We start from the raw sequence: 113284 nt of genomic DNA on the forward strand, positions 1-113284 counted from the left end.
GTCGGCTGTCCGGCGGCCAGGCGCAGCGGGTCGCGCTCGCCCGCGCGCTCGCCACGCGGCCCCGGCTGCTGCTCCTCGACGAGCCGCTCGCCGCGCTCGACGCCCGCACCCGCCTGGACGTGCGCGCCCAACTCCGCCGCCACCTGGCCGAGTTCGAGGCGGTGGCGGTGCTTGTCACCCACGATCCGCTGGACGCGATGGTGCTGGCCGACCGGCTCGTCGTCATCGAGCACGGCCACGTCGTCCAGGAGGGCGCCCCGTCGGACGTCGCGCGCCGCCCGCGCACGGACTACATCGCCCAGCTCGTCGGCCTCAATCTGTACCGGGGCCGCGCCGAGGGCCACACCGTCCACGTCGACGACGACGGCCCCGCGATCACGACGACGGAGGAGCTGAACGGCCCGGTCTTCGTCGCGTTTCCGCCCAGCGCGGTGACGCTGCACCGGGAGCGGCCCACGGGGTCGAGCGCGCGCAATCTGTGGCGGTGCGAGGTGAGCGGGATGGAGACGCACGGCGACCAGATCCGCGCCGCCCTCTCCGGCGACCTCCCCCTCGCCGCGGACCTGACGACAGTGGCGGCGGCCGAACTCGACCTGCACCCCGGCGCGAAGGTGTGGGCCACGGTCAAGGCGACACAGACGCACGCGTATCCGGCGTGACGGGTCCTTCGGGTTGCCCGGGCTCTAGGGTGAAGCACACGCAAAAGCCCCATAAACCCGACTTTGCGAGGCGCATCGCCATGGCCCTCTCCATCCGCAATCAGCTTCCCGGCACCGTCACGGCCGTCACCACGGGCGAGGTGATGGCGACGGTCAAGGTCCGTCTCGACGGCGGCCAGGACCTCACGGCCGCCATCACCCTCGAGTCCGTCAAGGACCTGGGCCTCGCCTCGGGTTCCGCGGTCCGAGCCCTGGTCAAGTCCACCGAGGTGGCGCTCGCGACAGCGCCCGTCGAGGGCCTGTCCATCCGCAACCAGCTGCCCGGCACGGTCAGGGACGTCGCCACCGGGGGCGCCATGGCCTCGGTCAGGGTCGACATCAGCGGGGCGGAGCTGACCGCCGCCATCACGAAGGACGCCGCCGCCGACCTGCACCTGGCGGCCGGCTCCACGGTGGTCGCCCTGCTGAAGTCGACAGAGGTGTCGCTGGCCACTGCCTGAGGGACCCGCTCGCGTCTCATGTCGCGCCCGCGATGTGAGACGCGCTCCCACGGAATCCGGCGGAAACCCTAAAGTGGCGCACATGTTCGGACCCGCTCGTCACCTGGCTCTCGCGCTCTTCGCGGCCACGACGTGGAGTGTCGACGACGCGCTCTGTCGTCGTTGACGTCCTGCCGCGCCGCTTCGGCGCGGCGAGCTCCTCCTGTCCGAACCTTCCCACTCCAGCTGCCGGAGACCTGCCGTGACCACCGCTCCCCCCGCCGGGGCGCCGCCGCGCGCCGCCCTGATCGCCCCGTCCCCCACCTCCTCGCCCGCCCCGGTCGCCGAGTCCGCGCCGCCCACCCGGTGGGGGCCGCTCGTCGGCGCCGGGGTCATCGGCGCCGCGCTCGACGCCTACGTGTTCGTGGCGCACGGCGCCAAGCCGGGCGTCCTGCTGCTGCTCGGGCTCGGGCTCGGGTTCGCCCTGTTCCACTCGCGGTTCGGGTTCACCTCCGCCTGGCGGCAGCTCGTGGCCGTCGGCAACGGCACCGGGCTGCGCGCGCACGCCCTGCTGCTCGGCACGACGGCGACGCTCTTCGCGCTGATCATCGGCACCGGCAGCGGGCTGTTCGGTTCGGTGCCCGCGCCCAGTGCGGGACCGATCGGTATCGGCCTCATCGTGGGCTCGTTCCTGTTCGCGATCGGCATGCAGCTCGGTGGCGCCTGCGCGTCCGGAACCCTGTTCGCGGTCGGCTCGGGGCAGAGCTCGATCGTGCTCACGCTCTTCGGGTTCATCGTCGGTTCCACCCTCGCCGCCTGGCAGTTCGGGCTCTGGAGCGATCTGCCGGCGCTCGACCCGTACCTGCTGTCCGACCACGTCGGCTGGTTCGGCTCCTGGGCGATCACCATCGTCGCGCTCGCCGCGATCTGGTTCATCGCGCGCGCCGTGCAGGCCCGCCGCAATCCCCCGCCGGTCGGCACTCCGCCGTCGGCGAAGGGCACGCTGCTCCGTACGGTCCGTGGCTCCTGGCCGCTGGCGGCGGGCGCCATCGTGCTCGCGGTGCTCGGCGCGGGTGTGCTGCTGGTGTCCGGCGGCGCGTGGGGCGTGACGAGCGCGTTCGCGCTGTGGGGCTCGAAGGTGGTGGGCGCGCTCGGCGGGTCCCCCGAGACGTGGGCGTTCTGGCAGCAGCCCGGCAACTCCGCCCAGCTGGCGGGACCGGTGCTCGCCGACAAGACGAGCCTCACCGACATCGGCATCATGGTCGGCGCGGCGGTCGCCGCCGCGGCGGGCGGCGTGTGGAAGCTGCACCGCGGGATCCCCGCCCGTACGGCGGTCGCCGCGGTCGTCGGCGGCATCCTGATGGGGATCGGCGCGCGCCTCGCGGGCGGCTGCAACATCGGCGCGTACCTCGCGGGCATCGTCTCCGGTTCGCTGCACGGCTGGATCTGGGGCGCCGTCGCCATCCTCGGCACGTGGGCGGGCCTGCGGCTGCGCCCGGTCTTCGGCCTCGGCAACCCGAAGCCGTCGGACAGCGTCTGCTGACCTCGTAGGGCATCGAAGACATGCGGGTCCGGGGAGCGCACAGCGTGCTCCCCGGACCCGCTCTCGTGTGACCGTCAACGCGTCTCGTGTGACCGTCAGCGCGTCTCGTGTGACCGTCAGCGCGCCATCAGCGCGAAGACTCCCCAGCCGAGATACTCGCGCTGATACCGCGCGTAGCGGGCGGGACCGGTGGTGAGCTCGGCCCGTACCTCGGCAGCCAGCTCGTCCTCGGGGTTCCCGTCGAGCCAGCGGCGGAGGTTGAGCCACTGGGCCGCCTGGTACCGGTCCCAGCTGTCCTGGTCGGCCAGCACCATTTCCACGACGTCGTACCCGAGCCCGCCGAAGCGCTCGATCAGCTCCGGCAGCGGCAGGAAGTCGTCCTTGCCGCTGGCGTGGCAGGCCCTGGCGGTGTCCTCGTCGGGCACCTCACGGCGCCAGTACGGCTCGCCGATGAGCATCAGGCCGCCGGGGCGCAGGCTCTTGGCGAGGAGGTCGACCGTGCCGGCCACGCCGTTCCCGATCCAGGTCGCCCCGACGCACGCGGCGACATCGACCGGCTCGTCCGCGACGTGCCCGGAGGCGTCGCCGTGGACGAAGGCGACCCGTTCGGCGACACCGAGTTCGGCGGCGCGGGCGCGCGCCTTCTCGGTGAACACCGTACTGATGTCCACTCCGGTCCCGGTGACGTGATGGTCGCGGGCCCAGGTGCACAGCATCTCGCCGGAACCGCTGGCGAGGTCGAGCATCCGGGTCCCGGGCGCCAGGTGCAGCGCCCGGCCCAGGACGGCGAGCTTGCCCGGGGTGAACGGGTTGTGGATGCGGTGGCTACTTTCGCGGACGGTGAAGATGCGCGGCAGATCCACGAGGGGTGTTCCTTACGTTCGAGACGTGCGATGAGGTCAGGGCTTCCGGGAGGGACAGACGACCGGAGTCGACCGCCGTTGCTCGGACCGTCATCAAGCACACCTCGTTCTGCACGCGGGGGTGGACCCGGTCAACCTAGGCCGTCCGGACCGCCCGCTCCACCGAATTACGCCCCCGCCGCCTCGCCGAGCAGCCCCTCCAGCGCGGCCACCGCATGCTCGCGATGCCCGTCGAGCAGCCGCACCGCGTCCTCCGTGCGCCCCTCGCGCAACGCGTCGAGCACCGCCCGGTGTTCGTCGATGACATGCGTACGGCTGGTCGAGTCCGCGTAGTAGAGGGAGCGGTAGGCGTCGGTGGCGTCCCACAGGGTCGCGATGAGCTGTACGAGGCGGTGCATGCCGGACGCCTCGAAGAGGACGAAGTGGAATCTGCGGTTGGCGGCCGCCATCGCCGCGACATCCGCCGCGGCGGCCTGCGCCTCCACCTCCGCCTGGGCCTCCGCCAGGGCGTCGAGGACGGTGCCGCCGCCGCGCATCGCCTCGCGTACGGCCTCGGCCTCCAGGATCTCCCGGATGCGGTACACCTCGCGCAGCTCGGCCAGGGACAGCTCGGCCACGAAGTAGCCACGGTGCGCGTGGTGCACGACGAGGGACTGGCCCTCCAGCGTCTTGAGCGCCTCGCGCAGCGGCACCCGGCTCACGCCGAGCTGCTCGGCGAGGGCGTCCTGCCGGATCGGCATGCCCGGCCTGATCTCCCCGCTGGTGATGGCGCGGCGCAGCTCCTCGAGCACGAACTGCTGCGCCGTGGGGGGCCGCCGCCTCGGTGCGGGCGTGGTCATGGCGGCTCCTCTTCCTCTCTGCCGGGCGTCGGCAGCACGTGGTGAACGGCGCCCATCCTACGGAGCCGCACTGACATCGCCCGCGTCGTCCGCTGCGGAAAGCCCCAGCTCGGCGAGGATCTGCTCGGTGTGCTCGCCGAGCCGTGGCGGCGCCGTGACGTACGCGGCGGGGGCGGCGCTCAGCCGGATGGGGTTGGCGACCTGCGCGGCGGGTGCCTCGCGGTTCGGGTCGTCGATGTGTACGCGGGGGTCGAGGCCGAGCCGTTCCGCGAAGGCGAAGGCCTCCCCGAGGTCGTTGATCGGGCCGCAGGGCACGCCGACGGCGGTCAGTGTCTCGAACCACTCGTCGGCTCCGCGCTCGCGCAGCCGCTCGGTGAGTTCGGCGAGGAGTTCCTCCCGGTGGGCGACGCGCGCTGTGTTGCTCGCGAAGCGCGGGTCATCGGCGAGGCCCGGCATCCCCAACTCGGTGCACAGCGCGCCGAATTGACGGTCGTTGCCGACGGCGAGCGCCAGCGGCCGGTCCTTGGCGTCGAGGACCTCGTACGGGGCGATGCTCGGGTGCTTGTTGCCCATCGCGCGCGGCACCACTCCCCCGGCGACGTGCGCGGAGGCCTGGTTGGTGAGCGCCGAGAGCAGCGAGGTGAGCAGGGATACCTCGACCTTCTGCCCCTCTCCGGTGGCGTCGCGGTGCCGCAGCGCCGCCATGACACCGAGCCCCGCGTGCATCCCCGTGATGACATCGACGAGCGCGACTCCGGCCTTGGTGCCCTGGCCGCCCGGCTCCCCGGTGACGCTCATGAGTCCGCCCATGGCCTGCACCAGGAGGTCGTAGCCGGGCAGCGCGGCGCCCTCGGCGGTGCCGAATCCGGTGACCGAGCAGTACACGAGGCCGGGGTTGAGCGCGCTCAACTCCTCGTAGCCGAGGCCGAGTCGGTCCATGGTGCCGGGCCGGAAGTTCTCGACGAGGACGTCGGCGCGGGCGGCGATGGCGCGGGCGGCCTCGCGCCCGGACTCCTCGGTCAGGTCGAGGGCGACGGAGCGCTTGTTGCGGTTGACCCCGAGGAAGTAGGTGGCCTCGCCGTCGGCGAAGGGCGGCCCCCAGGAACGGGTCTCGTCACCGGCTCCGGGGCGCTCGACCTTGATGACCTCTGCGCCGAGGTCGGCGAGGAGCATCGTCAGGTACGGGGCCGCGAGGACCCGGCCGAAGTCGGCGACGACGAGCCCCGAAAGGGCTCCCTGGGCGACGGGCCTTGTGGCCGGCATACGGCTCTCCTTGTGGAACCTTGGCAAGCGGTGGGCGTGCGGCTACGATCCGAGACGTAAAGAAAGTTGGATCCAAAATCCGATATCCGTCACCCTAGCGCCGACCGGCCACGCAGCCAAGGAGTCCGCGATGCCCTCAGCCCCCCTCCACCCCTTCGAACTCGTCGACATCGACGGCATGTTGAGCGACGAGGAGCGCGCCATCCGCGACACCGTGCGCACCATGGGCGAGCGCGAGCTGCGCCCGAAGGTGGCCGAGTGGTTCGAGAACGGCGCCATCCCGGCCCGCGAGCTCGCCCGCGAACTGGGCGGTCTCGGCGTCCTCGGCATGCACCTGGAGGGCTACGGCTGCGCGGGCACCAGCGCCGTCTCGTACGGACTCGCGTGCATGGAGCTGGAGGCGGTGGACTCGGGGCTGCGCAGCCTGGTCTCGGTGCAGGGCTCGCTCGCGATGTACGCGATCTGGAAGTACGGCTCCGAGGAGCAGAAGCAGCAGTGGCTTCCGGGCATGGCGGCGGGCGAGAAGATCGGCTGCTTCGGCCTCACCGAGCCGGACGCGGGCTCCGACCCCGGCTCAATGCGCACGAACGCCAAGCGCGACGGCAAGGACTGGGTCCTCAACGGCGCCAAGATGTGGATCACCAACGGTTCGGTGGCGGACATCGCCGTCGTCTGGGCCCGCACCGAAGAGGGCGTGCGCGGCTTCCTCGTCCCGGCGGGTACGCCCGGCTTCTCGGCGCCGGAGATCAAGCGCAAGCTGTCCCTGCGCGCCAGCGTCACCAGCGAGCTGGTCCTGGAGGACGTACGGCTGCCCGCCGACGCGATGCTGCCGAACGCGCGCGGCCTCTCCGGGCCGCTCGGCTGCCTCAACGAGGCCCGCTTCGGCATCGTGTTCGGCGCGCTCGGCGCCGCCCGTGACTGCCTGGAGGCGGCGATCTCCTACGCCGGTGACCGGACGGTCTTCGAGCGCCCCCTGGCCTCGTACCAGCTGACGCAGCAGAAGCTCGCCGACATGGCCCTCGAACTCGACAAGGGCATGCTGCTCGCGCTGCGCCTCGGCCGGCTCAAGGACGAGGGCCGCGGCACGCCGGAGCAGATCAGCGTCGGCAAGCTCAACAACGTGCGCGAGGCCATCCAGATCGCCCGCGAGTGCCGCACCATCCTCGGCGCCAACGGAATCACCCTCGAATACCCGGTGATGCGGCACGCCAACAACCTGGAGTCCGTGCTCACTTACGAGGGCACGAGCGAGGTCCACTCGCTGGTGATCGGCAAGACCCTGACGGGCCTGCCGGCCTTCCGCTGAGCCGCCTGGTTCACCTGCTGAGCCGCCACGTCACTTCGCCGTCGTTCCACTCGTCCGTGGGCGCGAGCCCGCAGGCGGTGGCGACGGCGGCGGATGCGCGGTGCTCGGGGTGGATGTGGGCGACGAGCGTCCCGACGCCCTGCTCCCCGAGCCACGCGACGAGCCCTCGCGCGGCCTCGGTGGCGAAGCCGCGCCCCTGCCACCGCGTGCCCACGACCCAGGCGATCTCCGCGACGCCGCCTCCGACGGTCGCCTGGACCGTGCCCACCAGGCGCTCCTCGTCCCGGAGTTGGACCACCCAGTTGAGCCAGGTGACGGCCGGGTCGGGCGAGCCCGCCAGCATCCGCCGGTAGCGCGCCCGCAGTTCCTCGACCGTGTCCGGTGTGCCGCCGATGAAGGTGTGCAGGGCCGGGTCTGCGAGCACGTCGGCCATCTCCTCGGCGTGCTCGACACGCAGCGGCAGCATGGCCAGCCGTCCGGTGGTGAAGGTGGACATCTTCTCGCTCATCCGCTCGCTCATCTACTCGCCGCCGGACTGTCCACGCGGATCAGGGTCTGCTGCCCGTTCGCCACCAGCTTGCGCCGGTCGCCCTGCACCCCGAACACCTCCAGTTGGCACACCGTCAGGGTGCGTCCCGGCTTCAGTACGGTGCCGACCGCCTCGAGGTGGTCGCCGATCGCCGGGGCGAGCAGGTTGATCTTGTACTCGACGGTGAGGACCTCGGTGCCCTCGGGGAACAGCGTGTACGCCGCGTAGCCGCCGGCGCTGTCGGCGATCGAGCTGGTGGCGCCCGCATGGAAGTAGCCGTGCTGCTGGGTGAGTTCGGGCCTGCTCGGCAGCGCGATGTGCACCCGCCCCTCGGCGACCTCGGTGAGTTGGGCGCCCAGATGTGCCATCAGGCCCTGTCGGTCGAAGCTCTTGCGGATGCGGGCCCGTATCGCCTGCATCCGGTCCATCTCGTCGTTCACGCGCGCTCCTCGGACTCCGCCTACGACAGTTGCTCCGCTCACGGCAACCGCTCCGACTACGACAACTGCTCCGTCTACGCCAACTGCTCCGCCAACAGGAAACCACCGATCGCGATCATCATGACCCCGGAGACCCGTGTCACGGCCCGCGCCGCCGAAGGTCGTGTCTTCAAGACGGTGCGCGCCAGCACACCGACACCGAGGTAGACGACGGCGCAGGCGGTCATGTGGAGGGTGCCGAGGACTCCGGTCTGCACGGCCACCGGCCAGCCCGTCGCCGGGTGGATGAACTGCGGGAAGAGGGAGAGGTACAGCAGCAGCGCCTTCGGGTTGAGGCCGCTGATGCCGATGCCCTTGATCATGACCTGGCGGCGGGAGGCGCCGACGGGCTCTTCGCCGGCGGTCAGCACGGCGGGCTGCCGCAGCACGTTGCAGCCGAGCCACACCAGGTATCCGGCCCCGGCGACGGTCAGCGCCGTGAGCAGGGTCGCCGAACTCGCCACGAGCACCGCCAGGCCCGCGACGGCGAGCAGTGTGTATCCCACGTAGCCCGTTATCAGCCCGGCCACCGCCGGGACGACCGAGCGGTCCCGCAGTCCGGCCGCGATCGCGTAGGCCCAGTCCGCGCCCGGTGTGAACACCAGCAGGAGGTCCACGGCCAGAAATGCCGCCAGTGTGGTCGTGTCCATGTGTGTCGATCCCTCTCACGTGCAGTTGTACGCGAGGAAGGCTAGGCCGGATCCGCCCGAAGGTGTTCCCTTCTTTACTCCGTCACCGGCGAATCTGAGGGAGAATCTTCTTCATGGATGCCATGGACCGGAAAATTCTTACCGAGCTGCAGATGGACGGCCGTCTCACCATCACCGAGCTGGCCGCACGCGTGAAGCTGAGCGTCTCGCCCTGCCACCGCCGGCTGCGCGATCTCGAACGCTCGGGGGCGATCCGCGGCTACCGCGCCGTCGTCGACCCGTCCGCCCTCGGCCTGGACTTCGAGGCGCTGGTCTTCGTCACCCTGGGTTGGGAGGACCGGGACACCGTCGCCTCGTTCGAGGAGGCGGTGGCGGCGGTGCCCCATGTGCTGCAGGCGCAGCGCCTGTTCGGCGACCCGGACTATCTGCTGCGGGTGGCCGCCGCCGACCTGACCGCCTTCCAGCAGCTGTACGACCAGCAGCTCGCGCGCCTGCCGGGAGTGCAGCGCCTGAACTCCACGCTCGTGATGAAGAACGTCGTCGCGAATCGGCCGCTGCCCGACTGACTCGCCACCCCCTCCAGCCCTCTCTCGCTCTCCCAACCGTTCTCCCACACTCTGATGTTGTGCACTTTATTGACCGCAGTCATCAGCGCGCATACATTCACGGGCACCCTTCCCCTGCCCAAGGGAGCCCGCGATGTCCCAACACACCAAACAACTGCGGCGAGTTGCCCTCTCCGGGCTGCTCGGGACCGCCGTCGAGTTCTACGACTTCCTCGTCTACGGCACCGTCGCCGCGGTCGCCTTCGGTGAGCTGTTCTTCCCCGGCGCCGACCCGGCCGTCGGCACCATCGCCGCGTTCGGCACCCTCGCCGCCGGCTACGTCGCCCGCCCCCTCGGCGGGATCGTCTTCGGGCACTTCGGCGATCGGCTGGGACGCAAGTCGATGCTGCTGCTCACGATGGGCCTGATGGGCGGCGCCAGCTTCCTCATCGGGCTGCTGCCGACGTACGACACCGTAGGTGTCTGGGCGCCGCTGCTGCTGATCACGCTGCGCGTCGTGCAGGGCATCGCCATCGGTGGTGAGTGGGGCGGCGCCACGCTGATGGTCGTCGAGCACGCGGGGGCGCGACGGCGTGGACTGTGGTCCAGTTTCACGCAGTTGGGGGCGCCACTGGGCTCGCTGCTCTCCGCGGCCGTCGTCGCCCTCGTCGTCTCGCTTCCTAAAGAAGAGTTCATGTCCTGGGGTTGGCGGGTGCCGTTCCTGGTGAGTGTGGTGCTGCTCGGCGTCGGCCTCTTCGTACGGCTGAAGGTCGTCGAGAGCCCGCTGTTCGCCGAGGTGAAGCAGGAGCGCGGCACGGCGCGCCTGCCGATCGTCGACGTGCTGCGCCGCCCGCGCCCCGTCGTCCTGGCCTGCTGCGTCGGCATCGGCGCCTTCACCGCGCAGTCCCTGCTGACCAGTTACCTCATCTCGTACGCCACCGACATCGGATACGCGCGCTCGCAGGCGCTGACCGCGCTCACGGTCTCCTCTTCGGTCGCGCTCGTCGTGCTGCCCTGCGCCTCGGTGCTCTCCGACCGGATCGGCCGCCGGCCGGTCGTCCTCGCCGGCGCCCTCGTCTCCGCGGCGCTCGCCTTCCCCGTCCTCGCGCTCGTCGACTCCAAGTCGCCCGGCCTGCTGATCCTCGCCGTGGTCCTGGGGCACGGGGTCGCCCAGTCCATGATGTACGGCCCGCTGGGCGCCCTGTTCAGCGAGATGTTCGGCACGCGCGTGCGCTACACGGGCGCCTCGCTCGGCTACCAGGGCGCCACCCTGGTCGGCGCCGGCTTCTCCCCCATGATCGCCGGCGCCCTGGTGGCGGGGAGCGGCGACAGCACGCCGATCGCCCTGCTGCTGTGCGGCGGTTCGCTGATCACCGCGGTCTCGCTCTGGTTCGTCCGCGAGACCGGCAAGGACGCCCTCGTGCACGCCACCGAACACCCCACCGCCCTCACCAAGGAGGCCTCCGCGTGAAGAAGCCCGGTCCCCGGACACGTATCGCCTGCGCCGTCGCCGTCGTACTGGCCGCCACCGCGCTGCCCGCCCCGGCCGTCGCGGCGGCGCCGGACAGCAGACACGTGGAGGGCAGCCTGCCCTCGGGCGCGACGTACGTCATGGACGTCCCCACGGCGTGGAACGGAACGGTCCTGCTCTTCAGCCACGGCTACAACGACGTCGGTGCGCCCAACCCCGCCGAGGACGCCCCGGACGACGCCACCAAGTCCCTTCTCCTGAAGCAGGGTTACGCCCTGGCCGGCTCCTCCTACGCCTCCGCCGGCTGGGCGCTGCCGGGCGCGGTCGACGACCAACTGGCCACCCTGTCCGCGTTCATCGACCGGTTCGGCTCCGCCGGGCGCACCGTCGCCTGGGGGCGCTCGTACGGCGGGATGGTCACCACCGCGATCGCCGAGCGGCACCCGGAGCGCATCGACGGATCGCTGTCCCTGTGCGGCCTCGTGCACGGCGGCGTCGCCAACTGGAACAACACGCTGGACCCCGTGTTCGCCCTCAAGACGCTCCTCACGCCGGGCTCCGACGTGCCGCTGGTCGACCTGCCGGACCAGGAGACGGCCACGCGCGCGGCGGACACCATGGTCGCCGCGGTCGACAAGGCGCAGACGTCCCCCGAAGGACGCGCCCGCATCGCGCTCGCCGCCGCCCTGCACAACATCCCCGGCTGGAACCAGGAGGCGCAGCCCCGGCCCGGCGCCACCGACTGGGACGCCCAACAGGCCAACCAGTACGACGCCGTCAAGGGCCTGCTCAAGATCGCCGCCTTCAACCGGCGCCAGGAGTCCGAGACCCGGTCCGGCGGCAACACGTCCTGGAACACCGGCGTCGACTACGCGAAGCTGCTCGCGCAGTCCTCCGTAAGTAAGGAAGTCACCGAGCTGTACCGCAAGTCGGGGCTCTCCCTGCGCGACGATCTCGCCACGCTGGGCCGCGCCCCTCGCATCGGCGCCGACCCGGACGCGGTGTCCTGGATGCGCCGCACCAGCACGTTCTCCGGCAAGCTCACGAAGCCCCAGTTCGACGTGCACACCACCGGCGACCCGCTCGTGCCCGTGCAGACCGAGAGCGCGCTGCGCCGCGCCGTCACGGCCGCCGGAGCCTCCTCCCAGCTGCGGCAGGCCTACACCGACAACGCCGGGCACTGCACGTTCAGCGCCGCGGAGCAGGTCGCGGCGCTGCACACCCTGGAGGACCGGATCGACACGGGGAAGTGGCACGGAACCGACGCGGACTCCCTCAACGCGGCTGCCGCGGAAGCGAATGCGACCGACCCCTCGCGGTACATCACGTACCGGCCCACCCCCTATCTGCGACCGTACGACCGCGCACACCCCGCTGATGGCCAGTGACCGGGTCCGGCCGCCCGCCGCGCTGTCGGTGGGCGGCCGTACGCTTTCCACCGTGGCGTACGACAATGACGACCTGACCGGCTCCGCGGCGGACGGCGCCCAGCCGCGCCCGCAGTCGCTCCTGCTCGCCTTCTTCGGCAACCATGTGCTGGCGGAAGGGGACTTGTATGTGTACTCGGGCAGCATCATCGAGGTCCTCGGCCGCGTGGGGGTCGGCGAGCCGGCGGTCCGGTCGACGCTGAGCCGGATGGTCAACCGGGGCCTGTTGCAGCGCCGGCGCGAGGGCCGCCGCATGCACTTCGGGCTTACGGAGCAGGCGAAGCGGGTGCTGGACGACGGCGGCGCCCGCATCTGGAAGCAGGGCGCGGTCAACGACGAGTGGGACGGCACCTGGACGCTGCTCGCCTTCTCGCTCCCCGACGCCTGGAAGCGTCAGCGCCACGAGCTGCGTTCGCGCCTCGCCTGGTCCGGGTTCGGCGCCCTGTACAGCGGGTTGTGGATCGCGCCGGGGCAGGTCGACGTGTCGGCGGTGGTCGCGGAGCTGGGGCTCGCCAAGCACGTCAAGGTCTTCCACGGGGAGGCGGGGGTGGCCACGGACATCGAGGAGATGATCCGTGACACGTGGGACCTGGAGAGCGTCGCGGCCCGGTACCGGGCCTTCGACAGCAGATGGGGCGACGCGCCCGCGGCGGGAGCCGACGACCCGCTCGGTACCCGGTTGCTGCTGGTCAGCGAGTGGCTCGACACCATCCGCGCCGATCCCCGGCTGCCGGCCGGGCACCTCCCGCGCGACTGGCCGGCCCGCTCCGCCCAGGAGACGTTCCACCGCATCGCCGAACAAACCGAGGCGCCCGCGCGGGAAATGGCCCGCGAACTGCTCCAGACGACGACGGTGCGATGACAGGATCACCCTGAGGCCATCCTGAGGAGGTGCCGGTGTTCGCACGGGGCAGGCGGTTCTTCGCGGTGGCCGTGGCCGCGGTCTGCATGGTGCTCATCGGCCCGAGCACACCAAGCGGCGCGCTCGTCTCCGAGCCGCTCCCGCTGCCCGTCGGCGCCGCGAAGGACATCGTGCCGGGCCGCGTCATGACGTGGAACATCTGCAACCCCTGCGGCAGCGCCCAGAACCTCGGCAGGGCGGCCGACATCGCGACGTACGCGCCGCAGGTCGTCGGCCTGCAGGAGGCGTGTGTGCGGGACGTCGAGGAGATCCGCGCCTACCTGAAGACCTTCTACGGTCTGACGTACCGGGTCGAGTACGGCTCGGTGCTGCGCAACTGGGGCCGCTGCGGGGGACTTCCGTGGCGGGCGGGCGGCTACGGCCAGGCGATCCTCTCCGCGGCACCGATGACCGACCCCGTCACCGTCGAGTATCCGGACGGCGGTTCCGAGGACCGCGGCTACCTGGCCGTCACCACCTCGGTGGGCGGCCGCCCCGTCCGCGTCTTCAACACCCATCTCGCGCAGCGGGAGCAGGAGTCGTTCCGCGAGAAGCAGGTCTCCGTCTTCGCCAAGGCGGTCGCCCGCCACGAACGCACCATCGTGCTGGGCGACTTCAACGCCGTGCCGGACGCTCCCGAACTCGCCCCGATGTGGTCACTGGCCACGGACGCGGACCCCCGCTGCCGCCCCGCGGCCGGCACCGACTGCGGGACGACCACGGACTGGTACAGCAAGTTCGACTACATCTTCCTGCGCGGCTTCGACGCGCGAACGCATGCGGTGCACCCCAGCGAGTACTCGGACCACCACTCGTTCCGGGCGGACCTGGAAAACGTGGAGCCATAGGGGTCGCGGCCGTCACCCCTTCTTGCGCAGCACCTCCCCCACGTTCTCCTCCCGCCACCGGCGGAGCAGTTCGTGGAAGGCGACCGCGCCGTGCGGGTAGGAGTTGGGGCCGTTGGGGCGGCCGCGGCCCTCGCGGTTGTAGTAGCCGGGGGTGCACTCGGCGTGGAACCACTCGTGGTCGGGGGAGCCCTGGGCGCAGGTCGCGCGCCAGGCGTCGACGGCCTCGGGGGTCGGCTCCAGGACGGCGTCGGCCTTCTCGGCGGCGGCGACGAGGGCCGCGGCGTGCGCGGCCTGTTCGTCCAGGATGTGGCTGAAGTTGACGCTGGAGGCGTTCTGCATCGGGCCCAGCTGGATCAGGTTGGGAAAGCCGGCGCTGGTGAAGCCGTGCAAGGTGCGTGGGCCGAACCGGCTGAGCGCGTCGAGGAGTTGGAGGCCGTCGCGGCCCGTCACCGGCAGCTTTCCCGAGGTGACTCCGGAGACACCGACGGAGAACCCGGTCGCGAAGACCAGGCAGTCGATCTCGTACTCCACCCCGCCGACGACGACACCGCGCTCCGTCATGCGCTCGATGCCGTGGGTCTCCGCGGTGTCCACGAGCGTGACGTTGTCGCGGTTGAAGGCGGGCAGGTACAGGTCGGAGAACGTGGGCCGCTTGCAGGCGTAGCGGTACCAGGGCTTGAGGGCCTCGGCGGTGGCCGGGTCCGTGACCTCGGCGGCGACCCGGTCGCGGATCTCGTTCATCGTGGCGTGGTCGGCGGCCTCGTACGCGGCCTCGAAGTCCGGTTCGCCGTCGCGACGGAAGCTGGGCAGGAGCTTTTCGAGGAGTGCCGCCGACTCGGTCCAGCGGTCGGCGACCAGGTCCCGCTCGGCGTCCTCGCCGGAGACGATCCGCAGGAAGTTCTCGCGGCGCTCGTGCGCCCAGCCTGGCCGGTCCGCGCCGATGTCCTGCGGCGTCATGCGCCGGTTTCCCCGCACGTCCACGGCGGAGGGCGTGCGCTGGAAGACGTACAACTGCCGGGCGTCCTCGGCCAGTTCGGGGATGGCCTGGACGCCGGTGGCTCCCGTGCCCACGACGCCGACCCGCTTGTCGGCGAGGCCCGTCATGCCGCCATCGGGTCCGCCGCCGGTGTAGCCGTAGTCCCAGCGCGAGGTGTGGAAGGTGTGTCCCTTGAAGTCCTCGATGCCGGGGATGCCGGGGAGCTTGGGCTCGGAGAGGGTGCCGGTGGCGGTGACGACGTACGTGGCCCGGAACTCGTCGCCCCTGTCCGTCGTGACCACCCATTGGTGGGCGCCGCCGTCCCAGGCCAGGGCGGTCACCGCGGTCGAGAAGAGGGCGTCCTCGTACAGGTTGAAGCGCTCGGCGATGCGTACCGCGTGGCGCCGGATCTCGTCGCCGGGCGCGTACTTCCACTCGGGTACGTAGCCGGTCTCGTCCAGCATCGGCAGGTAGACGTGCGACTCGATGTCGCAGTGGATGCCGGGGTAGCGGTTCCAGTACCAGGTGCCGCCGAAGTCGCCGCCCTGCTCGATCACCCGCACCTTCTCCAGGCCCTGCTGCCGCATCCGCGCGCCCGCCAGGATCCCACCGAACCCGCCGCCGACAACCGCGACGTCCACCACGTCGCGCAGCGGCTCGCGCTCGGCGACCTCGCCCGCGTACGGGTCGGCGGCGAAGTAGCCGAACTCCGCGGTGGTGGAACGGTATTGGGCCGCGCCGTCGGGGCGGACGCGGCGCTCGCGCTCGATGCGGTAGCGCTCGCGCAGCTCCGCCGTCTCCTGTGGGGTGGGGGGCGTGGCGCACTGCGGCAGGGTCATGCGGCGGCTTCCTCTCGTGGGGGGACATGCGAAGTCGCCCCACGCTGGGGCTTCCGCACGGTCACAGGTACGGTAACCCAACAACCGGACAACACTGTCCGGTAGGGTCCGGTGCACCCCACCCGGCCCCACGACGTGACGCGACACGACTCAACGCGACCCGACTCGACGCGAAAGGCCCGCGATGTCGAACCTCACCCCCACCTCCCCACTGCGCGACTGGCTCGCGAACCCCGCCGCGGGGCAGATCCTGCGCGGCATGCTGGCCTCCCAGGGGCAGAGCGAGGAAGCCCTGGCCCCCGCCCTCGGCCTGCCGCTGGAGCAGCTCGTCAAGATGTCCGGCGGCAAGTTCCCCGCGGAGCTGGTCGGTGTGCTGGTCACCGCCGCCGAGACCGGTGAGATACCCGAGGGCCTGCCCACCGCTCCCCCGGCCGCGCACGCCACCGCCGCGGACCCGGGCATCGAGATCGGCGCCCCCGAGCAGTGGACCGAGCAGGTCACCTCCGGCCGCTTCTCCGGCCAGACCGTCGTCGTCACCGGCGCCGCCTCCGGCATCGGCAGGGCCGTCGCCTCGCGTGTCGTACGCGAGGGCGGCCGGGTCGTCGCCGTCGACGTGTCGGGCGACAAACTGGCCGATCTGGCCACCGAGTTGGGCGAGGCCCTCGTGCCGGTCGCCGCTGACATCACCGAGCCCACGTCCGCCGACACCGTGCTCGCCGCGGCGGGCGGCCGCGTGGACGCGCTCGCGAACGTCGCGGGCGTGATGGACAACGACGCCGCCGTGCACGAGGTCGACGACAAGATCTGGGAGCGCGTCATGCGCATCAACGTCGACGGGCCGATGCTGCTGATGCGCGCCGTGGTGCCCGGAATGCTCGCGGCGGGCGGCGGCCGGATCGTGAACATCGTGTCCGAGGCGGCGCTGCGCGGCTCGGCGGCCGGCGCCGCGTACACGACCTCGAAGCACGCCCTCGTGGGCCTGACGAAGTCCTCGGCGTACCAGTACGCGGGCACGGGCGTGCAGGTCAACGCGGTGGCGCCGGGCGCCGTCGCCACGGGGATCCAGGTCCCGGAGGGCGCGCCGTACGGCTCCGCCCGCACCGCGAAGATGCGCGTGGCGATCCCCGGTCTCGCGATGGCGGAGGAGCTGGCCGCCTCCGTCACGTTCCTGCTCAGCAAGGACGCGGTGAACCTCAACGGGGTCATTCTGCCGTCGGACGGCGGCTGGTCGGTGGCCTGAACCCGACAGCCGACCGACGTACGACGAAGACTTACGACGAAGAAGGCAGGACACCCATGACCACGCACCTCGCGCCCCGCACCCTCGTGGGTCTCGCAGCCGTCGGCCTCCTCGCTCTGACCGCCTGCGGCACGCAGACCGCCACCGCCGAGAAGTCGGGACCGGCCTCCTCCACCGAGGGCCGCACCATCCGCGCCACCCAGGTCTCCCACGTCACCGACGTCCACGAGGCGACCGGGATGACGCTCCTCGAGGGCCCCATCCTCGTCAAGGACGACGAGCTGTACGTCGTGGACGTCACCGCGCCGCCCGGCGACCCCAAGCTCCTCTCCGTGGACCTCAAGACCGGCAAGCACAAGGGCGTCTACACCGACAAGACCGGCGCGTACACCTCCGCGCAGATCAGCCCGCACGACGGCCGCGTGTATCTGACGGAGTACCAGAGCGGTGACATCGTCAGCCTCGCTCGGGACGGCTCGGACCCGCGCACGTTCTTCTCCGGCAAGGTCGACGGATCCACCATGAACCCCGACGACATCGCCTTCGACGACGACGGAAATCTGTACGTCAGCGATCTGCACGGCATGAAGACGGGCGAGGCCGAGGGCCGCATCGTACGGATCGACCGCGACGGCAAGAAGTCCACCGTCCTCGCCGACAAGCTGGCCCACCCCAACGGGGTCATGTTCGACCCCGAGCAGAAGGGCCTGTGGATCAGCGAGCTGGCCAAGGACACCATCTCGTACCTGCTGCTCGACGCCGACAAGACGGCGGTGACCAACCGGCACGAGGCCATCCACGTCGACGGCGGCCTTGCGCAGACCGACTCCATCGCCCGTGGACGCCAAGGGCAATCTGTACCAGGCGCTGCACGGCCGGCCCGCCATGGCCGTCTTCAGCAAGTACGGGGAGCGCCTCGGCACGGTGGAGGTGCCCGCGAAGGAGGCCGAGGGGCTGCAATCGGCGACCAATATCGCCATCACGCGGGGCGGCACGGACGCCTACATGACGGTCAGCGGCCCGAAGGGCGGGTACGTCTACAAGTTCTCGGCGCTGGCCAAGGGCATCCGCCTGTCCAACGGCGGCTGACGGTCAGCTGTCGCCGAGGTCGACTCGGCGGCTGACAGTCAGTCGTCGCCGAGCTCGACGGAGCGCAGCGGCCCCACCTCGACGCCGAGCAGCCCCCAGGCCGCGAGCGCCAGGCGTTCGCGCTCGGCGAGGGTGGGTCCCGCGACGGCGCCGGAGACCATCGCGATGGCGAGCATCAGCTCGTCGGCGGACAGACCGCGCCCGGCGGACGGACAGCGGCCGAGGACGCCGCGCACCCGCGCGGACAGTTCCCGGCCCTGCTCGTCGTCCCCGCGCACCCGCAGCAGATCGACGAAGGCGGTGGAGCGTGTGATGTGCCAAGTGACCACGCCGAGAACGGACTTGAGGTTCGCGTCCGGCTCGGCGGCGGCCGCCTCGATCTGCCGTACGTTCTCGTCGAGCACGGCCGAGGCCAGCGCGACCCGGTCGGCGAAGTGCCGGTACAGACTGCCCTGCCCGACCCCGGCCAGGCGCGCGACGGAGGACAGCGGCGCGTTCAGCCCCTGCTCGGCGAAGACCTCGCGGGCGGCGGCGATGAGGGCGGCCCGGTTGCGGGCCGCGACGCGGCGTCCCTGGTTCGCCGGGCGGGCCTGATCGGGGTCGGAGGGGTTCGTCACCTTGGCAGCGTAATGCAGCGCAATACCGGCCCCACTCGCATAACTGGCTTCATCCATATCAACGAGGAGAAAACTCATGCCCAAGCCCGTGGTCGTCGTCATCGGTGTCGGCGGGATGGGGCGGGAGATCGCCCGCCGGCAGGGCTCCGGGGCCCGCCTCGTACTGGCCGACTTCGACGCCGAGTCGCTGGCGTCGGTGGCCGAGGGGCTGACGGCCGACGGCTACGACGTCACGCCGCTGCGGGTCGACGTCGCCGAGCGCACCTCCGTCGCGGAGCTGGCCGCGACCGCCGCGCGGCTCGGCCCGGTCACGCAGGTCGCGCACACCGCGGGCCTGTCCCCGGTGCAGGCCCCGACCGCGGCCGTGCTGGCCGTGGACCTGCTGGGGGTCGCCCTGGTCCTGGAGGAGTTCGGCGCGGTGATCGCCGAGGGCGGCGCGGGTGTGGTGATCGCGTCGATGGCCGGGCACCTGGCCCCGCTGCCGCCCGAGGTCGAGGCCGCGCTGCGCTCCACGCCCACCGACGCGCTGCTCGACCTGCCGTTCCTGCGGCCGGACGCGCTGGCCGACCCCGGCGCCGCCTACGCCTTCGCGAAGCGCGCCAACCATCTGCGGGTACAGGCCGCCTCCCGCGCGTGGGGCGCGCGCGGGGCCCGCGTCAACACGATCAGCCCCGGCGTGATCTCCACCGCGATGGGCCGCGCGGAGCTGGCCGGCGAGTCCGGCGACCAAATACGGGCCATGATCGAGAGCTCGGGCACGGGCCGCGCCGGCACCCCGAACGACATCACGGAGGCGGCGGCGTTCCTGCTCTCCCCCGCGGCGTCCTTCGTCACGGGAACCGACCTGCTGGTCGACGGCGGAGCGGTGGCCGCGGCGCGCTCGACGGCGGGGCGGGGCGACTCGGCGTCCTGAAGCGGCGGGGACGGGCCCCACCCCCGCGTGGCCGACCAGGCGCTCTGGACGGGATGACGGCGGAGCGGGACGCTCTTGGGCGGAACAACGCCCGTCCGCCGAAGGGGCCCCACCGTGCCCGACCAGCAGATACTCGTCCTCGACCCCAACAGCCCCGACCACCACGCCGAGCACCGGGCGTTACGGGAGCGCGGGCCGGCCACGCTCGTCGACATCCTCGGGGTGACCGCCTGGTCGGTCTCCGATCCCGCGCTCCTCAAGCAGCTGCTCACCAGCCCGCACGTGTCCAAGAACGCCCGCGCCCACTGGCCGGCCTTCGCCGAGACGGTCGCCACCTGGCCGCTGGCGCTGTGGGTGGCCGTCGACAACATGTTCACCGCCTACGGCAGCGACCACCGCCGGCTGCGCCGCATGATCGCCCCCACCTTCTCGGCCCGCCGCATCACCGCGATGCAGGCCGACATCGAGGCACTCGTCACCGGCATCCTCGACGGCCTCGACGAACTCCCCGACGGTGAAGTGGTCGACCTGCGCGAGCAGTTGGCGTACCCGCTGCCGATCGCCGTCGTCAGCCGGCTGATGGGCGTGCCGGGCAGCCAGCGGGCCCAGTTCCGCACCATGGTGGACGGGATCTTCGCCACCACCCTCACCGCCGAGGAGGCCGCCAAGAACACGGCCGCCGTCTACCAGCTCCTCGACGAGCTGATCGATTCCAAGCGCGCCGACCCGGCCGACGACATGACCTCGCTCCTCATCGCCACCCGCGACGACGAGGGCGACGGCAGCACCATGAGCGACGCGGAACTGCGCGACACCCTGCTGTTGATGATCAGCGCGGGCTACGAGACGACCGTCAATCTCATCGACCAGGCGGTCACCTCGCTGCTCGCCGACCCGGCCCAACTCGCCCATATCCGCACAGGACGCTGCACCTGGCAGGACGTCGTCGAGGAGACACTGCGGCACGAGCCGGCCGTGAAGCACCTCCCCCTGCGCTACGCGCTCCAGGACATCCCGCTGCCCGACGGGCAGACCATCCGCGCCGGTGAGGCCATCCTCGCGTCCTACGCCGCCGCCAACCGCCACCCGGACCTGCACGGCGACACCGCCGACGAGTTCGACGCCACCCGTCCCACCAAGGAGCATCTCGCCTTCGGGCACGGCGTCCACTTCTGCCTCGGCGCCCCGCTCGCCCGCCTGGAGGTGACCACCGCGCTGCGGCTGCTCTTCGAGCGCTTCCCGCACCTGCAACTCGCGGTACCGGTCGAGGAACTGGCCCCGTACCCCACCCTGATCAGCAACGGGCACGTGTCGCTGCCCGTGCGCCTGCGGCCGGACGACGACGCGCGGCACTGACGGACCGGGTGGGGCCCGCCCGGCGCGCCCCACCCACAGCACCCCTTTTCACCCGATATGTATCGTGTATGACCGCACTGGTCCTTGCACACTTCGTCGTCGCGCTCTGCGCTGCCCCGCTGATCCGCCGGGTGGGGCCGCGCGGGTTCGTGGCGCTCGCGCTGCCGCCCGCCGCCGCCCTCGGTTGGGCGCTGTCCCGCTGGGGCGAGGTGAGCGGCGGCGGGGCGAGCGAAGAGGCCTGGTGGTGGATCAGGGACTACGACGTCGAGATCGCGTTCCGGCTCGACGCGCTGTCCCTCGTCATGGTGCTGCTCGCCGCCGGCATCGGGGCGCTCGTGCTGCTGTACTGCGTGCGCTACTTCGACGGCGGCGCCCGGCAGTTGGGCTCGTTCGGCGGCAACCTCCTCGCGTTCGCGGGGGCGATGCTCGGGCTCGTCCTGGCCGACGACCTCATGACCCTCTACCTGTTCTGGGAACTCACCACCGTCCTGTCCTTCCTGCTCATCGGCTACGACAGCGAGAAGCGCGCCAGCCGCCGCTGCGCGCTCCAGGCGTTGACGGTGACCTCGGTCGGCGGGCTCGCGATGTTCGTCGGCTTCCTGATGCTCGGTCACCTGGCGGGCACGTACCGGATCTCGCGCATCCTGGAGTCGCCGCCCGCCGCGAGCGGCACCCTCTCGGCCGCGCTCGTCCTGATCCTGTGCGGGGCGCTCGCCAAGTCGGCGATCTGGCCGCTGAGCATGTGGCTGCCGAACGCGATGGCGGCGCCCACCCCGGTCAGCGCCTATCTGCACGCCGCCGCGATGGTGAAGGCGGGCGTGTACCTGGTGGCGCGGTTCGCTCCCGCCTTCGCCCATGTCACGCCGTGGCGTCCGATGCTGCTGACCCTGGGCGCGGTGACGATGCTGCTCGGCGGGTGGCGTGCGCTGCGGCTCAACGACCTCAAGCTGGTGCTCGCCTACGGGACCGTCAGCCAGCTGGGCTTTCTGGTCGTGCTCGCGGGCGCCGGTTCGTACAACGCGGCCCTCGCGGCCATCGCGATGCTCCTGGGGCACGCGCTGTTCAAGGCGCCGCTGTTCCTGGTGACGGGGATCGTCGACCACGCGAGCGGCACCCGCGATCTGCGGAGCCTGTCGGGGGTGGGACGAAGACTTCCCTGGGTGTGCACGGTCGCCGTCCTCGCGGGCGCGTCGATGGCGGCGCTGCCGCCGTTGCTCGGGTTCGCGGCGAAGGAGGCGGCGTTCGAGGCGCTGCTGCACGGCAGCGCGGGCGAGCGCTGGGTACTCGCGTGCGTCGTCGTCGGATCCGCGCTCACCACCGCGTACACCCTGCGCTTCCTGTGGGGCGCGTTCGCGCGCAAGCCGGGGGTCGCCGACACGCCCGTGCACCGCGTCGGCGCCGCGTTCCTCGCGCCGCCCGCACTTCTTGCCCTCGCCGGACTGCTGCTCGGCCCGGGGATCGACTGGACGGCGCACCTCTTCGAGCAGTACGCGAAGCAGTACCCGACCCCCGCGCACCCCTACCACCTGGCGCTGTGGCACGGGTTCGGTCCTGCGCTCGGCCTGTCCGTGCTGGCGTGGGCGGGCGGCGCGGCGCTGTTCCTCGCGCGGGAGCCGGTGGTGCGGCTCGGGCGGCGGTTCGCCTGGCCGAAGGCGGACGAGGTGTTCGGCCGGACCGTGCTCGGCCTCGAACGGTCCTCGCTCCAGATCACGGGCGCGGTCCAGAAGGGCTCGCTGCCCTCGTACGTGGCGACGGTCCTGGGCGTCATGTTCCTCGGGCTGCTCGCGGTCCTCGCCACCGACCGGCCCTGGGGCGCCACCCCCGCGCCCCGAGTGTGGGACCACCCGATGCAGGCGGGCGTCGGCGCGCTGACGTGCGCCTGCGCGCTGATGTGCCTGGTGGTGCAGCGGCGCATGAAGGCGGCGGTGCTCGCGGGCCTGACCGGGTACGGCACGGCGCTCCTGTACGTCGTGCAGGGCGCGCCCGACCTGGCGCTCACCCAGTTCGGCGTGGAGACGGTGTCGACCGTGGTGCTCGTCCTCGTCCTGCGGCGCCTCCCAGTGTTCTTCGGCGATACGCAGCGGACCTGGCGGTGGGGTGTGAGCATGCTGCTCGCGCTCGGCAGCAGCGTGGCGGTTGCCTGCGCGGTGTGGCTGGCGGCGGGCGCACGTACGGCGGAGCCCGCGGGCGCGGCGCAGATCGAGGAGACCGCACACCACGGCCTCAAGGATGTCGTCGCGACGATCCTCGTGGACTTCCGGGCCTGGGACACCATGGGCGAGTCGGCCGTCCTCGCCGTCGCCGTCCTGGGTGTGACGAGCCTGCTGTACGTGCACCGCCGCCAGGGCCGTGCGACCGCGCCGGCGCCGCGGCTCCCGGGCGGGGTGACCGCGTGGTCGCTGGCGAACTCCCGGCTCAAGGTGCCCGCCAAGTACCAGCAGGGCGCGCCCGAACGCAGCTGGCTGGTGGCCGGTGACACCCTCGCGCCCGAGCACCGCTCGGTCGTCTTCGAGGTGGTCGCCCGGCTCGTCTTCCATCCGATCCTGATGCTGTCGGTGTACCTGCTGCTGTGCGCGGAGAACCTGCCGGGCGGCGGCTTCGTCGGCGGCCTCGTCGCCGGTGTCGCCCTGACGATCCGTTATCTGGCGGGCGGACGGCACGAGTTGGCGGTGGCGGCGCCGGTCCACCCGGGCTTCTTCACCGGGCTCGGCCTGACCCTGTCGACATCGGTCGCGCTCGTCGGGCTCGCCGACGGCACGGTGCTGCACGGCTGGACCTGGCACGGGCACCTGCCGCTGATCGGCGACTGGCACGCGAGCACCGCCGTCATCTTCGACCTCGGGGTGTACCTGCTGGTCCTCGGGGTGGTCCTGGACGTCGTACGGGCGCTCGGCTCGAAGATCGACCAGCAGACCGAGTACAGGGCGAGTCTCGCGCTCGCCGGGGAGGCTCAGAACCCGTGACCGTCAGTCTCACCCTGCTGGTCTGCGCGGTCGTGCTGACCAGCGCAGGCGGGATCCTCATCCACACGCGCAGCCTCACCCGGGTGCTCGTCGGCATCATCGTGTGCGGCAACGGCGTCAATCTCTTCGTCCTCGCCTCGACGGGGGCGGCAGGCTTCCCGCCGCTGCTCTATCCGGGCGTCGAGGCGGCCAAGGTGACCGATCCGCTGCCGCAGGCCATCATCCTCACCGCCGTCGTGATCACGCTCGCCACCACGGCGTTCGTGCTCGCGATGGCGTACCGCAGCAGCCAGTTGACCGGTTCGGACTTCGTGCCGGACGACGTCGCGGACCGGCGGGTGGTGCTGCGCGCGGAGATCTCCGCCGAGCGGGCCGAACTGCGCGAGCTGCACCGCGAGGACGGCCCGAGCGCCTGGCGCGAGGAGCGGCGCGACCAGCGCCGACGGCTGCGTGCGGAGCGCGCCTACCAGGCCCGCGCCCGGGACGCGGACGGTGACCTGTGGGACGACGTCCTCGGTGCGGACCCGCCCAAGTCGTCCGCCGCCGACCCGGCCGAGCCCCCCGAGACCCGCCCGGAGGAGACCCGGTGAACTCCCTCGTCCCACTGCCCGTCGTGCTGCCCCTCGTGGTGTGCGGGCTGACCCTGTTCATCGGGCCGCGGCTGCGCTGGCTGCACCGGCTGATCACCGTCGGGGTGCTCGCGGCGGTCGTCGCGGTCGATGTCATCCTGCTCGTCGAGGCCGACCGCACGGGCCCGCTCGTGGTCCACCTCGGCGACTTCGGGCCGCCGCTCGGCGTGACACTGGTCGCCGACCGGCTCGCCGCGCTGATGCTCCTGGTGTCCGGCGCCGTCACCTTCATCGTCCTCATCTACGCGATGAGCCAGGGCATGGCCGACCGGGAGGAGCGGGCGCCGATCGCGGTCTTCCACCCGGCGTATCTGGTCCTGGTCGCCGGGGTGTCGCTCACCTTCCTCGCGGGCGACCTCGTGAACCTCTACGTCGGCTTCGAGATCATGCTGATGGCCAGCTTCGTGCTGCTCACGGTGGGCGCCACGGAGCCTCGGGTGCGGGCCGGATCGACGTATGTCGTCGTCTCCCTCGTCTCGTCCCTGGTGTTCCTGTGCGGGATCGCCGTGACCTACGCCGCGGCGGGCACCGTGAACTTCGCGCAGCTGGCCCAGCGCATGCCCGAACTCCCGCTGGGAGTGCGCACGTTGGCGGAGGTGCTGCTGCTCACCGTGTTCGGGGTGAAGGCGGCGGCGTTCCCCGTCGCGGCCTGGCTGCCCGACTCGTACCCGACTGCGCCCGCACCGGTGACGGCCGTGTTCGCAGGGCTGCTCACCAAGGTCGGTGTGTACTCGATGATCCGCGCCGACACCCTCTTCTTCCCGGGCAACCGGCTCTCCGGCGTGCTGATGGCGGTGGCGTTCGCCTCGATGATCATCGGCATCCTCGGCGCGGTGGCGCAGACCGACCTCAAGCGCCTGTTGTCCTTCACGCTCGTCAGCCACATCGGCTTCATGCTGTACGGGCTCGCGCTCGGCAGCCGGGGCGGCATCGGCGGCGCCATCGTCTACACGGCGCACCACATCACCGTGCAGACGACGCTGTTCCTGGCCGCGGGGCTGCTCGAAAAGCGGTACGGGACAACGGAGTTGACGCGGCTGGGCGGCACGCTGCGCTCGGCCCCGCTGCTCGCCGCGCTCTGGTTCGTGCCCGCCATGAACCTTGCCGGGATCCCACCGCTGTCCGGGTTCCTCGGCAAGCTCGGCCTGATGCGGGCAGGTGCGGCGGCCGGCGGCGTCTGGTCGTACACGCTACTCGCCGCCGCGGCCGTGACCAGCCTGCTGACCCTGTACGTGATGGCGAAGGTGTGGAACCTGGTGTTCTGGCGGGCCGCCCCCGCCCAACCACCGTCCGAGGACGACGTGTTGGAGGAGAGCGACGATTCCGACTCGGCGCCGGAGGAGAGCGGGGGCGGCGGCCTCTCGGTGGCGACCGCGGTGTGCGTACGCACCACGATGCGCGTGCCCCGCGTCATGACCGCGGCGACGGCCGCCGCGGTCGTCCTCGGCCTCTCCTACACGCTGCTTGCCACCCCGCTGACCGGCCTCGCCGACCGCTCGGCCGCCGAGCTCCTCTCCCGCACGCCCTACGTGGAGGCGGTGCTCAACCAGTGAACTCCTCAAGCCCCAGAGGCCGTTGGCGCCGCATCGACCTGCCGCTGATCGCCTGGCTCACGGTGATCTGGACGCTGCTGTGGACCGGCCTGAGCTGGGGCAACGTCATCAGCGGCGTGGTGGTCGCGGTCCTACTGTGCCTGGTCTTCCCGCTGCCCGCCGTCGAACTCGACCTGCGCCTGCGCCCGATCGGCATCGTCCGGCTCGCCGGCTACCTCCTGTACGACATGACGTCGTCCACGGTCACCGTGACCTGGCAGACACTGCGCGGCAAACCCGGGCCCGCGGCCGTGATCGCGGTGCCGCTGCGCTGCCGCACCGACCTGATGATCGCGGCGACCGCAGTCGCCGTGTCCAGCGTCCCCGGCGGCGCGCTCGTCGAGGTCAACGGCTCCACCGCCACCCTGTTCCTGCACGTCGTGCACGCCGACGACCCGCGGGCGGTGGACCGGGCCCGCGCCGACGTGCGACGCCTGGAGACCCTCGTCGTACGGGCCTTCGGCACGCGCGAGGAGATCGGCCGGCTCAAGGAGTCGACGCCACCGGACGCACCCGACGCTCCTGACGCACCCCGCACTCCTGACGCACCCGACGCTCCCGAAGGAAGGACGCCCGACGCATGAAGCTGGCCAACGACATCCTGCTCAACGGCGCGCTGGTGCTGATCGTCCTGGCCGGCGCGCTGCTCCTGGTGCGGATCTGGCGGGGCCCCTCGATGCTGGACCGGGCCGTGGCCGTCGACATCGCGGCGGTGCTCATCATCGCCGGGATCGGGGTCAACGCCGCTATCACGCGCACCAGTTATTACCTGTCGATCATGCTGGTGACCGCCTTCCTCGGCTTCACCAGCTCGGTGGCCATCGCCCGCTTCATCGCGGCGCGCGACCGGCCGGGGGTAAGGACGCGGCCCGGCGCCGTCTCCCTCAAGAAGGTCCAAGGCCCCAAGGAGCGCCCGTGAACTGGTACGACGTCACCGATCTCGCCGGCTCCGTTCTGCTGTTCGCCGGGGCGGCGGTGTGTCTGACGGGTGTCATCGGCATGCTCCGGCTGCCGGACGTGCTGACCCGCAGCCACGCCGCGACCAACCCGCAGACGCTCGGCATGTTGCTACTCGTGGCGGGCGTCGCGCTGCGCCTGCGCTCGGGCGTCGACCTGGGCACGCTCGCCCTTGTCGCCTTCTTCCAGCTCCTGACCAGCGCGGTCGCGGCCCATCTGGTGGCGCGGGCCGCGTACCGCACGGGTCAGGTCGGTGAAGTCGCGCTGCTTCGGGACGAGTTGGCCTCGGCGCGGGACCGGTCCTGATCCTGACCCCGGGACCGGTCCTGGCCCTGACCCGGGTGACTGCCCGGTGTGTGCCCGAACGCGCGCCGGAACACGTCGATGAACGCGCTCGTCGACGACCAGCCGCACAGGTTCGCGACGGTCGTCACCGGCGTGTGGTCGGCGAGCAGGACCAGCGCGTGGTGCAGGCGCAGTTGGGTGCGCCACTGCGGGAACGTCATGCCGAGGTCGCCGCGGAAGAGCCGGGACAGCGTGCGGTCGCTCGCCCCGACCTCCCGGCCCAGTTCGGCCAGGGTGCGGCGGTCGGCCGGATCCGTGTGCAGGATGTCGCACACGGCGCGCAGCAGGGGCGCGGTCGGCGTCGGCAGGTGCAGCGGCTGCTGCGGTGACAGCTTCAGCTGGTCGAGCAACACCGCCCGCAGGCGCGCCCGTTCGGGGCTGCCGACGTCCGTGGTGTCCGGGGACCCGGTGCGCGCGTACTCGATGATCAGCTCGCGCAGCAGCGGGCCGACGGCGAGCACGGCCGGGGTGTCGAGGCCGAGCGGGTTCTCGGTCGCGGGCAGCCCCACGAAGTGCAGTTCGACGTCGCCGTGGGCCTGGTGGGCGTGCACCGTGTCGGCGGGCACCCACAGCGCGCGGGTGCCCGGCGCGACCCAGGATCCGGCGTCGGTGGTGACGGCGACGACGCCCCGGCCCGCGTAGGCGATCTGGTGGTCGTCGTGCCGGTGGGCGTCGATCTCGGCTCCGTGCGCCAGGTACCTGGTGTGCGTGGGGGCCACCGGGGTGTGCCGCACGGAGTGCCGGGCGGTGTGACGAACAGCGTGGCGGTTCTTCGGCATTGTCTGGCAGGTTATCGGAAGCGGGACAGCGGGCCCGCTCGCGACGATGACCGGGTGCGAAAGAACACCTCCATCCCCCTGCTCTCCGTCGGGCACGCGTGCGTGGACGTCTACCAGGGCGCCGTCGCCTCACTCGTCCCGTACTTCGTCGCCGAACGCGCCTACAGCTACGCCGCCGTGTCCGGCATCGTGCTCGCGGCCTCGCTCCTTTCATCGGTGGCGCAGCCGGTCTTCGGCCTGCTCACCGACCGCCGGGCGATGCCCTGGCTGCTGCCGCTCAGCACGCTGCTCGCGGGCGTGGGCATCGCGCTGAGCGGGGTGAGCGATTCGTACGCGGTGACCCTCGCCGTCGTCGCGGTGTCCGGGATCGGGGTGGCCGCCTACCATCCGGAGTCGGCGCGGGTGGCCCGGCTCGCGAGCGGTGGCAGCCACAGCGCGATGGCCTGGTTCTCGCTCGGCGGCAACGTCGGTTTCGCGCTGGCCCCGCTCCTGGTCGCCGCCGCGGTGGCCACGGGCGGGCTGCGGTTCACTCCCCTGCTTGCGCTGCCCGCGGCGGCCGGCGCCGCGATCTGCCTGCCGGTGCTGCGCGCGCTGGGACGGCGCGAGAACGCGTCGTCCGCCACCGCGTCGACGCCCGCCAGGGACGACGTTCCGGCGTTCGTCCGGCTGTCGTTCGCGGTGGTGTGCCGCTCCATCGTGTTCACCGGCCTGAGCACCTTCGTCTCCCTGTACGCGACCCAGCGCATGGGCGGCAGCAAGGTGGCGGGCACCGTGGCCCTGTTCGTGCTCTACGTGGGCGGGGCGGTCGGCAGCATCCTGGGCGGGGCGCTGGCGGGCCGCTGGGACCGGGTCACCGTCTCGCGCTGGTCGTACCTGCTGACGGCGGCGTCGGTGGCGGGCGTGGTGTGGGTGCCGGGCCCTGCGCTCTACGGCTTCCTCGCGCTCACCTCCGCCGGTCTGTACGTGCCGTTCTCGCTGCAAGTCACGCTCGGGCAGGACTACTTGCCCTCGCGTGTCGGCACAGCGAGCGGCATCACCCTCGGTCTCACGGTGAGCATCGGCGGCCTGGCGAGCCCCCTCATCGGCACCGTCGCCGACCAGTCCTCGCTGCGCACCGCCCTGACTCCGCTCATCCTCATGCCGCTGCTGAGCTGGCTGCTGTTCCGGACGCTGCCCGAGCCGACGGGGACGAGCGCGAGTACGGGTAGGGATGCTGCGGGTACCGGTACGGTAGCCAGTGATCGATCATTGCTCAAATAGTCGCCACAGCAGGAGGGTCACCTTGCCCACGTCGCCCACTCCCGGCCCCCTCGCGCGCGTCCCCCTGCACGAGCAGGTCCGCCACTTCATCCTCGAAGGCCTGGTGGAGGGCCGCTGGGAGCCGGGCGACCGGATCGTCGAGCGGCGCATCGCGCTGGAGTTGGGCGTCAGCCAGGCGCCGGTACGGGAGGCGCTGCGCGAGCTGGAGGCCATGGAGCTGGTGACGTACGCCCCCAACAAGGGCGCGAGCGTACGGGAACTCACGCTGGATCAGCTCCGGGACGTGTACCAGGTACGGGCCTCCCTGGAGCGGCGCGCCATCACGCTCGCGGCCCCGCGCATGGCCGGTGACGTCGCCGAACTCGAGGGGCATCTGGCGGCCATGCGGCGCGCCGCAACCGAGGGCAAGACACACGAACAGGCCCTGCACGGAGTCGCGTTCCACCGTGCCATCGTCCACGCGTGCGGCAATCCGGTACTGATCCGACACTGGGACCTGCTGGGCGTGGAGGCCTGGACGCGGCTTTCGCTCGGCCGGCTGCGCACGGAGCTGCACGACAACGCGGAGGACCACGAGGAGATCGTCGAGGGCCTGCGTCGCGGCGATCCGCACTTGGGGCGGCTGATGGAGCTGCACGTCATGGATTACGCCCGAAAATGATCGATCATTGAAAATTACTCACCAGTAGTCGTTGACCCGGCACTTCGTCGCGACCTAGCTTCTGCTCTGAGAAATTGATCTTTCGCAGTGCGGAACTTGCGGAACGTATGGCCGCCCGTCACCACGGGCGCCCCGACGGAAGGGCAACCCCTATGTCCCCGATGTCCCAGAACCACCAGCTGGACCAACTCCCCGAGCCCGACCCGCAGGAGGTCACCGAGTGGCTGGCCTCCGTGGACGGCGCGGTCGGCGCCGTCGGCCCCCGGCGCGTGGGCCGGCTGCTGCGGCGCGTGGTGGATCACGCACGGCAGGCGGGCGTATCGCTGCCGCCGCCGTCGACCACGCCGTACGTCAACTCGATCCCGACGGACGCCGAACCGGCCTACCCCGGCGACGAGTCGATGGAGTCGCGGATCACCGCGTGGAACCGGTGGAACGCCGCGGTCATGGTCACCCGCGGCAACGAACGCGGCGGTCTCGGCGGCCACATGGCCACCTACGCCTCGGCCGCCTGGCTCTACGAGGTCGGCTTCCAGCACTTCTTCAAGGGCAAGGACGCCGACGGAAGCGGCGACCAGCTCTACGTCCAGGGGCACGCCTCCCCCGGTGTCTACGCCCGCGCGTTCCTCGAAGGGCGGCTCACTGAGGCCGAGTTGGACCGGTTCCGGATGGAGGCGGGCGGCGGCGGACTGCCCTCGTACCCGCATCCGCGGCGGCTGCCGTGGCTGTGGGAGTTCCCGACCGTGTCGATGGGACTCGGCCCGCTGTCGGCCATCTATCAGGCCCGCTTCAACCGCTATCTGCACCACCGCGGCATCAAGGACACCAGCCACAGCCACGTGTGGGCGTTCCTCGGCGACGGCGAGATGGACGAGCCGGAGTCGACGGCCGCACTGAACCTCGCCGCCCGCGAGGAGCTCGACAACCTCACGTTCGTCGTCAACTGCAATCTGCAGCGCCTGGACGGTCCGGTGCGCGGCAACTTCAAGATCGTGCAGGAGCTGGAGGCGCAGTTCCGCGCGGCCGGCTGGAACGTGGTCAAGGTGCCCTGGGGCGTGGAGTGGGACGGCCTGCTCGCCACGGACACCGACGGGCTGCTCCTCGACGCCCTCGACACGCTGCCCGACGGCCAGTTGCAGACGTTCGCCGCGCGCGACGGCGCGTACATCCGCGAACGCCTTTTCGCAGGCCCGCTCGCCGGCCTCGCCCGCCCGTACTCCGACGAGGACCTCGCCCGGATCGTGGGCACCTCGCGCGGCGGCCACGAGCCCCGCAAGATCCACGCCGCGTACCGCGCGGCCGTCGACCACAAGGGCGCACCGACCGTCGTCCTCGTCCAGACGGTGAAGGGCTGGACGCTCGGCCCCGGCTTCGAGTCGCGCAACGCCAACCACCAGATGAAGAAGCTCTCCGGCAAGGAATTCCGTGCCATGCGCGACCTGTTGGAGCTGCCCATCCCCGACTCCCGGCTCGGCGAGGACCTGGTCCCGTACGTCCACCCGGGCCCCGACTCCGAGGAGGTCGCCTACCTCCACGAACGCCGCCGCGCCCTCGGCGGCCCGGCTCCCGCGCGCCGCGTCGCGGCCCGACCGCTCCCTGCCCCGGCCGCCAAGCCGTTCGAGATGCTGGCGAAGGGCTCGGGCGGCCAGGAGATCGCCACGACGATGGCGTTCGTCCGGCTGGTCAAGGATCTGATGCGGGACAAGGAGACCGGCCCGCGCTGGGTGCCCGTCGTCCCCGACGAGGCCCGCACCTTCGGCATGGAGTCCCTGTTCCCCTCGGCCGGGATCTACTCCCCCAAGGGCCAGACGTACGAGCCCGTGGACCGCGACCAGCTCCTCTACTACAAGGAGTCGACCAGCGGCCAGATCCTCAACGAGGGCATCACGGAAGCCGGTTCACTGGCCTCCTTCACCGCCGCCGCCACCTCGTACGCGACGCACGGCGAGCCGCTCATCCCCTTCTACATCTTCTACTCGATGTTCGGCTGGCAGCGGACGGCCGATCAGTTCTGGGCGCTGGCAGACCAGTTGGGCCGCGGCTTCGTCATCGGCGCCACCGCCGGACGCACCACCATGACCGGCGAGGGCCTTCAGCACGCCGACGGCCACTCGCACCTCATCGCCTCCACCAACCCGGCCTGCCTGCCCTACGATCCGGCGTTCGCGTACGAGGTCGGTGTCATCGTCCGGGACGGTCTGCGGCGCATGTACGGGGAGGATGCCGAGGACGTCTTCTACTACCTCACCGTCTACAACGAGACGAAGCTCCAGCCGCCGATGCCCGAAGGCGACGGTGTAGAGGAGGGCATCCTGCGCGGCCTGTACCGCTACCGCGCCGCCACCAACGCCGACAGCGACGCCCCGCCCGTCCAACTCCTCGCCTCCGGCACGGCGATCCACTGGATCCTCGAGGCGCAGGAACTGCTCGCCGAGGACTGGGGCGTCGCGGCCGACGTATGGTCGGCGCCGTCCTGGACGCTGCTGCGCCGCGAGGCGATGGAGGCCGAGGACCAGGACCGGATCCCGTATGTCACCGGGGCGCTCGCCGAGGCGCCGGGCCCGGTCGTCGCGGTGTCGGACTGGATGCGCGCGGTGCCCGACCAGATCGCCCCGTGGGTGCCCCAGCAGTGGTCCTCGATCGGCACCGACGGCTTCGGCCTCTCCGACAACCGGGTCAATGCCCGCCGCCACTTCGGCGTGGACGCCGAGTCCGTCGTGGTGCATGTGCTGCGCACCCTGGCGGCGCGCGGCGAGGCCAAGCCGGACACCGCGGAGCGCGCCGCCCGGCGTTATGGCCTGCGCTGACGCCCAGTTGGTGGGCGTCGCCGCTATCCGACCCCGCTCATCCGGACCTCCGTCGCCTGCGCGCTGACCACCGCGTCGCGCCCCGGCTGCGAGGACGGGGTCACCTCGCGGACCGTCACCGCCAGGTTGTTGGCCGCGGTGAAGTAGGGGCCGATCCGCACCTGTTGACCCCCGGCGCCCTCATGGAAGGCCGGGGGCACCGGGTCGGTCCCCTTGCGCTCGACCACGTCCCCGCCGATCCGGCCGACGGGGATCCGGGCGCCGCGATCGACCAGGTGCAGGTCCCACAACTCGCGGCCCTCGCCGGCGGCCCGGCACCGCTCGGCGAAGTCGGCGTACGGCACGGAGAACCACACATGGTCGCCGGAGACCACGACCTCCGCCGACTCGAATGCGGTGTCCCCGCCGCGCCGCGCTGCCACCACCACGGTGTCGTCGCCCAGCGGCCGTCCGACGATCCGGCCCTCCACGATGAGGGCTGACCCGCCGGTGTCCACGGTGCCGATCTCGAGGTGTGCGGGGCGGGCCCAGGTCCGTACGGAGAGGTGTCCCGTGCCCGTGGTGCGGGGGATGCGGGAGGTGACCTGGTCCCCGATCAACTCCGGTGTGCGGCCCACCAGTTCCGCGGTCTCCACCGTCAGGGAGTGGGCCCGGCGACGTACGCCGTCGTCTGTGCGCTCCACGTAGACGGTCCACTCCCCCTCGCCCAGCACATGGTCCCGGCCGATGCGGGCGCGCAGGGATTCCGGCTCCGGGCGGAGCGGGAGGCGCAGCGTGTCATCGCCCCGCCGCAGGAGCAGTGCGGCCTGTGGTGTGTGTACGCCGGTGATGTCCACGACGATGTCACCGTCGGTCGTGGCCCTCGTGCGGGCCGCGGGGTGGAAGCCGGGGACGCGGGTGAGGCGCTTGGCGCGGCCGGGCATCAGGGTGCGGACGGCGGGTGCGAGGACGGGGCTGCGCAGGGACGCGCGCAGCACGGGGCGTACGACGGTGCCGACGCGCTCGCGCACCACGCTGCGTACGGGTCTGCGGACGCGTCCCGGCGTCGACGCCGGTTCGGGAGTTCCGGGGCCGCCCAGCTCCGCCACCAGGGCGAGGAACCGTTCGGCCGCTGTCCGAGGAGTGAAGGTCAGCGCCTTCGCCTTCGCCGCCTCGGCCATCGCGTGGCGCCGCTCGTCGTCCTCGATCAGGTCGAGCAGCGCGGCGGCGAACGCCTTCGGGTCGCCGGGCTGCACCAGGTATCCGTCGCGTCCGTCGTCGATGATCTCGCCGGGCCCGTACGGGCAGTCGGTGGCGACCACGGGCAGCCCCGCGTGCATGGCCTCGACGAGGGTCATGCCGAAGGACTCGGCGTTCGACGAGACCGCCGCGATGGACCCCTTCGACCACTCCGGCTCGATGGGTGCGACGGCGCCCATGAGCCGCACGTGATGGTGCAGCCCCGCCGCCATGACCTGCTCGCGCAGCTGTCCCGCGAGGCGGCCCCGGCCGTAGAGGCGCAGCGACCAGTCGGGGCGTTCGGCCACGACGTGCCCGAAGGCCTCGATGAGCAGGGCGTAGTTCTTCACGGAAATGAGGCGGCCCGCCGCCACGACCACTTTGTTGCGTCCGGTCGACGCGGCGACGTCCGGGACGGGGACGCCGTTGGGGATGCAGCGGATCTCGGTGTCGACTCCGGGCAGGGCGTCGCGATAGCACTCGGCGTCGGCGTAGGAAACGGTGGTGAAGGCGTCGAGAGCGGCGATCGCCTTGTCCTGGGCCGACTGTATGGCCGGCTTGTGCATGCTGTGCGTCAGGTGTTCCTGCCCGATGCGCAGCGCGCGGCGGGGGCCGTACTCGGCGAGCAGCACGTTGATGCCCGGGCGTGTCCCCACGACGACGTCGGCGTCGGTTCTGTTCAGCCACTCGACGATGCGTCTGTCGGTGAGGGTGCTGGAGTGGGCGTAGGGGCCGTCGGCGCGGAGATAGAGCTGTGAGGGAGAGGCGGCCGGATCGTGTTCCGGGTCGAAGGCCGCGGCGCCGCGCCGCGCCTCGACGAGCGCAAGGATTCTCACTCCGGGTGCCGGGTTCAGTGCGGGGTGTTCCCTGGTTCGCACGACCGACGCGATCTCTACTTCGTGGCCCGCCTCGGCGAGCGCGCCCGCGAGGTTCATCGTGGAGCGGATGGTGCCGCCGATGCCGTAGGCATTGAAGAGCAGGAAGCTGATTTTCATCCGTGGGACGCCCGTTCTGTGGTGCTGGGACTGACGCGTGGGTTGACGTCTCCCGTCAAATTAAATGCCCAGATGCGGACATATGCGACTTCGGATGTTGTGTCGCGCGCCAAGTTTTGGCCGGTAGCGGGCAGTTGGGCGTCCGCCATATGGACACCTGGACCTGACGGGGCGTCGGAAGGACGCGCGCCCGCCCTTCCGGTTGATAGGCAAGCGAACACTTGCCTATGCTGGCATCGTGGCCGATGACCTTTTCAGAGCCTTGGCCGACCCCACCCGCCGCGCGATCCTCGACGAGCTGACGGAGAAGTCGGGGCAGACACTGTTCGAGATCTGCTCACGGCTGGCCATGAAGCACCGGCTGAGCCTGTCGAGGCAGGGCGTCTCCCAGCACCTCGCCGTGCTGGAGGCGGCCGGGCTCGTCGAGACACGGCGGGAGGGCCGCTACAAGTTCCACGACCTGAACACCGCACCGCTGCGCCAGATATCGGAGCGGTGGCTCAAGCCAGCAGCCCCTGCACAGGACCCGGAAGAGAGCACCCCATGAAGATCCACATGACCAGCGTCTTCGTCGACGACCAGGCCAAGGCCGCGCACTTCTACACCGAGATCCTCGGCTTCCGGAAGAAGCACGACGTGCCCGTGGGCGAGACCGACCGCTGGCTGACCGTCGTGTCGAGCGAGGAGCCCGGCGGCACCGAGCTCCTCCTGGAGCCGGCGGGCCACCCGGCCGTGAAGCCCTACCGTGACGCGCTCATCGCGGACGGCATCCCGCTCGCCCAGTTCGCCGTCGACGACGTGCAGGCGGAGTACGAGCGGCTGACCGCGCTCGGCGTGCGCTTCACCCAGGAGCCGCTGGAGATGGGCCCGGTCACGACCGCCGTGCTCGACGACACCTGCGGCAACCTCATCCAGATCGCGACGGAGCCCAAGTAGACCGGGTTCGCATTACGCGCGCCGCCGCCGTCCGAAGACCGCGATGCCCGTGGCGACGGCGGCGGCGATCAGCCCGATCCCGCCGAAGATGAGCGGCAGCAGCCACAGCGAGAGAAACCCGTTGATCTGCGCGTCCTCGGGGTCGTCGGCCCGGTACAGCACCTCGACGCGCTCCCCCTCCTCGTACGCGGGCGGGTTGGAGCCCGTCGAGCTGCGGAAGGTGTACGGGGTGCCGTCCGCGGTGGTGAACTCGACGACCGGATACGCCGAGGGCTTGTCCCGCTCCCGGGTCTTGCGCGTCACGCCGATGTGGCTGTCGCGCCACTTCAGGGCCACGACCCTGCCCGTCGTACGGTCCGCCTCCCGCAGCAGCGAGACCGAGGACCACGCCAGGATCAGCCCGACGACCAGGAAGATCGCGCCGAACGCCGACACCCCCAGCACGACCCATCGACGTACCGCCCGCCCCTGCACCTGAACCTGCACGCTGCGCCCCTCACTCGTCCGAACTCGTCCGAAGAGGAGGGACGCTATCGCAGAAGGAAGGTGTCAGTTACTGCCGGTGAGTTCGCCGCTCAGCTTGCCGTGCAGGGCCGCGCTGTCCGGGTTGAAGCCGACGATCTCGACACTCTTGCCGCGCTCCGCGTACTTGGTCTCGATCGCGTCGAGCGCGGCGACCGACGAGGCGTCCCAGACATGCGTCGCGGAGAGGTCGATGACGACCTTGTCGGGGTCGCCTGCGTAGTCGAACTGGGTCACCAGGTCGTTGGAGGACGCGAAGAAGAGCTCACCGGTGACCGAGTAGACGACCTGGCTGCCGTCGGGGTCGGTGACCGAGGTGACGTTCGCGACGTGGGCGACGCGTCGGGCGAAGATGACCATCGCGGTGATCGAGCCGACGACGACACCGATCGCGAGGTTGCTGGTGGCGACCACGACCACGACGGTCAGCACCATCACGACGAGCTCGCCGGCCGGCATCCGCTTCAGCGTCTTCGGGGCGATGGAGTGCCAGTCGAACGTCGCGAAGCACACCATCACCATGACGGCGACCAGGGCGCCCATCGGGATCTCGGAGACGACGGGCCCGAAGACCACGCACAGCACCATCAGGAACACGCCCGCGAGGAACGTGGACAGGCGGGTCCTGGCGCCGGACACCTTTACGTTGATCATCGTCTGGCCGATCATGGCGCAGCCGCCCATGCCGCCGAAGAAGCCGGTGACAATGTTGGCGATGCCCTGCCCGATCGACTCGCGGGTCTTGGACGAGCGGCTGTCGGTGATCTCGTCGACCAGCTTGGCCGTCATCAGGGACTCCATGAGCCCGACGAGCGCCATGGCCAGCGCGTACGGCGCGATGATCTTCAGCGTCTCCAGGGTGAACGGCACGTCCGGCAGCCCCGGCACCGGCAGCGAGGACGGCAGCGCGCCCTTGTCCCCCACGGTCGGCACCGCGATCCCGGCGGCGACGGTGATGACGGTCAGGATGACGATGGAGACGAGCGGGGCCGGGACCGCCTTGGTGACCTTCGGGAAGAACACCATCAGCGCGAGCCCTGCGACGATCAGCGGGTAGACGGCCCACGGCACGTCCGTCATCTCGGGCACCTGGGCCATGAAGATCATGATGGCGAGCGCGTTGACGAAGCCGACCATCACGCTGCGCGGCACGAACCGCATCAGCTTCGCCACGCCGAGCGCGCCGAGGACGATCTGGAACACACCGGCCAGGATCACCGCCGCGACCAGATAACCGAATCCGTGCTCCCGGTTGAGCGGCGCGATCACCAGCGCGACAGCGCCGGTGGCGGCCGAGATCATGGCGCGCCGCCCACCGACGATCGAGATGGTCACCGCCATCGTGAACGCGGCGAAGAGACCGATCTGCGGATCGACGCCCGCGATGACCGAGAACGAGATCGCCTCGGGGATCAGCGCGAGCCCCACCACGAGCCCGCCCAGGATCTCGGTGCGCCACACCTTCGGGTCGGACCACCAGTCGGGGCGCAGGCCGCGCAGCCGGGCGGCCGGTGACGGAGCGGAAGGGGCGGAGGAGGGGGACAAGAGAAAGTAACCTGTCGTGGTCGGGCACACTGGCGTCACGCGGCCTGTGCGAGCGGGAGAACGGGCGGCGTGCGGCCGACCCTGACATCCGACAACTCTACCCTAACGTTAGGGTAGAGATCGGCGTCGCCGACTGTGACCCCGGTGACACCACGCAGACACGGAGAAAGGCGCCGCGTGAGCAGCGAGCACATGCAGATCGGCGAGGTCGCCGCCCGGACCGAGCTGTCGTTGCGCACCATCCGGCACTACGAGGAGACAGGCCTCGTCATCCCGTCCGCCCGCTCTCAGGGCGGCTTCCGCCTCTACACCGAGAACGACGTGGCCCGCCTCATGGTGATCCGCCGCATGAAGCCGCTCGGCTTCACCCTCGACCAGATGCGGGACCTCCTGGACGCCACGGACCGCCTCGACGCGACCCCGCCGCCCGAGGGCGACGAGCGCGAGCAACTCCTGGACCGTGTCCGCCACTTCGAGCAGGCGGCGGCCGACCGCGTCGCGGATCTGCGCAAACAGCTCGGCCGCGCGGAGGAGTTCGCGGGCACGCTGCGGGAGCGTCTGGACGGGGCCGGGGCGGCGTGATCCGGCACCGGCGGCGATAACCGCTGTCGCGCCCTGTCGGCGCGTGCCAGGATCACGCCATGACACGCACCGATATGCCGCCGTCCTGGGACGAGCGGACGATGCTCACCCACTTCCTCGACTACGCGCGCGCCACGGCCGTCGCCAAGTGCGCCGACCTCGCACCCGAGCACGGGGGCGCGGCGCCGCTGCCCGGCTCGCCGCTCATGACGCTGGGCGGCCTGATCAACCACCTCCGGTGGGTCGAGTACCACTGGATCCAGGTGATCTTCCTCGGCGAGGAGGACGCGGGCCCGTGGACGGACGAGGACCCGGACCGCGAGATGCGGCTCGGAGCCGAGACCCCGATCCCCCAACTCGTCGCCGAGTACGAGGAGCAGAGCGCCCGCTACCGTCAACTGGTCGCAGAAACAGACCTGTTGGCGACGGCGAAGCGCCCGGTCAGGGACGGCACCCATGTCACCCTCGGCTGGATCCTGATGCACATGATCGAGGAGACCTCGCGCCACAACGGGCACATCGACATCCTGCGGGAGATGGCGGACGGCGCGGTGGGCGACTAGAGCCTGTCACCTCTGGTCAGGAGACGCTTGCTTGGAGTGCACACGAAGGTCATAGCGTCGCGGGCATGCCGGTGTCACCAGGTTCTCGGAATGAGCGGGAGTCGGACGGCCGGTACCCCAGCATCTCCAAACGAGAAAGACGGCAAGTGGTGGACAGCCAATTCACAACGCATGCGGAACTCTTCGATCTTCGTGGAAAGCGCGCGCTCGTCACCGGTGGCACCAGAGGCATCGGGATGATGATCGCGCGTGGCCTTCTCCAGGCGGGCGTCCGGGTGGTCATCAGCTCACGCGACGCGGAAGCGTGCGCCGAGGCACAGGAACACCTGTCCCCATTCGGTGAGGTGCGGGCCGTCCCCGCCGACCTGTCCCGCCACGACGAGTGTCGGCGACTGTCCGACCTCGTCACCGCCGACTCGGAGCCTCTCGACATCCTCGTCAACAACGCGGGCGCCATGTGGGACGAGCCGCTGGAGACGTTCCCGGACGAGGCCTGGGACACGGTCGTCGACCTCAACCTGAAGTCGCCGTTCTGGCTGGTCCAGGCGTTGCTGCCCGCACTTCGCAAGGCGGGCACGGTCGACGATCCCGCGCGGATCATCAACATCGGCAGCATCGCCGCCATCCACATCCCGCAGCGGCCCAACTACTCGTACTCCAGCAGCAAGGCCGCGCTGCATCAACTCACCAGGGTGCTGGCCAAGGAACTGGGACCGCAGCACGTCACCGTGAACGCCGTGGCACCGGGACCGTTCCCGTCGGCGATGATGGCTGCGACCCTCGATGAGCTCGGCGAGGCGATCGCGGCGTCGGCCCCACTGCGCCGGATCGGCCGCGACGACGACATGGCGGGTGTCGCCGTGTTCCTCGCCAGCCGGGCGGGCGCATACCTGACGGGCGCCGTGATCCCCGTCGACGGCGGCATCGCCACCACTGCGTAGAACGGTTTGGCGGCACTACGCCTCCCGGCAGCGGTCCCTGACCTCCGGTAGTGGCTCGAAGCCGGCCGCCTTGTAGGTGGCCACGGCCGCCCTGTTGGCGCTCGGCGTGCCCACGAGGGCGCTCGACGCGCCGAGTTCACGGAGTGCGGCTGCCGCGGCGACAGAGATCGCCGCCCCGTGACCACGGCCACGGTGGTCCCGGTGCACGCCCATGGGTTCGAGCAGCCCGGGTCGGCCCGGCCCCGCCGACCACACGGTCACCGCCGCCACCGCCGCGCCCTCGTCGTCGTACGCGAGCAGACACCGCGCCTCCGCGTACGGAGCCCCGGCCGCCATCGCGTGCCACCGAGCCCCGCTGAACGTCGAGCCGTCAAACGCCGCCCGGTGCACGGCGGCGTACGCGTCCGCCCGGTCCGCCCCCGCGACCTCGATCCGCACGGCCGGGGGCCGGACCGGTTCGGTGAGATCGCGGCGCAGCGGCGTCCACGCCTCACCAGGGCGCCAGCCGGCCCCGGCCAGGAGGTCATGGAGCAGGACGCCCCGGGGAGCCTCGATGTCGACCGGCCCCTCCGGCAGGACCCCGCGCTTCGGCTCGCCCACATCGGCGAGCAACTGCCGTGCCAGCGCCGGGTCTTGGTGGGCGTCGGGCGCGAGGGTCAGCCGCAGCAGGGTGGGCCCGTCCAGCAGGCCGACGGCGAGGACCCGCCCGCCGCGGCGCCACGTCCGCACGTCCGCCGCGGTGCGCTCCGCGCCGGTCCGCCAGTACCAGCCCAGGTCGCCGGGGTGCAGCTGCATCGGCGCCGTGTCGTGCTGCCATGTGCGCAGTACGTCGACGACGTCACCCAGCTCGTCGACTTCCGGTGTCACCAACTCGATGGCCATGCTGGTGATGACACACCACCGGGCCGGTGGCCGCACCTGAATTCCCTCAGTCCTTGAAGCTCAGTCCTTGAACCGGTCGTCGTCCATCCCCGCCATGAGCGCCTGGTGGCTGCGCCGCACGTGTTCGCGCATCACGCGTTCCGCGCCGTCGCCGTCCCTGGCGCGGATGAGGTCGAGGACGCGGTGGTGCTCGTGGTCGGACTCGGTGAGGCGGCCGGGCTGCGACAGGGAGGTGCGGACGAGGCGGGCGTAGGCGAGCTGGTTCATCAGGGTGCGGTAGTGGGCCTCCAGCTTGGAGTTGTCGGCCCCGACCATGATCAGCTCGTGGAAGTCGTGCACCAGCTTCTCGTACTGCTCCGAGTCGCCGGCGCGCACCGCGTCGTCGGCGGCGCTCATGTTGTCGGCGAGGCGTTCCACCTCGGGGACGTTGCCGCGGAAGGCGAGGAGGCGGGCCGCCGCGCCTTCGAGGAGCTCCTTCATCTGGAAGAGCTCCGTGATCTCGCGGCGCGAGGGCACGGCGACGAACGTGCCGACCCGCGGGCGCACCTCCACCAGGCCCTCGATCTGGAGCTGCTTGAGGGCTTCGCGGATCGGGGTGCGGCTGACGCCGAAGGTCTGCGACAGCGTCATCTCGGAGAGGCTGGAGCGCGGCGGCAGCTCCCCACTGATGATCATCCGGCGCAGCTCTTCGGCGACCTTCGCCTGCATGCTGGTCTGCTGCAGCGGCCTGCGTGCGAGGTGCTTGGGCTCTTGCATGGCACGAGAACCTAGTCTTCGGGGACGCATGGCGTCAATTGACGGGGAATCCCGGAATTGCCATGCAAGAAGGCGGGCAATGCCGTGGGGGCGGGTGGCCTACTGGAAGGCCGGGACGACCTCCTTGATGAACAGCTTCAGCGACTCGCGCTTCTCCTCGTGCGAGAGCGTGTTGTCGATCCAGAAGCTGTACTCGTCGACGCCCAGCTCCTCGTAGCCGCGCAGCCGCTCGACGACCTCGGCGGGCGTGCCGATCATGGCGGTCCTGCGCAGGGCCTCGGGCGCGAACTCGGGGCGCTCGGCGAACTTCTCCTCGGGGCTGGGCTCCAGGAAGCCGTTGACCGGGGCCTTCTTGTTGCCGAACCAGGCGTCGAAGGTGCGGTAGAACTTGTTGATTCCTTCGGCGGCCGGGCGCCAGCCCTCCGGGTCCTCCGGGGCGTGCACATGGGTGTGGCGCAGCACCATGATGTCGGGGCGCTCCACCTCGGGGTGGTTGGCGACGGCGGTGTCGAACTTCTCCTTGAGGGCGGCGACCTCCTCGTCGCCCTTCATCAGCGGGGTGACCATGACGTTGCAGCCCTGGGAGACGGCGAAGTCGTGCGAGGCGGGGTCGCGGGCGGCGACCCACATCGGCGGGGTGGGCTGCTGCACCGGCTTGGGCACGCTGGTCGACGTCGGGAACTGCCAGATCTCGCCGTCGTGCGCGTAGTCGCCCTGCCACAACGCCCGTACGGCGGGGACGAGTTCGCGCAGGTGCTTGCCTCCGTCGGAGGCCTTGAGCCCGTCGGCGAGGCGGTCGAACTCGATCTGGTACGCGCCGCGGGCGAGGCCGACCTCGGCCCGGCCGTTGCTGATCACGTCGAGGAGCGCGGTCTCCCCCGCGGCCCGGACCGGGTGCCAGAACGGGGCGATGATGGTGCCCGCGCCGAGCCGGATGGTGTCGGTCTTCGCCGCCAGGTGCGCCAGGATCGGCATCGGGCTGGGCGAGATCGTGTACTCCATGGCGTGGTGCTCACCGACCCACACCGTGCTGAACCCGCCGGCCTCGGCCATCTGCGTCAGCTCGGTGAGGTTCTCGAAGAGTTCGCGGTGGGTGGTGCTCTCGTCCCAGCGCTCCATGTGCACGAACAGCGAAAACCTCATGACAGCTCCTTTGCTGAGGTAGGGGTGGCTTCTTCCATGGCAATGGCGGTGGCTCGCATCTCCGCGAGCGTGGTGTCTCCCGTGGACCAGTGCGTCGCGGGGACCTCGTGGACGACGACCCGGATGTACTCGGGCCGGGTGTCGATCGAGCGCAGCACGGCCTCATGGACCTCGTGCTGCAGGGTCCTGATCTGCTCGGGGGTGCGGCCCTCGGCGAGCGTGACGGTGATCTGTGGCATGGCGGGCGTCAGCTCCGCATCGTGAACGGGTCGGCCACGGGCTCCTCGCTCGTGTTGATCCATACGCTCTTGAGCCGGGTGTACTCCTTGATGGTCTCGGTGCCGTGCTCGACGCCGACGCCGCTGGCCTTGAAGCCCTGGCGTGGGGACATCGGGGACATGGCCCGGTAGGTGTTGACCCAGACCGTGCCCGCGTCGAGGCGGCCCGCCACCCGGTGGGCGCGCGACAGATTGGTGGTCCAGATCCCGGCCGCGAGGCCGTACTCGGTGTCATTGGCGAGGCCCACGACCTCGTCCTCGGTGTCGAACGGCATGATCGCGACGACCGGGCCGAAGATCTCCTCGCGGACCACGCGCATGCTGTTGTCGACGTCGACCAGGACGGTCGGCTCGTAGAAGCAGCCGCCCGTGCCGCCGTCGGTGGGCGCGCCGCCGGTCAGCACGCGGGCACCCTCCTCGCGCCCGAGGTCGACGTACGCGGCGACCTTGTCGCGCTGCGCCTCGAAGGCGAGCGGGCCGAGTTCGGTGGCCCCGTCGAGGGGGTCGCCGATACGGATGGATTTCGCGCGCTCGCAGACCCGCTCCAGAAGCTCGTCGTAGACGGAGCGGTGGGCGAAGACGCGGCTGCCGGCGATGCAGGTCTGCCCGGCCGCGGCGAAGACACCCGCGATGACACCCATGGCGGCGTTCGCCACGTCGGCGTCCTCGAAGACGATCTGCGGCGACTTGCCGCCGAGCTCGAGGGTGGAGCCGATGAAACGGCCCGCGGCCGACGCGGCGATCTTCGATCCGGTCGCCGTGGAGCCGGTGAAGGAGATCTTGGCGAGGTCCTCGTGGTCGACGAGGGGCCCACCGGCCTCGGCGCCGTATCCGGTGACGACGTTGACGACGCCGGGCGGGAAGCCGGCCTCCAGGGCGAGCTCCGCCAGGCGCAGCCCGCTCGCCGACGTGTACTCGGAGGGCTTGACGACCACCGTGTTGCCCGCGCACAGGGCGGGGGCCAGCTTGCTGGTGGTCAGGGTCAGCGGCGAGTTCCACGGGGTGATCGCGCCCACGACGCCGAGGGGCTCGCGCGCCGTGTAGTTGAGGACAGCGCGGTCGGAGGTGGGGATGGTCTCGCCGTGGATCTTGTCGGCGAGGCCCGCGTAGTAGTGGAAGTACTCGGGCAGCGAGGCGAGTTGGCCGCGCATCTCGCGCAGCAGCTTGCCGTTGTCCCGCGACTCCATGAGGGCGAGTTCCTCCGCGTTCTCGGCGATCAGCTCACCGAGGCGGCGCAGGAGGTGGCCCCGCTTGGTCTGGTTGAGGTCGCGCCAGTCCGGGTCCTCGAAGGCGGTGCGCGCGGCGGCGACGGCCTTGTCGATGTCGGCGGCGGTGCCGCGGGCGGCGCGGTAGAGGGTGCGGCCGGTGGCCGGGTCGGTGCTGTCGAAGTACTCGCCGGCGGCGGGCTCGACCCACCTGCCGCCGATGAAGTGCTTCCAGGTCGTGAGCGTCGTGGGCTCAGACATGTGCGGTGTCTCCAGGTGCGCTCTCGTCGGTGAGCTGTGCGCTCTGTGTGAGGAACGTGGTGAGGGCCTCGGCGAACGCCTCCGGGCGCTCGACGGGCAGCATGTGTCGCGCCCCGGGCACGATCACGGCCCGGCAGGCGGGCAGCGCCGCGGCGAGGCGGTGTGTCATCTCCGGCGTGGACCCGGGATCGTTCTCCCCGGTCACGGCCAGGGACGGCACGGTGATGTCACCGAGCCGCGGGCCGAGCTCGGCGTCGGCTTGCGCGAACACCCGGTAGCAGCCGAGGAAAGAGTCGACGTCGTTGGCGCTCAGCGTGGCCCGCGTCCGGTCGACGACCTCGTCCGGCACGGTGGTGCCCGCGTACCAGCGCTCGATGGACGCAGCGGTGCTCGCCGCGAAGTCGCTCTCGGCATTGCGCAGCCGGGTCCGGACGGCCGCCCGCTCGTCGGGGGTGCGGCGACAGACCGAGCTCACCGAGGTGAGCGTGCGCGTCAACTCCGGCCGGTACAGGGCCAGTTGCTGGGCGACCAGCGCGCCGAGCGAGAACCCGACGAGGTGCGAGCCTGCCGGGATGTGCCCGGCGACCCCGTCGGCGAGCTCCGCCAGGGTCACGTCGCCGCGCACGGGCGGGCGGGCGCCGTGCCCGGGCAGGTCGATCGCGATGACGGTGAAGCGGTCGGCCAGCAGGGCGGTGACGGGCTCCCACATGGTGCGGTCGAGGCCGACACCGTGCAGGAGTACGAGGGGCGGCTTGTCCATGGCGGTGCCTACTGCTCGGTGGCGAGCGGGGCGAGGCGGGCCTGCGGACGGCCCTGGGCCGCGGCGGCGAGGCCGATGACGATCTCGTCGGCGCGCGGGCCGTCCGGGACCCGTACCTCGATGCTCTGGTGGTGGGAGCGGATGGTGGCGTCGGTGATGTGCTTCAGCGGGATGTCGAAGACACCTCCGGCGACCGCGCGCTTCTCCACGGCCGGGAGCAGCGTGGTGGCGTTCGCCGCCTTGCGGAAGTGGTCGCCGAACTTCAGCGTGTGGATGAGGGCGCTGCCGTGCTCGACCTCGCCGTCCAGGCCGACGATGGCGGCCTTCCCGTACGCCTCGACGGGCGCGCCGAGCGCCTCCACGACGCGCGGCGCGAGCAACTCGCCCAGCTGCGGAGCCACTTCGTCGATGCCGGGCAGCAGGTCGTCGACGAAGCCCTGGCCCGCCCACGGGTTCTCGATCACGGCGAGCACCACCGCGGTGCGTGCCACCGAGTCGACGGGGCGGCCGCCCTCGGCGTGGATGTCTTCGACGTACGTCACGATCTTGCGGAGGTTCATCGGGCGGTCTCCAAGTCGGCGAGGCGGACCACGGGGTCCTGGCGGCGGTCTCCGATACGGGCGTTGGGGCGCGGCCCCGAGGCTGCGGCGGCCACGACGACGATCTCGTCGGGGCGCGGTGCGTCCGGCACCCGGATCTGGACGGTCTGGTAGTGGGAGCGGGTGGCGGCGGCGGTCTTGTGCCACACCGGGACGGTCAGCGGTTCGCCCGCCGCGAGCCGGTCGTCGCTGAACACGATGATCGAGGTGCCCTCGGTCAGCTCCCGCAGCACATTGCCGAAGTACGGGGTGTGGATCAGTGCCCCGCCGTGCTCGATCTCGCCGTCGAGCCCGACGACGGCCGCCTTGCCGAACGCCTCGACGTGCTCCACGCCGCCCAGCGTCTCGATCAGCCGGTCGGTGAGGAGGCGGCCGATGCCGGGCGCGATGTCCTCCACCTCGGGTCCCAGGTCGGCGACGAATCCGCGCCCGGCCCAGGGGTTCTCGATCACGGCGGCCGCGGCGACGCGGCGTACGGGGGTCGCGACCGGCCGGCCGAGCTCCAGGAGGACCTCGTCCACCACGGTGACGACCTTGCGCAGTCTGCCTCGTGTGGGCGTGGCCCACAGTTGTTGGCCTGCTGATGGTTGCTGTGCCATGGCAGCGAGGCTAAGAGTGACCCGGGGAGCCGTCAAGGGTCGGCGGCAAATAGGCGGCTCTGACCTAGGGGTTCCCTGTAATACAGCCCAGGAAGCTGCGAATTCCGTCCGAACCATTGACATGACGGATACCCGATTCCTACGGTCCTCTGCCATACAACAGATCTGCCATGCAAGAGCAGGCCGATCCGATCGATGGAGCCGCCATGTCAGTCACTCTGGAACATGCCACCGACCGCCCCGCCCGCCTCCGCGCCGCCTGGGACGCGGCCTGGAACCGGGGTGAAGTCGACGCTCTGGACGCCGTGTTGAGCACCGGCTACGTGCGCCGCCGTGGGCCGGCCGGCACCGCTCAGGACCGCGCCGGGTTCAAGGAGAGCATCAGCGCGGTGCGCGCGGCGTTCCCCGATCTGCGGACCGAGATCGAGGACCTGGTCGTGGACGGGGACCGGCTGGCGGTCCGCTGGCGCAGCACGGGCCGGCACACCGACACGTTCATGGGTGTGCCGCCCACCGGCCGGCCCGTCGAGGTGTCGGGCGCCACATTCGCCCGCTTCGACGGTGACACCGTCACCGAGGAGTCTGTGACCTTCGACTCCCGGCAGCTCCTCGAGGCGCTCGGCATCATCACGACGGCGCACGAGGCCGCCGTCGACGCCGACCTGGTCAAGGGGGTGCACCGCAAGTTCATCACCGGTGTCACCGTGGTGACCACCGACGACGACGGGACCCCCAGGGGCCTCGCGGTGAACGCGTTCTCCAGCATCTCCCTCGACCCGCCGATGGTCCTGGTGTGTGTCCAACGCAGCTCGTCGACACACCCCGCACTGCACCGTGCCACCCACATCGGCATCAACATCCTCGCGGCCGACCAGCTCGACGTGGCGAAGGTGTTCGCGAGCAAGGGCACCGACAAGTTCGCCGCCCTCGACTGGGCGCCCGGCGAGCACGGCGCCCCGCTGCTCGACGGTTCAGCCGCCCGCCTTGAGGTGGAGATCGGCGAGCGCCTGGAGGCCGGGAGTCACACCGTCTTCACCGGACGTGTAGTGTCGGCGTCTCATTCTGAGCTCGCCCCGCTCGTCTACAGCGGTGGCGGCTTCTTCGACATCTCGCAGACGGCGCCCCTTCCGTGGTGACTCGCGTCCGCCCCCGCACCCACGTTCTTCGGAGCACGCCATGACTCATGATTCACAGGGCCCACCTGTCTACGGCAGCGCCGTGACCAAGGTCGAGCCGTTCGGTGTCGACCACATCCCCGACAGCGAGCGACACGGTAAACCGAGTTCACAGTTCTTCGTGTGGTTCGCCGCGGGGCTCAATTTCCCGGTCATCCTGCTCGGCTTCAGCGCCGCGTGGTTCGGGCTCAGCTTCACCACCGCCGTCGCCGCGATCGTCGTCGGCGCCGGTGTCGGCGCCGTCCTGATGGCCGTCATGTCGCGCATGGGCGTCCGCCTCGGTGTGCCGCAGCAGATCCAGGCGAGGGGGCCGCTGGGCTTCTTCGGCAACTTCCTGCCCGTCGCCTATATCAACGTGTTCTCCGGTGTGGGCTGGGCGGCCGTCACGGTCATCCTCGGCGGCAAGGCCTTCGCGGAGCTGAGCCACCTGCCGTACTGGCTGTGTGCCCTCCTGCTCACCGTGGTCGAGCTCGTCGTGGCCATCTTCGGCTACAACATGATCAATTTCCTTCAGCGGGCGCTGACCTACGTCCTCACCCCGCTGTTCGTGCTGATCACGGTCGTGGCGGTGGCCCGCGGCGGCAGCCTCTTCGAGGCCAACCCGCACGCGGACGGCTATGTCGGCACGGCTGGTGGCTCGATCACCCTCGGCGGCTGGTTCCTGGCATTCCTCGTGGCGTGGATGCCCTTCGCCTCCGACTACTCGCGCTACCTGCCCGACACCGCGAAGGTCGTCCGGCAGACCACCTGGTACACCGCCTTCGGCAACTTCCTCACCATCGCCTGGCTCGGCATCCTGGGCGTCGTGGTCGGCGCCTCCGCCTCCAGCTCGGACACGATCACCGCCCTGCACCAGCTGATGGGTCCGTTCGCCGTCCCCGCCCTCGTCGCCGTGGGCCTGTCCGCCCTGGCGCAGAACTTCCTCAACGTCTACGGCGGCGCGATCTCCGTCCAGACCCTCAAGATCCCCGTGACCCGCACGCAGGCGGTGGCCGGGATCTGCGTCCTCGCCTACGGGATCAGCCTGTGGGGCGCCTCCGGCACCGAGGACAAGTTCAAGGTCTTCCTCAACCTGACCGCGTACTTCATCGCCCCGTTCGCCGCCGTGCTCCTGATCGACTTCTACCTGGGCGGGCGCGGCGACCCCCGCAGGATCGCCGAGCTCTACGACCGTTCCAGGGTCGTCGACTGGGGCCTGGTGGCCTGGGCGGCCGGCGTGGTGGCGTCCGTGCCCTTCTGGGTGTCCGACATCTACACCGGTGCCTTCGCCTCGGCCCACCCGGGCGCCGGCGACCTCAGCATGCTCGTCGCCGCCGGTGTCGCGGTCATCGTGTACCTGTTCACGTACCGGCTGAAGCCGCTGTGGCGGCGGGCGGGTGGCGAGAACTCCGACATCGACACGGCCACCGACACCGCTGCCGAGCAACTGCCGGAGCGCGCGCCGGACTTGATCGGTCGCGGCTGACGGATTGCCACCGCGGCGGGTGTGTCCGCCGCGGTGGCGGGTACGACACTTCCCGTGCAGGATGTCGCAGAAGCGGCGGAAGAGCGAGGAGTGCCGGAAGTGATTCGAAAACTGCAGGCGGTCGCGCTGGACTGTGCCGACCCCGTACAGCTCGCCGAGTTCTACGCGGAGCTGCTCGGCGGCCGGGTGGTCCTGGACCCCGACGATCCCGACTGGGTCGACGTGGTGGGGTTCGAGGGGACGCCCCTGGCCTGCCAGCGGGTGGACGGGTACCAGGCGCCGCAGTGGCCGGGCCAGGAGCGGCCGCAACAGGTCCACCTCGACTTCGACGTGGACGACCTCGAAGCCGACGAGAAGCGGGTGCTCGCGCTCGGCGCGACGCTCCTCGAGCGGACGGACCAGATCCGGCCGGACACCAACTGGCGGGTCTACGCGGACCCGGCCGGCCACCCATTCTGCCTCTGCCTGCACTGAGAACCCGTGCACTGAAGGCCCGTGCACTGAGGCCCCGTGCACCGAGGGCCCCTGCCCGGCGGGCCCGCCGCCCCGGCTCACCCGGTCGGCGCGGCCCGCTCCAGGTCGTCGATGCTCCCCGACATGATGTCCCGCACGTGCGCGGTGATGTGCTCCAACGGCCAGTCCCACCAAGCGACTTGAAGCAGCCGCTCGACGTCGGCGTCGCTGTACCTGCGGCGGATGACACGGCCCGGATTGCCGCCGACGATGCCGTAGTCGGGGACGTCGTCGACGACCACGGCCCCCGAGGCGATCACCGCCCCGTGCCCGATGCGGACGCCGGGCATCACCATCGCGCGGTAGCCGAACCACACATCGTTGCCGACCACGGTGTCGCCCCGCCCCGGCAGCCCGGTGATGAGGTCGAAGTGCTCCGCCCAGGAGCCGCCCATGATCGGGAACGGGAACGTGGAGGCGCTGTCCATGCGGTGATTGGCGCCGTTCATGATGAACCGCACGCCCTCCCCCAGCGCGCAGAACTTCCCGATGACCAGCTTCTCCGGCCCGTAGTGGTACAGCACGTTGCGGGTCTCGAAGGCGGTCGCGTCGTCCGGGTCGTCGTAGTACGAGAAGTCGCCGACCTCGATGAGCGGCGACTTGACCAGGGGCTTGAGGAGGACGACCCGCGGCTGCTCGGGCATCGGGTGCAGCACGGTCGGGTCGGCGGGAACGTTCGGTGTCACCAGTCGGCCTTTCTCAAGCACATGGGGAGCACATGGGGCCGCCGCGAGCAGCTGACCACCCATTGACAGGACATTTGAACAAGGACGATCGTACTCGGGCCAGAGCGCGCCAGAAGCCCGGAGCGAAGGGACGCCAGCCGAGATGTCGTTCGATGTGTTGACCATGGGCCGCGTGGGAGTGGACGTGTATCCGCTCCAGACGGGCGTAGGGCTTGCGGAGGTGTCGACGTTCGGGAAGTACCTCGGCGGCAGCCCGACGAACGTCGCGGTCGCCGCGGCCCGCTACGGGCGGCGGGCGTCGGTGATCACGAAGACGGGCGCGGACCCCTTCGGCGATTTCGTGCGAACTTCCTTGGCGGGCTATGGAGTCGACGCCTCGTTCGTCGGCACGTCGGACGTCGCGCCGACGCCGGTGACGTTCTGCGAGATCTTCCCGCCGGACGATTTCCCGCTGTACTTCTACCGGTTGCCGAAGGCCCCGGACCTGGACATCCGCCCCGACGACCTCGACCTGGACGCGGTGGCGGCGGCCCGGATCTTCTGGATGACGGGGACGGGGCTGAGCGAGGAACCCTCCCGGTCGGCGACGCTGGCGGCGCTCCAGCACCGGGCGAAGCAGGGGACGACGGTCTTCGACCTGGACTGGCGGCCCATGTTCTGGCAGGACACCTCCCAGGCGCGGGTGTACTACCGCGAGGCGCTCGCCCACACCACGGTGGCCGTCGGCAATCTCGACGAGTGCGAGATCGCGACCGGCGAACGGGAGCCGCACGCGGCGGCAACGGCGCTGCTGGCGGCCGGAGTTGAGCTGGCCGTCGTGAAGCAGGGCCCCAAGGGTGTGCTCGCGATGGACCGCGATGGCGCGGTGGCCGAGCTGCCGCCGGTGCCGGTGGACGTGGTCAACGGGCTCGGCGCGGGCGACGCGTTCGGCGGCGCGCTGTGCCACGGGCTGCTTTCGGGCTGGGACGTGGCACGGACGGTGTCGTTCGCCAATGCGGCGGGCGCGCTGGTGGCGGGCCGTCTCGCCTGCTCGGACGCCATGCCCACGGCGGCAGAGGTCGAGGAGAAGCTCCGCGAGGTGAACGGTGACGTCTGAGGAGAAGACTGTGCGCATAGGCGTCATCGGAGCCGGCTGGATCGGCCGTGAGCACATCCGCCGGCTCACCGACGTGGTCGTCGGGGCGCGGGTCACCGCGGTGACCGACATCGACGCGGAGCGCGCGGCCGAGGCGGCGCGCCACCCCGGCGCGAAGGTGTACGCCGACGGTGCCTCACTGATCGCCTCCGAGGATGTCGACGCGGTGCTCGTCACGTCGTGGGGGCCGACCCACGCCGAGCATGTCCTGAACGCCGTCGCGGCGGGCAAGCCCGTGTTCTGCGAGAAGCCGCTCGCCACCACCCCCGAGGACTGCCTGAAGATCGTCGAGGCGGAGCAGGCGCACGGCAGCCGGCTCGTCCAAGTGGGCTTCATGCGCCGCTTCGACCAGGGCTACCGGCAGATGAAGGAGGTCATCGACGCGGGCCGGATCGGCACCCCGCTGATGGTGCACTGCGCACACCGCAACGCGTCGTCCGTGGAGTCGTACACCTCCGACATGGCCGCCCTCGACACGGCGGTGCACGAGATCGACGTGCTGCGCTGGCTCCTGGACGACGAGATCATCTCTACGCAGGTGATCACCCCGCGTTCGACGACGCAGAAGCACGCACACCTCACCGACCCCCAGTTCATGCTCTTCGAGACCGCGCAGGGCGTCCGTATCGACCTGGAGGTCTTCGTCAACTGCCGTTACGGCTACGACATCCAATGCGAGGCGGTCGGCGAGGAGGGCCTGGTCCGGCTGCCCGACCCGGCGGCGGTCGGGGTGCGCACGGCGGGCGCGCACAGCACGGCGATCCTGCCGGACTGGACGGGCCGCTTCGCCGACGCCTTCGACACCGAGTTCCGCGAGTGGGTCGCGCACCTGGCGGCGGGCCGCGAGCCCACAGGACCCTCCGCCTGGGACGGCTACGCCGCGACCGTCATCACCGGCGCCACCGTCGAGTCCCGCACCTCGGGCCGGGTCGTCACCACGGACATCCCGAAGCGCCCCGACTTCTACGCCCCGCACGACAAGCGGTGAGCCCCGGCCCCGCCACCTCGCCCTACAGCCCGACGGCCAACGTCGCGACGACCGGGGCGAGATACAGCACCGGGAACGCGACCGTCTTGTAGGAGCGCGCCCGCAGCACGGTGACGACCGCACCGACGAAGTACAGGACCAGGGCGATCGCGGCCGCGATGCCGACGGCCGGCACGGCGAGGCCGGCCAACAGGCCTGCGGCGCCCAGGAGTTTGGCCACGGCGAGCCGGGGCCACCAGGTCTCGGGGACCCCGTACGAGACGAGGGGATCCACGACGAACTCGGCGCGGCGCAGCAGCGAGACACCGGAGAAGCCGACCCAGAGGGCCGTCAGGACGGTGACGATGACAACGGTGGTGGACATACGGGCGTGCTCCTTCAGGGCATGAGGAACGACACGAGAAACGAGGAAGCGCTGACGTGACAGCGGGGTGACAGGAACACGTGACAGGAGCGGGCAACAGGGGCGGCCGTCCCGAGCCAAGGGTCCTCGCTGCCGTACGCGGTATCAACGGCCGTCCCGATAACGAGCGATAATCCCCGCGTTAACGATGGGGAGGGGGCTCAGGGGTGGAGCTGCGTGACATCGAGATCATCCTGACGCTCGCGGACGAGCTGCACTTCGGCCGGACCGCCGAGCGGCTGCACATCTCGGCGGCCAGGGTCAGCCAGGTGGTCAAGACGCAGGAGCGGCGCATCGGCGCGGCCCTGTTCGAGCGGACCAGCCGGTCGGTGCGGCTCACGCCGATCGGCCGGCGCCTGACCGAGGGCCTGCGGCAGGGGCAGGATGCCATCAACGCCGCCGTCGCGGAGGCCCGCGCCGCCGCGCGCGGTGTGTCCGGCACGCTCACGCTCGGTGTGATGGGTGCGCTCGGCCATGAACTGCGGGCCCACATCGGGCACTTCGGCAAGCTGTATCCCGAGTGCGAGGTGCGGCTGCAGGAGATCCACTTCAGCGATCCGTACGGCCCGCTGCGCCGCGGCGAGGTGGACGTGCTGGTGCTGTGGCTGCCGGTCGACGAGCCCGATGTGACCGTGGGCCCGGTGGTGCTGACGGAGGGGCGGGTGCTCGCGGTGTGGGCGGGGCACGAACTGTCCGGGCACACCGATGTCTCCCTGGAGGACCTGGCGGGCCGCACCGTCATCGACGTCGGCCCCGAAGTGCCGCGGGAGTGGGGTGCGGCCATGGTGCCCACCCGTACGCCCAGCGGGCGCGCGATCCCCCGCGGCCCCCGCGTACGCACCTTCCACGAGGTCCTCACCCAGGTCGCCGCCCGCGCCGTGATCACGCCGCTCAACGCGCACGTCCTGCGCTACTACCGCCACCCCGGCGTGGAGTTCCTGCCGATCCGGGACGCGCCGCCGACCGAGTGGACGCTGGTGTGGCGCACCACGAGCGAGACCGCGCAGATTCGCGCCTTCGCGGAGGCGGCCCGCGCGTTCGGGGTGCGCAGTGCCGGATGACGGCACATGGGCGAGCGGAATACGACGTGTTTGCCCCGCCGAACCCGGGGCAGGTGCCATCGCCGACGAGCATTGCTTGATTCTGCAACTTTTCGCAGGTCGAAGAGATCGAGGTTCATGTGTCAGTCAGGCTTGAGGCCGAGCACCTGTACAAGGTGTTCGGCAGGCGACAGGAAGAGGCGGTCGAGCGGCTCCGCACCGGGACCGACCGTGAGGAGCTGCGGTCCGAAGGGACCACCGCGGGCGTGATCGACGCCTCCTTCTCGGTGGAGTCCGGCAAGATCTTCGTCGTCATGGGCCTGTCGGGATCGGGCAAGTCGACGCTGCTGCGCATGCTCAACGGCCTGTCGGAACCGACCGCCGGACACGTGAAGTTCGACGGTCAGGACCTGACCGCCCTGCCCGCCAAGGAGCTGCGGGCGGTCCGCTCCCACAAGATCAGCATGGTCTTCCAGCACTTCGCGCTGTTCCCGCACCGCAGCGTGCTCGAGAACGCGGCCTACGGCCTCGCGGTGCAGGGTGTGCCGCGCGCCGAGCGCGAGCAGCGGGCCGCGGAGGCCCTGGAGCTGACCGGGCTCAAGGGCTGGGAGACGTCCTTCCCCGACGAGCTCTCCGGCGGCATGCAGCAGCGCGTGGGCCTCGCCCGCGCGCTCGCCACGGACGCCGAACTGCTGCTGATGGACGAGTCGTTCAGCGCCCTCGACCCGCTGATCCGGCGGGACATGCAGGACCAGCTGCTCGTGCTGCAAAAGAAGCTCAAGAAAACCATCGTCTTCATCACGCACGATCTCAACGAGGCCATGCGCCTCGGTGACCGAATAGCCGTCATGCGCGACGGCCGCATCGTGCAGAACGGCACGCCGGAGGACATCCTGGTCCGCCCGGCGGACGAGTACGTCGCCAACTTCATCCAGGACGTGGACCGTTCACGGGTGCTGACCGCCGGAGCCATCATGGAGTCCGCCGACGCCCTGCGCGCCGGCTCGGGCCGGACGGACCTCACCGACACCGAGCTGCTCGCGAAAGCACCCGCCCGCGTAGGACCCGACACTCCGCTCGCCGAGCTGTTCGCGCCGTGCGCGCAGCGGGCCGCCGCGCCCGTCGCCGTCGTCGAGGACGAGGTACTGACCGGCGTGGTCAGCCAGGAGCGGCTGCTGGCCGTGCTCGGGGAAGCCGCCGCGACCGGCGGACAGGACGACGCCCAGGGCGGGACGGCCGGGGACAAGGTGAGCGCGCGTGCCTAGAATTCCCTTCGGCGACTGGGTCAACACCGCGGTCAACTGGCTCCTGAACAACGCCGCCTGGCTGTTCGACTTCTTCAAGGCCGTCTTCGAGGGCTGCTACGACGGCATCCTCGCCGTGCTCGACGCCCCGCAACCTCTGCTCCTCGCGGGCATCTTCGCCGTGTGCGCCTGGTGGCTGCGCGGACTGCTCGCCGGCGTCCTCTCCTTCGTCGGCTTCGCCTTCATCGACTCCCTCCAACTGTGGGAACACGCGATGATGACGCTGTCGCTGGTACTCGTCGCCACGATCCTCGCGCTGGTCATCGCGGTGCCGATCGGCGTCTGGGCCGCGTACTCCGAGCGGGTCGGCGCGACGGTGCGGCCGGTCCTCGACCTCATGCAGACGATGCCGGCGATGATCTATCTGATCCCGGCGATCCTGTTCTTCGGCAGTGGCGCCCCCGCGGGCATCGTCGCCACCCTGGTCTTCGCCCTGGCGCCCGGCGTCCGGCTCACCGAGCTGGGCATCCGCCAGGTCGACCGCGAACTGGTCGAGGCCGCCGAGGCGTTCGGCACCCAGCCCCGCAAGATCCTGCTGCGCGTGCAGTTCCCGCTCGCGCTGCCCACCGTCATGACCGGCGTCAACCAGGTCATCATGCTGTCCCTCTCCATGGCCGCGATCGCCGGCATGGTCGGCGCCGAAGGGCTCGGCGGCGACGTCAACGAGGCCATCGGCCAGCTCAACGTGGGGCTCGGCGCGGAGGCCGGCATCGCCATCGTGCTGCTCGCGATCTACCTCGACCGGATGACCGGCGCGCTCGGCACCCAGGTCTCGCCGCTGGGCCGGCGCCTCACGGTCAGTCGCGGCGCCGCCGTCACGGGCTTCGGCTCGCAGCTGTGGAACCACCGCCCCCGCCCCGCCTTCGCCGGGGTCGGCATCGTCGTCCTCGCGCTCGTCGCCGGCGGCCTGGGTGTCTTCGGCGGCACCGAGAAGTCCACGGTCTCGGGCGTCGGCAACGGCGAGAAGGTCACCATCGGCTACATCCCCTGGGACGAGGCCACCGCCACCACCTACCTGTGGAAGGAGGCCCTGGAGCGGCGCGGCTACGAGGTGCAGGTCAAGCAGTTCGAGCTCGGACCGCTGTGGACCGCGCTGTCCCGCGGTGACGTGGACTTCCAGACGGACGCCTCGCTTCCTGTCACCCACGCGCCGTACTGGAAGAAGTACGGCAAGGACGTCGAGCCCCTGGGCACCTGGTACACGGGCAAGATGGAGAACAAGCTGGCCGTGCCCGCGTACATGAAGGACGTCGACTCCCTCGCCGATCTGAACGGCCACGCGGGCGAGTTCGGCGGAAAGATCACGGGCATCGAGGCCAGCGCGGGCCTGACGGCCATCCTGAAGAAGAAGGTCATGCCCGCCTACGACCTCCGCCCCAAGTTCAAGGTCGTCGACAGCTCCACGCCCGCGATGCTCGCCGAGCTCAAGCGCGCGTACGCGGCGAAGAAGCCGATCGTCGTCAGCCTCTGGACCCCGCACTGGGCCTACGCCGACTTCGACATGAAGAACCTCAAGGACCCGAAGCACGCCTGGGGCAAGGGCGACGACCTGCGCGGCATCGGCCGCAAGGGATTCTCCGACGAGCACCCCCGCGTGGCCGGCTGGATCAAGAACTTCAAGATGAGCGAGAAGCAGCTCATGGACCTGGAGTCCAAGATCAACAAGGCCGGCAAGGGTGAGCAGCAGGACGCGGTGCGTGCCTGGCTGAAGAAGCACCCGGGCTACGCGGAGAAGATGACACCGCTCAAGAAGTAACGCAGTTGATTGTGCAGGGAGGTCGAGGGCGTGGCGCGCGATGCGTGCCACGCCCTCGGCCGTCCCGTCAGCGGACCTTCTTGATGGGGATCACCACCAGGGCACCCACCACGCAGATCGCCGCCGCGACCTGGAGCATCGTCGCGTAGCTGTCGCCGCCGACCGTGGTGACGAGGAAGCCGGCGAGGCCCGGGGCGAGGGCCTGGGGGCCCGCGTTGGCGACGTTGAAGACGCCGAGGTCCTTCGCCGCGTTGTCGGGGTCGGGCAGGACGTCCATCACCAGCGCGATGTCGACGCCGATGTACATGCCGTAGCCGAGCCCGAGCACCAACTCCGCCCAGTAGAAGGCCCCTATGGACTCCACGTGCACCAGCATGTACGTGCCGATGCCGAAGAGCAGGGTGGCCGCCCCCACGAACACCTTGCGGCGTCCCGTCTTGTCCGACAGCCACCCCGCGGTCTGCGAGGCCACCATCAGGGCGACCGTGTAGACGAGGATGCCGGTGGCCATCGCGCCGGTGGCCTCGCTCACGGACAGATCGAGCTGGTGCTCCAGGTACATGAGCCGGAACGTGGTGAACATGTACGCCGCCAGGATCACCATGAAGCGGGAGGCGAACGCCCAGCCGAAGTCCGGGTGTTCGCGCGGGTTCACCCAGAACGTCTTGACCGCCGTACGCCAGCCGCCGTCGGTCCGCGGGCGCTCGCGCAGCGGGACGTCCGGGAGCATCACGGCGTACAGCACCATGGCGGCGAGCCCCACGAGGCCCGGCACCATGAACAGCAACAGCATGTCGTGGCCGAGGAGTTGGCCCGCGTACGCGGCTCCCAGCACGCCCGCGTTCTGCATCAGGCCGATGAGCCCGGACACCTTGCCGCGCTGCCGGGTCGGCACCTGGTCGGCGACCGAGGCCAGATAGGCGGCGAGTGCGGCGTTCGCGCAGACCTGGGCGAACAGCCAGGCCACGGCGACGGTGGCCACGTTGGGGGCGAGGGCGATCACCAGCAGGCAGCCGGTGAGCCCGGCCGCTCCGGCCACCAGCCAGGGGCGGCGGCGACCGAAGCGGCCCGTTGTCATGTCGCTGATCCGACCGAAGATCGGGTTGGCGAGGAAGGCGCCGACCGCGCCGAGCGAGGAGACGGTGGCCAGGGCCGTGATGGCGTCGCCGTCGGCGGTGAGGGTCTGCAGCTTCAGGGTGAGGCTGACGTAGACGGGTGTGAGGAGGGCGAGGTAGAGGCCGGCCTGGGCGATCGCGAGGAAGACGATGAGCCGGGGTGGGGCCTTGCGGGTGGGTGGGGGGATGGTGGGGTCGGCGACGGAGCCGGATCTTGGGGTATCAGTGTCGGTGTCGGCTTCGGCGTCGTTCGGGGTGGACCCCATGGTTCGCCTCCTTGCGAGCCAGGGTGGATGTGGGGGGGGGCCGCTCGTTGCGGCGCGGCGGGGTTGCGGACGCGGGGCGCTGCCCCGGACCCCGCTCCCCAATCGCCGGAGGGGCTTAAATTGCCGAGCGGGAGCTCGATGTGCCCAGCCCGAGCAGCGCGTCCCGGTTGTGCTTCAGGAGGTCGAAGCGGTCGAGCTCTGTGGTGTCGATTTCGGCGATGTGCCAGGCGAGGGTGGGGCCTCCGGCCTCGATGGCGGCGGGGACGTCGACGTCGCCCGTGCCGATCGGGGTCTGCGGTTCCTGGCGTACCGCCTTGCCGTCCTTGAGGTGCGCGGCGACCACGCGGCCGTCGAGCGCGCGCAGCACGGCCGCCGGGTCCTGGCCCGCGACGGTCGCCCAGTAGACGTCGAGTTCGGCGATGACCTGCGCGCCGGTCAACTCCCAGAACACGTCGTACCCGTGGCGGCCGTCGGGCAGCGTCGTCCACTCCAGCTCGTGGTTGTGGTAGCCGAGGCGGATGCCGTGCCCGGCCAGTTCGGTGGCGGCCTCGTCGACGCGGGCGGCGAACCGGGTCAGGGTGTCGAGGTCGCCGAACACGTCGCGGCCGAAGTGGTCCCCGCCGTCGAAGCCCTCGACGAGCCCGGGGATCGGGATGAAGACAGTGTCGGTGCCGAGGATGCGGCATTCCTCGGCGAGGGTGGCCAGCTCGCCGGCGGCGATCGAGGCGTGCAGGGAGCAGACCGAAAGGCCCGCCGCGTCCAGGTCGGCGCGGAGTGCGCGGGCCTTGGCCAGGCGGTCCTCGGCAGGGGTGCGCCAGTCGCCGAAACCGAAGGGCTCGACGTGGCGGTAGCCGAGTTCGGCGAGGCGGGCGAGGGTGCCGGCGCGGTCCTTGTCCAGGTCCTCGCGGAGGCTGAACAGCTGGACGGCGAGGGTGGCGTGCGTGGTGGCCATGGTGTGTCGGTCCTCCGGGTCAGTCGACGATGAGCGGGCGGAGCGTGCTGTGGGCGATGTCGAGCCCCTGGACGATCTTTTCCGGGGTGCCGCCCCAGACGGGGTCCTCGTGCTCGACGGAGAGGGTGCCGGTGAAGCCGTGCTCGTAGAGGCGGTCGAGGACCGTGCCCCAGTCGACCTGGCCGCGTCCGGGGACGCGGTAGCGCCACCAGCCCATGTCCCAGGGGTTCTTCGTACGGTCGCGGGCAGGGCCGAAGTGGCCGTAGCGCTGCCGGTCGTGCGGGCGCAGCTCGACGTCCTTGGCCTGGGCGTGCACGATCCGGTCCGCGTACGGCGCGATGGTCTCGACCGGGTCGATGCCGATCCAAGTGAGGTGGGACGGGTCCCAGTTGAGGTACAGGCCCAGGTCGAACATCCACTCCCAGAGCTCCGGGGAGTAGGCGAGGTTGCCGGGGTAGCCGTCCGGGTGCCAGCCCTCCATCACGCAGTTCTCGATGATGAGCTTGACGCCCCGCTCCCCCGCGTAGTCGACGAGTTCGGGGAAGATCCGCTCGGCCTCGGCGAAGTTCTCGGCGACCGGCTTCGTCCAGTCGCGGCCGATGAAGGTGCCCACGTAGGGGACGTTCAGGCGCTGGGCGGTGTCGATGGCGTGCTTGAGGTGGGTGCCATACGCGGCGCGCTGCGCCGGGTCGGGGTGGAGGTGGTTCTCGTAGTAGGCGAGCGCGGAGATCTCCAGGCCGTGCCGGTCGAGGAGAGCGCGGGTGCGCTCCTCGTCCTCGCCCGTGAAGGTGGCCACGGGCAGGTGGGCGGCTTCGAAGTCGCGGCCTCCCGTGCCGGGCCAGACGGCGACTTCGAGGGCCTGGTAGCCGCGGCCCGCGGCATAGCCGGCGATCTTGTCGAGGTCCCAGGAGGGCAGGCAGGCGGTGAGCATGCCGAGTTTGATCTGGCTCATGGTCAGTTCACCTTTGTCCAGGTGCCGTTGGCGGATGAGGTCAGGAAGGCGTCGACGAGGCGTGCGGAGCGCAGCCCGTCGGTGAAGAGCGGGAGCCCTTCGGGTGTCTCGCCGGTGGTGACGGCCGCGTAGACGTCGGCGACGAACGCGGCGAAGCAGTCGACGTAGCCCTGTGGGTGGCCGGGCGGGACGACGTTGAGGCGCTGCTGCTCGGGAGAGGTGCCTCCCGCGCCGCGGTGCAGAATGCGGGAGGAGTCCTCGCCGCCGAGCCAGAGAGTGTCCGGGTTCTCCTGGTCGAAGACGGCGCTGCCGGCCGAGCCGTCCAGTTCGAACCAGAGGCGGTTCTTGCGGCCCGCGGAGACCTGGGACACCACGGTCGAGGCGAGTGCCCCGCTCTCGGTGCGCAGGAGCAGGGCGGCGGCGTCCTCGGTGGTGACGGTGGAGCGCTCACCTTCGACCGAACTGCCGGATGAGGCAAAGGACTTGGCGTCCGTGCCCGAAGGGCGGTCGGGGACGGTGACCGTACGGTGTGCCGTCAGTTCCGTGAAGCGTTCGCCGGTGACCCACTCGACGAGGTCGCACCAGTGCGAGCCGATGTCGGCGAAGGCGCGGGAGTCTCCCCCGGCCCCCGGGTCCACGCGCCAGCCGGAGGCGTCCGGGTCGAGCATCCAGTCCTGTAGGTAACTGCCGTGCAGCAGCTGCCAGTTGCCGAACTCTCCGGCAAGGGCTCGGCTTCGCAGTTCCCGTACGAGGGGGTGGTAGCGGTACACGAACGGCACGGCGGCGACGGTTCCGGCCCGTTCGGCGGCCGCCACCAGGCGCTCGGCGTCGGCCGCGCCGGTCGCCAGGGGCTTCTCGCACACCACGTGCTTCCCCGCCGCGAGGGCGCGTTCGGCGTACGCGGCGTGCGTGCGGTTGGGGGTGCAGATGTGCACGACGTCGACGTCCGCGTCCGCGAGGAGGTCGTCGAAGTCTCCGTAGGCGGCGACGGGTTGACCGGGGGCCGACCAGTCGGCGGCGACCTGCGTGGACCGCTCCGGGGTGGAGGCGAGCACGCCGGTGAGGCGGCCTCCGGCGGTGCGGACCGAGCGGCGGTGCACCTCGGCGATCATTCCCGCGCCGACGATCGCGGAGCGGACCTGAGCGGTCGCGGAGCGGACTTGAGCAGTCGCGGAGCGGACCCGAGCGGTCGCGGGGTCAGGGCTTGGTGGTGCGGGCGGGGCCATCGCGGCCGCCCTCCTTTCGACGTCGACACATGACGCCGTGCACACCATTGGCGGAGGTAACTCGTCCCGCAGACGAACGTAGGTCACTCAATTCCGTCCTGACAAGCGAAAGTTACTGCATCTTGAGAGTCATAAATGGCGGGGGCGCGTACGGTGTGCAGCCATGTCCCCTTCTGCCTTCGCCCGCGCCCGGTTGTCCGTACCCACGTTGCGGTTCCGGGACGGCGGCGGGCTGCTGTACTCCACGCTGGCCCGCCTGATCGCGTCCGGCGCCGCCGTGCACCGCGGTGACCTGGTCGAACGCGCGGGGCTCGCCCGCTCGACCGTCACCCGGCACCTGGACGCGCTGATCGAGGCCGGTGTGGTGGTCGAGGGCGGGGGCGTCGCGCGCGCGGGACGTGGTCGCCCGCCGCAACTCCTCGCGCTCAACCCGCGGGCGGGGCTGGTCGCCGCGGCGGACATCGGGGCCCGCGACGCCCGCCTCGCGATCGCCGACCTTTCGCAGAACCCGCTGGCCACCGCCCACATACCCGTGGATCTGGCACAGGGCCCGAAGGAGGTGCTCGGCCAAGTGGAGGCGTCCCTGCGCGAACTGCACGCCTCCGCGACCGACGACCACGCCCCGCTGTGCGCGGTCGCGGTCGGGCTTCCGGGTCCCGTCGATCACGACGCGGGGGCACCCGTACGGCCGCCGATCATGCCGGGGTGGGACGGGTACCCGGTGGGGGACGCGCTCGCGGAGCGCTTCGGCTGCGCGGTGCTCGTCGACAACGACGTGAACCTGATGGCGCTCGGCGAGGCGCGCAGCCTGCCCGAGGACCAACTCCCGCTGCTGTTCGTGAAGGTGTCGACCGGCATCGGCGGCGGCCTGGTCTCCGCGGACGGCGAGCTGCACCGCGGGGCGGACGGCGCCGCGGGCGACATCGGGCATCTCCCGGTCACCTCCGGTGGCGCGTCGGAGGTGGTGTGCCGGTGCGGGAAGAGCGGATGCGTAGAGGCGGTCGCGTCGGCGGCGGTGATGATCCGAGGGCTCAACGCAGGGCGGGAGACGGCGGGTTCGGAGCTGCGGACGACCGGTGACCTGGCGCGGCTCGTGGCGCACGGCGACCCCGATGCGCTGCGTGTGGTGCGCGCCGGCGCCGAGCGGATCGGTGAGGTGGTGGCGCTTCTGCTGCACGTCTTCAACCCGGCGCGGGTGGTGCTCGGCGGAGCCCTGGCGGGGGCGGGGGACGAGCTGCTCGCCGGGGTGCGGTCGGTGGTGTACCGGCAGGCACTGCCGCTGGCCACGCGCAAGCTCGTCCTCGAACCGAGTGTGCTGGACGAGCGGGCGGGGTGGGTCGGCGGCACGGTTCTGGCGGTGGAACATGTGCTGTCGCCGGACGGGGTGGTGGATCTGATGGCACGTCGGCAGGAAGCTTCTCAGGCCACGGGGCTCCGCCCCGGACCCCGCTGGCTCTCGTCCCAGAGCGGGGCTTAAAACGCGCGCACCCTTGACATCCCTCACCCCCGGTGTTTGATTGGCGCAAGATCGTGCACTTCGCGGCGGAGGTCTCGTCCCCCGAACCCACCCCGCCCGAAGGGAAGTTGCCCCCTCATGAGCCGCAGCGTCAACGTCGGCATTCTCGGCACCGGTTCGATCTTCCGGGCCTACGCCGCCGGCATCGCCACCCTCCCCGAGCTGACCGTCACCCGCGTCGCCGACGTCGACCTGGACCGGGCCCGCACGGCCGCCGCCGAATTCGGCATCCCGGCCGCGGGCACCACCGAGGAACTGCTGGCCGACGACGACGTGGAGATCGTCGTCAACATCACCCCGCCCGCCGTGCACGCACCCCTCAACGACGCCGCCCTGCGCGCCGGAAAGCACGTCTACACCGAGAAGCCGCTCGCCGCGACCACCCAGCTGGCGCGCGCCAACCTGGTGACCGCGACGGAGACGGGCCGCACGCTGGGCGGCGCGCCCGACACGTTCCTCGGCACCGCCGGGCAGACGGCGCGCGCCGCGATCGACGACGGCCTGATCGGTACGCCCTTCGCCGCCACCAGCTTCGTACGATCCAGCCGGGTGCAGGCCTGGCACCCGAGCCCCGGCTTCTTCTTCCAGGCAGGCGGCGGGCCCGTCCTCGACTGGGGTCCGTACCATGTGGCCGCGCTGGTCAACCTGTTGGGCCCGGTGCGGGACGTCATGGGCGCCAACGCGATGGCGGAGCAGGAGCTGACGGTGACGGCCCCCGCGCGCACCGTCGAGTACGTGCCGGTGGAGGTGCCCACGCACGCCACCTCCATCCTCCGTTTCGACTCGGGGGTGTTGGCGACGGTGATGTACTCCTTCGACGTGTGGGACACCGAGCTGCCACACCTGGAGATCTACGGCACCGGCGGCACGCTCTCCCTGCCGGACCCCAACACGTTCGACCGCCCGGTGCGCATCAAGCGCCGTGGTGACACCGAGTGGAGCGAACTCCCCGCGGTGACCGAGGCGAAGGCGCCCGCCACAGGCCCGTTCCGTGGCCTCGGCGTCCTCGACCTGGCGCGGCACCTGGACGGCGGTCCGCACCGCGCGTCCGGCGAGTTCGCCTTCCACGTGCTCGACGTCCTCGAGCGGATCTCCCTCGCGTCCCCGGAGTCCGGCGCGCTCACGGTGCTGTCGTCCGTGAAGCGGCCGGCTCCGCTGGATCGTCCCTGAAAGCCCGCAGTCCTACGGGTAGAAGTGTGTGAGTGACTCCGCCACGCACGCGGGCTTCTCGGAGCCCTCCAGTTCGAAGGTGAACGCCCGCGTCATCTGCACCCCGCCCCGCGCGACCTCCGTCACCGAGGTGACGGAGGCGTGCAGGCGTACGCGGCTGCCGACGGGTACGGGAGCCGGGTAACGGACGCGGTTGACCCCGTAGTTGAGCGCCCGGCCGACGCCCTTCACCTGGAGCAGCTCGCCGAACATCGGGATGCCCCAGCTGAGCACCATGTAGCCGTGGGCGATGGTGCGCCCGTACGGGCCGGAGGCGGCGCGCTCGACGTCGGTGTGGATCCACTGGTGGTCCCCGGAGACGTACGCGTACGCGTCGATGAGCTCCTGGGTGATCTCTTTCCAGTCGGAGTGCCCGAGGTCGCGTCCGGCGAGGTCGAGGATCTCCGGGATGCCGTGCACGGTCAGGGGCATGGTCAGGCTCCGTTCGTGGTAGCGGCCTCGGGGCTCCGCTGCTCAGACGCCACAGGGGCATCAAGTGCCAGCTCATCGTGGTTCGGGCGCTTGAGCAGGAGCAGCATGCAGCCCAGCGTCAACGCGACCTGGAACAGGGCGTAGGCGATGACCGCGCTGATGGACCCGGTCTTGTTGAGCAGGAACTGGCCGATGATCGGGGTCGTGCCGCCGAGGAGCGTGCCGCACAGCTGGTAGCACAGGGAGATGCCGGTGTAGCGCAGGTGGGCGGGAAAGCGGCTGGCGAGCATGCCGGCGAGGGCCGCGTAGTACAGGCAGTGCGGGATGGTGGCGACGGCGACGCCGAGCATCGCGAGGCCGTAGTTGCCGGTGCTGATGAGGACGAACATCAGCGGAAGCAGGATCAGTTCGGGCACCAACATGACGACGACCGCGCGGGACCAGCTCTTCATCTTGGTGGCGAGCACGGCGCCGAAGGGCTGGACGATGACCTGCGTGATGTTGGCGACGAGGATGATCGTCAAGAAGGTGCTGCGGTCGAAGTCGAGCGAGGTGGTGGCCCAGGACAGGGCGAACGTCGACTTGAAGTACGTCGCGGACAGGCCGATGGTGCAGGCGCCGATGCCGAGGGCGATCAGGCCGGGGTGGCTGCGCAGCACCTCGGTGAGCGGAAGCTTGACTACTTCCTTCTTCTCGATGAGCTTGGCCATGGCCGGGGACTCGGCGACCTTGAGGCGGACCAGCAGGCCCACCAGGACGAGGACCGCGGAGGCGAGGAACGGCACCCGCCAGCCCCAGGACACGAAGGCGTCGTCCGGCAGTTGGCTGATGGCGAGGAAGCTCAGCGTGGCCAGCGTGTTGCCGACGGGCGAGCCCTGCTGGGCGAACGCACCGTAAAGCACCGACTTGCCCTTGGGCGCGCTCTCGGAGGCGATGAGGACGGAGCCGCCCCACTCGCCGCCGAGGCCGATGCCCTGGATCATGCGGATGCAGACCAGCAGGATCGGCGCGGCGACGCCGATGGAGGCGTAGCTCGGCAGCAGGCCGATCGCGGTGGTGGAGATGCCCATCATCAGCAGCGTGATGACGAGCGTCTTCTTGCGGCCCAGGCGGTCGCCGAAGTGACCGAAGACGATGCCGCCGATGGGGCGCGCGAGGAAGCCGACCCAGAAGGTGGCGAAGGCGACCAACGTGCCGATGGCGCCTTCCAGTTCGGGGAAGAACACCTTGTCGAAGGCGAGCGCCGCCGCCGTGCCGTAGATGTAGAAGTCGAACCACTCGATGGTGGAGCCGACGAAGGCACCGAATCCTGCTCTGTTGGCGGCTCTGGTCTCCGCACGCGAGGTGGCGGTGGACGCACTCATGGGTCGCTCCGTGAACGTCGTTGATCAAGCGGATGGGGACGGGTGGGGACTGCTCTGGTGACTGGGGAGTCGTTACGCGTGACTGGGGAGTGGTTACGCGGCGATGCGCTCGAAGACCGCGGCGAGGCCCTGGCCGCCTCCGATGCACATGGTCTCCAGGCCGTAGCGCGCCCCGCTGCGCTGCATCTCGCGGGCGAGCGTGGCGAGGATGCGGGCGCCGGTGGCACCGACGGGGTGACCGAGCGAGACACCGGAGCCGTTGACATTGATGCGCTGCTCGTGGTCCTTCTCGCCGAGGCCCAACTCGCGCGTGCATGCGAGCACTTGGGCGGCGAAGGCCTCGTTGAGCTCGATCAGGTCGAGGTCGGCGAGGGTGAGTCCGGCGCGCTCCAGGGCGGCGCGGGTGGCCGGGACGGGGCCGATGCCCATCGTCGCGGCGGGGACGCCCGCGCGGGCGAAGGAGACGAGGCGGACCAGCGGGGTGAGCCCGAGCCGTTCGGCGGTGGCGGCGCTGGTGACGAGGCAGGCGGCGGCCGCGTCGTTCTGGCCGCTGGCGTTGCCCGCGGTGACGGTGGCCTCCGCGTCGGACTTGGCCATGATGGGCCGCAGCGCGGCGAGTTGCTCGGCGGTGGTGTCCGGGCGCGGGTGCTCGTCGGCGCTGACGACGGTGTCACCCTTGCGGCCTCGCACGGTGACGGGCACGGTCTCCGCGTCGAAGCGCCCCTCCTGAGCCGCACGGGCGGCACGCTGCTGCGAGCGCAGGGCGAGGGCGTCCTGGTCGGCGCGACTGATGGCGTACTCGCGGCGCAGGTTCTCGGCCGTCTCGATCATGCCGCCGGGCACGGGGTGGTGGATGCCGCCCGCGGTGACCCGGCCGCGCGCGAGCGAGTCGTGCAGCTGGAGGCCGGGGCCCTTGATGCCCCAGCGGCCCTCGTGCGTGTAGTACGGGGCGGCGCTCATCACGTCGACGCCGCCGGCGATCACGACCTCGCTGAAGCCCGCCCGGATCTGCATGGCGGCGTCGAGGACGGCCTGAAGACCGGAGCCGCAGCGACGGTCGATCTGGGCGCCGGTGACGGAGTCGGGAAGACCGGCGTCCAGGGCGGCGACGCGGCCGATGGCCGGGGCGTCCGAGGAGGGATAGGCCTGCCCGAGGATCACCTCGTCGACGCGGTCCGGGGCGATTCCGGTGCGGGCGACGAGCTCGGCGACGACGCGCGCGGCGAGCGCCGCGGGTGTCTGCCGGGCGAAGGCGCCGCCGAAGCGCCCGATGGGGGTGCGCACTGGTTCGCAGATGACGACATCGGCCTGTTCGGGCACGGCGGAACACCTTTCGGGCGGCTCAGGGAGGTGAGCCGACCATCGCACCCGACCGCTTAGTCGGTCCAATACCAAGTTTTCGATCCATCAAGACGGGTGGCGTCTCAATCGACGCTACGGATGGCGAATCAATCGGCGCTTCCGGGAGTCGGCAGCGCCTCCTCGCAGACCTCGAGCACCGCACGTAGAGCGGCGGAGGGGTTGTCGGCCCGCCAGGCAAGGGCCGCCTGGCGCCGGATGGGCTCTCCCGCGAGGGGCCGATAGACGAGCCCGGTCTGCTGGATGTGCCGGACCGAGGACACCGTGAGCGTGACACCGACACCGGCCGCCACGAGCGCCAGGATCGTGTACGAGTCGGGGGCCTCCTGCACCACACGCGGGTTGAACCCGGCGGCCTCGCAGGTCTCCACCATCGCGTCACGGACCGTGGACCCGGCGTTCGCGGGGAAGGAGACGAAGGGCTCCTCGGCGAGGATGCCGATGGGGATCTTGTCGCGCGTTGCGAGGTGGTGGTCGGAGGGCAGCGCGCACAGCAGCTCCTCCTCGTCGATGACCCGGTGGGCCACACCCGGCTGGGTCACCGGGAGCCGCACGAAGCCGAGGTCGAGGGAGCCGTCCGCGACCCGGTCGAGCGCGACGTTGGCGTACGTCTGGCCCTTCATGACCAGTTCGATGGCCGGGTGCGCGGCCCGCACGGCACGGGTGAGCCGGGGCAGTGTCTCGTGGCTGGAGGCGCCCGCGAACCCGATCGTGACCCGGCCGAACTCCCCGCGCCCGGCCGCCTTCGCCGCCCGCACCGCCGTGTCGAGGTCGGCGAGCACGGTGCGTACGGGTTCGAGGAAGGACTCCCCCGCGCTGGTGAGGCGCACGGAGCGGGTGTTGCGCTCGAAGAGCTGGACGCCGAGCTCCTTCTCCAGCTGCCGGATCTGCTGGCTCAGCGGCGGCTGCGCCATCTGCAGCCGCTTGGCGGCCCGGCCGAAGTGGAGCTCCTCGGCGACGGCGGTGAACGCGGTGAGATGACGCAGCTCCACGAGCCCGCCCCCATTCATTAATCAGCGGTCTTGATCCGACCTTAATTTGGTATTGGACGGCAATCAATAGGCGCTGACACGGTAGGGCGACCAGCACGCACTCGCCGAGGAGCACAGTGGAAGCCGTGGAAGTCGTGGACGCCGTGAAATCTGCGTCGCCAAAGGTCATGTCGATGAAGGAGGCCATCGCCACCTTTGTGCACGACGGCGCCACCGTCAGCATCGAGGGCTTCACCCACCTCGTCCCCACCGCCGCAGGACACGAGATCATCCGGCAGGGCCGCAGGGACCTCACGGTCGTCCGGATGACCGCGGACATCGTCGTGGACCAGATGCTCGCCGCAGGCTGCGTCTCGCGCCTCGTCTCCTCCTTCGTCGGCAACTCCTCCGCGGGTTCGCTCGGTGAGCTGCGCCGCAGGATCGAGCGGGCGGACCCGGCGCCGCTCGCCTTCGAGGAGTACAGCCACTACGGGATGATCTGCCGCTACCTCGCCGGCTCCCAGCGCCTCCCGTTCTTCCCGCTGCGCTCGTACGGCGGCAGCGACCTCCCCGGCATCAACAACGCGCTACAGAAGGTGACTTCGCCCTACCCCGGCCCGGACGGCGAACCCGAGCAGATCTACGTGGTGCCGCCCGTGAACCCGGACGTCACGATCATCCACGCGCAGCGCGCCGACCGTCGCGGCAACACCCAGATCTGGGGCCTCACCGGCATCCAGGCCGAGGCGGTGTACGCGGCCGACAAGGCGATCGTCGTGGTCGAGGAACTCGTCGAGGACGAGGTGGTCCGCTCGGACCCCAACCGCACGCTCGTCCCGGCCCACGCCGTGGACGCCGTCGTCGTCTGCCCGCGCGGCGCGCACCCGTCGTTCGCGCAGGGCTATTACGACCGGGACAACGCCTTCTACCGCGCCTGGTCGGGCATCAGCAAGGACCCGCAGCGCCTCCAGGAATGGCTGGCGGAGTGGGTGTACGGAACGGCCGACCACGCCGAGTACGTCGCCAAGCAGGGCGAGGAGTTCTGGGCGGGCCTCGCGGTCGGCGAGGCCCTCAGCGAACCGGTGAACTACGGACGGCGACTGTGAGCGCGGCACACGACAAGGACGCGACACACGACAAGGACCTGACCACCATGACTGCTGCCACGCCCGGGACCGCCGAGGCGGTCACCTCTTCGGAGCTGCTCTCCGTCGTCGCCTCACGCGAACTGGCCGCCCGCCGCACGGTGTTCGCCGGCATCGGCCTTCCCACCCTCGCCACCGAACTGGCACACCTGACGGTCGCCCCGCAGATCGAGGTCGTGTACGAGTCCGGGGTGTGCGGCGCCCACCCCTCGCACCTGCCGGAGACCATCGCGGACGCCGTGCTCATCTCGGGCGCGGAGGCGGTGCTCTCGATGCCGGCCCTGTTCGGCTGCGTGCTGCAGGGCGGACACATCGACGTCGGCTTCCTCGGCGCCGCGCAGATCGACCGCTGGGGCAACCTCAACACCTCGGTCATCGGGGACTGGGAGAGCCCGTCGGTGCGGCTGCCGGGATCCGGCGGCGGCGTCGAGGTGATGGCCAACTCCCGTGAGGTCTTCGTCGTGATGCGCCGCCACAACCCGCGCTCGTTCACCGAGACCCTCGACTTCTGCACCACGCCAGGACCCGACCGCGCGCTCGCGGAGGGCATCCGGCCGCTGGGCGTCGGTGTCACGCGTGTCATCACCGAGCTGGGCATCCTGGCCCGCGAGGGCGTCGGCGAGGAACTGCGGCTGACCGCCGTCCACCCCGGTGTCACGGTCGAGCAGGTGAAGGAGGCGACGGGCTGGGACCTGAAGGTCGCCGACCACGTCGACACGGTGGAGCCGCCGAGCGCGGCGGAGCTGCGCCTGCTGCGCGAGGACGTCGACCCCGGCCGGGTCTATCTCCGCTGACACACCCCCGTACTCCGCCGATCCACACCCGTACTCCGCTGACCCACCCCGACGTACCCCCATACACCCCCTCCCGAATCTGCGAAAGGTCCCAACTGCCATGCGTATCAGGATCGTCGGCGCCGGAGCCATGGGCCGCGGCATCGCCCAGTGGGCGGCGAGCGCCGGGCACACCGTCGAGCTGGGCGACGTCCGGGCGGAGGCGGTGCGGGAGGCGGTGGACTTCGTACGGTCGATGCTGGACCGCGCGGTGGCCAAGGGCCGCATGACCGCCGAGGACAGCGCGGCGGCCGTGGCACGGCTGGTCCCGCTGGACGACCCCTGGGCGCCGGGCCCCGACGTGGAGCTGGTGGTCGAGGCCGTACGGGAGGACCTGGACACGAAGGCGGAGGTCTTCGGGAAACTGGAGCAGGCCCTCCCGGCCACCGCCGTCTTCGCGACCAACACGTCCTCCCTGTCGGTGACGCGGATCGCGGCGACGCTCAAGGACCCGACGCGCCTCGCGGGCCTGCACTTCTTCAACCCCGTTCCGCTGATGCGCATCGTGGAGGTGGTGCCGGGCGCCGCCACCCGCCCCGAACTCCCGCCCCTTCTTACGGAGTTGGTCGAGAGCTGCGGGCATCGCGCGGTGACGGTGGCCGACACCCCCGGCTTTCTGGTCAACCACGCGGGGCGCGGTCTGGTGACCGAGGCGCTCGCGCTCCTGGAGGAGTCGGTGGCGCGGCCCGCGGACATCGACCGCGTGGCGCGCGATGTACTGGGGCTGCGGATGGGCCCGTTCGAGCTGATGGACCTCACCGGGCTCGATGTCACGGCGGCGGTCATCGACTCGATCTGGCAGGGCTTCCGCCACGAGCCCCGGCTCCGCCCGTCCTACCTCACACCGAACCGGGTGACGGCAGGACTGCTCGGCCGCAAGACCGGGCAGGGCTGGTACGCGTACGGTCCCGAGACATCGAACTCCCCCGAGGAGCCGGTGTCGGGCGACGCGGACCGCCCGGTCCACGTCGCGGGCGGGGGCGAGGACGCGGGGGCCCTGCGGGACGCGCTGACGGCGGCCGGTGCCTCCGTGGAGCACGACGGCCGCCCCTCCCCCGAAGCCCTTGTCCTCGTCCCGGTCTGGGGCACGACCGTGGCCGACGCGATCGCCGCCCACGAACTCCCCGCCGCGCGCACGTTCGGCGTGGACCCGCTGTCCGTGGCGAGCGACCGCCGTGTGCTGTCGATGACCCCGGCGGCCGACCCGACCGCCGCACGCGACGCGCGCGCGGTGCTGGCCCGCGGCGAACACACCGTCACCATCGCCCGTGACACCGCGGGTTCGGTGGCCCAGCGCCTCCTCGCCTCCGTGGTGTCGGTCGCCGCGTCGATCGCCGAGCGCGGGCTGGCCGCCCCGGCGGACATCGACCTGGCGGTGACGCTCGGCCTCGGCTACCCCACGGGACCGCTGGCCTGGGGCGACCGCGTCGGCGCCGCCCGCATGCTTGACCTTCAGCGGTCCCTGCACGCCACGACGGGCGATCCCCGCCACCGCCCGACCCGCTGGCTCACCGAACGCGCCCTGCTGGGGCTGCCGTTGACCCACCCGGGCACGACACCCGAGGACTGCCTCGGCTGAGCCGGCGGGCGCCGCGCGGCATCGTCACCAGTCGTGCACGCCCCCGTCCCGCAGCCGGTTCACCGGCAGGTACTTGCGCTCGTACGGGAACCGCTCGGCGGCCTTCTCGTCGAACTCGACGCCGATGCCGGGGCGGTCGCCGGGGTGCATCAGGCCGTCCTCGAAGGTCCAGGACGTGTGGAACACCTCCTCGTAGCCGGGGAGGTGGGCCATGTACTCCTGCATGCCGAAGTTCGGGACCGTCAGGTCGAGGTGGAGCGCGGCGGCGAACGACGCCGGGGAGAGGTCGCCCGCGCCGTGCGAACCGGAGCGCACCCCGTACAGCTCGGCGAGCGAGAAGATCCTGCGCAGGTGCGTGATGCCGCCCGCGTGGGAGACGGAGGCGCGGATGTAGTCGATCAGCCGGTTGGTGATGAGGTGCTGGCAGTCCCAGATCGAGTTGAAGATCTCGCCGACCGCGAGCGGCGTCGTGGTGTGCTGCCGGATGAGCCTGAAGGCCTCCTGGTCCTCGGCCGGCGTCGGGTCCTCGATCCAGAACATGCGGTACGGCTCAAGGGACTTGCCCAGTCGGCCGGCCTCGATCGGGGAGAGCCGGTGGTGCACGTCGTGCAGCAGGTGGAAGCCGTAGCCGAACTCCTCGCGGACGGCGGCCATATATTCAGGCACAAAGTCCAGGTAGGCGCCGGTGTCCCAGACCTCCTCGGTCGGCAGGTTGCCGTCGGCGGGCTCGTAGGTGTCCCCGTCGCCCTTGCGCATGCCGTAGACGCGCTCCAGGCCGGGCACCGCCGCCTGGGCGCGGACCGCGCGGAAGCCCTTGTCGCGGAACCGCCTTACGTCGTCGAGGAGTTCGGGGATGGTGTTGCCGCTGGCGTGGCCGTAGACGGTGACACCGTCGCGGGCGGCGCCGCCGAGCAGCTGGTAGACGGGAAGCCCCGCGACCTTCCCCTTGATGTCCCAGAGCGCCACGTCCACGGCGGCTATCGCCGTCATGGTGACCGGCCCGCGCCGCCAGTAGGCGCCCTTGTAGAGGTACTGCCACAGGTGCTCGATGCGGGCCGGGTCCTTGCCGATGAGCGTGGGGCAGACGTGGTCGCGCAGGTAGGAGGCGACGGCCAGTTCCCGGCCGTTGAGGGTGGCGTCGCCGATGCCGGTGACACCGTCGGAGGTGGTGATCTTCAGGGTGACGTAGTTGCGGCCGGGGCAGGTGACGAAGACCTCGGCGGAGGTGATGGTGGAGGACATGCGATGCCGTTCTCTCGGGAGGCGTCGTTGGATGGTGTGTCAGTCGCGGGCGGCGGCCCGCAGCGCGGCTTCGGCCCCGTGCGCGTCCAGAATTCGTGCGAACTCGGCGACGGCGTTCGCGAACTCCTCGTGTTGGGCGGCCTCTTGGGGCAGCAGGCCGCCTTCGGCGAGCAGCAGGCGGGCCTTCCCGTCGGGTCCGGTCGCGCGGGACGCCAGCTCGGCGAGGCGGGCTCGGGCGCCGTCGTGGACGGTGCCCAGGTTCCGCTCGTCGTACGCGTCGTCGGCCGTGATCACCCGTACGTAGGCGGCGAAACCGAGCGCGAGCACGCGCGGCACACGTCCGGCGGCCAGTGACTCGGTGAGGGGCCCGGCCCAGCGCACGGGGATCTTCAGGGAGCCGTCGGAGCCGACCTGGGCGGTGCGGTGGCCGAGCGCCGGGTTGGCGAAGCGGTCGAGGAGTTCGTCGATGTACGTCGCGCCGGGCATGCCGTCCGGTTCGGGGACGGTCGGCAGGATCTCCTCGCGCATCGCGAACTCGACGACCCCGCCGAGGAGTTCGTCGCCCACCGCCTGGTCGATGGAGCGGTGCCCGCGCAGCAGCCCGAGGTAGGCGAGCAGGGAGTGCGCGCCGTTGAGGAGGCGCAGCTTCATCAGCTCGTACGGGCCGACGTCCTTGGTGAACACCGCGCCCGCGTGCTCCCACGCGGGCCGCCCCGCACGGAAGTCGTCCTGCATCACCCACAGTCTGTACGGCTCCGCGGGCACCGGCACGGTGTCGCGGACGCCGAACGCGCGGGCGGCCAGGGCGCGGTGCTCGCCGGTGGTCGCGGGCGCGATCCGGTCGACCATGCTGTTCGGTGTCGACACGGAGGCGTCGGCGTACGCCTGGAGGCCCTCGCGCTCGGCGGCGGGCAGAGCGGCGATGAACTCGCCGAGCAGGGACCGGAGTCGGGCCCCGTTGTCCATGAGGTTGTCGCAGCTGAGGAGCGTCACGGGCGGGGCGCCGGTCCGGAGCCGCTGTTGCAGGCCGCGTGCGATCAGGCCGACCGTGGTGCGCGGGGTACCGCCCGCGAGGTCGGCGTGGACGAGCGGGTCGTCGAGGTCGAGGCGGCCGTCCGCGCCGAACGTGTAGCCCTTCTCCGTGACCGTGAGGGAGACGATGCGGGTGGTGTCCGCGCCGATGGCGGCGACCACGTCCGCGCCCTGCCCGTCGGCGACCAGGCCCGTGTGGTGCACGCCGGGCACACTCGCGGCGACGGCGCCGTCGCGGTGCAGGGTGAGCACGGTGTAGAGGCCGTCCTGCGCGGCCATGCCCTCGATCACCGGCCGGGGCCGGGTGCCGGGCGTGGTGGACACACCGGTGATCCCCCACGGCCCTTCGGTGTGCCGCAGCGCGTCGGCGGTGTACACCGCCTGGTGGGCGCGGTGGAAGTTGCCGAGGCCGAGGTGGACGATGCCGGACTCGGGGGTCAGCGGCGGCAGTTTGAGGCCTGCCACCGGGAGCGCGGCCCGGGTCAGGCGCGGCACCGCGCGGTGCTGGGCGGTGGTCACGCGTCCACCTCGCCGGGCGTGACGAGCACCTTCATCTGGGTGCGGTCGGTGAGCGCGGTGTGCAGCGCCACATCGGCCCGCTCCAGCGGGAACTCCGCGGTGACCAGGCCGTCGAGGCGTACGCGACCGGACCCGGCGAGGCGCACGGCGGCCGCGAAGTCCCCGGCGGCGTACCGGAAGGAGGTGAGCAGGGACATCTCCTGGCGTTGCATCCACGCCAGCGGCAGTTCGGTTTCCGGGCGGTTCGGGTTGCCGACGACGACGGCGGTGCCGCCGGGGCGCAGCGCGCGGATCCCGGAGACCAGGGCGGGGCCGACGCCGGAGCAGTCCAGGACGGTGTCGTAGCCGCCCGGGTCGGCGAGGGCGTGTGCCCGGTCGGGGTCGGGGGTGAGCGCGGTCGCGTCGACGGTCTCGGCGCCGAGCCGGGCCGCGAACTCGCGCCGAGCCGGGGCCACGTCGGAGACGGTCACCAGCGCTCCGCAGGCGGCGGCGACCTGCGCGACGAGCACGCCGATCGGCCCGCCACCGGTGACCAGGATGCGTTCGCCGGGCGCAACGGCGGCGCGGCGCACGGCGTGCACGGCAACCGCGAGGGGTTCGACGAGCGCGCCCAGCTTCACGTCCATGCCCTCGGGCAGCGGGTGCACGAAGTCCCTTGGTACGGCGATGAGTTCGGTCAGCGCGCCGTTCGTGGGCGGCGAGCCGAAGCAGGTGCCCTTCGGGCACAGGTTGTAGCGCCCGGCCCGGCAGAGGGTGCAGCGCCCGCAGGGGTGGGCCGGCTCGATCGCGACGGCCGTACCGTGCGGCAGGTCGCCGCCGCCCGCGCCGTGGCCGACGACGAACCCGGCGGGTTCGTGGCCGAGGACGGTCGGATGGCGCAACACGTTGGGCCCGTTCTCACCGTGCTCGTAGTAGTGCAGATCGGAGCCGCACAGGCCGACGGCGCGGACGGCGACGAGCACCTCACCGTCGCCCGGCTCGGGCACCGGACGGTCCTCTACGCGCAGGTCCTTGGGTCCGTGCAGCACGGCGGCGCGGTGCGTGGTGGTGGTCACGGGGCGCTCCCTTCTCTCGTACGAAAAGTCTTGCAGGCGGTCTCAGGCCCGCACCGGCAGCGGTTCGACGCGCTTGATGACGAACGCGTAGGTCAGCGCGCCGACGATGGACAGGGCGCCGGAGACGAGCAGCGGCACCAGGTACGAGCCGCCGGAGGACGCCAGCAGGAAGCCGGTGACGATCGGGCCGAGGGCGCCCGCGACGTTCGAGGCGAAGTTCTGGATGCCGGCGAGGGAGGCGACATGGCCCGCGGTGGGCGCGACATCGGCGGGCAGCGAGGCCACGGACGCGGTGGCGAAGGTCAGCGAGGCGTAGCTGAGGGAGAGCAGCGCGAGCGCGCCGGACGCGGTCGGCACGACGACGGCGAGCGCGATGACGGACGAGCACAGGGTGCCGGAGATCAGGCAGGTCTTGCGGACCTTGGTGGTGGACCAGCCCTTGCGCAGCAGCCGGTCGGCCGTGTAGCCGCCGAGCAGCGAGCCCACGATGGCGACGAGGCCGGGGACGGTGCCGAAGAAGCCGAGCGAGAGGAGGTCGAAGCCACGCTCGTCGACGAGGTAGCTGGGGAACCAGGTGATGAAAAAGTAGATGACGTAGTTGAGGCAGAAGAAGCCGAGCATCATGCCCCAGACCGTCCGGTACCGGAACAGGTCACGCCAGCGCACCTTGGGCGCGTCGTCCTTCTCGGCCGGTGTCTCCTCGATGCGGGCGCCGCCGGCCTCGATGTACTCGCGCTCCTCGGCGGTGAGCTTCGGGTGGTCGGCGGGCTCGTGGTACAGCCGCCACCAGCCGATGATCCACAGGAAGCCGAGCAGTCCGCAGGCGACGAAGGCGACCCGCCAGTGGAAGACGGAGACCAGCATCGTGACGAGCGGCAGGGCGATGGCGGTGCCGACGCGGGCGCCGTTGTCCCACACGCTGTTGGCGAAGGTGCGCTCGTGCCGCGGGAACCAGCGCGAGACGGCCTTCGCGGGCGCCGGGTAGCCGGCGGCCTCGCCCGCGCCGAGCAGCATCCGCGCCCCGACGAGCGAGCCGACCCCGCGCACCAGGCCCATGCCGATGGTGGCCACCGACCACCAGATCGCGCCGAGCGCGAAGACCCGCTTCACGCCGTACTTGTCGAGAAGCGCGCCGGCGGGCAGCTGGCAGATCGCGTACGTCAGGAAGAACGCGCTGAGGACGAAGCCCTGGGTCTCGGGGCCTATGTGCAGGTCCTTGGACATGGTGGGCAGCGCGACGCTGAGCGTGGAGCGGTCGAGGTAGTTGACCGCGAGGCCGCCGAAACAGAGCACGGCGATGCCCCAGCGGACGTTCTTGCCGCGGCCGCGGGGCCGGGGCGGCGGGGTCGTGCCGGACGGCGTCGTCACCTCGGTGTCGGTGACGGGGTGGCTGGTCATCATTGACCTCCGGTCGGAAGCGGGCTCGTCATTTTCTACCTGGGCGACCGCTTACATACAAGCCTTGTATGTAAGAATTTCCGCAGCTGAGGTGAGAGGGTGACGGCATGCGGGACGAGCAGCGACGAAGCGACAAGGCGACACGGCGCACGGTGGAGGCCGTGACACCCAAGGAGTCCAACCGGGTACGTGTGCACGCGCTGCTGCGCTCGCGCATCACGTCTCTCGAACTGCCGCCGGGCGCCCCGCTGTCGGAGAACGAACTCGCCGCGGAGCTCGACGTCAGCCGCACCCCGGTGCGCGAGGCGCTGATCCTGCTCGGCGAGGAGTCGCTGGTCGACATCTTCCCGAAGCTCGGTACGTTCGTCTCACGGATCAGCGTCGACGCCGTCCTCGAAGCGCAGTTCATGCGCGAGGCGCTCGAACTGGCCGCGCTGCGCGAGGCGGTGAAACGGGCCGACGACGAGGACATCGCGGCGCTGCGCGCGAACCTCGACGCGCAGCGCGCCGCGTTCGAGGCGGCGGACGACGATCTGTTCTTCGAGCAGGACGAGGCGTTCCACCGCCGACTGATGGAGGCCAGCGGCCACCGCACACTGTGGCGCACGGTCACCACGGCCAAGGCCCACCTCGACCGCGCCCGCCGGCTGAGCCTGCCGCTGCCGCGCCGCATCGAGCACCTCATCGACGAGCACCGGGCAGTGGTCGACGCCCTGGAACTGCGGGACGCGGCGCGGGCCGAGCAGGCCCTGCGCGGACACCTTCAGGGCGTGTTCGACGACATCGGCACCATCCAGGCCGAGCGCCCCGAACTCTTCGTGGAGACCGGGGAGTTGCCCCCGCCCAGCAGGCCCCGCGCTCACCCCGGCCTGCGCGCCTGAGCGCTCAGTCCGTGCGCCTCAGCCCGTCCAGGGTGAGGTCGAGGAGCCGCTCGGCCTGAGCGCGCTGTTCGGGCCCGGCGGAGGTGAGGGCGATCCCGGCGAGGGCGGCGAAGATGTCACCCGTGGGGATGTCGGAGCGGATCGCCCCGGCGCGCCTGCAGGCGTCCATCAGCTCGGCGATGGACGCCTCGATCATGTCCCGGCTGTGCCCGTAAGGATTTCCGCCCTCGGCGGCCATGGCGCGCAGGGCGTCGGCCATGCCGTACTTGGCACTCGCGTAGTCCATGAAGCGGCGGGTCCACGCGCGCAGGGCCTCGAACGGCGGGTGCGCCGCGAGCAGCTCGGTGGCGGCCTCGCAGACCTGGGCCACCTCGTTGCGGTAGGCCGCTTCGATGAGGGCCTCGCGGGTCGGGAAGTTGCGGTACAGCGTCGCACTGCCGACGCCCGCGACCTTGGCGATGTGCTCGAGGCGCGCGTCGAGGCCGTCCTCGGTGAACACACGCACCGCGGCGGCCAGAATCTTCTCCCTGTTGCGTCGCGCGTCCGCCCTGAGCGGCCGCTCCGCGGCTCGGTCCATCACCGGTTCCCTTCGTACCCACTTGCTAAGTGGAGGCTACCCCACTTACGGTCTCACCATCAGCCTAAGTGGGGAGTCCCCCACTTTCGCCTTGAGGCACGGCTCCGGCCTGCCCACACCCACCCCTGGGAAGGACCACCCATGTCTGGAATCGAAGGCAAAGTCGTGGCGATCACGGGCGCCGGCAGCGGCATCGGCGAGGCCACGGCCCTGCTGCTCGCGGAGCGCGGCGCGAAGGTCGTCCTCGGGGCGCGCCGCACCGAGCGCCTGGAGGATCTGGCGGGCCGCATCGAGAAGTCGGGCGGCCAAGTCGCCTGGATCCGCACCGATGTGACGGTCCGCCAGGACCTCGCGTCGCTCGTGGAGTTGGCGCGCAGCCGCTTCGGCAGGCTCGACGCACTCGTGAGCAACGCCGGGATCGGACCGATCTCCCCACTGGACGACCTGCGCGTCGAGGACTGGGAGAACATGATCGACGTCAACTTCAAGGGCGTCCTGTACGGGGTCGCGGCCGCGCTGCCGGTCTTCCGGGAGCAGGGCTCGGGACACTTCGTCAACGTCGTCTCCACCGCCGGACTGCGGATCGTCCCGACGCAGGCGGTGTACGCGGCCACCAAGAACGCCGTGCGCACCCTCTCCGAAGGCCTGCGCCAGGAGGCCGGTGAAAGCCTGCGGGTCACGGTCGTCTCACCGGGCATGACCCGCACGGAGTTCACCGACCACATCGCGCCGGAGGTGAAGGACCGGCTCGCCTCGTCCATGGGCGACATCGGCATCCCGCCGGAGTCCATCGCGCAGGCCATCGCCTTCGCCGTCGAGCAGCCGGCCAACGTCGACGTCGGCGACATCGTGGTCCGGCCGACGGCGCAGGGGTAGACACCGGGCCAGGGACTACGTCCACGCGACGGCCACGACCGCCGCGGCCGCCGTGAACGACCCCACGGCGTAGAAGGCCCACGGTCGCTTGTTGCGCATACCGGCCAGCGCGATCGCCGCCACCAGGACGTCCAGGGCCAGCTTCACCCCCATCTTCGCGTCGACCACCGGCAGGTCGAGGGATCTTCGGGTCCATATGAGCCCCACCCCGGTGACCAGCTGGACGACCGCGCTGCTCAGCATGTAGCCGCCGGCCACCGGGTCCTTTCCGCGCAGTTGGAAGAAGATGCCGCCCAGGAGCGCGGCGAACCCGAAGAGGTGGAAGACGAGGAACACATTCCGAAGGATCTCCATGTCACTGATCTTTCTCTGAAGTCGGCACGAATTGAGGGGCTTTCAAGCAGAAAGCCCGCCGCGCACGCCTCACGCCTGGAGCGTTCATCGCAGGGTGAGCGGGGTCTCGGACGCGGTGCGGGACAGCTTCTCGGGGTTGCGGACGACGTAGATGCCGGTGATGCGGTCGGCCTCGACGTGGACCGCGACGACGCTGTCCAGTTCGCCGTCCAGGTGGATCGTCAGCCCCGCCCCGCCGTTGACCGTCGCCGGACCGAACGCGACCGGGATCGTGTTCCTGCCGAGGCCGCCGGCCAGGAGCCGGGCCACCTTGTCGGCGCCGACGATCGGCCGCAGCGCGGCGTGCTTCACGCCGCCGCCGTCGCCCATGTAGACGACATCGGGCGCGAGCACATCGAGCAGGCCCTGAAGGTCCCCGCCCTCCAGCGCCCGCAGGAACGACTCCACGGCAGCCCGTGCCCTGCGCTGGGACACCACGGCGCGCGGCCGCCGGGCGTCCACATGACGGCGGGCCCGGTGCGCGATCTGGCGGACGGCCGCCGGGGTCTTGCCCACCGCCGCCGCGACGTCGTCGTATCCGACGTCGAAGACCTCGCGCAGCACGAAGACGACGCGCTCGGTCGGCGACAACGTCTCCAGGACCAGCATCACCGCCATCGACACACTCTCGGCGAGTTCGACGTCCTGGGCCACGTCCGGCGTGGTCAGCAGCGGCTCCGGCAGCCACGGGCCCACGTACGACTCCTTGCGCCGTGACATCGTGCGCAGCCGGTTGAGCGCCTGACGGGTCGTGATCCGCACCAAGTACGCACGCTGGTCGCGTACTTGGTCGAGGTCGACCTCGACCCACCGGAGCCAGGTCTCCTGCAGGACGTCCTCCGCGTCGGCCGCTGAGCCGAGCATCTCGTACGCGACGGTGAAGAGCAGATTGCGGTGGGCCACGAACGTCTCGGTCGCCCGGTCGACTGCGTCGTCATCACTCATGCCTGGATCTTCTCCCCCTCGACGGGCCCGGATCTAGGAAACCCGTTCGGCGACCGGCGCCGCGGCCCGCATGGACTCCAGCGCCTCGCGGCGGCCGGCGCCTCCCTTCATGCGGTGCAGGCCGTACCCGCCGGGCTTGTGCGCCTCGTCGGCCAGGTGCTTCACGATGCCCTTGCACACGCCTTCCTTCATCTTCGCGCCGAGGCGACCGCCGATGTGGAACCAGACCGCGACGTCGGACCTGTTGCCGAACTGGAAGACGCCGGCGCCCCGGCCCAGGCTGATGCACTGCGCCCCGAACGACTGGTTGAGGGTCTCGGGCCGCTCACCCGCCAACCTGCTGAGCACCGTGTCGGCGGCCCGCGCGCCCAGCGGCATCGCCGTCTGGCAGCTCATCCGCAACGGCAGTCCCGACGGCGCCGCCGAGTCCCCGGCCGCGACGATGCGGTCGTCGTCCACGCTCGTCAACGTCTCGTCCGTGAGCAGCCGCCCCAGGGCATCGACGCTCAGCCCGCTGCGGGCGGCCAGGTCCGGCACGCCGAAGCCCGCGGTCCAGATGGTCACGGCGCTCGGCAGCTCCCGGCCGTCGGCGAGACGCACCACGTCACATGTCACCGCCGCCACCTTCGTGCCAGGACCTGCCACGACCTTCACCCCGAGCGCCGCCAGCCGCCCGGCCACCGACCGCCGCCCCCGACGGTGCAGATACGGACCGAGCAGCCCGCCGCAGACCAGGGTCACGTCGCGGCCCTGCTCCGCCAGTTCGGCGGCGGTCTCGATGCCTGTCGGGCCGGCACCGACGACCGTCACCGGGGCCGACGCGGGCGCGGCGTCGAGGACGGGCAGCAGCCGCCGCGCGTCCTCCAGGGCGGCGATCGGGTGGGCGAACTCGGCCGCCCCCGGCACCTGCGGGTCGGCGCTGCCGCTGCCCACGGCGTAGACCAGGTGGTCGTAGCGGACCGCGCTGCCGCCCGCCAGTTCGACACCGCGCCCCGCCGCGTCGATCCGGGTCGCGCTGTCGACCACCAGCCGAATCCCCTCCGCCAGGACCTCGCGGTAGTCGACGACAGCGGCGTCTGTCCCGCCCACCAGCTGGTGCAGCCGGACCCGGTGGACGAAGGTGGGGCGCGGGTTGATCAGCGTCACGGTCACGTCGTCGCGCTGCGTGAGGCGATTGGCCGCCATGACGCCGGCGTATCCGCCGCCGAGCACCACCACGTCGGTGTTCTCAACCATGATGAAATCTCCCTCGTTGTCGAGCCGTTCGAGCGGTTCGAGCTCAAGACACCGGCTGCACACCCCCTGTGACACGTTGTGACCCGGATCACTTCGACCACCTGTTAGCGTGCGCCGATGGACGAACTGGTGCTCAACAGCTGGCCGCCGGAGCCGATCAGGACCGAGAGGCTCGTGCTCCGTGGGTCCGAGGCCCGGGACCGGGCGGCGTTCGTCGAGTTGCTCGCCTCGCCGGAGGTGCACACGTACCTCGGTGGCCCCCGGCCACGTGACGTGCTCGAGCGTGAGCTGCCCGCGGTGCCCGAGCGGTGGCCCGGGAGCTTCGTCGTCGAGCTCGATGGGGCGATGATCGGCCAGCTCCTGCTCCGGAGGGCGCCGATGCATCAACGCCCGGCCGCCGCGGGCAAGGCCGACCTCGGCTATCTGTTCCTGCCGGGGGCCTGGGGGTCCGGGTACGCGTCCGAAGCGTGCGCGGCGGCGCTCGCCTGGCTAGACGGCGTCCTCCCCGGAGAACCGGTGGTGCTCACCACCCAGACCGCCAACACCGGCTCGATGCGTCTCGCGGCCAAGCTGGGCTTCGCCGAGGTCGAGCGGTTCGAGGCCTGGGACGCCGAGCAGTGGCTCGGCATGCGGCCCCCGGTCACGGCGTCCGACTGAGGCCCCTTCCCCGGCCACCCCGCGCAACTCGTCGTCCGCGTCAAGGGGTTGACCCCGTTCCGCTTCCTGCTTACGGTGCTCGCACCCCGAAGGTATATCGATATACCAACGCGACAGGAGGCCTCCCGCCTTGCGCTCCCCGATGAATCGACGCGGCTTCATGGCTCTGGGTGCGGGCCTTGCGGCGGCGCCCGCGCTCAGTGCGTGCAGTGCGTTCTCCGCCTATGGCTCGGACCCCGACACCCTGGTGATCCACAGCCAGATGGGCGGGAACGCGCCCGGTTCCCCCACGTTCCGCGCGGTCGTGAACCAGTTCCGCAAGGAAAACCCGGACATCACCGTGAAGAACCTGATCAACGGCGATGACCTCGGGCAGGTCTACGAGACCTCGCGGCTCGCGCGCGCCGAGGCCGATGTCGTGATGGTCAACCTCTACGACAAGACGCTGTCGTGGACCGAGGTCGGCGCCACCGTTCCGGTCGGCGGCTATCTCGACGACTGGGGGCTGCGCGAGCGGATCATCCCGAAGGCCGTCACCGAGTGGACCGACACCGAGGGCAGGCTGCGCGCCTTCCCGTACATCGGGACGAACTGGCCGATCGCCTTCAACCACGCACTCCTTGAGCGCGCCGGGGTCGACACCCCGCCGGCCACATCCGACGAACTCGTCGCCGCCGCACGGAAGTTGCGCGGCAAGGGCATCACACCGTTCACGGTGGGCGGCAACGACTGGACGGGGCAGAAGCTGCTCGCCCAGATCATCCAGACGTTCCTGACACCGGCCGAGGCCCGACACCTGTACCGCACGGGCGACTTCAGCGGCTCCCGCGGCGCACAGGAAGGCATCGGGTACTTCGTGGATCTGCGCGACGCCGGGGTGTTCGCCGACAAGGCGCAGGGGCTCACATCGGACGCGATGACGACGCAGTTCAACACCGGGCACGCGGCCATGCAGTCGGCGATGTCCTCGGCTCTCGCCAGCGTCCCGGACAACGTTGTCAAGACCACGTCGGTCGGCGGCTTCCCGCTCGCGGACGGCGCCGCTCAGAAGAAGCCGACCATCCTGCGCACGTACACCGTCTCCGGCTTCTGGGTCAGCCCGAACGGGGTGAAGAAGATCGAGACGGTCGAGCGGTTCATCCGCTTCATGTACCGGCCCGAGGTCGTGGACCGGTTCGTCACCGAGGGCGGCCGCGACATGTCGGTGGTCACCGACGCGCTCAGCACGGACTTCCCGCTGGTGGCGAAGGCGCAGCAACTCGGCGACTCCGTCGGCCAGGTAGTGCTGCCGGACCAGTACATCCCGGCCGCCGCGGCGCAGCCCTTGATCCAGGCGACGTCGACCGCCTTCACTCCCGGTACCTCCGCGCGCGCCATCCGTACGGCGCTGGAATCCGCGTACCGCTCCGCCTGAGCCCGCCGTGGAGCACACCGAGAGCGCCGACATCGTCGAGACCGCTGAGAACGTCGAGCCCGCTGAGAACGCCGAGAACGTCGAGAACGGAAGTCGACCCCGATGACGATCACCACGTCTCGGCCCGCCGCCACCGCGGGCCGGACCCCCTCCCCCGTAAAGCCCGGCGGCGGCCGCAAGGGCGGCCAGGGCAGCACGATCCTCGCGCTGCCCGCGCTCGTCTGGTACCTGCTGTTCATGGTCGGCCCGATGGTCGCGATCTTCGTGATCGCGGCCCTGCACTGGCCGGGCATGCTCCAGCCGGTGTCCTTCGCCGGCCTCGACAACTTCCGTACCGTTTTCGCCGATCCGGCCTTCTGGGCCGCCGTGCGCAACACCGCGGTCCAGCTCGTGATCGCGCTGCCGGTGATGATCGTGTGCGCGTACATGATCGGCTACTACGTGGCGCAGCGGCCGCCGGGCCATCGCGTCATCCGGTATCTGCTGTTCGTGCCCGGTCTGATCTCGACGCCGGCGAAGGCGATGGTCTTCTACGCCGCCCTCTCCCCCGACGGCCTGCTCAACGGCGCCCTGTCGGGGCTCGGCCTCGACTCGCTCACCGACGCCTGGCTGGCCAGCCCCTCGACGGCCCTGTACTGCCTGATCGCCATGGACATCTGGGCGGGCATCGGTTTCACCGCCGTGCTGTTCGCGGCGCGCCTGTCCAGCGTGCCCGAAGACCTCGGTGAGGCCGCGCAGTTGGACGGGGCGGGGCACTGGCGGACGATGTGGCGCATCCACTTCCCGGTCGTGCGGGACTACGTGGGTGTGGTGACGATGCTGCAGCTGCTGTGGACGCTGTTCGGCTCGGCGCAGAATGTGCTGCTGCTCACCCAGGGCGGCCCGGGCACCTCGTCGACGACGCTGTCCTTCCTCGTCTACCAGAAGGCGTTCATCGAGGCGGACCTCGGATACAGCCAGGCCGTGGGCGTGATCCTGTTCCTCTCCGGGCTCGTGGGCCTGCTGACCATCCGCCGTGTCTTCCGCGCCACCCACTGAGCACTGAGCCCGATCGGAGCTGTTTTCCCCATGAGCGTTCCCATGAGCAAGAGTCATGTGAGCAAGAGTCATGCGAAGTTCGGCCGGTCGTGGTGGCCCGCGCACATCCTGGTGTGGGGGTACGCGGTGTTGCTCGCGGTGCCGCTGTACTACTTCGTCGCGTCCTCGTTCAAGTCCAATGACGCGATCTTCGGCAGCCCGTTGGCGCCGCCGGCCTCGCTCGGCCTCGACAACTTCACGACGGCCTTCCGGACCGCGGGCCTCGGCACCGCGGTGGTGAACTCCGCGCTGGTGACCGTGGTGGCCCTGGCGTTGACGCTCGGGCTCGCGGTTCCGGCGGCGTTCGCGCTCGCCCGTTCCGAGGGCCGGGCGGCGTCGGTGATCGAGAAGGTGTTCTCGCTCGGGTTCCTGATCCCGACGTTCGCCGCCCTGTTCCCCACGTTCCTGCTGGCGGCCGCCGCGGGCCTGTTCCACACCCGTACGTTCATGGTGCTGCTGCTCCCGGCGACCGCGCTGCCGCTGTCGGTGGTGATCCTGGTGCAGTTCATGCGAACCATCCCGAAGGAGATGGAGGAGGCAGCGCGGATGGACGGCGCCTCCACCTTCGCGGTACTGCGCCACATCTATACGCCGATGTGTCTGCCCGGCATCGCCACGGTGCTGCTCCTCAACTTCCTGAGTTTCTGGAACGAGTACCTGTACTCTCTCGTCCTCATCGGCCCCGACCCGGACCTGCGCACGGTCCAAGTCGCCCTGCCCACCCTGAAGTCGGTGACCGGCACGGACTACGGTGTGCTGACGGCGGGCACCGTGCTCACCCTCGTCCCGGTGTGGCTCGTGTACACGGTGCTTCAGAAGAGGATGCAGACGGCCCTGGTCAGTGGCGCGGTGAAGATGTGAGTGCGGTGCGGACGCAGCCGTCGGGCAAGCGCCCGACCATCAAGGACGTGGCGGCCGAGGCCGGGGTGTCACCGGCCGCGGTGTCGAAGGTGTTCAACGGTACGGGGCGGATCTCCGAACCCACCCGGCAGCGCGTGCAGGACGCCGCGGCCCGCCTCGGCTGGTCGCCGAACGCGGCGGCGAGCGCCCTGCGCCGCTCCCGCAGCCACACCATCGCCCTCGTGGTGCGCCGCCCCAGCGATGTCCTGGGCACGGACCCGCACTTCAGCGAGCTGATCAACGGCCTGGAGAGCGAGCTGGCGCCGCGCGGCTACGGTCTGCTGCTTCACCTGGTCGCGGATGTCGCCGAGGAGGGCCGGCTGTACGAGCGGCTCGCCGCCGAGGGTCGGGTGGACGGTGCGGTGCTCACGGAGAGCCGGATCGACGACCCGCGTCCGGCCCAACTTCGGCGCCTCGGCCTGCCGTTCGTGCTGCTCGGCGGCCCGGACGGGGTGATGCTCAGCCACCAGGAGACCGGTGTCACGGAGGCCGTTGAGCATCTGCTCGCCCTCGGCCACCGGAGGATCGGCTACGTGTCCGGTCCGCCGGAGCTGGTCCACTCCCGTTTCCGGCAGGGCGTGTTCACCGATGCCCTCGCCCGGTCCGGGCTCGCCCCGGCCGCCGTGATCCCCACGGACTTCGGCGCCGAGGCCGCGATCGCCGCCACGGAGCGGCTCCTCGCCCTCTCCCCCCGCCCCACCGCGATCGTCTACGCCAACGACTCGATGGCGATGTGCGGCATCGGCGCCGCCCAGCGCGCGGGCCTCTCGGTCCCGGGCGATGTGTCCGTCATCGGCTACGACGACCTGCCGCTCGGCCGCTGGCTGCACCCACGGCTCACCACCGTCGACCAGCGGGTGACCGTGGTGGGCGCGGCGGCCGCGCGGGCGCTGCTCGCGGAGGTCGGCGAGGAGGGTGTGCCCGCGCCCGAACTGACCGAACACCCACGGCTCGTCGTACGGGAGTCGACGGGGCCGGCAGGTTCGTAGACCCAACTCCCGTTACGTTTCCACCTTTTCGGCACCACCTTCTGGAGCAGAACACCATGCGTCGCCACAGCGCCCAGCTGTCCCACCACCCCGCCGTCCTGCCCTGGCTCGGTGCCAACTACTGGTCCCGCACCGGCGGTCCGCTCATGTGGCGGAACTACGACCCCGCCGTCGTGCGCGAGGAGCTCCGGGCCCTGCACGAGCACGGTCTGAACATGACCCGGTCCTTCTTCTACTGGCCCGACTTCCACCCGGAGCCGCACCGCATCGACGAGCAACTCTGCGACCGTTTCCGGGACTTCCTCGACGCGCACGAGGAACTGGGCATGGGGTCCGTCCCCACCTTCATCGTCGGCCACATGTCCGGCGAGAACTGGGACCCCGCCTGGCGCGGCAACCGCGACCTGTACGAGGACGTGTGGATGGTCGGCCGGCAGGCGTGGTTCGCGTCCGAGATGACGCGGCGTTTCAAGGACCACCCGGCGGTGACCGGCTGGCTGATCACCAACGAGATGCCGGGGTACGGCCGGATCTACCAGGTCGACCCGCCGTCCTCCGACGTGGTGACGGCCTGGGCGCAGTTCATGTGTCAGGCCGTGGTGGCGGCCGGGGCCACGCAGCCGGTGTCGCTCGGCGACGGCGCGTGGGGCATCGAGGTCACCGGCAAGGACAACGGGTTCTCGCTGCGCGACACCGACACGTACGTGGACTTCGTCGGTCCGCACGTCTACCGCTCGGACACGGACAGGACGCGCCAGCACTACCGTGCCGCGTTCGAGTGCGAGCTGGCCGCGGTCACCGGGAAGCCGGTGATCCTGGAGGAGTTCGGGCTTTCCACGGACACCGTGTCCGTGCGCAACGCGGGCGTCTACTACCGGCAGACGCTGCACAACTCGCTGCTCGGCGGCGCCACTGGCTGGATGGCCTGGAACAACACGGACTACGACGACCTGTGGGAGCAGTCGCCGTACGACCACCACCCGTTCGAGATGCACTTCGGGATCACGGACAGCGCGGGCCGCCCGAAGGAGCCGCTGCGTGAACTCGCGGCGTTCGCCGAGGTGTTGAAGGACGTGGACTTCCCGCGCTGCCGGCGCACGGACGCGGGCGCGGCGCTTGTCGTCCCGGCGTTCCTGGAGAAGGGCTACCCGTACAGCCGGCCCGCCGACCGGCCGCTGATCTTCAGCTCGCTCCAGCAGGGCTACGTCGCCGCGCGCGGCGCGGACCTCCCGGTGGGCTTCGTCCGTGAGGTCGACGGGCTGCCGGAGGACGGTGACGTACAGCTGTATCTGCTGCCGTCGACGCGGCAGTTGACGACGCGGACGCGGCGCGGTCTGGAGCAGCGGGCGCGCGAAGGGGCGACGGTGTATCTGTCGTTCTGCTCGGGCGAGCACCCGGGGACGCGCGGGCCGTGGTTCCACGACCTGGACGGGCTGTTCGGGGTCGAGATGCAGCTGTCGTACGGGGTGGCCGAGCCGATCGAGGACGACGAGCTGGCCATGACGTTCACCGAGGACTTCGGATCCGTGCGGGCCGGTGAGACGCTGCGCTTCCCCGTCGCGGGGAACGAGGACAGCCGCGCGTGGCTGCCGGTCGTGCCGGACGGCGCGCGGGTCGTCGCGACGGACGCGCACGGCCGTCCGGCGCTGCTCGTGCACGAGATCGGCGCGGGCCGGGCGGTCCTCGCCACGTACCCGCTGGAGCACATGGCGGCGCGTACGGCGCGGGTGAACCCGGAGCAGACGCACCGGCTGTACGCGGCGCTCGCCGAGGTCGCGGGGGCAGCGCGTCCGGTGACCGTGGACACGCCGCTGGCCAGCGCGGACACCCTCGTCCACGAGGACGGGCGGCGGTTCCTGTGGCTGGTCAGCCAGGCGGAGGAGGAGCTGACGGTGCGCCCGTCCGACCGACTCGGCAAGCCGCTCGACGAGGTGACGCTCGCACCGTACGGGGTGCGGGTCCTCGAACTGGACACGGAGGCCTGACCCATGGAGCTGTACAGGGACGCGGACGCGCCGGTCGCCGACCGGGTGCGTGACCTGCTCGACCGGATGACGCTCACGGAGAAGGTCGGCCAGGTCAACCAGCGGATGTACGGCTGGGACGCGTACGAGCACACGGCGCAGGGCCACCGGCTCACGGACGCCTTCCGCGAGGAGGTGGCACGGTTCGACGGGATGGGTGCGCTGTACGGCCTGCAACGGGCCGACCCGTGGTCCGGTGTCACCTTCGCCGACGGCATCACGGCGGCGGACGGGGCGCGGGTCGCGGACGCCGTGCAGCGGCATGTCGTCGAGAACACGCGGCTCGGCATCCCCGTACTGATGGTGGAGGAGGTGCCGCACGGTCATCAGGCCCTCGACGGCACCGTGCTTCCGGTGAACCTGGCGGTCGGCGCCACTTGGGACCCGGACCTGTACCGGGAGACGGCGGCGGCCGCGGCGGCCGAACTGCGGGCCCGTGGCGGGCACATCGCGCTCGTGTCGGCGCTCGACCTGGTGCGGGACCCGCGTTGGGGCCGCGCCGAGGAGTGCTTCGGCGAGGACCCGTACCTGGCGGCGCGGCTCACCGAGGCACTGGTGGAGGGGATGCAGGGCACGGGTGACACCATCGCCGCGGACCGGGCGGCCGTCGTGCTCAAGCACTTTGCCGGGCAAGGGAGTTCGGTGGGCGGGCGGAACAGTGCCGCGACCGAGATCGGCGCCCGCGAGCTGCACGAGATCCATCTCCCGGCGGCCCTCGCGGGAGTGCGGGCGGGGGCGGCGGGCGTGATGGCCGCGTACAACGAGTTCGACGGCCTGCCGTGTGCGGCCTCGGGCGACCTCCTCACCGGGCTGCTCCGTGAACGCTGGGGCTTCGAGGGCCTGGTGATGGCCGACGGCTGCGCACTCGACCGTCTCGTGCGGCTGGCCGGCGACCGGCCGTCGGCGGCGGCGCTCGCACTGTCGGCGGGCACGGATCTGAGCCTGTGGGACGGAGTGTTCCCGGAGCTGGGGACGGCGGTGGAGCGCGGTCTCGTCCCGATGGAGACCCTCGACGCGGCAGTGGCCCGCATCCTGACACTGAAGTTCCGGCTCGGCCTCTTCGAGCGCCCCTACGTCACCGAGGCACCCGAACGGGCCGTTGACACAACGGAGTTGAGCGAGCGGATCGCCCGCGCGTCGATCACGCTCCTGCACAACGACGGGGCGCTGCTTCCCCTCGGGCCCGACAAGAAGCGCATCGCCGTCATCGGCCCGAACGCCGACTCGATCCCGCAGCAGATCGGCGACTACACGTCGCCACAGCGGCCGGACAGTGGCGTCTCGGTGCTCGCCGGACTGCGGGAGACCGGAGCGGACGTGACGTACGCGCGCGGCTGTGACCTGGTGGGCGACGACCGTTCGGGGATCGCGGAGGCCGTCGAGCTGGCCGCCGCAGCCGATGTCGCGGTGCTCGTGCTCGGCGGTTCCAGCGCCCGCGAGGGCGACACACGTTTCGACAACAACGGTGCCGCGGTCGTCACCACCGGCAACCCGACGGAGATGACCTGCGGCGAGGGCGTCGACCTCGCCGACGTCCGGCTCGGCTCCGGGCAGCGGGCGCTCGCCGAGGCGGTGGCGGCGACCGGCACACCGTGCGTGGCGGTGCTGATCCAGGGCCGCCCGCACGCGGTGCCCGAACTCGCGGACGGGGCAGGGGCTTTGGTGAGCGCCTGGTATCCGGGGCCGTGGGGCGGCCGGGCCGTCGCGGACGTGCTCCTCGGCGCGTGCGAGCCGAGCGGACGGCTGCCCGTCTCGGTGCCCCGCTCCTCCGGCCAGCTGCCCGTCTTCTACAACTCCAAGGACCACGGCTTCCGCGGCTACGTGGACGAACCCGGCACCCCGCTCTACCCCTTCGGACACGGACTGTCGTACACCACGACCGAGTTCGGCGCGCCGCGCGTCCGCGACGGGGTGTGCGAGGTCGAGGTCGTCAACACCGGGGACCGGCCGGTCCGCGAGACCGTCCAGCTGTACGTGCGCCGGATCGGCGGCGGGACGTCCTGGCCGCGCGTCCGTGAGCTGCGCGGCTTTCGGCGCGTGGACCTGACGCCGGGCGAGAAGGCCACGGTCGCCTTCCCCCTCGACGACACCGTGCTGGCCTCGGTGACACGGTCCCTGGACCTGGCCGTGGAACCGGGCACGTACGAGATCGAGACGGGCCGCTCCTCGGACTCCACGCGGTCCGTGACGCTGATCGTCTGACCGGCTCTTGCGCGCGGGAGCCAGCTCACCGGCTCCTGCGCGTCAGCCGCGGCGCACCGCTCCGAGCTGCGCCCGGTCGAGGCCCGGCGCCGCGAACCGCCGCGCCACCGTGCGCAGGACGCGCGCCATCGCCTGCGCGGGCGGCGTCGCGGGCCGGGACGTGGAGCGGGCGAGGAGGATGCGGCGGGTCGGCGCCGCGACGTCGGAGGCGAAGGGCAGGAGCCGGACGTCGCTGCGCCGGCTGGTGAGGGCGAGCCGGGGCGCCAGGGCGATGCCGAGGCCGGCCGCGACCATGGCCTGCGCTTCCTGGTAGTCGTGCGAGGCGTACGCGATACGCGGCTCGAAGCCCGCCTGACGGCAGCTGCGCCGCAGCACGTCGGCGACGGGGTGGTTGTCCGCGCGGATGATCCACTCCTGGTCGGCGAGATCGCCGAGGTGTACGGGCGCGTGGGCGCGCAGCGGGGAGTCGGCGGGGACGACAAGCACCGTGGGGTCGTCGAGCAGATGCGTGAGCGCGAGGGCCGGGTCGTCGACCCTGTTCCACTCGTAGTCCCACAGCAGCGCCTGCTCCACCTCGCCCGTGTGCAGCATCTCGCGGAGTTCGGCGAGCACGCCCGCCCGCACCTCGATACGGATGCCGGTGTGGCTGCGGCGGAACTTGGTGAGCGCCAGCGGCAGCAGCGACGCGCTCGCCGTGGGGAACGAACCCAGTTGCAGCGTGCCCTGGTCGAGGGCGGCGAACGAGTGCAGGTCGGCCTCGGCGGCGCGCAGCTCACGGCGTACCGCGCGGCCACGCTCGGCCAGCGCGGCGCCCGCGGGGGTGGGCCGGATGCCGCGGGGCAGCCGCTCCACAAGCGGCTGGCCCGCCTCCTGCTCCAGGAGCGACATCTGCTGGGAGGCCGCGGAGGTGGTCATGCCCAGCTCCTCGGCGGCCGCGGTGAGCGAGCCGCGCTCGGCGGCCTCGGTGAGGAGCAGCAGGCGACGCACGTTCAGCATGGGGCCGACTCTAGTACTGCAACGGTGCTTGCCGTGACTGGTGGCCAGGTCAGGGGCTGTGTCCGCGTCGTTTGTAGTGACTGGTGCGGGCCTGGTGTTGCCGACGGCGGCGCCAGGTCGACCAGTGGAGGATGTGCTCGACAGGCCTGGGCCGGCGGTTGGCGAGACGGGTGATCAGCCGTCGTATCTCGGCGAGGCTCAGGTGGACCAGCTGGGAGGATCCGTTTCTGCTTTCCCGGCATCCAACTCCCGGGCTCGCAGGACGGTCAGGCAGGCGTGGGCGGCCATGGCGAGGGTCATGTGGCGGTGCCAGCCGGGATAGCGGCGGACTTGGTAGTCGTCCAGACCGCATTCCTGCTTGGCGCTTTGGAAGCACTCCTCGATGGCCCACCGGCTGCCCGCGATGCGGATCAGCTCATCAAGCGTGGTCTCGGCGGGGCAGTAGGCGATGTAGTAGGAGATCTCCTGCGGGCGGGCAACGCTGCGGCGGGCGATGACCCAGTGGCGGCGGTCGGGCCGATGCCAGGGCCGGACCTCGACGCGTGCCCAGTCGTAGATCCGCGGACCGTGAGCCCCGCTGCCACAGGAACGGCGCTTCCACTTCTGCGGGGCAAGGCCGTTGAACAGCTCGTGGACGGGATGGTCCAGTGCCCAGCGGGTGACGACGGTGTCGTGCCGGGTGGTGGCCATGACGTGGAAGATGTCCGCCCGTTCCAGCTCCGACCTCCAGCCCTTGCTGAACCCGTAGGCGGCATCCCCGGTCACCCACCGGAACGGGATCTGGTCCGCGATGGCGCGGCGGACCATCGCCTTGGCCATGGCCACCTTGGTCTCGAAGACGACCTCATCAGTGATGCCGGCCCGACGGCACCTATCCCGGTCGTCGGTCCAGGAGGCGGGCAGATACAGACGCCGGTCGATCAGCGTCCGCCCGCGGTCGGTTGCATAGGCGAGGAAGACGCCGACCTGGCAGTTCTCCGTCCGCCCGGCCGTGCCGGAGTACTGCCGCTGCACCCCTGCCGACCGCGTCCCCTTCTTCAAGAAACCCGTGTCGTCCACGACCAGGACCGCGTCCCGGCTACCGAGGTTGTCGACCACGTACTGACGCACGTCATCGAGGACCTCGTCGGCGTTCCACTCGATCCGGTTCAGCATCCGGTGGATGCGGTCCGGGCCGTCATGGCCGGCTTCCTCTGCCAGCGTCCAGCCGTTCTTCCGCTGCAAGGGAGCGATCAGGCCCCGCATATAGGCCAGTGCCGATTCCCGAGGTTCTGACCTGCTGAAACGGTGCACGAACCGCCCATGCACAGCTTCCAGTTCACCCGCCCACAGCCTGACATCAGCTAGGTCCCCACCCATAATCACACCAACGACCGACCTGGCCACCAGTCACGGCAAGCACCGTTGCAGTACTAGGGCCTGTCGTTTGGATCAGGCCGGATCAGGGAGCGGGGTCTGGTGCGTGCGATCGCAAGGCGGAGGAGGGAGTCGACGCGGAGCGTCGGCGACCGACGACAACGCCGCGAGCGTGCGTGCCAGACCCCGCGAGCCCGGCCTGATCCAAACGACAGGCCCTAGCTGACTTTAGCGCAGCTAAACCCGAGTGAAGTGAACTGCCATTGTCCCCAAGTCACACCTCTGCGATGGTCTTGGCAATCGCCGGAACGGCCCGTTCCGCCGGCGTTCACCACTGATCAAGAAAGAGCCTCAGACGTGCACATCCCTGCGACCCTTGTGCGTGGCGGCACCAGCAAGTGCTGGTTGTTCCACCAGGTCCATGTCCCCGCGGACCGCGACGAGTTGGCGCGGATGCTGGTCGCCGCGTACGGCGCGGCGGACCCCGTGGAACTGGACGGGGTCGGCGGCGCCACCCCCACCACCTCCAAGGCGGCGATCGTCAGCGCCTCGCCCGAGCCGGGCGTCGACATCGACTACCTCTTCGCCCAGGTCGGCATCGGCGACGCCACCGTGGAGTGGACGAGCAACTGCGGCAACTGCGCCACGGGCGTCGCCCTGTACGCAGTGGCGAAGGGCATGGTGCCGATCGCGGGTGACCGGACCCGCGTGGTCATGCGCAACAGCAACACCGGCGCCGTCCTCGAGGGGGTCGTGGACACCATGGGTGGCGTGGTGCAGCACTTCGGACGGCAGACCGTTCCGGGCACGCGGGCCGGTGGTGTCGCCGTCGACCTCACGTTCCGCGACCCGGCGGGCGGCACCACGGGCGCCCTGCTCCCGACCGGTCAGGCCACGCAGAAGCTGCCGCTCCACGACGCCGACCCGGTCCTCGTGAGCATGGTGGACGCCGGAGCCCCGGTGGTCCTCGTCGACGCCGACGGGGCGGGGCGGAGCGGCTCCGAGTCCCTGGACCAGGTGCGGGCCGATGTGCCGTGGCTGCGCGCGGTCCGGCATGCCGCGGCGCCGTTGATGGGTCTGGTCGAGCCGGGCCGTGCACCCGGTGACGCGGTGCCGAAGGTGGGTCTCGTCGGGGCCCCGGTGCCGTACACCACGACGCTCGGCGAACAGGTCGCGGCCGAGGACTACGACGTGTCGGTGCGCATGCTCAGCATGAACGCGCCGCACCCGGCGATCGGCCTGACCTCCGCCGTCGCCCTCGCCGCCGCGGGCCTCGTGCAGGACTCCGTGGTCCACGCGGTCGCGGCCGCCCGGGACGACGGCTGGCTGCGGCTCGGCACCCCCGCGGGCGTGGTGGCGGTCCGCTGCTCCGACGTACGGGACGGCCTGCCGGGCCGCGTCACCGTACGGCGCGCGGCGCGACTGCTCGCCGACGCCCGGATCTACGTACCCGGAACCGGCGAGCCGCAGGCCGCCTGACCGGGACGCACGAACACACGAACACACCACACCCCCGCACCGCCGGTCCCCGACCGTACGACCCTGTCCCCACCGCACCAAGGACAATGATGTCTGCTGAAGTGATATCCATAGGCGCCCTGTTGGTGATGTTCGTGGTCGGCACCGTGCTGCCGATCAACCTGGGCATCCTCGCCTTCGTCGCGACCTTCGTGGTCGGCACCGCCTCTCTCGGCCTCACGCAGGAGGAGATCTTCGAGGGGTTCCCGGTGGATCTCTTCGTGACGATCGTCGGGGTCACCTATCTGTTCTCCGTCGCCCGCCGCAACGGCACCATCGACTGGCTCGTCACCGCTGGCGTCCGGATGGTGCGGGGCAAGGTGGCGCTCATTCCGTGGGTGCTGTTCCTGGTCGCGGCGCTGCTGACGGCCTTCGGCACGTTCACCCCGGCCGCGGTCGCGCTCCTCGTGCCGATCGGCATGAACTTCGCCCACCGCTACAAGCTGAACCCGCTGGTCGTCGGCATGATGGTGATCAGCGGCGGTCACGCGGGGGCGTTCTCACCGCTCGCCGTCTCCGGGGCGCTGGTGCTGGGCGTCGTCGACAAGACCTCGCTGCACGTGTCCCCCGTGACCCTGTTCACCGCCAGTTTCGTGATCAATCTGGTCCTTTCGGCGGTGACCTACGCGCTCCTCTCGAAGCGCCCCGCCCCGCTGGCCGAGGACACCGACCCGACGCCCGAGGACCCTGACCTGGCCGTCTCCGGCATGCCGGACTGGCGTCAGTGGCTCACCCTCGGCGCCCTGGTCGTCCTGGTCGTCGGCGCGCTCGGCTTCCACCTGGAGATCGGCCTGCTGGCGCTCGCGGCGGGCGCACTGCTCGCGCTGGTGGACATGAAGCGGCAGGAGAAGGCCGTGGACGGGATCAGCTGGTCGACGCTGCTGCTGGTCGCGGGGATGATGACGTACATCGCCATGCTGGAGAAGGCCGGCATCATCGAGAACATCTCCGAACACGCGGCAGGCCTGGGCGCCCCGCTCTTCGTCGCCCTGCTGCTGTGCTTCACCGTGGCCATCACCTCGGCCTTCGCCTCCTCCACGGCGATCATCACCGCGATCATCCCCGTCGCCGTACCGCTGCTGCTGTCCAGCCACCTCAACGCCGCAGGCCTGATCGCCGCGCTCGCCGTCTCGACGACGATCGTGGACACCTCCCCCTTCTCCACGAACGGCGCGCTGGTCCTGAGCAACGCCCGTGGGGTCGACTCCCAGCGCTTCTACCGCCAGGTCATCAGCTATACCGGCGGCATCGTGGCCCTCGGCCCTGTGGTCGCCTGGGGCGCGCTGGTCCTGCCCTGGTCGTAGTTCGGTGAACCCATTGCGGCTCTGCCACGTCACAGGGGCGTGGCAGTCGGCCGTAGGTCCGGGTGCCATCGTCGTCCAGGAGGCCACATGCGTATCGGGGCAGTTCGCTCCGGCAGAAGGTCGGTGGGGGTCGCCCTGACCGTCATCGGGCTTGTCGCCGCGGCCGGTTGTGGGAGCGGGAAGGTGGCCGGGGACGACGACAGGGACGCGCTCGCCGAGCGGGCCCGACAGGTGGCCGACCAATGGGCGTACGAGCGACGGGACTTCCCGTCGAAGGCCCTCCGGTCCCCGGTGAAGCCGGCCCACGACATCCCGGGCTACCCACTCAACCGTCTGCTCCAAGTCTCCGCTGACGGGCGGTCGGTGACGGTCGTCGCCCTGCACGGCGTCTGCGACGACGGCCCCACGGTGGACGCGCTGGAGACCCGCGGCAGCGTCGTGCTGTCCGCGTCGGTCACCGGCCGGGACGGCGAACACCTCTGCACGAAGCAGGGAAAGCTGGAACCGGTCGAGGTGCGGCTGCGCAAGCCCCTGGGCGACCGTGTCCTGCTCGACGCGCACTCCGGCAGGCCGGTTCCCTACCGGGGCACGCACGGGCTCTCCCCCTGATCAGCGGGCCGCGACCGCACGGACGGCCTCGGCGACGGCGCGGTGGTCCTTCTTCAGGATCGCCCCGTGGTTGCTGGCGACCTTGGCGTGGATCTCGATGTGGGCGTTGCGGGCGGTGACTTCGGACAGTCCGGCGCGGATGCGTTCCTGCTCGTCGCCGCGGCTGCCGAGGGACGAGCCGGAGGCCACCACGTAACGGGTCGGGACGGTGATGGCGTCGAGCACGGGACCCAACTCGCCCTTGCTGCCGAGCCTGCCGAGTTCGATGTTGCTCTCGGCCATCTGCGCCGACGACATCCGCGGGACCAGGCCCGTCGGGCGGATGAGCGGCGCGAACCATCCGATACGCCGGAACATCGTCCGGATCCGGGCCTCCATGGCCTCGTCCAGCCAGTCGTAGGGCTGCGCGCCGTCGACCAGGACCGCGCCGATGGTGCGCTCCGGGTTCCGACTCGCCCAGTGCGCGCCGACGTACGCGCCGTAGGACCAGCCCACGAGGACCGCCCGGTCGACACCCCTGGCGGCGAGGACCGCGTCGACGTCACGGACGGCGGCCTCGAAGGAGTAGTCGGCCGAACGTCCGGACTTTCTGCCGCGGGCCCGCTCGTCGTAGGTGATGTGCCGCCACCGCGGGCCGAGGTCGGCGAGGACCCGGCGCCAGTAACCCTGCGTGGCGAACTGGCCGTTGAGGTAGACGACCGGGGTTCCGGGGCCGCCGGAGTCGGTGACGGCGAGGGCGGTGTCGTCGACCGGGACCATGCCGGTCCACGGTGCGGCGTTCGCGGGTGCGGTGCGGTGCGTCATGGCTTCTCCTGGTTCGGCGGGTCGGGCGGGTGGTGCGCGCGGGGCCCGCGGTCACCCGAGGTAGTGGGCGGGCCCCGCGCGGTGGTGCGGGGTCACAGGCTGCGGGCGGTGATGTCCCCGTGGGTGGTGTTCGCGTGGATGGTGAGCTGGGCCTTCGCTCCCTCGGAGTTCATCAGCGAGTTGTTGACCCGGCCGTAGCCGGTGCCCGCGTCGAGGGTGGCGGAGACACCAGGGGCGGCGTCGACCGTCACGTTGCCCATCTGGGTGTTCAGGTCGAGCGCGCCCGATGTGGCCTCGGCGATACGGATGTCGCCCTTCTGCACCTTGATCTCGGCGGGGCCGGTCAGCCGGCCGACCGTGACATCACCGGCGGAGGAGGACAGCCGCACGCTGGCGGCCTCGTCGATCTTTACGTTGCCGTGCGCGCCCTCGCAGACGAGCTCGCCGAGCCGTCCCACGCCGCGGAACTCGACGGCGGCGGAGACGGCCTCGACGCCGGATCCGGCGGGCAGTTGGACCGTCACCTCGATGGCGCCGGATGCGCCGAGGAGCTGGTTCTTCGCGGCCGGGGCGTCGACCCGCAGGACCCCGTCGGCGAACTCGACGGTGGTCTGCTCGGCGGCCTTCACGTCACGGCCCTTCGAGGAGTCGGCCGGCCGGACCTCGACGGTGGTGTCGGTGCGGTCGGCGGCGATGACCTGGACGCGTCCGGCGGAGAGGCGCAGGACGGCGGAGATGGCGGCGGGGGTGTCGAAATTCTGCATGGTGAGCTCCTTGAGCTGTTGTTGTTGCGTCGTCTCGTTGCTTTGCTGCTTCTTCGTTTCGCTGTTTCCGATGAGTGAAAAGCTACGTTGCGTTTCATGATCGAGCAACAGTCACATTGCACTGGAAAGGCTTAACCGCAGGCCAGAACAGCATTTTCATTGCAACGAGTGGAGATCTAATGCAACAGAACGCAAGATTCCGTTGCATTGGGATGGCGGTGAACGCTACGCTGCCGGGGTCAGGTACACGCGGAAGACGGAGAGGTGCTCGCGATGCCGGGAGGCCGACTCACCCAGCAGGAACGGCAGCAGATCTCACTCGGGCTCGCCGACGGACTCGCCTACGCCGAGATCGCCCGCCGCCTGGAGCGCCCCACCTCGACCATCACCCGCGAGGTGATGCGCAACGGCGGGCCCACGTCCTACCGTTCCGACCTGGCCCACCGCGCCACCGAACGCCGCGCCCACCGACGCAAGCAGGCCGTCCCGCGCGGGCCCGCGCACACTCCGGGCCGGGACGACGAGGCGGTGCGCGAGTACGAGGAGACGTTCACGACCCTCCTCATGCAGCAGGGCATGCCCAAGATGACGGCGCGCGTGCTGACATGCCTGTTCACCAGCGACGCGGGGAGCCTCACCGCCTCGGACCTGGTGCAGCGCCTGGAGGTCAGCCCCGCGTCCGTCTCCAAGTCGATCGCGTTCCTCGAGGACCAGGGCCTGATCCGGCGCGAGCGGGACGCCGGGCGTCGCGAGCGCTATCTCGTCGACGACGACGTCTGGTACCAGTCGACGATCGCCAGCGCCCGCGGCACCGCACAGATCGCCGAGGTCGCACGGCAGGGCGTCGGGGTCCTCGGCCGCGAATCCCCGGCCGCCGCACGGCTCGAGAACATCGCCCGCTTCAGCGATTTCATCAGCGAGAGCATGCTGCGCGCCGCCGACCAGGTGCGCGACATCCTGCACACGAAGCCGGAGGCGGGTGGGGACGCGGCGGGCTCGGCCGACTGACCGTTCGGCGATACGGTGATCAACCGTTCTCACCCACGCGAACAGGATCGGTTGATGCAGATCGAGTACATCGGCGCCGACGAGCTGACGAAACTGCTGCCGCCCCGCGCGGCGGTCACCGCGATCCGCGAGGCACTCATCGGCGGGCTCGACCCGGCGGCCGCGGGGCCGCCCCGCTCGATCCTCGAACTCCCGGAGGACCAGGGCCAGTTGCTCGCGATGCCCGCCGCGTCCGAGTTCGGTGTCGGGGTGAAGGCGATCTCGGCCGTCCCCGCCAACGCCGACCGCGGCCTGCCCCGCATCCAGGGCGTCCACCTCGTCTTCCGCCCGCCGTCGTACGCACCCGCCGCGGTCGTCGACGGCGCGGCGCTGACCACGCTGCGTACGCCTGCCGTATCGGTGGCGGCGGTGCTGCCGCTGCTGACCCGGCCGGGGCGGCGGTGGCGGGTCGTGGTGTTCGGCGCGGGGCCTCAAGGGGCCGGTCATGTACGGACGTTGCGTGATGTCGGCGCCGATCTGGCCGAGGTGACGTACGTCGTACGGGATCCGTCGCGGGCGGATGCGGCGCTGGTCGGGGACGACAGCGTGGTGGCGACGGCGGACGCCGAGGCGTGGGTGCGGCGCGCCGACCTGGTGGTGTGCGCGACGCCCTCCCCCACCCCGCTCTTCGACTCGTCCCTCCTCGGCGACGACGCCGTCGTGCTGGCCGTCGGTTCGCACGACGCCGACGCCCGCGAGGTGGACTCGGCCCTGACGGCCCGCGCCCAGGTGATCGTGGAGGACCCGGACACGGCGCTGCGGGAGTGCGGCGACATCGTGATCCCCGTGGCGGAGGGCGTGTTGCCGGCCGAGCGGCTGCTCCCCATGGCACGGGTCGTACGCGACGAGTCGCAGTACGCCACCGACCGGCCCGTGCTGTTCAAGGGCTCGGGCATGGCCTGGCAGGACGCGGTGGTCGCGGACGCGGCGGTGCGGGCTTCGGACGGCCGTGTCGGTCCTGCCGCTTCGGACCACCGTGTCAGCCCTTCCGCTTCGGACGACCGCGTCGGCCCTGCCACTTAGGACGATCGCGTCAGTCCTGCCGGTCGAACTTGAGGTCTCCCCTCGTCACCGCCCGGATGTGCCCGCTCGCGAGCATGTCGTGCGGGAAACCGAGTTCGATGGCGCTCGCCTCGTCGAGGCGCGACAGGTGGGCGTCGGTGAGGTCGACCTCCAGGGCCCCCAGATTGTCCTTCAGCTGCTCGGGGGTACGGGCGCCGATGATCGGTGCCGTCACCCCCGGGTTCCGCAGCGTCCAGGCGAGGGCGATCTGGGCGGGTGTGCGGCCCAGGTCCCCGGCGACCTCCTTCACCGCGTCGGCGATGGCGAGATTGCGTTCGGTGAGGGTGCCCAGCGCGAGGTTGAAGTTCCTGCGGGTGCCGTCGGCCTCCGCCGGGCGGAGGTCGTCGCGGCCGTACTTGCCGGTGAGCACGCCGCCGCCGAGGGGCGAGTAGGGGATCACTCCGAGGCCCAGCTCGCGTGCCATGGGGATCAGGTCGCGCTCCCCGCCGCGCTCGATCAGGTTGTACTCGATCTGCAGCGCGACCAACGGCGACCAGCCGCGCAGCTCGGCGATGGTCTGCATGCGCGCCACCTGCCATGCCGGGGCGTTGCAGATCGCCACGTAGAGGATCTTGCCCTGCCGGACCAGGTCGTCCAGGGCGCGCAGGGTCTCCTCGACCGGCGTCGTGTCGTCCCATACGTGGAGGTAGAGCACGTCGATACGGTCGGTGTCGAGGCGGCGCAGGCTCTCCTCCACCGCGGCGAACAGGTTCTTGCGGTGGCCGCCGCCCGAGTTCGGGTCGCCGGGCGTGCGCAGCGTCGTGTACTTCGTCGCCAGTACGAGGCTGTCGCGCCGGTCGCGGGCGAAGGCGCCCAGCAGGCGCTCGGAGCTGCCGTTGTTGTAGGTGTCGGCGGTGTCGAGAAAGTTCCCGCCGCGCTCGACGTACAGGTCGAACAGCTTGCGCGCCTCGTCCCGCTCCGCGCCCCAGCCCGATTCGGTGCCGAAGGTGGCGGTGCCGAGGGCCAGCGGGGAGACCCGGAGGCCGGAGCGGCCGAGCAGCCGGTAGGTGTCGAGGGTGAGGGACATCGTGTGGTTCTCCTGTGCTCGTGTGCTGCGGTGCACGCGTTCTGCCGTGCTCGTATTGCGCTGCGTTCGTGTTCTGCTGACGGGAACCAGGCTCTGCCCGTCGCGGGCCGCGCATAAGGGAGGGCCGATCCTGGGAACGCCGGTCCCACCCTCGTTGTTGCAACGACCATGACGACGCACACCGTGGACACCGCGCAGGAGCTGGCCGCCTTCCTGCGTGCCCGACGCGAGCGGCTGGATCCGCGCGCACTCGGCATGCCGCCGCGGCGCGGGACCCGCCGGACTCCGGGGCTGCGCCGCGAGGAGGTCGCCGAGCTGGCCGGGGTCAGCGTCGACTACGTCGTGCGTCTCGAACAGGCCCGCGGGCTGCGGCCCTCCGCGGACGTCGTGGAGGCGCTCGCCGGCGCGCTGCACCTGTCCCCCGTCGAACGGTCCTACCTCTTCGACCTGGCCCAGCAGCGCCCCCGCACTTCCACCGAGCCCCCCGCGACCGCGGCCCCTTCCCTGGCCCGCCTGGTCACCGACCTGTCGCCGCTGCCGGCGATGCTGATGAACCACCGGTTCGACATCCTGGCCTGGAACCGCGAAATGGCGGACCTGCTCCTCGACTTCGACACCCTGCCGCCTGCGCGCCGCAACGCGATGTGGCTGTGCCTGTTGCATCCGCGGATCCGCGAGTTCTACGTCGACCGGGACCGCGTTCTGCGGGAGGGGGTCGCGCACCTGCGCTCCGCGTGGGCCGCGCATCCGGAGGACCGGGCGCTGAGCGATCTCATCGCCGAGTTCCTCGCCGGGGATGAGACGTTCGCACGGCTGTGGGCCGAGCGGGACATCCAGGTCAACGGTCGGGGGGACAAGGCGGTGCGGCATCCTGACGTGGGTGTGATCACGGTGCGGTTCGAGGTGCTCATGCCCGTGCAGGACCCGGATCAGCGCCTGCTGATCTTCCGCGCGGCGGACGAGGACAGCCAGTCGGCACTGGACCGGTTGTCCGCGCGGACCACGGCTCCGTAGACATCCATAGGCATTCGCAGAAAGGCACGTTTTGATCACTCTGGAAGATGTCGAGTCGGCAGCCCGGCGCATCGGCGGGCGCGTGCGGCGCACCCCGCTCATGGAGGTGGCTCCGCAGGAGTTCGCGCCGACGGCCTGGCGGGCCTGGCTCAAGCTCGAACTGTTGCAGCACACCGGCTCGTTCAAGGCCCGCGGCGCCTTCAACCATCTGCTCACCGCGACGGACCGGGGCCTGTTGACCGATGCCGGGGTGGTCGCCGCCTCCGGTGGCAACGCGGGGCTCGCCTTCGCGTACGCCGCCGCCGAACTGGGCACCCGCGCCGAGGTTTTCGTGCCCGAGACGGCACCGGCCGTGAAGGTGGCCAAGCTGCGCGAGCTGGGCGCGGACGTGGTGCAGGTCGGCGTGAAGTACAACGACGCCTACGAGGCCGCGACCAAGCGGGCCGCCGATTCCGGCGCCCTGTTCTGTCACGCCTACGACCAGCCCGCGGTGGGCGCGGGGCAGGGCACGATCGGCCTCGAACTGTGGGAGCAGACCGCGGGCGAGCTGGACACCGTACTGGTGGCCGTCGGTGGCGGCGGGCTCATGGCGGGGGTGGCCACCGCCCTCGCGGGCCGGGCCAGGGTCGTCGCCGTCGAGCCGGAGAACGCGCCGACGCTGCACGCGGCACTCGCCGCGGACGGACCGGTGACCGTGCCCGTCTCGGGCGTCGCCGCGGACTCGCTCGGCGCGAGCCGGATCGGCGACATCGCCTTCGAGGCCGCCCGCGCCACGAGGGTCGAGTCGGTCCTCGTGACCGACGAGGCCATCGTCCGGGCCCGCCGTGCGGTCTGGGACCGGTACCGGTTGGCCGTCGAGCACGGCACGGCGGCGGCCGCGGCGGCCCTGCTCTCGGGTGCCTACCGACCCGCGCCCGGCGAGCGGGTCGCCGTGCTGCTGTGCGGCGCGAACACGGACCCGTCGGACCTGACGGGTGCGGTCGAGCCCACTCACTGACGGGAAAACGAGTGCGGATGTGCCCACTCACTGACAGGACAACGGGTGCGGTCGAGCCCGCTCATCGGCGGGACAAAGAGTCCGTCCGTGCCTACCGTCGACCGCATGACTGACGCATGTTTCGGACACCCCCGGCTCGCCGCGATCTACGACCTCCTCGACCCGGACCGCGGCGACCTCGACGCCTACCTCCGGATCGCGAAGGAACGCGAGGCGCGCCGGGTGCTGGACATCGGGTGCGGCACAGGGGTCTTCGCTCTTCTCCTGGCGGACCGCGGCATCGAGGTCGTCGGGGTCGACCCCGCCCCGGCGTCCCTCGACGTAGCCCGTGGCAAGCCCGGCGGCGAGCGGGTGCGGTGGATCGACGGCGACGCCACGACCCTGCCGACCCTCCCGCCGCTCCGGGTCGACCTCGCGACCATGACGGCCAATGTCGCGCAGGCGATCACCGACCCACGGGCGTGGCAGAGCACCTTGCGGGGCGCCTACGAAGCCCTGCGCCCGGGCGGACACCTCGTCTTCGAGACCCGCGATCCGGCCCGCCGCGCTTGGGAGGAGTGGACCCGCGACCGCACCCACCGGGTGACCGACATCCCCGGCGTCGGACAGGTCGAGACATGGACTCAACTGACCGACGTGCACGGCCCGTTGGTCACCTTCCGCCAGACCTACGTGTTCGCCGCGGACGGCCAGACCCTGACCTCGGACTCGACGCTGCGCTTCCGTGACCAGGAGGAGGTCGAGCGCGACCTCCTCGCGGGCGGCTACCTGGTGACGGACGTCCGCGAGGCGCCCGACCGACCGGGCAAGGAATTCGTCTTCGTGGCGCGACGCCCGTAGCCGTCCACAGCCCCCGGACCGGCGACGAGGACAGCGAGCAGCCCTTCGAGCGGATCGACTAGGTCCTGTTACGGGAGTGGGCCGTTGTGGCGTGGATGGTCAATCCTCGTGGGGTGTGGGGGTCCGCCGAACGAGGCGCTGCTCGCGGTCGGCACGCTCTACGAGTCCTTGGATGCCGTCGAGTACGCAGGTGAGGCCGAAGGTGAGGGGGTCGTCGTCGGTGGGGGTGAAGGCGCCTTCGGCGACGGCCCGGGTGAGGGCAGGGAACCGGTCGGCGTGCGCGGTGAGTTGGTGAGTGGTCAGTCGGTTCCACTCCTCGTCGCCCGCCGCGGTGGAGTCGAGCGCCTCCTGGGTGAGGTTGCGTACCAGGCTCAGGACGAGGATGGCGGCGTCGTGGCGGTGGCGGGCACTGAGCCCTGTCGGTTCGAGGGCGGAAAGGGCCGCATCCAACCAGGCCACCTGGTGCGGGCCCATCGCGTGGCGTCGTAGGCCCGTCGCGGTCAGGATCCAGGGGTGGGCGCGGTAGACGTGGCGGCAGGCGCGGGCCCAGGCTTCGAGGCGGGGGCGCCAGCCGCCCGGGACGCGGTCGAGGTCGGGCGGGTCGCTGAGCACCGTGTCGACCATCAGGTCGATGAGGTCGGGCTTGCCGGGGACGTAACGGTAGAGCGCCATCGTGGTGACCCCGAGCAGCTCGGCCACCCGCTGCATGGAGAGGGACTCCAGCCCTTCGGCGTCGGCGATCTCGACACCGCCGAGGGCCACTTGAGCGGGCGTGAACTTCGGCTTCGGGCCCCGTCGCGGACGGCTGTCCCCCTCGCCCCACAGCAGCGCGAGGCTGGCGCCCGGATCCCGACGGTTTTCCTTGTTCGCCGGCACGGTCCCGGCCTCCTTTCCGCGGACGGACCGCCCTGGGTGTTGCCCTCCGCCCAACAACTGCGTATAACATACACAACAATGAGCGGCGTATCACGTACACAGTTATTGGGTCCGTAGCTTCTGGAGGTCTCCATGCTTGGCATCGTCATTCCCGCCGCCGCAGCCGTCACGGTCGCCACACCTGTAGCCGGTCTCCTCGCACGCCGTGCGATCGTCCGTTCCGGTAACGCACGCCGGCTGCGCATCACCGGCAGCCAGGGTGTCGACGAGCAGTACTTCACCCGGATCGGCGGACTCGACCAGTGGCTCTGCGTCCGGGGCGAGGACCGCGCCAACCCGGTCGTGGTCGAACTGCACGGCGGTCCCGGCTCGTCCAACTCGATCCTGGCCAATGTCTCCCGCGACTGGGAGCGGCACGTCACCCTGGTGCGCTGGGACATGCGCGGCACCGGCAAGACCCTGCGCCGCTCGGGCGCCGAAGGGCGGGGCGAGATGACGTTCGAGCGGCTGCTGCGGGACGCGGTCGAAGTGGTGGAGCACATAAGGGAGCGCCTCGGTGTGCAACGGGTCGTCCTGCTGGGGTGCTCCTTCGGCAGCGCCGTGGCGATGCGCATCGCGCGCAGCCGCCCCGACCTGGTCGACGCGTACATCGGGACCGACCAGAAGATCTTCGACGGCGGCCGGGACACCTCCGACTACTACGCCGCGCTGGACCGGCTGGAGAAGGCGGGCAAGAAGAAGGAACTGGCCGCTGTACGCGATATGGGACCCGACCAAAGCGTCTGGAACGCCCAGCAGTTCAGCCACTTCAGCCGCTTCGCCTCCGCCACCGACCCGCACACCTTCGCCGCGATGAAGTCCGTGGTGATGAAGTCGCTGTGGTACTCGCCGCTGCACTCCCTGCGCGAGATCGGCACCTTCTTCAAGAGCTTCATGGCCTCCGCGGCCGTACTGCCCGCCACTGCCTCTCTCGACGACTGGGCGGACGGCACCCGGTTCGACGTCCCGTTCTTCGTCGTCCAGGGCGCCTGCGACCTGGTGAACACACCGGAACGCGCCCGCGCCTTCTTCGACGACGTCCAGGCACCGGTCAAGGAATTCACCCTGATCGAGGACACCGGCCACTTCGCCCCCTACAAACGGCCCGACCTCTTCCTCGACTTCCTCCTGACCCACGTCCTGCCGACCCTCCCCAGCGCCCGGCAGAGCGCGTGACGCAGACCCGGCCCCGCGCACTCGACGAGGCGGCAGCGCTGACCGCAGCCCTCAACGAGCGGCTGCGCCGGACCACTTCACTGATGCCTCACCGATCCTCACTTGACCCCTTCGTGTCGAATGCCTGGGCGACGGCAAGGCTGTCTTCGTAGACGTGGTGCCTGGTGACAAGGGCGTCTTCGACAGTGACGTGCAAAGCGAACCGAGCGCGATAGGCACGTCCGGTGGAGCGGGCGGTCTGACGGATCTCGCCGAGCACGACCGCGTCGTTGCCGTCGATGAGGATGCGCTCGATCTCGGTGGCCGCCTCCCCAGGCACGTGGTGCTCGGCGAGCTCGCGGTAGTGAGCGGCGGCATCGGCACGCGTGGAACGGTGGCGGATCCATGGGGTGGCAGTCCGACCGTACTCGGCCTCTGGCCAATCCAGCTTCCAGTCGCCCCGCTCGGCATACATCTCGGCAATGCGCTCAGGATCGCCCTCGCCGATCCGGCGCAACAGCTCCTCCAACACAGCGCGGGTGGTCGCAGGTGCGGTGATGGACACGACTGATCACTCCGATCCGACATCCGTGTCTGACTGACGCGGCGAGATCACCATTCTCGCCAGTGCCTACAGAGCGGTGCCATTACCTCCCAGGTAATGGCATGGAGCACCGAGATCCGCTCTCGCAACAGGCCCTGGAGCGCTGTCCTGGCCCGCACGGCTGGCGATCCATCGCGCCAGAGCTCCGGCTCCAGGTCAATGACCGGCGCACCGGAGACCGTGCCCTCCCCGGTGCGCCCGCGTCGATCAGCTCGGCGGCGTGTAGCGGCCGTCGATCGCCGTCCAGCCGCCGTCCACGAACAGTTGGCTGCCCGTTACGAACGAGGAGGCGTCGGAGGCCAAGTAGACGACTGCGCCTGCCAGTTCGTCGGGGCGGGACCAGCGGCCCAGGGCGCTCTTGGAGGCGTACGCGTCGGACCACTCCGGTACCGCGCGGATCTGTGCGGTCAGTGGGGTCGACACGACGCCCGGCGCGATGGTGTTCACGCGCACACCGGACGGGCCCAGTTCGGCCGCCGCCGTGCGCGCGAGCTGGACGAGGCCCGCCTTGGTCGCCGCGTACACGCCCTGGCCCGGCTCCACCGTCACCGCGCGGATCGAGCTGAAGCCGATGATGCTGCCCCGGCCGCGCTCCGCCATGCCGCGCCCGAACGCCCGCACCAGGTCGAAGGATGCGCGCAGGTTGAGGGAGACGACCCGGTCGAACTCCTCGGACGTGTAGTCGAGGAGGCGCTTGCGGACGTTCGTCGCGGCGGTGAAGACGAGGATGTCGACCGGGTCGAGGTCCTCGGCCGCGTGCGTCACCGCGTCCGTGTCCAGGACGTCCAGGGCGTACGCCGACATGCCCGTGCCCATCGACGCCGTCTCCTCGGCCGCCTTGAGGTCGCGGTCCGCGCACACCACCTGCGCGCCGTGCGCGGCCAGCGCCAGGGCGCTCTCCCGGCCGATGCCGCCGCCCGCGCCCACCACGACCGCCTTGCGTCCGTCGAGGCGGAACAGGGCCGCGTAGTCCGTGGGTTGCGTCGGTTCCTGCGTCGTCACCGTGTCACCGGTCCTTCTTCGTCGTGCTCGGGCGGATCACTGCCATGCGGGTCACCGTGAGTTCGTCGATCGCGAACCGCGGCCCCTCGCGGCCCGCCCCGGAGTCCTTCACGCCGCCGTACGGCATGGTGTCGGAGCGGAAGCCGGGGACCTCGTTGACGACCACGCCGCCCGCCTCCAGGCGGTCCACCGCGGCGAACGCGGTGTCCAGGGACGCGGTGTAGACGCTGGCGTGGAGGCCGTATCGCGAGTCGTTGACCAGGGCGAACGCCGCGTCCATGTCCGGGACCGAGCGGAGGCACACCACCGGGCCGAAGACCTCCTCGCTCCAGACGGCGAGGTCGGGGTCCGGGTCGAGCAGGAGCGTGGGCTCCAGCACGCCGCCCGTCGCCCCGCCGCCGACCGCGAGCGTCGCGCCCGACTTCACCGCTTCCTCCACCCACGTACGGACGCGGTCGGTCGACCCCTCGTCGATCAAGGCCGAGACACGTGTCTCGGGGGCGCGCGGGTCGCCCGTCGTGATGTCCGGGATGCGGGCCGTCAGACGGGTCACGAACTCCTCGCGCACCGCCTCCTCCACGATGACCCGCTGCACGCTGATACAGGCCTGCCCTGAGGCGTAGTAGCCGCCCCGGACGACGGCGTCGGCCGCGGCGTCGAGGTCGGCGTCGGCGGCCACCACCAGGGCCGCGTTGGAGCCGAGTTCGAGGAGCGTCTTGGTGGGGGCCGCGTCCTTGGCGATGCGGTGACCGACGGCGGCGGAGCCGGTGAAGGAGACCGCGCCGATGCGGCGGTCGGTGGTGAGTGTCTCGCCCACCTCCGGGCCTCCGGTCACCAGTTGCACCGCCGCCCGCGGCGCCCCGGCCTCGTACAAGGCCTCGCGCAGCAGGTGCACGAGCCACAGCGTCGCCAGTGGAGTCTGCGGGGCAGGCTTGGCGATGACCGGGCAGCCGGCCGCGACCGAGGGCGCGAGCTTGTGCGCGGCGAGGAGGAGCGGGTAGTTGAAGCCGGCGATGCCGACCACGACGCCGATCGGCTTGCGGGTCCAGAAGCCGAGCAGCCCCTCGCCGGAGGGCAGCAGGTCGAGCGGCACCGTCTCGCCGTGCAGCCGGGCCACTTCCTCGGCGGACGTGCGCAGCGTCAGGAGCGTACGGTCCACCTCCACCCGGCAGTCGACCAGGGGTTTTCCCGTTTCCAGAACGAGGAGGTGCTCGAAGTCGGCGCGGCGGGCGGCGATCGCGTCGTACGTCGACTGCAGGGCCGAGCTGCGGATGTGCGAGGGGAGCGCGCCGACCCGGGTACGGACCGCGACCGCCTCGTCCAGCGCCCGCCGGGCCAGCGCCGTGTCGCCGACCGGCGCGTGGCCGATGACCGACCCGTCGTACGGGAAGCGCACATCCTCGCTCGCCGGGGCCGGCAGCCAGGTGTCTCCGACGGGCAGGCCCTCGGGGAACTCCGGCTTCAACGGGCCTGCTGTTGCCGCCGGTTCGGGGTGTGCGTTCACGCGGGGTGCTCCTGGTTGAGGTCGGCCGCCGTCACTCCGGCCAGTGCCTTCTTCAGCGTGGGCACGGCGGCGATCAGCCTGCGGGTGTAGGGGTGTCGGGGATCCTCGTAGAGCTGCTCGGTCGGCCCCGTCTCGACGATCTCGCCCGCCTGCATGACGGCGACGCGGTCGCACACGTGCCGGACGACGGACAGGTCGTGGGAGACGAAGACGAGGGTGAGGTTCAGCTCGTCGACGAGGTCGGCGATGAGGTTGAGGACCTGGGCGCGCACGGACACGTCCAGGGCGCTGACCGGCTCGTCCGCCACGATGATGTTCGGCCGTGGCGCGAGGGCCCGGGCGATGGAGATGCGCTGGCGCTGGCCGCCGGAGAACTGGTGCGGGTAGCGCCGGGCGGCATCCGCGCCCAGGCCCACGGATTCGAGGAGTTCGGCCACCCGCTCCTTGCGGCTCCTGATGCCCTGCGCGACGAGCGGTTCCGCCACGATGTCACCCACCTTCATCCGTGGGTCGAGCGAGCTCATCGGGTCCTGGAAGACGAGTTGGAGGCGTTCGCGGACGAAGCGGAGCTGTCGTTCACGGAGCCGGGTGATGTCCCGGCCGTCGATCTCGACCGTGCCGCTGGTCGGCTTGTCGAGCCCGGCCAGGATGCGCAGCAGCGTCGACTTGCCGCACCCCGACTCCCCCACGATGCCGAAGCGCCCGCCCTGCGGCACGGAGAAACTGACACCGCGCAGGGCGTGCACGGGCGGGGCGGGGGTGCGCAGGGACGTCCGCGGGCGGTGGTAGTCGCGGGTGACGTCGGTGACGCGGAGGGCGTCGGTACCGGCCTGACCCTCTCCACCGGCCCGTTGCTCTCCACCGGACTGTCCCTCTCCATCGGACTGCCGCTCTCCACCGGTCTGTTGCTCAGCCACGGCCGGCCTCCTGGCGGTCGGGGGTGTGCGCATCCACGTGCTCCGTCGGCACCGGGTGGAAGCACGCGTACCCGGAGTCCGGGCCCGTCGAGGTCCACTCGGGGCGGGTCGCGCACCGGTCGGTGGCCGCCGTGCAGCGGTTACGGAAGACGCATCCGGCCGGGAAGGCGCCGGCGGGCGGCACCGAACCACCGATGGTGGCGAGCCGGCCTCGCTCGTCGACGACCGTCAGGTCCGACGCGCCGATCAGACCCTGCGTGTAGCGGTGCCTCGGGCGCGTGAACACCTCGCGTACGGGACCGGATTCGACGACTCGGCCGCCGTACATGACCATGACGCGCTCGCAGGCGGTCGCGACCACGGCGAGGTCGTGGGTGATGAACAGGAGCGCCGAACCACGCTCCTTCACCCCGCGCACGATCAGGTCGAGGACGCGCGCCTGCACGGTGACGTCGAGCGCGGTCGTGGGTTCGTCGCAGACCAGCAGCGCGGGGTCGTTGGCGAGGGCGATGGCCAGGACGACGCGCTGGCGCTGGCCGCCGGAGAACTGGTGCGGGTAGGCGCGCGCGGCGGCCGCCGGGTCGGGAAGGCCCACCTGGTCGAGGAGTTCCACGGCGGCGGCGTGCGCGGAGGCGCGGTCGGGCCGGGTGCGGTGGACGAGGAGCACCTCGGCGATCTGGCGGCCGACGCGCATCGTGGGGTTCAGGGCGGTCATGGGCTCCTGGAACACCATGGCGATGTCCTTGCCCCGCAGGCGGGACATCCGCGTCTCGTCGGCGCCGATCAGGTCGTGGTCGACACCGGCGAGCCGCACAGAGCCTGTGGCGCGCAGTCCTTCCGGGAGCAGGCCCATGAGGCTGAGTGACGTCAGCGACTTGCCGGAGCCGGACTCGCCGATCAGGCCGACGCGTTCGCCGGAGCGGATGGTGAAGTCGACGTCCTCGACGAGCGGTTGGTCGCTCGCGCGCACGCCGAGCCCGGTCACGCTCAGCACGTCGTCCGGTGGAGTCTCCACTGCGGCAGTCATCGGTGGTCCTCCACCTTGGGGTCGAAGCGGTCGCGCAGCCCGTCGCCGAGCAGGTTGAATCCGAGTACGGCCACCGCGATCGCGAGGCCGGGGAAGACGGCGAGCCGGGGCGCGGTGCCGAGCAGCTCCTGGCTCTCCTGGAGCATCCGGCCCCAGGACGGGGTGGGCGGCGGGGTGCCGAAGCCCAGGAAGGACAGCGCGGCCTCGGCGAGCACGGCGATGGCGAAGCCGACCGAGGCCTGCACGATGACCAGGCTGCTGACGTTGGGCAGCACGTGCCGCAGCGCGATGGCGAACGGCCTGCGTCCGGCCGAGCGCGCCGCCATCACGTACTCCGTGCCCATGACCTGGAGGGTGCCGCCGCGGATGAGGCGGGCGAAGTTGGGGATGGAGGCGATGCCGATGGCGACCATGGCGACCACCGTCCCTGCGCCGTAGACGGCGGCGAACATGATGGCGAGCAAGAGGGCGGGGAAGGCGAGGATCAAGTCGTTTCCGCGCATGAGGAGTTCGCCGAACCAGCGCGAGCCCATCCCGGCGAGGATGCCGAGCGGCACCCCGATCACCGCGGCGACGCCGACCGCGACCAACCCGACGTAGAGCGTCGTCCGCGAGCCGATGAGGATCTGGCTGAAGACGTCGCGCCCGAACTTGTCGGTACCGAACCAGTAGTCGGCGGACGGCTGTTGGAGTCGTACGGCGGGGTTCACCAGGGTCGGGTCGTGCGGTGTCCAGACGAAGGACAGCAGCGCCATGGCGACCACCAGCGCGACGACGATCCCGCCGACGAGGAGGGAGCCGGGCAGCGGCCTGCGGCGGCGCCGGACGATCGCGGCCTCCGCCGTGTCCGAGGTAGTTGAAGCCATCACCCACGCACCCTGAGTCGAGGATCGATCAGCAGATAGGCCAGGTCCACCAGGAAGTTCACGAGCAGCACCGCCACCGCGATGATCATGACGACGTCCTGTACGACGATGAGGTCCCGGTTGGCGACACTGTCCAGCAGCAGGCTGCCGAGGCCCGGGATCACGAAGACCCGCTCGATGACGACGGCGCCCACGAGGAGCGTCGCCAGTTGCAGCGCCAGGACGGTGACCACCGGCACGGACGCGTTGCGCAGCCCGTGCCGCACGAGGGCCTGCATCGGGCGCAGCCCCTTGGCGCGGGCGGTGCGCAGGTAGTCCTCGCGCAGCACGTCGAGCACGGAGCTGCGGACGTAGCGGGTGAGGACGGCGGCCTGCACGAGGCCGAGGGAGAGCGCGGGCATCAGCAGCTGTTTGAGGAAGAGCACCGGATCGTCGACCGGTGGTGTCCAACCGTTCGCCGGCAGCCAGCCGAGCCCCACCGCGAACACGGTGATCATGAGGATGCCCGCGAGGAACGCCGGTACGGCCACGCCCACTTGGGACAC

General features: G+C 71.0%; 108 protein-coding genes and 1 pseudogene (2 of these 109 running past the window's edge). 58 read left to right on the plus strand and 51 right to left on the minus strand.

Features of this window, described 5'->3' with window-relative positions; genetic code table 11:
* From OHA73_RS06050 to OHA73_RS06060, 3 genes are all read left to right on the plus strand, one after another.
* Window positions 1-659, plus strand: partial view of an ABC transporter ATP-binding protein gene (locus OHA73_RS06050; protein ID WP_327654404.1) — the 3' portion only. The gene continues 427 nt to the left of window position 1, outside the view; 659 of the gene's 1086 nt are visible here — the last part of the coding sequence; its start codon lies off the left edge, out of view; its stop codon occupies window positions 657-659.
* Between the two features lie 80 nt (window positions 660-739).
* Window positions 740-1159, plus strand: a complete 420-nt coding sequence (locus tag OHA73_RS06055; protein ID WP_266716622.1) for a TOBE domain-containing protein — start codon at window positions 740-742, stop codon at window positions 1157-1159.
* Between the two features lie 241 nt (window positions 1160-1400).
* The gene (locus OHA73_RS06060; protein WP_327654405.1) at window positions 1401-2681 is read left to right on the plus strand and encodes a YeeE/YedE family protein; all 1281 of its coding nucleotides are present in this window, start codon (window positions 1401-1403) and stop codon (window positions 2679-2681) included.
* Between the two features lie 116 nt (window positions 2682-2797).
* Here the strand turns inward: OHA73_RS06060 and OHA73_RS06065 are convergent, their stop codons facing one another.
* The 3 genes from OHA73_RS06065 to OHA73_RS06075 all read right to left on the minus strand — a co-directional run bounded on the left by OHA73_RS06065 (window position 2798) and on the right by OHA73_RS06075 (window position 5646).
* Window positions 2798-3544, minus strand: a complete 747-nt coding sequence (locus OHA73_RS06065) for an SAM-dependent methyltransferase (RefSeq protein WP_327654406.1) — start codon at window positions 3542-3544, stop codon at window positions 2798-2800.
* 167 nt (window positions 3545-3711) lie between these two features.
* Window positions 3712-4383, minus strand: coding sequence for a GntR family transcriptional regulator (locus OHA73_RS06070; RefSeq protein ID WP_327654407.1), 672 nt, complete (start codon window positions 4381-4383; stop codon window positions 3712-3714).
* 57 nt (window positions 4384-4440) lie between these two features.
* Entirely contained in the window at window positions 4441-5646 is a 1206-nt protein-coding gene (locus OHA73_RS06075) for a CaiB/BaiF CoA transferase family protein (RefSeq protein WP_327654408.1), read from the minus strand.
* A 130-nt stretch (window positions 5647-5776) separates the two neighbouring features.
* Here OHA73_RS06075 and OHA73_RS06080 point away from each other — a divergent pair, with 130 nt between their 5' ends.
* Window positions 5777-6952 carry an acyl-CoA dehydrogenase family protein gene (locus OHA73_RS06080; RefSeq protein ID WP_267071792.1) on the plus strand — a complete coding sequence of 392 codons (1176 nt, stop codon included), beginning with the start codon at window positions 5777-5779 and terminating at the stop codon, window positions 6950-6952.
* A gap of 10 nt (window positions 6953-6962) precedes the next feature.
* Here OHA73_RS06080 and OHA73_RS06085 read toward each other — a convergent pair whose 3' ends face one another.
* From OHA73_RS06085 to OHA73_RS06095, 3 genes are all read right to left on the minus strand, one after another.
* Window positions 6963-7460 (minus strand): GNAT family N-acetyltransferase, encoded by a 498-nt coding sequence (locus tag OHA73_RS06085; protein ID WP_327654409.1) that lies wholly within the window; start codon window positions 7458-7460, stop codon window positions 6963-6965.
* 8 nt (window positions 7461-7468) lie between these two features.
* A complete protein-coding gene (locus tag OHA73_RS06090; RefSeq protein ID WP_327658417.1) occupies window positions 7469-7909 on the minus strand; it encodes a PaaI family thioesterase in 441 nt (146 codons plus the stop codon).
* Between the two features lie 86 nt (window positions 7910-7995).
* The gene (locus tag OHA73_RS06095) at window positions 7996-8610 is read right to left on the minus strand and encodes a LysE family translocator (protein WP_327654410.1); all 615 of its coding nucleotides are present in this window, start codon (window positions 8608-8610) and stop codon (window positions 7996-7998) included.
* Window positions 8611-8723: 113 nt separating this feature from the next.
* On the opposite strand from OHA73_RS06095, the gene OHA73_RS06100 reads away from it, so the two are divergent.
* The 5 genes from OHA73_RS06100 to OHA73_RS06120 all read left to right on the plus strand — a co-directional run bounded on the left by OHA73_RS06100 (window position 8724) and on the right by OHA73_RS06120 (window position 13802).
* Window positions 8724-9176, plus strand: coding sequence for an Lrp/AsnC family transcriptional regulator (locus tag OHA73_RS06100; protein ID WP_266716607.1), 453 nt, complete (start codon window positions 8724-8726; stop codon window positions 9174-9176).
* A gap of 133 nt (window positions 9177-9309) precedes the next feature.
* Window positions 9310-10626 (plus strand): MFS transporter, encoded by a 1317-nt coding sequence (locus tag OHA73_RS06105; RefSeq protein ID WP_327654411.1) that lies wholly within the window; start codon window positions 9310-9312, stop codon window positions 10624-10626.
* Window positions 10623-12014 (plus strand): prolyl oligopeptidase family serine peptidase, encoded by a 1392-nt coding sequence (locus tag OHA73_RS06110; protein ID WP_327654412.1) that lies wholly within the window; start codon window positions 10623-10625, stop codon window positions 12012-12014. The genes OHA73_RS06105 and OHA73_RS06110 overlap by 4 nt, the downstream gene beginning before the upstream one ends.
* A gap of 52 nt (window positions 12015-12066) precedes the next feature.
* Window positions 12067-12915 (plus strand): PaaX family transcriptional regulator, encoded by an 849-nt coding sequence (locus tag OHA73_RS06115; RefSeq protein WP_266716601.1) that lies wholly within the window; start codon window positions 12067-12069, stop codon window positions 12913-12915.
* A gap of 35 nt (window positions 12916-12950) precedes the next feature.
* Window positions 12951-13802 (plus strand): endonuclease/exonuclease/phosphatase family protein, encoded by an 852-nt coding sequence (locus OHA73_RS06120; protein WP_443063037.1) that lies wholly within the window; start codon window positions 12951-12953, stop codon window positions 13800-13802.
* 12 nt (window positions 13803-13814) lie between these two features.
* Here OHA73_RS06120 and OHA73_RS06125 read toward each other — a convergent pair whose 3' ends face one another.
* Complete coding sequence (locus OHA73_RS06125) at window positions 13815-15617, minus strand: flavin-containing monooxygenase (protein WP_327654413.1); 1803 nt, start codon at window positions 15615-15617, stop codon at window positions 13815-13817.
* Between the two features lie 184 nt (window positions 15618-15801).
* Here OHA73_RS06125 and OHA73_RS06130 point away from each other — a divergent pair, with 184 nt between their 5' ends.
* On the plus strand, window positions 15802-16857 hold the full coding sequence (locus OHA73_RS06130; RefSeq protein ID WP_327654414.1) for an SDR family NAD(P)-dependent oxidoreductase: 1056 nt from the start codon (window positions 15802-15804) through the stop codon (window positions 16855-16857).
* Between the two features lie 56 nt (window positions 16858-16913).
* Window positions 16914-17946, plus strand: a pseudogene (locus OHA73_RS06135) (SMP-30/gluconolactonase/LRE family protein).
* 38 nt (window positions 17947-17984) lie between these two features.
* Here OHA73_RS06135 and OHA73_RS06140 read toward each other — a convergent pair.
* Window positions 17985-18563, minus strand: a complete 579-nt coding sequence (locus OHA73_RS06140) for a helix-turn-helix domain-containing protein (protein ID WP_327654415.1) — start codon at window positions 18561-18563, stop codon at window positions 17985-17987.
* A gap of 76 nt (window positions 18564-18639) precedes the next feature.
* Here OHA73_RS06140 and OHA73_RS06145 point away from each other — a divergent pair, with 76 nt between their 5' ends.
* From OHA73_RS06145 to mnhG, 8 genes are all read left to right on the plus strand, one after another.
* The gene (locus OHA73_RS06145; protein ID WP_327654416.1) at window positions 18640-19476 is read left to right on the plus strand and encodes an SDR family oxidoreductase; all 837 of its coding nucleotides are present in this window, start codon (window positions 18640-18642) and stop codon (window positions 19474-19476) included.
* Between the two features lie 114 nt (window positions 19477-19590).
* Entirely contained in the window at window positions 19591-20832 is a 1242-nt protein-coding gene (locus tag OHA73_RS06150) for a cytochrome P450 family protein (RefSeq protein ID WP_327654417.1), read from the plus strand.
* A gap of 68 nt (window positions 20833-20900) precedes the next feature.
* The gene (locus tag OHA73_RS06155; protein WP_327654418.1) at window positions 20901-23795 is read left to right on the plus strand and encodes a Na+/H+ antiporter subunit A; all 2895 of its coding nucleotides are present in this window, start codon (window positions 20901-20903) and stop codon (window positions 23793-23795) included.
* Window positions 23792-24385: a Na(+)/H(+) antiporter subunit C gene (locus OHA73_RS06160; RefSeq protein WP_327654419.1), complete on the plus strand. Its 594-nt coding sequence runs from the start codon at window positions 23792-23794 to the stop codon at window positions 24383-24385. The genes OHA73_RS06155 and OHA73_RS06160 overlap by 4 nt, the downstream gene beginning before the upstream one ends.
* Window positions 24382-25977: a Na+/H+ antiporter subunit D gene (locus tag OHA73_RS06165; protein ID WP_327654420.1), complete on the plus strand. Its 1596-nt coding sequence runs from the start codon at window positions 24382-24384 to the stop codon at window positions 25975-25977. The genes OHA73_RS06160 and OHA73_RS06165 overlap by 4 nt, the downstream gene beginning before the upstream one ends.
* Complete coding sequence (locus tag OHA73_RS06170) at window positions 25974-26600, plus strand: Na+/H+ antiporter subunit E (protein WP_327654421.1); 627 nt, start codon at window positions 25974-25976, stop codon at window positions 26598-26600. Before OHA73_RS06165 ends, OHA73_RS06170 begins: the two co-directional genes overlap by 4 nt.
* Window positions 26597-26935 (plus strand): monovalent cation/H+ antiporter complex subunit F, encoded by a 339-nt coding sequence (locus OHA73_RS06175; protein WP_266716580.1) that lies wholly within the window; start codon window positions 26597-26599, stop codon window positions 26933-26935. The genes OHA73_RS06170 and OHA73_RS06175 overlap by 4 nt, the downstream gene beginning before the upstream one ends.
* Window positions 26932-27279 carry a monovalent cation/H(+) antiporter subunit G gene (mnhG, locus tag OHA73_RS06180; RefSeq protein ID WP_266716579.1) on the plus strand — a complete coding sequence of 116 codons (348 nt, stop codon included), beginning with the start codon at window positions 26932-26934 and terminating at the stop codon, window positions 27277-27279. Before OHA73_RS06175 ends, mnhG begins: the two co-directional genes overlap by 4 nt.
* Here mnhG and OHA73_RS06185 read toward each other — a convergent pair.
* Window positions 27219-28097: an AraC family transcriptional regulator gene (locus OHA73_RS06185; protein WP_327654422.1), complete on the minus strand. Its 879-nt coding sequence runs from the start codon at window positions 28095-28097 to the stop codon at window positions 27219-27221. The two genes, mnhG and OHA73_RS06185, sit on opposite strands and share 61 nt — an antisense overlap.
* A gap of 54 nt (window positions 28098-28151) precedes the next feature.
* Between OHA73_RS06185 and OHA73_RS06190 the strand changes: the two genes are divergently transcribed.
* From OHA73_RS06190 to aceE, 3 genes are all read left to right on the plus strand, one after another.
* The gene (locus OHA73_RS06190) at window positions 28152-29357 is read left to right on the plus strand and encodes an MFS transporter (protein WP_327654423.1); all 1206 of its coding nucleotides are present in this window, start codon (window positions 28152-28154) and stop codon (window positions 29355-29357) included.
* Window positions 29358-29379: 22 nt separating this feature from the next.
* Complete coding sequence (locus OHA73_RS06195; RefSeq protein ID WP_327654424.1) at window positions 29380-30018, plus strand: GntR family transcriptional regulator; 639 nt, start codon at window positions 29380-29382, stop codon at window positions 30016-30018.
* Window positions 30019-30170: 152 nt separating this feature from the next.
* On the plus strand, window positions 30171-32825 hold the full coding sequence (aceE, locus tag OHA73_RS06200; protein ID WP_327654425.1) for a pyruvate dehydrogenase (acetyl-transferring), homodimeric type: 2655 nt from the start codon (window positions 30171-30173) through the stop codon (window positions 32823-32825).
* A gap of 23 nt (window positions 32826-32848) precedes the next feature.
* On the opposite strand, the gene OHA73_RS06205 is transcribed toward aceE, so the two are convergent.
* Entirely contained in the window at window positions 32849-35038 is a 2190-nt protein-coding gene (locus tag OHA73_RS06205; RefSeq protein WP_327654426.1) for a glycosyltransferase, read from the minus strand.
* A gap of 238 nt (window positions 35039-35276) precedes the next feature.
* Between OHA73_RS06205 and OHA73_RS06210 the strand changes: the two genes are divergently transcribed.
* Together OHA73_RS06210 and OHA73_RS06215 are read left to right on the plus strand one after the other, a co-directional pair.
* On the plus strand, window positions 35277-35585 hold the full coding sequence (locus tag OHA73_RS06210) for an ArsR/SmtB family transcription factor (protein WP_327654427.1): 309 nt from the start codon (window positions 35277-35279) through the stop codon (window positions 35583-35585).
* Window positions 35582-35974: a VOC family protein gene (locus OHA73_RS06215; protein ID WP_266716567.1), complete on the plus strand. Its 393-nt coding sequence runs from the start codon at window positions 35582-35584 to the stop codon at window positions 35972-35974. The genes OHA73_RS06210 and OHA73_RS06215 overlap by 4 nt, the downstream gene beginning before the upstream one ends.
* A gap of 12 nt (window positions 35975-35986) precedes the next feature.
* Here the strand turns inward: OHA73_RS06215 and OHA73_RS06220 are convergent, their stop codons facing one another.
* Both OHA73_RS06220 and OHA73_RS06225 read right to left on the minus strand, forming a co-directional pair.
* The gene (locus OHA73_RS06220) at window positions 35987-36460 is read right to left on the minus strand and encodes a DUF3592 domain-containing protein (RefSeq protein WP_327654428.1); all 474 of its coding nucleotides are present in this window, start codon (window positions 36458-36460) and stop codon (window positions 35987-35989) included.
* A gap of 63 nt (window positions 36461-36523) precedes the next feature.
* A complete protein-coding gene (locus tag OHA73_RS06225) occupies window positions 36524-38041 on the minus strand; it encodes a SulP family inorganic anion transporter (RefSeq protein ID WP_267071767.1) in 1518 nt (505 codons plus the stop codon).
* 177 nt (window positions 38042-38218) lie between these two features.
* Here OHA73_RS06225 and OHA73_RS06230 point away from each other — a divergent pair, with 177 nt between their 5' ends.
* From OHA73_RS06230 to OHA73_RS06240, 3 genes are all read left to right on the plus strand, one after another.
* Window positions 38219-38623, plus strand: a complete 405-nt coding sequence (locus OHA73_RS06230) for a MerR family transcriptional regulator (RefSeq protein ID WP_327654429.1) — start codon at window positions 38219-38221, stop codon at window positions 38621-38623.
* A gap of 59 nt (window positions 38624-38682) precedes the next feature.
* Window positions 38683-39186 (plus strand): DinB family protein, encoded by a 504-nt coding sequence (locus OHA73_RS06235; protein WP_327654430.1) that lies wholly within the window; start codon window positions 38683-38685, stop codon window positions 39184-39186.
* Window positions 39187-39332: 146 nt separating this feature from the next.
* Entirely contained in the window at window positions 39333-40127 is a 795-nt protein-coding gene (locus OHA73_RS06240) for an SDR family oxidoreductase (RefSeq protein ID WP_327654431.1), read from the plus strand.
* A gap of 15 nt (window positions 40128-40142) precedes the next feature.
* Here the strand turns inward: OHA73_RS06240 and OHA73_RS06245 are convergent, their stop codons facing one another.
* The 8 genes from OHA73_RS06245 to OHA73_RS06280 form a co-directional block, all read right to left on the minus strand.
* Window positions 40143-41009: a GNAT family N-acetyltransferase gene (locus tag OHA73_RS06245; RefSeq protein ID WP_327654432.1), complete on the minus strand. Its 867-nt coding sequence runs from the start codon at window positions 41007-41009 to the stop codon at window positions 40143-40145.
* 60 nt (window positions 41010-41069) lie between these two features.
* The gene (locus tag OHA73_RS06250) at window positions 41070-41765 is read right to left on the minus strand and encodes a GntR family transcriptional regulator (protein WP_327654433.1); all 696 of its coding nucleotides are present in this window, start codon (window positions 41763-41765) and stop codon (window positions 41070-41072) included.
* Window positions 41766-41864: 99 nt separating this feature from the next.
* Window positions 41865-42908 carry an LLM class flavin-dependent oxidoreductase gene (locus OHA73_RS06255; protein WP_266716552.1) on the minus strand — a complete coding sequence of 348 codons (1044 nt, stop codon included), beginning with the start codon at window positions 42906-42908 and terminating at the stop codon, window positions 41865-41867.
* Window positions 42905-43147, minus strand: coding sequence for a tautomerase family protein (locus OHA73_RS06260; RefSeq protein ID WP_266716550.1), 243 nt, complete (start codon window positions 43145-43147; stop codon window positions 42905-42907). The genes OHA73_RS06255 and OHA73_RS06260 overlap by 4 nt, the downstream gene beginning before the upstream one ends.
* An 8-nt stretch (window positions 43148-43155) precedes the next feature.
* Complete coding sequence (locus OHA73_RS06265) at window positions 43156-44652, minus strand: aldehyde dehydrogenase (RefSeq protein WP_327654434.1); 1497 nt, start codon at window positions 44650-44652, stop codon at window positions 43156-43158.
* Window positions 44645-45412: an alpha/beta fold hydrolase gene (locus OHA73_RS06270; RefSeq protein WP_327654435.1), complete on the minus strand. Its 768-nt coding sequence runs from the start codon at window positions 45410-45412 to the stop codon at window positions 44645-44647. Before OHA73_RS06270 ends, OHA73_RS06265 begins: the two co-directional genes overlap by 8 nt.
* A gap of 8 nt (window positions 45413-45420) precedes the next feature.
* A complete protein-coding gene (locus OHA73_RS06275; RefSeq protein ID WP_266716546.1) occupies window positions 45421-45972 on the minus strand; it encodes an amino acid synthesis family protein in 552 nt (183 codons plus the stop codon).
* Window positions 45969-46610: an amino acid synthesis family protein gene (locus tag OHA73_RS06280; RefSeq protein ID WP_267071759.1), complete on the minus strand. Its 642-nt coding sequence runs from the start codon at window positions 46608-46610 to the stop codon at window positions 45969-45971. Before OHA73_RS06280 ends, OHA73_RS06275 begins: the two co-directional genes overlap by 4 nt.
* Before the next feature lie 206 nt (window positions 46611-46816).
* Here OHA73_RS06280 and OHA73_RS06285 point away from each other — a divergent pair, with 206 nt between their 5' ends.
* The 3 genes from OHA73_RS06285 to OHA73_RS06295 all read left to right on the plus strand — a co-directional run bounded on the left by OHA73_RS06285 (window position 46817) and on the right by OHA73_RS06295 (window position 49724).
* Window positions 46817-47746, plus strand: a complete 930-nt coding sequence (locus OHA73_RS06285; protein ID WP_266716542.1) for a flavin reductase — start codon at window positions 46817-46819, stop codon at window positions 47744-47746.
* 40 nt (window positions 47747-47786) lie between these two features.
* On the plus strand, window positions 47787-49250 hold the full coding sequence (locus tag OHA73_RS06290; RefSeq protein ID WP_327654436.1) for a purine-cytosine permease family protein: 1464 nt from the start codon (window positions 47787-47789) through the stop codon (window positions 49248-49250).
* 99 nt (window positions 49251-49349) lie between these two features.
* Entirely contained in the window at window positions 49350-49724 is a 375-nt protein-coding gene (locus tag OHA73_RS06295; RefSeq protein WP_266716538.1) for a VOC family protein, read from the plus strand.
* Window positions 49725-49801: 77 nt separating this feature from the next.
* On the opposite strand, the gene OHA73_RS06300 is transcribed toward OHA73_RS06295, so the two are convergent.
* Window positions 49802-50407 (minus strand): CatB-related O-acetyltransferase, encoded by a 606-nt coding sequence (locus tag OHA73_RS06300; RefSeq protein ID WP_327658419.1) that lies wholly within the window; start codon window positions 50405-50407, stop codon window positions 49802-49804.
* A 184-nt stretch (window positions 50408-50591) separates the two neighbouring features.
* On the opposite strand from OHA73_RS06300, the gene iolC reads away from it, so the two are divergent.
* Both iolC and OHA73_RS06310 read left to right on the plus strand, forming a co-directional pair.
* Window positions 50592-51545 carry a 5-dehydro-2-deoxygluconokinase gene (gene iolC, locus OHA73_RS06305; protein ID WP_327654437.1) on the plus strand — a complete coding sequence of 318 codons (954 nt, stop codon included), beginning with the start codon at window positions 50592-50594 and terminating at the stop codon, window positions 51543-51545.
* A 10-nt stretch (window positions 51546-51555) separates the two neighbouring features.
* Entirely contained in the window at window positions 51556-52572 is a 1017-nt protein-coding gene (locus OHA73_RS06310) for a Gfo/Idh/MocA family protein (protein WP_327654438.1), read from the plus strand.
* Between the two features lie 22 nt (window positions 52573-52594).
* Here OHA73_RS06310 and OHA73_RS06315 read toward each other — a convergent pair whose 3' ends face one another.
* Entirely contained in the window at window positions 52595-52936 is a 342-nt protein-coding gene (locus OHA73_RS06315) for a DoxX family protein (protein ID WP_266716532.1), read from the minus strand.
* Window positions 52937-53142: 206 nt separating this feature from the next.
* Here OHA73_RS06315 and OHA73_RS06320 point away from each other — a divergent pair, with 206 nt between their 5' ends.
* The 3 genes from OHA73_RS06320 to OHA73_RS06330 all read left to right on the plus strand — a co-directional run bounded on the left by OHA73_RS06320 (window position 53143) and on the right by OHA73_RS06330 (window position 57075).
* Window positions 53143-54036: a LysR family transcriptional regulator gene (locus OHA73_RS06320; protein WP_327654439.1), complete on the plus strand. Its 894-nt coding sequence runs from the start codon at window positions 53143-53145 to the stop codon at window positions 54034-54036.
* Between the two features lie 119 nt (window positions 54037-54155).
* Window positions 54156-55280 (plus strand): quaternary amine ABC transporter ATP-binding protein, encoded by a 1125-nt coding sequence (locus OHA73_RS06325; protein ID WP_327654440.1) that lies wholly within the window; start codon window positions 54156-54158, stop codon window positions 55278-55280.
* A complete protein-coding gene (locus OHA73_RS06330; protein ID WP_327654441.1) occupies window positions 55273-57075 on the plus strand; it encodes an ABC transporter permease/substrate binding protein in 1803 nt (600 codons plus the stop codon). Before OHA73_RS06325 ends, OHA73_RS06330 begins: the two co-directional genes overlap by 8 nt.
* A gap of 67 nt (window positions 57076-57142) precedes the next feature.
* On the opposite strand, the gene OHA73_RS06335 is transcribed toward OHA73_RS06330, so the two are convergent.
* From OHA73_RS06335 to OHA73_RS06350, 4 genes are all read right to left on the minus strand, one after another.
* Window positions 57143-58456: an MFS transporter gene (locus OHA73_RS06335; RefSeq protein WP_327654442.1), complete on the minus strand. Its 1314-nt coding sequence runs from the start codon at window positions 58454-58456 to the stop codon at window positions 57143-57145.
* A gap of 115 nt (window positions 58457-58571) precedes the next feature.
* Window positions 58572-59408 carry a sugar phosphate isomerase/epimerase family protein gene (locus tag OHA73_RS06340; protein ID WP_327654443.1) on the minus strand — a complete coding sequence of 279 codons (837 nt, stop codon included), beginning with the start codon at window positions 59406-59408 and terminating at the stop codon, window positions 58572-58574.
* 19 nt (window positions 59409-59427) lie between these two features.
* Window positions 59428-60360, minus strand: a complete 933-nt coding sequence (locus tag OHA73_RS06345; RefSeq protein ID WP_327654444.1) for a sugar phosphate isomerase/epimerase family protein — start codon at window positions 60358-60360, stop codon at window positions 59428-59430.
* 2 nt (window positions 60361-60362) lie between these two features.
* A complete protein-coding gene (locus OHA73_RS06350) occupies window positions 60363-61586 on the minus strand; it encodes a Gfo/Idh/MocA family protein (RefSeq protein WP_327654445.1) in 1224 nt (407 codons plus the stop codon).
* Between the two features lie 163 nt (window positions 61587-61749).
* Here OHA73_RS06350 and OHA73_RS06355 point away from each other — a divergent pair, with 163 nt between their 5' ends.
* Window positions 61750-63063, plus strand: coding sequence for an ROK family protein (locus tag OHA73_RS06355; protein ID WP_327654446.1), 1314 nt, complete (start codon window positions 61750-61752; stop codon window positions 63061-63063).
* 117 nt (window positions 63064-63180) lie between these two features.
* On the plus strand, window positions 63181-64272 hold the full coding sequence (locus OHA73_RS06360; RefSeq protein ID WP_327654447.1) for a Gfo/Idh/MocA family protein: 1092 nt from the start codon (window positions 63181-63183) through the stop codon (window positions 64270-64272).
* A 12-nt stretch (window positions 64273-64284) separates the two neighbouring features.
* On the opposite strand, the gene OHA73_RS06365 is transcribed toward OHA73_RS06360, so the two are convergent.
* The 4 genes from OHA73_RS06365 to OHA73_RS06380 form a co-directional block, all read right to left on the minus strand.
* Window positions 64285-64743: a MaoC family dehydratase gene (locus OHA73_RS06365; protein WP_327654448.1), complete on the minus strand. Its 459-nt coding sequence runs from the start codon at window positions 64741-64743 to the stop codon at window positions 64285-64287.
* Window positions 64744-64745: 2 nt separating this feature from the next.
* Window positions 64746-66107, minus strand: coding sequence for an MFS transporter (locus tag OHA73_RS06370; protein ID WP_327654449.1), 1362 nt, complete (start codon window positions 66105-66107; stop codon window positions 64746-64748).
* A 93-nt stretch (window positions 66108-66200) separates the two neighbouring features.
* Window positions 66201-67427 (minus strand): acetyl-CoA C-acetyltransferase, encoded by a 1227-nt coding sequence (locus tag OHA73_RS06375; protein WP_327654450.1) that lies wholly within the window; start codon window positions 67425-67427, stop codon window positions 66201-66203.
* Between the two features lie 128 nt (window positions 67428-67555).
* Entirely contained in the window at window positions 67556-68458 is a 903-nt protein-coding gene (locus OHA73_RS06380; protein ID WP_327654451.1) for a LysR family transcriptional regulator, read from the minus strand.
* Window positions 68459-68625: 167 nt separating this feature from the next.
* On the opposite strand from OHA73_RS06380, the gene OHA73_RS06385 reads away from it, so the two are divergent.
* From OHA73_RS06385 to OHA73_RS06395, 3 genes are all read left to right on the plus strand, one after another.
* Window positions 68626-69543, plus strand: a complete 918-nt coding sequence (locus tag OHA73_RS06385; protein WP_327654452.1) for a CoA transferase subunit A — start codon at window positions 68626-68628, stop codon at window positions 69541-69543.
* Window positions 69544-69590: 47 nt separating this feature from the next.
* A complete protein-coding gene (locus OHA73_RS06390) occupies window positions 69591-70376 on the plus strand; it encodes a CoA-transferase subunit beta (protein WP_327658420.1) in 786 nt (261 codons plus the stop codon).
* 100 nt (window positions 70377-70476) lie between these two features.
* Window positions 70477-71994, plus strand: coding sequence for a 3-hydroxyacyl-CoA dehydrogenase (locus OHA73_RS06395; RefSeq protein ID WP_327654453.1), 1518 nt, complete (start codon window positions 70477-70479; stop codon window positions 71992-71994).
* 24 nt (window positions 71995-72018) lie between these two features.
* On the opposite strand, the gene manD is transcribed toward OHA73_RS06395, so the two are convergent.
* Genes manD through OHA73_RS06415 form a run of 4 tightly spaced genes read right to left on the minus strand, consistent with a single transcriptional unit; the run spans window position 72019 to window position 77240 of the window.
* Window positions 72019-73236, minus strand: a complete 1218-nt coding sequence (gene manD / locus OHA73_RS06400; RefSeq protein WP_327654454.1) for a D-mannonate dehydratase ManD — start codon at window positions 73234-73236, stop codon at window positions 72019-72021.
* Between the two features lie 39 nt (window positions 73237-73275).
* Entirely contained in the window at window positions 73276-74787 is a 1512-nt protein-coding gene (locus OHA73_RS06405) for a mannitol dehydrogenase family protein (RefSeq protein ID WP_327654455.1), read from the minus strand.
* Window positions 74784-75842, minus strand: coding sequence for an NAD(P)-dependent alcohol dehydrogenase (locus OHA73_RS06410; protein WP_327654456.1), 1059 nt, complete (start codon window positions 75840-75842; stop codon window positions 74784-74786). The genes OHA73_RS06405 and OHA73_RS06410 overlap by 4 nt, the downstream gene beginning before the upstream one ends.
* Before the next feature lie 42 nt (window positions 75843-75884).
* Window positions 75885-77240 (minus strand): MFS transporter, encoded by a 1356-nt coding sequence (locus tag OHA73_RS06415; RefSeq protein ID WP_327654457.1) that lies wholly within the window; start codon window positions 77238-77240, stop codon window positions 75885-75887.
* Window positions 77241-77347: 107 nt separating this feature from the next.
* On the opposite strand from OHA73_RS06415, the gene OHA73_RS06420 reads away from it, so the two are divergent.
* A complete protein-coding gene (locus OHA73_RS06420; RefSeq protein ID WP_327654458.1) occupies window positions 77348-78121 on the plus strand; it encodes a GntR family transcriptional regulator in 774 nt (257 codons plus the stop codon).
* Between the two features lie 4 nt (window positions 78122-78125).
* Here OHA73_RS06420 and OHA73_RS06425 read toward each other — a convergent pair whose 3' ends face one another.
* A complete protein-coding gene (locus OHA73_RS06425) occupies window positions 78126-78698 on the minus strand; it encodes a TetR/AcrR family transcriptional regulator (RefSeq protein ID WP_327654459.1) in 573 nt (190 codons plus the stop codon).
* A gap of 141 nt (window positions 78699-78839) precedes the next feature.
* Here OHA73_RS06425 and OHA73_RS06430 point away from each other — a divergent pair, with 141 nt between their 5' ends.
* Window positions 78840-79574, plus strand: a complete 735-nt coding sequence (locus OHA73_RS06430) for an SDR family oxidoreductase (protein ID WP_327654460.1) — start codon at window positions 78840-78842, stop codon at window positions 79572-79574.
* Between the two features lie 15 nt (window positions 79575-79589).
* Here OHA73_RS06430 and OHA73_RS06435 read toward each other — a convergent pair whose 3' ends face one another.
* From OHA73_RS06435 to OHA73_RS06445, 3 genes are all read right to left on the minus strand, one after another.
* Window positions 79590-79928: a hypothetical protein gene (locus tag OHA73_RS06435; protein ID WP_266716489.1), complete on the minus strand. Its 339-nt coding sequence runs from the start codon at window positions 79926-79928 to the stop codon at window positions 79590-79592.
* Window positions 79929-80012: 84 nt separating this feature from the next.
* Entirely contained in the window at window positions 80013-80912 is a 900-nt protein-coding gene (locus OHA73_RS06440; RefSeq protein WP_267071740.1) for an RNA polymerase sigma-70 factor, read from the minus strand.
* A 33-nt stretch (window positions 80913-80945) separates the two neighbouring features.
* Window positions 80946-82148: an NAD(P)/FAD-dependent oxidoreductase gene (locus OHA73_RS06445; RefSeq protein ID WP_267071739.1), complete on the minus strand. Its 1203-nt coding sequence runs from the start codon at window positions 82146-82148 to the stop codon at window positions 80946-80948.
* Window positions 82149-82265: 117 nt separating this feature from the next.
* Here OHA73_RS06445 and OHA73_RS06450 point away from each other — a divergent pair, with 117 nt between their 5' ends.
* The 7 genes from OHA73_RS06450 to OHA73_RS06480 all read left to right on the plus strand — a co-directional run bounded on the left by OHA73_RS06450 (window position 82266) and on the right by OHA73_RS06480 (window position 91411).
* Window positions 82266-82805, plus strand: a complete 540-nt coding sequence (locus OHA73_RS06450; protein ID WP_267071738.1) for a GNAT family N-acetyltransferase — start codon at window positions 82266-82268, stop codon at window positions 82803-82805.
* Between the two features lie 130 nt (window positions 82806-82935).
* The gene (locus OHA73_RS06455; RefSeq protein WP_267071737.1) at window positions 82936-84219 is read left to right on the plus strand and encodes an ABC transporter substrate-binding protein; all 1284 of its coding nucleotides are present in this window, start codon (window positions 82936-82938) and stop codon (window positions 84217-84219) included.
* A gap of 102 nt (window positions 84220-84321) precedes the next feature.
* On the plus strand, window positions 84322-85257 hold the full coding sequence (locus OHA73_RS06460; protein ID WP_266716480.1) for a carbohydrate ABC transporter permease: 936 nt from the start codon (window positions 84322-84324) through the stop codon (window positions 85255-85257).
* A gap of 42 nt (window positions 85258-85299) precedes the next feature.
* Window positions 85300-86157: a carbohydrate ABC transporter permease gene (locus OHA73_RS06465; RefSeq protein ID WP_327654461.1), complete on the plus strand. Its 858-nt coding sequence runs from the start codon at window positions 85300-85302 to the stop codon at window positions 86155-86157.
* A 5-nt stretch (window positions 86158-86162) separates the two neighbouring features.
* Window positions 86163-87185, plus strand: a complete 1023-nt coding sequence (locus OHA73_RS06470) for a LacI family DNA-binding transcriptional regulator (protein ID WP_327654462.1) — start codon at window positions 86163-86165, stop codon at window positions 87183-87185.
* A gap of 56 nt (window positions 87186-87241) precedes the next feature.
* Window positions 87242-89170 carry a cellulase family glycosylhydrolase gene (locus tag OHA73_RS06475; protein WP_327654463.1) on the plus strand — a complete coding sequence of 643 codons (1929 nt, stop codon included), beginning with the start codon at window positions 87242-87244 and terminating at the stop codon, window positions 89168-89170.
* Window positions 89171-89173: 3 nt separating this feature from the next.
* Window positions 89174-91411 (plus strand): glycoside hydrolase family 3 N-terminal domain-containing protein, encoded by a 2238-nt coding sequence (locus tag OHA73_RS06480; protein WP_327654464.1) that lies wholly within the window; start codon window positions 89174-89176, stop codon window positions 91409-91411.
* 42 nt (window positions 91412-91453) lie between these two features.
* On the opposite strand, the gene OHA73_RS06485 is transcribed toward OHA73_RS06480, so the two are convergent.
* Window positions 91454-92407 (minus strand): LysR family transcriptional regulator, encoded by a 954-nt coding sequence (locus OHA73_RS06485; protein WP_327654465.1) that lies wholly within the window; start codon window positions 92405-92407, stop codon window positions 91454-91456.
* Window positions 92408-92605: 198 nt separating this feature from the next.
* Window positions 92606-93766 (minus strand): IS701 family transposase, encoded by a 1161-nt coding sequence (locus OHA73_RS06490; RefSeq protein WP_327654466.1) that lies wholly within the window; start codon window positions 93764-93766, stop codon window positions 92606-92608.
* Between the two features lie 354 nt (window positions 93767-94120).
* Here OHA73_RS06490 and OHA73_RS06495 point away from each other — a divergent pair, with 354 nt between their 5' ends.
* The 3 genes from OHA73_RS06495 (at window position 94121) to OHA73_RS06505 (ending at window position 97194) form a co-directional block, all read left to right on the plus strand.
* Entirely contained in the window at window positions 94121-95242 is a 1122-nt protein-coding gene (locus OHA73_RS06495) for a PrpF domain-containing protein (protein ID WP_327654467.1), read from the plus strand.
* A gap of 86 nt (window positions 95243-95328) precedes the next feature.
* Window positions 95329-96585 carry an SLC13 family permease gene (locus OHA73_RS06500; RefSeq protein WP_443063038.1) on the plus strand — a complete coding sequence of 419 codons (1257 nt, stop codon included), beginning with the start codon at window positions 95329-95331 and terminating at the stop codon, window positions 96583-96585.
* Between the two features lie 87 nt (window positions 96586-96672).
* Window positions 96673-97194, plus strand: coding sequence for a hypothetical protein (locus OHA73_RS06505; RefSeq protein WP_327654468.1), 522 nt, complete (start codon window positions 96673-96675; stop codon window positions 97192-97194).
* Here OHA73_RS06505 and OHA73_RS06510 read toward each other — a convergent pair whose 3' ends face one another.
* Both OHA73_RS06510 and OHA73_RS06515 read right to left on the minus strand, forming a co-directional pair.
* A complete protein-coding gene (locus OHA73_RS06510; RefSeq protein WP_327654469.1) occupies window positions 97195-97998 on the minus strand; it encodes an alpha/beta fold hydrolase in 804 nt (267 codons plus the stop codon). It abuts the gene before it with no gap.
* A gap of 92 nt (window positions 97999-98090) precedes the next feature.
* Window positions 98091-98762, minus strand: a complete 672-nt coding sequence (locus OHA73_RS06515) for a DUF4097 family beta strand repeat-containing protein (protein WP_327654470.1) — start codon at window positions 98760-98762, stop codon at window positions 98091-98093.
* Between the two features lie 273 nt (window positions 98763-99035).
* Here OHA73_RS06515 and OHA73_RS06520 point away from each other — a divergent pair, with 273 nt between their 5' ends.
* Both OHA73_RS06520 and OHA73_RS06525 read left to right on the plus strand, forming a co-directional pair.
* On the plus strand, window positions 99036-99770 hold the full coding sequence (locus OHA73_RS06520) for a GbsR/MarR family transcriptional regulator (protein WP_327654471.1): 735 nt from the start codon (window positions 99036-99038) through the stop codon (window positions 99768-99770).
* A gap of 54 nt (window positions 99771-99824) precedes the next feature.
* On the plus strand, window positions 99825-100832 hold the full coding sequence (locus OHA73_RS06525) for an ornithine cyclodeaminase family protein (protein ID WP_327654472.1): 1008 nt from the start codon (window positions 99825-99827) through the stop codon (window positions 100830-100832).
* 10 nt (window positions 100833-100842) lie between these two features.
* On the opposite strand, the gene OHA73_RS06530 is transcribed toward OHA73_RS06525, so the two are convergent.
* A complete protein-coding gene (locus tag OHA73_RS06530; RefSeq protein ID WP_266716456.1) occupies window positions 100843-101898 on the minus strand; it encodes an aldo/keto reductase in 1056 nt (351 codons plus the stop codon).
* Window positions 101899-102066: 168 nt separating this feature from the next.
* Here OHA73_RS06530 and OHA73_RS06535 point away from each other — a divergent pair, with 168 nt between their 5' ends.
* The 3 genes from OHA73_RS06535 to OHA73_RS06545 all read left to right on the plus strand — a co-directional run bounded on the left by OHA73_RS06535 (window position 102067) and on the right by OHA73_RS06545 (window position 104749).
* On the plus strand, window positions 102067-102912 hold the full coding sequence (locus OHA73_RS06535; protein ID WP_327654473.1) for a helix-turn-helix transcriptional regulator: 846 nt from the start codon (window positions 102067-102069) through the stop codon (window positions 102910-102912).
* A 31-nt stretch (window positions 102913-102943) separates the two neighbouring features.
* Entirely contained in the window at window positions 102944-103909 is a 966-nt protein-coding gene (locus OHA73_RS06540) for a threonine/serine dehydratase (protein ID WP_267071724.1), read from the plus strand.
* Between the two features lie 105 nt (window positions 103910-104014).
* On the plus strand, window positions 104015-104749 hold the full coding sequence (locus tag OHA73_RS06545; RefSeq protein ID WP_327654474.1) for a class I SAM-dependent methyltransferase: 735 nt from the start codon (window positions 104015-104017) through the stop codon (window positions 104747-104749).
* Between the two features lie 99 nt (window positions 104750-104848).
* On the opposite strand, the gene OHA73_RS06550 is transcribed toward OHA73_RS06545, so the two are convergent.
* Window positions 104849-105625, minus strand: coding sequence for a TetR/AcrR family transcriptional regulator (locus OHA73_RS06550; RefSeq protein ID WP_327654475.1), 777 nt, complete (start codon window positions 105623-105625; stop codon window positions 104849-104851).
* A gap of 132 nt (window positions 105626-105757) precedes the next feature.
* Between OHA73_RS06550 and OHA73_RS06555 the strand changes: the two genes are divergently transcribed.
* Window positions 105758-106840, plus strand: a complete 1083-nt coding sequence (locus OHA73_RS06555; protein ID WP_327654476.1) for an alpha/beta fold hydrolase — start codon at window positions 105758-105760, stop codon at window positions 106838-106840.
* Between the two features lie 88 nt (window positions 106841-106928).
* On the opposite strand, the gene OHA73_RS06560 is transcribed toward OHA73_RS06555, so the two are convergent.
* The 7 genes from OHA73_RS06560 to OHA73_RS06590 all read right to left on the minus strand — a co-directional run.
* Window positions 106929-107384, minus strand: coding sequence for a nuclear transport factor 2 family protein (locus tag OHA73_RS06560; protein WP_266716446.1), 456 nt, complete (start codon window positions 107382-107384; stop codon window positions 106929-106931).
* Window positions 107385-107630: 246 nt separating this feature from the next.
* Window positions 107631-108425, minus strand: coding sequence for an SDR family NAD(P)-dependent oxidoreductase (locus OHA73_RS06565; RefSeq protein ID WP_327654477.1), 795 nt, complete (start codon window positions 108423-108425; stop codon window positions 107631-107633).
* Window positions 108426-108429: 4 nt separating this feature from the next.
* Window positions 108430-109929, minus strand: coding sequence for an aldehyde dehydrogenase family protein (locus OHA73_RS06570; RefSeq protein ID WP_327654478.1), 1500 nt, complete (start codon window positions 109927-109929; stop codon window positions 108430-108432).
* Window positions 109926-110846 carry an ATP-binding cassette domain-containing protein gene (locus tag OHA73_RS06575; RefSeq protein WP_443063039.1) on the minus strand — a complete coding sequence of 307 codons (921 nt, stop codon included), beginning with the start codon at window positions 110844-110846 and terminating at the stop codon, window positions 109926-109928. The genes OHA73_RS06570 and OHA73_RS06575 overlap by 4 nt, the downstream gene beginning before the upstream one ends.
* The gene (locus OHA73_RS06580) at window positions 110839-111873 is read right to left on the minus strand and encodes an ABC transporter ATP-binding protein (protein ID WP_327654479.1); all 1035 of its coding nucleotides are present in this window, start codon (window positions 111871-111873) and stop codon (window positions 110839-110841) included. The genes OHA73_RS06575 and OHA73_RS06580 overlap by 8 nt, the downstream gene beginning before the upstream one ends.
* Window positions 111870-112739, minus strand: coding sequence for an ABC transporter permease (locus OHA73_RS06585; RefSeq protein ID WP_267071717.1), 870 nt, complete (start codon window positions 112737-112739; stop codon window positions 111870-111872). Before OHA73_RS06585 ends, OHA73_RS06580 begins: the two co-directional genes overlap by 4 nt.
* A protein-coding gene (locus tag OHA73_RS06590; RefSeq protein ID WP_327654480.1) for an ABC transporter permease crosses the window boundary here: on the minus strand, window positions 112739-113284 show its 3' portion. It continues 402 nt past the right edge of the window; 546 of the gene's 948 nt are visible here — the last part of the coding sequence; its start codon lies beyond the right edge, outside the window; its stop codon occupies window positions 112739-112741. Before OHA73_RS06590 ends, OHA73_RS06585 begins: the two co-directional genes overlap by 1 nt.

The sequence above is a fragment of the Streptomyces sp. NBC_00483 genome (genome assembly GCF_036013745.1).
In the GTDB taxonomy this organism is placed as follows: Bacteria; Actinomycetota; Actinomycetes; order Streptomycetales; family Streptomycetaceae; genus Streptomyces.

Bases quoted from the DNA above. Each gene is read 5' to 3' on its own strand.
- OHA73_RS06055 (WP_266716622.1), top strand. From the start codon at position 740: ATGGCCCTCTCCATCCGCAATCAGCTTCCCGGCACCGTCACGGCCGTC.
- OHA73_RS06070 (WP_327654407.1), bottom strand. From the start codon at position 4,383: ATGACCACGCCCGCACCGAGGCGGCGGCCCCCCACGGCGCAGCAGTTC.
- OHA73_RS06075 (WP_327654408.1), bottom strand. From the start codon at position 5,646: ATGCCGGCCACAAGGCCCGTCGCCCAGGGAGCCCTTTCGGGGCTCGTC.
- OHA73_RS06080 (WP_267071792.1), top strand. From the start codon at position 5,777: ATGCCCTCAGCCCCCCTCCACCCCTTCGAACTCGTCGACATCGACGGC.
- OHA73_RS06085 (WP_327654409.1), bottom strand. From the start codon at position 7,460: ATGAGCGAGAAGATGTCCACCTTCACCACCGGACGGCTGGCCATGCTG.
- OHA73_RS06090 (WP_327658417.1), bottom strand. From the start codon at position 7,909: ATGGACCGGATGCAGGCGATACGGGCCCGCATCCGCAAGAGCTTCGAC.
- OHA73_RS06095 (WP_327654410.1), bottom strand. From the start codon at position 8,610: ATGGACACGACCACACTGGCGGCATTTCTGGCCGTGGACCTCCTGCTG.
- OHA73_RS06100 (WP_266716607.1), top strand. From the start codon at position 8,724: ATGGATGCCATGGACCGGAAAATTCTTACCGAGCTGCAGATGGACGGC.
- OHA73_RS06105 (WP_327654411.1), top strand. From the start codon at position 9,310: ATGTCCCAACACACCAAACAACTGCGGCGAGTTGCCCTCTCCGGGCTG.
- OHA73_RS06125 (WP_327654413.1), bottom strand. From the start codon at position 15,617: ATGACCCTGCCGCAGTGCGCCACGCCCCCCACCCCACAGGAGACGGCG.
- OHA73_RS06130 (WP_327654414.1), top strand. From the start codon at position 15,802: ATGTCGAACCTCACCCCCACCTCCCCACTGCGCGACTGGCTCGCGAAC.
- OHA73_RS06145 (WP_327654416.1), top strand. From the start codon at position 18,640: ATGCCCAAGCCCGTGGTCGTCGTCATCGGTGTCGGCGGGATGGGGCGG.
- OHA73_RS06155 (WP_327654418.1), top strand. From the start codon at position 20,901: ATGACCGCACTGGTCCTTGCACACTTCGTCGTCGCGCTCTGCGCTGCC.
- OHA73_RS06175 (WP_266716580.1), top strand. From the start codon at position 26,597: ATGAAGCTGGCCAACGACATCCTGCTCAACGGCGCGCTGGTGCTGATC.
- OHA73_RS06185 (WP_327654422.1), bottom strand. From the start codon at position 28,097: ATGCCGAAGAACCGCCACGCTGTTCGTCACACCGCCCGGCACTCCGTG.
- aceE (WP_327654425.1), top strand. From the start codon at position 30,171: ATGTCCCCGATGTCCCAGAACCACCAGCTGGACCAACTCCCCGAGCCC.
- OHA73_RS06205 (WP_327654426.1), bottom strand. From the start codon at position 35,038: ATGAAAATCAGCTTCCTGCTCTTCAATGCCTACGGCATCGGCGGCACC.
- OHA73_RS06215 (WP_266716567.1), top strand. From the start codon at position 35,582: ATGAAGATCCACATGACCAGCGTCTTCGTCGACGACCAGGCCAAGGCC.
- OHA73_RS06235 (WP_327654430.1), top strand. From the start codon at position 38,683: ATGACACGCACCGATATGCCGCCGTCCTGGGACGAGCGGACGATGCTC.
- OHA73_RS06245 (WP_327654432.1), bottom strand. From the start codon at position 41,009: ATGGCCATCGAGTTGGTGACACCGGAAGTCGACGAGCTGGGTGACGTC.
- OHA73_RS06250 (WP_327654433.1), bottom strand. From the start codon at position 41,765: ATGCAAGAGCCCAAGCACCTCGCACGCAGGCCGCTGCAGCAGACCAGC.
- OHA73_RS06255 (WP_266716552.1), bottom strand. From the start codon at position 42,908: ATGAGGTTTTCGCTGTTCGTGCACATGGAGCGCTGGGACGAGAGCACC.
- OHA73_RS06260 (WP_266716550.1), bottom strand. From the start codon at position 43,147: ATGCCACAGATCACCGTCACGCTCGCCGAGGGCCGCACCCCCGAGCAG.
- OHA73_RS06265 (WP_327654434.1), bottom strand. From the start codon at position 44,652: ATGTCTGAGCCCACGACGCTCACGACCTGGAAGCACTTCATCGGCGGC.
- OHA73_RS06270 (WP_327654435.1), bottom strand. From the start codon at position 45,412: ATGGACAAGCCGCCCCTCGTACTCCTGCACGGTGTCGGCCTCGACCGC.
- OHA73_RS06275 (WP_266716546.1), bottom strand. From the start codon at position 45,972: ATGAACCTCCGCAAGATCGTGACGTACGTCGAAGACATCCACGCCGAG.
- OHA73_RS06280 (WP_267071759.1), bottom strand. From the start codon at position 46,610: ATGGCACAGCAACCATCAGCAGGCCAACAACTGTGGGCCACGCCCACA.
- OHA73_RS06285 (WP_266716542.1), top strand. From the start codon at position 46,817: ATGTCAGTCACTCTGGAACATGCCACCGACCGCCCCGCCCGCCTCCGC.
- OHA73_RS06290 (WP_327654436.1), top strand. From the start codon at position 47,787: ATGACTCATGATTCACAGGGCCCACCTGTCTACGGCAGCGCCGTGACC.
- OHA73_RS06300 (WP_327658419.1), bottom strand. From the start codon at position 50,407: ATGCCCGAGCAGCCGCGGGTCGTCCTCCTCAAGCCCCTGGTCAAGTCG.
- iolC (WP_327654437.1), top strand. From the start codon at position 50,592: ATGTCGTTCGATGTGTTGACCATGGGCCGCGTGGGAGTGGACGTGTAT.
- OHA73_RS06315 (WP_266716532.1), bottom strand. From the start codon at position 52,936: ATGTCCACCACCGTTGTCATCGTCACCGTCCTGACGGCCCTCTGGGTC.
- OHA73_RS06335 (WP_327654442.1), bottom strand. From the start codon at position 58,456: ATGGGGTCCACCCCGAACGACGCCGAAGCCGACACCGACACTGATACC.
- OHA73_RS06340 (WP_327654443.1), bottom strand. From the start codon at position 59,408: ATGGCCACCACGCACGCCACCCTCGCCGTCCAGCTGTTCAGCCTCCGC.
- OHA73_RS06345 (WP_327654444.1), bottom strand. From the start codon at position 60,360: ATGAGCCAGATCAAACTCGGCATGCTCACCGCCTGCCTGCCCTCCTGG.
- OHA73_RS06350 (WP_327654445.1), bottom strand. From the start codon at position 61,586: ATGGCCCCGCCCGCACCACCAAGCCCTGACCCCGCGACCGCTCGGGTC.
- OHA73_RS06355 (WP_327654446.1), top strand. From the start codon at position 61,750: ATGTCCCCTTCTGCCTTCGCCCGCGCCCGGTTGTCCGTACCCACGTTG.
- OHA73_RS06360 (WP_327654447.1), top strand. From the start codon at position 63,181: ATGAGCCGCAGCGTCAACGTCGGCATTCTCGGCACCGGTTCGATCTTC.
- OHA73_RS06365 (WP_327654448.1), bottom strand. From the start codon at position 64,743: ATGCCCCTGACCGTGCACGGCATCCCGGAGATCCTCGACCTCGCCGGA.
- OHA73_RS06370 (WP_327654449.1), bottom strand. From the start codon at position 66,107: ATGAGTGCGTCCACCGCCACCTCGCGTGCGGAGACCAGAGCCGCCAAC.
- OHA73_RS06385 (WP_327654452.1), top strand. From the start codon at position 68,626: ATGTCGATGAAGGAGGCCATCGCCACCTTTGTGCACGACGGCGCCACC.
- OHA73_RS06390 (WP_327658420.1), top strand. From the start codon at position 69,591: ATGACTGCTGCCACGCCCGGGACCGCCGAGGCGGTCACCTCTTCGGAG.
- OHA73_RS06395 (WP_327654453.1), top strand. From the start codon at position 70,477: ATGCGTATCAGGATCGTCGGCGCCGGAGCCATGGGCCGCGGCATCGCC.
- manD (WP_327654454.1), bottom strand. From the start codon at position 73,236: ATGTCCTCCACCATCACCTCCGCCGAGGTCTTCGTCACCTGCCCCGGC.
- OHA73_RS06415 (WP_327654457.1), bottom strand. From the start codon at position 77,240: ATGACCAGCCACCCCGTCACCGACACCGAGGTGACGACGCCGTCCGGC.
- OHA73_RS06420 (WP_327654458.1), top strand. From the start codon at position 77,348: ATGCGGGACGAGCAGCGACGAAGCGACAAGGCGACACGGCGCACGGTG.
- OHA73_RS06425 (WP_327654459.1), bottom strand. From the start codon at position 78,698: ATGGACCGAGCCGCGGAGCGGCCGCTCAGGGCGGACGCGCGACGCAAC.
- OHA73_RS06430 (WP_327654460.1), top strand. From the start codon at position 78,840: ATGTCTGGAATCGAAGGCAAAGTCGTGGCGATCACGGGCGCCGGCAGC.
- OHA73_RS06435 (WP_266716489.1), bottom strand. From the start codon at position 79,928: ATGGAGATCCTTCGGAATGTGTTCCTCGTCTTCCACCTCTTCGGGTTC.
- OHA73_RS06440 (WP_267071740.1), bottom strand. From the start codon at position 80,912: ATGAGTGATGACGACGCAGTCGACCGGGCGACCGAGACGTTCGTGGCC.
- OHA73_RS06445 (WP_267071739.1), bottom strand. From the start codon at position 82,148: ATGGTTGAGAACACCGACGTGGTGGTGCTCGGCGGCGGATACGCCGGC.
- OHA73_RS06450 (WP_267071738.1), top strand. From the start codon at position 82,266: ATGGACGAACTGGTGCTCAACAGCTGGCCGCCGGAGCCGATCAGGACC.
- OHA73_RS06460 (WP_266716480.1), top strand. From the start codon at position 84,322: ATGACGATCACCACGTCTCGGCCCGCCGCCACCGCGGGCCGGACCCCC.
- OHA73_RS06465 (WP_327654461.1), top strand. From the start codon at position 85,300: ATGAGCAAGAGTCATGTGAGCAAGAGTCATGCGAAGTTCGGCCGGTCG.
- OHA73_RS06475 (WP_327654463.1), top strand. From the start codon at position 87,242: ATGCGTCGCCACAGCGCCCAGCTGTCCCACCACCCCGCCGTCCTGCCC.
- OHA73_RS06480 (WP_327654464.1), top strand. From the start codon at position 89,174: ATGGAGCTGTACAGGGACGCGGACGCGCCGGTCGCCGACCGGGTGCGT.
- OHA73_RS06485 (WP_327654465.1), bottom strand. From the start codon at position 92,407: ATGCTGAACGTGCGTCGCCTGCTGCTCCTCACCGAGGCCGCCGAGCGC.
- OHA73_RS06490 (WP_327654466.1), bottom strand. From the start codon at position 93,766: ATGGGTGGGGACCTAGCTGATGTCAGGCTGTGGGCGGGTGAACTGGAA.
- OHA73_RS06500 (WP_443063038.1), top strand. From the start codon at position 95,329: ATGATGTCTGCTGAAGTGATATCCATAGGCGCCCTGTTGGTGATGTTC.
- OHA73_RS06505 (WP_327654468.1), top strand. From the start codon at position 96,673: ATGCGTATCGGGGCAGTTCGCTCCGGCAGAAGGTCGGTGGGGGTCGCC.
- OHA73_RS06510 (WP_327654469.1), bottom strand. From the start codon at position 97,998: ATGACGCACCGCACCGCACCCGCGAACGCCGCACCGTGGACCGGCATG.
- OHA73_RS06515 (WP_327654470.1), bottom strand. From the start codon at position 98,762: ATGCAGAATTTCGACACCCCCGCCGCCATCTCCGCCGTCCTGCGCCTC.
- OHA73_RS06520 (WP_327654471.1), top strand. From the start codon at position 99,036: ATGCCGGGAGGCCGACTCACCCAGCAGGAACGGCAGCAGATCTCACTC.
- OHA73_RS06525 (WP_327654472.1), top strand. From the start codon at position 99,825: ATGCAGATCGAGTACATCGGCGCCGACGAGCTGACGAAACTGCTGCCG.
- OHA73_RS06530 (WP_266716456.1), bottom strand. From the start codon at position 101,898: ATGTCCCTCACCCTCGACACCTACCGGCTGCTCGGCCGCTCCGGCCTC.
- OHA73_RS06535 (WP_327654473.1), top strand. From the start codon at position 102,067: ATGACGACGCACACCGTGGACACCGCGCAGGAGCTGGCCGCCTTCCTG.
- OHA73_RS06545 (WP_327654474.1), top strand. From the start codon at position 104,015: ATGACTGACGCATGTTTCGGACACCCCCGGCTCGCCGCGATCTACGAC.
- OHA73_RS06555 (WP_327654476.1), top strand. From the start codon at position 105,758: ATGCTTGGCATCGTCATTCCCGCCGCCGCAGCCGTCACGGTCGCCACA.
- OHA73_RS06580 (WP_327654479.1), bottom strand. From the start codon at position 111,873: ATGACTGCCGCAGTGGAGACTCCACCGGACGACGTGCTGAGCGTGACC.
- OHA73_RS06585 (WP_267071717.1), bottom strand. From the start codon at position 112,739: ATGGCTTCAACTACCTCGGACACGGCGGAGGCCGCGATCGTCCGGCGC.